Origin of the sequence: Pseudomonas sp. MIACH (assembly GCF_001269925.1) — a bacterium.
GTDB lineage: Bacteria > Pseudomonadota > Gammaproteobacteria > Pseudomonadales > Pseudomonadaceae > Aquipseudomonas.
The window spans coordinates 1-115,343 of record NZ_LHVO01000058.1; the positions used below are offsets into that span (position 1 = coordinate 1).

At 61.6% G+C, this 115,343-nt stretch carries 95 protein-coding genes and 4 tRNA genes (1 of these 99 running past the window's edge); 45 read left to right on the top strand and 54 right to left on the bottom strand.

Annotation, left to right across the window (positions count from 1 at the left end; translation table 11 throughout):
• Positions 1 to 202: 202 nt before the first annotated feature.
• The 7 genes from AD670_RS24385 to AD670_RS24415 all read right to left on the bottom strand — a co-directional run bounded on the left by AD670_RS24385 (position 203) and on the right by AD670_RS24415 (position 11,181).
• A complete protein-coding gene (locus AD670_RS24385) occupies positions 203 to 1,732 on the bottom strand; it encodes a DHA2 family efflux MFS transporter permease subunit (protein ID WP_053138343.1) in 1,530 nt (509 codons plus the stop codon).
• Positions 1,732 to 2,931: an efflux RND transporter periplasmic adaptor subunit gene (locus AD670_RS24390; protein WP_053138346.1), complete on the bottom strand. Its 1,200-nt coding sequence runs from the start codon at positions 2,929 to 2,931 to the stop codon at positions 1,732 to 1,734. The genes AD670_RS24385 and AD670_RS24390 overlap by 1 nt, the downstream gene beginning before the upstream one ends.
• Before the next feature lie 15 nt (positions 2,932 to 2,946).
• Positions 2,947 to 4,398: an efflux transporter outer membrane subunit gene (locus tag AD670_RS24395; protein WP_053138349.1), complete on the bottom strand. Its 1,452-nt coding sequence runs from the start codon at positions 4,396 to 4,398 to the stop codon at positions 2,947 to 2,949.
• Positions 4,395 to 4,868 carry a MarR family winged helix-turn-helix transcriptional regulator gene (locus AD670_RS24400; protein WP_053138352.1) on the bottom strand — a complete coding sequence of 158 codons (474 nt, stop codon included), beginning with the start codon at positions 4,866 to 4,868 and terminating at the stop codon, positions 4,395 to 4,397. The genes AD670_RS24395 and AD670_RS24400 overlap by 4 nt, the downstream gene beginning before the upstream one ends.
• Before the next feature lie 205 nt (positions 4,869 to 5,073).
• Positions 5,074 to 8,745, bottom strand: coding sequence for a translocation/assembly module TamB domain-containing protein (locus tag AD670_RS24405; RefSeq protein WP_082341039.1), 3,672 nt, complete (start codon positions 8,743 to 8,745; stop codon positions 5,074 to 5,076).
• Positions 8,745 to 10,472: an autotransporter assembly complex family protein gene (locus AD670_RS24410; protein ID WP_053138358.1), complete on the bottom strand. Its 1,728-nt coding sequence runs from the start codon at positions 10,470 to 10,472 to the stop codon at positions 8,745 to 8,747. Before AD670_RS24410 ends, AD670_RS24405 begins: the two co-directional genes overlap by 1 nt.
• A 64-nt stretch (positions 10,473 to 10,536) precedes the next feature.
• Positions 10,537 to 11,181 carry an N-acetyltransferase gene (locus AD670_RS24415; RefSeq protein WP_053138360.1) on the bottom strand — a complete coding sequence of 215 codons (645 nt, stop codon included), beginning with the start codon at positions 11,179 to 11,181 and terminating at the stop codon, positions 10,537 to 10,539.
• 168 nt (positions 11,182 to 11,349) lie between these two features.
• Between AD670_RS24415 and xthA the strand changes: the two genes are divergently transcribed.
• Both xthA and AD670_RS24425 read left to right on the top strand, forming a co-directional pair.
• The gene (gene xthA / locus AD670_RS24420) at positions 11,350 to 12,162 is read left to right on the top strand and encodes an exodeoxyribonuclease III (protein WP_053138363.1); all 813 of its coding nucleotides are present in this window, start codon (positions 11,350 to 11,352) and stop codon (positions 12,160 to 12,162) included.
• Positions 12,163 to 12,350: 188 nt separating this feature from the next.
• Positions 12,351 to 13,685: a substrate-binding domain-containing protein gene (locus AD670_RS24425; RefSeq protein ID WP_053138366.1), complete on the top strand. Its 1,335-nt coding sequence runs from the start codon at positions 12,351 to 12,353 to the stop codon at positions 13,683 to 13,685.
• Positions 13,686 to 13,754: 69 nt separating this feature from the next.
• Here AD670_RS24425 and AD670_RS24430 read toward each other — a convergent pair whose 3' ends face one another.
• The gene (locus AD670_RS24430; RefSeq protein ID WP_053138369.1) at positions 13,755 to 14,984 is read right to left on the bottom strand and encodes an acyl-CoA dehydrogenase; all 1,230 of its coding nucleotides are present in this window, start codon (positions 14,982 to 14,984) and stop codon (positions 13,755 to 13,757) included.
• A 166-nt stretch (positions 14,985 to 15,150) separates the two neighbouring features.
• On the opposite strand from AD670_RS24430, the gene AD670_RS24435 reads away from it, so the two are divergent.
• The 3 genes from AD670_RS24435 (at position 15,151) to AD670_RS24445 (ending at position 17,510) form a co-directional block, all read left to right on the top strand.
• Positions 15,151 to 16,086, top strand: a complete 936-nt coding sequence (locus AD670_RS24435; RefSeq protein WP_053138373.1) for a LysR family transcriptional regulator — start codon at positions 15,151 to 15,153, stop codon at positions 16,084 to 16,086.
• A 115-nt stretch (positions 16,087 to 16,201) separates the two neighbouring features.
• The gene (locus AD670_RS24440; protein ID WP_053138375.1) at positions 16,202 to 16,594 is read left to right on the top strand and encodes a MerR family DNA-binding transcriptional regulator; all 393 of its coding nucleotides are present in this window, start codon (positions 16,202 to 16,204) and stop codon (positions 16,592 to 16,594) included.
• A gap of 16 nt (positions 16,595 to 16,610) precedes the next feature.
• Positions 16,611 to 17,510: a hydroxymethylglutaryl-CoA lyase gene (locus AD670_RS24445; protein ID WP_053138858.1), complete on the top strand. Its 900-nt coding sequence runs from the start codon at positions 16,611 to 16,613 to the stop codon at positions 17,508 to 17,510.
• 549 nt (positions 17,511 to 18,059) lie between these two features.
• Here the strand turns inward: AD670_RS24445 and AD670_RS24450 are convergent.
• Positions 18,060 to 23,231 (bottom strand): NEL-type E3 ubiquitin ligase domain-containing protein, encoded by a 5,172-nt coding sequence (locus AD670_RS24450; RefSeq protein WP_053138378.1) that lies wholly within the window; start codon positions 23,229 to 23,231, stop codon positions 18,060 to 18,062.
• A gap of 81 nt (positions 23,232 to 23,312) precedes the next feature.
• Positions 23,313 to 24,947: an AMP-binding protein gene (locus AD670_RS24455; protein WP_053138381.1), complete on the bottom strand. Its 1,635-nt coding sequence runs from the start codon at positions 24,945 to 24,947 to the stop codon at positions 23,313 to 23,315.
• Positions 24,948 to 25,097: 150 nt separating this feature from the next.
• Here AD670_RS24455 and AD670_RS24460 point away from each other — a divergent pair, with 150 nt between their 5' ends.
• Genes AD670_RS24460 through AD670_RS24475 form a run of 4 tightly spaced genes read left to right on the top strand, consistent with a single transcriptional unit; the run spans position 25,098 to position 30,624 of the window.
• Positions 25,098 to 26,261 carry an isovaleryl-CoA dehydrogenase gene (locus AD670_RS24460; RefSeq protein WP_053138383.1) on the top strand — a complete coding sequence of 388 codons (1,164 nt, stop codon included), beginning with the start codon at positions 25,098 to 25,100 and terminating at the stop codon, positions 26,259 to 26,261.
• 11 nt (positions 26,262 to 26,272) lie between these two features.
• Positions 26,273 to 27,880: a carboxyl transferase domain-containing protein gene (locus AD670_RS24465; RefSeq protein WP_053138385.1), complete on the top strand. Its 1,608-nt coding sequence runs from the start codon at positions 26,273 to 26,275 to the stop codon at positions 27,878 to 27,880.
• Positions 27,881 to 27,895: 15 nt separating this feature from the next.
• The gene (locus tag AD670_RS24470; protein WP_053138387.1) at positions 27,896 to 28,702 is read left to right on the top strand and encodes a gamma-carboxygeranoyl-CoA hydratase; all 807 of its coding nucleotides are present in this window, start codon (positions 27,896 to 27,898) and stop codon (positions 28,700 to 28,702) included.
• Complete coding sequence (locus AD670_RS24475) at positions 28,699 to 30,624, top strand: acetyl/propionyl/methylcrotonyl-CoA carboxylase subunit alpha (protein WP_053138389.1); 1,926 nt, start codon at positions 28,699 to 28,701, stop codon at positions 30,622 to 30,624. Before AD670_RS24470 ends, AD670_RS24475 begins: the two co-directional genes overlap by 4 nt.
• Here the strand turns inward: AD670_RS24475 and AD670_RS24480 are convergent.
• Complete coding sequence (locus AD670_RS24480) at positions 30,621 to 31,256, bottom strand: LexA family transcriptional regulator (RefSeq protein WP_053138391.1); 636 nt, start codon at positions 31,254 to 31,256, stop codon at positions 30,621 to 30,623. The two genes, AD670_RS24475 and AD670_RS24480, sit on opposite strands and share 4 nt — an antisense overlap.
• 131 nt (positions 31,257 to 31,387) lie before the next feature.
• Between AD670_RS24480 and AD670_RS24485 the strand changes: the two genes are divergently transcribed.
• Both AD670_RS24485 and AD670_RS24490 read left to right on the top strand, forming a co-directional pair.
• Entirely contained in the window at positions 31,388 to 31,738 is a 351-nt protein-coding gene (locus AD670_RS24485) for a DUF6124 family protein (protein WP_053138393.1), read from the top strand.
• A gap of 465 nt (positions 31,739 to 32,203) precedes the next feature.
• Complete coding sequence (locus AD670_RS24490; RefSeq protein WP_053138395.1) at positions 32,204 to 33,355, top strand: M14-type cytosolic carboxypeptidase; 1,152 nt, start codon at positions 32,204 to 32,206, stop codon at positions 33,353 to 33,355.
• An 18-nt stretch (positions 33,356 to 33,373) separates the two neighbouring features.
• Here AD670_RS24490 and AD670_RS24495 read toward each other — a convergent pair whose 3' ends face one another.
• Positions 33,374 to 33,913 carry a cytochrome b gene (locus AD670_RS24495; protein WP_053138397.1) on the bottom strand — a complete coding sequence of 180 codons (540 nt, stop codon included), beginning with the start codon at positions 33,911 to 33,913 and terminating at the stop codon, positions 33,374 to 33,376.
• Positions 33,910 to 34,992: a catalase family peroxidase gene (locus AD670_RS24500; protein WP_053138400.1), complete on the bottom strand. Its 1,083-nt coding sequence runs from the start codon at positions 34,990 to 34,992 to the stop codon at positions 33,910 to 33,912. Before AD670_RS24500 ends, AD670_RS24495 begins: the two co-directional genes overlap by 4 nt.
• Positions 34,993 to 35,161: 169 nt before the next feature.
• Here AD670_RS24500 and AD670_RS24505 point away from each other — a divergent pair, with 169 nt between their 5' ends.
• Entirely contained in the window at positions 35,162 to 35,668 is a 507-nt protein-coding gene (locus tag AD670_RS24505) for an RNA polymerase sigma factor (RefSeq protein ID WP_053138861.1), read from the top strand.
• Positions 35,665 to 36,399 carry an anti-sigma factor gene (locus AD670_RS24510; RefSeq protein WP_053138402.1) on the top strand — a complete coding sequence of 245 codons (735 nt, stop codon included), beginning with the start codon at positions 35,665 to 35,667 and terminating at the stop codon, positions 36,397 to 36,399. Before AD670_RS24505 ends, AD670_RS24510 begins: the two co-directional genes overlap by 4 nt.
• On the opposite strand, the gene AD670_RS24515 is transcribed toward AD670_RS24510, so the two are convergent.
• The 7 genes from AD670_RS24515 to AD670_RS24545 form a co-directional block, all read right to left on the bottom strand.
• A complete protein-coding gene (locus AD670_RS24515; RefSeq protein WP_172681523.1) occupies positions 36,396 to 37,367 on the bottom strand; it encodes a spore coat U domain-containing protein in 972 nt (323 codons plus the stop codon). The genes AD670_RS24510 and AD670_RS24515 overlap by 4 nt on opposite strands.
• Complete coding sequence (locus AD670_RS24520; protein ID WP_053138405.1) at positions 37,364 to 39,709, bottom strand: fimbria/pilus outer membrane usher protein; 2,346 nt, start codon at positions 39,707 to 39,709, stop codon at positions 37,364 to 37,366. The genes AD670_RS24515 and AD670_RS24520 overlap by 4 nt, the downstream gene beginning before the upstream one ends.
• 71 nt (positions 39,710 to 39,780) lie before the next feature.
• A complete protein-coding gene (locus AD670_RS24525) occupies positions 39,781 to 40,569 on the bottom strand; it encodes a molecular chaperone (RefSeq protein WP_053138408.1) in 789 nt (262 codons plus the stop codon).
• A 26-nt stretch (positions 40,570 to 40,595) separates the two neighbouring features.
• A complete protein-coding gene (locus tag AD670_RS24530; protein ID WP_053138409.1) occupies positions 40,596 to 41,087 on the bottom strand; it encodes a spore coat U domain-containing protein in 492 nt (163 codons plus the stop codon).
• The gene (locus tag AD670_RS24535; protein WP_053138414.1) at positions 41,087 to 41,629 is read right to left on the bottom strand and encodes a spore coat protein U domain-containing protein; all 543 of its coding nucleotides are present in this window, start codon (positions 41,627 to 41,629) and stop codon (positions 41,087 to 41,089) included. Before AD670_RS24535 ends, AD670_RS24530 begins: the two co-directional genes overlap by 1 nt.
• A gap of 18 nt (positions 41,630 to 41,647) precedes the next feature.
• Complete coding sequence (locus AD670_RS24540) at positions 41,648 to 42,190, bottom strand: spore coat protein U domain-containing protein (RefSeq protein WP_053138417.1); 543 nt, start codon at positions 42,188 to 42,190, stop codon at positions 41,648 to 41,650.
• Entirely contained in the window at positions 42,184 to 42,675 is a 492-nt protein-coding gene (locus AD670_RS24545; RefSeq protein ID WP_172681525.1) for a spore coat U domain-containing protein, read from the bottom strand. Before AD670_RS24545 ends, AD670_RS24540 begins: the two co-directional genes overlap by 7 nt.
• A 221-nt stretch (positions 42,676 to 42,896) precedes the next feature.
• On the opposite strand from AD670_RS24545, the gene zapE reads away from it, so the two are divergent.
• The gene (zapE, locus tag AD670_RS24550; RefSeq protein WP_053138422.1) at positions 42,897 to 43,991 is read left to right on the top strand and encodes a cell division protein ZapE; all 1,095 of its coding nucleotides are present in this window, start codon (positions 42,897 to 42,899) and stop codon (positions 43,989 to 43,991) included.
• A 40-nt stretch (positions 43,992 to 44,031) separates the two neighbouring features.
• Positions 44,032 to 45,336, top strand: a complete 1,305-nt coding sequence (locus AD670_RS24555; protein ID WP_053138868.1) for a protein kinase — start codon at positions 44,032 to 44,034, stop codon at positions 45,334 to 45,336.
• A 227-nt stretch (positions 45,337 to 45,563) separates the two neighbouring features.
• Here AD670_RS24555 and AD670_RS24560 read toward each other — a convergent pair whose 3' ends face one another.
• Complete coding sequence (locus tag AD670_RS24560; RefSeq protein ID WP_032889871.1) at positions 45,564 to 46,271, bottom strand: YebC/PmpR family DNA-binding transcriptional regulator; 708 nt, start codon at positions 46,269 to 46,271, stop codon at positions 45,564 to 45,566.
• A 108-nt stretch (positions 46,272 to 46,379) separates the two neighbouring features.
• Entirely contained in the window at positions 46,380 to 47,705 is a 1,326-nt protein-coding gene (locus tag AD670_RS24565) for an MFS transporter (protein WP_053138425.1), read from the bottom strand.
• Positions 47,706 to 47,963: 258 nt separating this feature from the next.
• Here AD670_RS24565 and AD670_RS24570 point away from each other — a divergent pair, with 258 nt between their 5' ends.
• Positions 47,964 to 48,860 (top strand): LysR substrate-binding domain-containing protein, encoded by an 897-nt coding sequence (locus tag AD670_RS24570; protein WP_053138428.1) that lies wholly within the window; start codon positions 47,964 to 47,966, stop codon positions 48,858 to 48,860.
• Here AD670_RS24570 and AD670_RS24575 read toward each other — a convergent pair.
• On the bottom strand, positions 48,830 to 49,690 hold the full coding sequence (locus AD670_RS24575) for a LysR substrate-binding domain-containing protein (protein ID WP_053138431.1): 861 nt from the start codon (positions 49,688 to 49,690) through the stop codon (positions 48,830 to 48,832). The genes AD670_RS24570 and AD670_RS24575 overlap by 31 nt on opposite strands.
• A gap of 112 nt (positions 49,691 to 49,802) precedes the next feature.
• Here AD670_RS24575 and AD670_RS24580 point away from each other — a divergent pair, with 112 nt between their 5' ends.
• The 3 genes from AD670_RS24580 (at position 49,803) to AD670_RS24590 (ending at position 52,438) form a co-directional block, all read left to right on the top strand.
• Positions 49,803 to 50,912: a 2-aminoethylphosphonate--pyruvate transaminase gene (locus tag AD670_RS24580; RefSeq protein ID WP_053138434.1), complete on the top strand. Its 1,110-nt coding sequence runs from the start codon at positions 49,803 to 49,805 to the stop codon at positions 50,910 to 50,912.
• Positions 50,913 to 50,939: 27 nt separating this feature from the next.
• The gene (gene phnX, locus AD670_RS24585; RefSeq protein WP_053138437.1) at positions 50,940 to 51,767 is read left to right on the top strand and encodes a phosphonoacetaldehyde hydrolase; all 828 of its coding nucleotides are present in this window, start codon (positions 50,940 to 50,942) and stop codon (positions 51,765 to 51,767) included.
• 113 nt (positions 51,768 to 51,880) lie between these two features.
• Positions 51,881 to 52,438: a cytochrome b gene (locus AD670_RS24590; RefSeq protein ID WP_053138440.1), complete on the top strand. Its 558-nt coding sequence runs from the start codon at positions 51,881 to 51,883 to the stop codon at positions 52,436 to 52,438.
• Here the strand turns inward: AD670_RS24590 and AD670_RS24595 are convergent.
• Together AD670_RS24595 and AD670_RS24600 are read right to left on the bottom strand one after the other, a co-directional pair.
• Positions 52,428 to 53,318: a 1-aminocyclopropane-1-carboxylate deaminase/D-cysteine desulfhydrase gene (locus AD670_RS24595; RefSeq protein ID WP_053138442.1), complete on the bottom strand. Its 891-nt coding sequence runs from the start codon at positions 53,316 to 53,318 to the stop codon at positions 52,428 to 52,430. The genes AD670_RS24590 and AD670_RS24595 overlap by 11 nt on opposite strands.
• A gap of 57 nt (positions 53,319 to 53,375) precedes the next feature.
• Complete coding sequence (locus AD670_RS24600; protein ID WP_053138445.1) at positions 53,376 to 55,415, bottom strand: NADPH-dependent 2,4-dienoyl-CoA reductase; 2,040 nt, start codon at positions 55,413 to 55,415, stop codon at positions 53,376 to 53,378.
• 211 nt (positions 55,416 to 55,626) lie between these two features.
• Between AD670_RS24600 and AD670_RS24605 the strand changes: the two genes are divergently transcribed.
• A complete protein-coding gene (locus AD670_RS24605; RefSeq protein WP_053138448.1) occupies positions 55,627 to 56,757 on the top strand; it encodes a carbon-nitrogen hydrolase family protein in 1,131 nt (376 codons plus the stop codon).
• A 4-nt stretch (positions 56,758 to 56,761) separates the two neighbouring features.
• Entirely contained in the window at positions 56,762 to 57,796 is a 1,035-nt protein-coding gene (locus tag AD670_RS24610; protein ID WP_053138451.1) for an AraC family transcriptional regulator, read from the top strand.
• An 8-nt stretch (positions 57,797 to 57,804) separates the two neighbouring features.
• Here the strand turns inward: AD670_RS24610 and AD670_RS31540 are convergent, their stop codons facing one another.
• Both AD670_RS31540 and AD670_RS24615 read right to left on the bottom strand, forming a co-directional pair.
• Positions 57,805 to 58,062 carry a hypothetical protein gene (locus AD670_RS31540; protein WP_156338302.1) on the bottom strand — a complete coding sequence of 86 codons (258 nt, stop codon included), beginning with the start codon at positions 58,060 to 58,062 and terminating at the stop codon, positions 57,805 to 57,807.
• Positions 58,063 to 58,088: 26 nt separating this feature from the next.
• Entirely contained in the window at positions 58,089 to 58,565 is a 477-nt protein-coding gene (locus AD670_RS24615) for a MarR family winged helix-turn-helix transcriptional regulator (RefSeq protein WP_053138454.1), read from the bottom strand.
• A 145-nt stretch (positions 58,566 to 58,710) separates the two neighbouring features.
• Here AD670_RS24615 and aceE point away from each other — a divergent pair, with 145 nt between their 5' ends.
• Positions 58,711 to 61,371 (top strand): pyruvate dehydrogenase (acetyl-transferring), homodimeric type, encoded by a 2,661-nt coding sequence (aceE, locus tag AD670_RS24620; protein ID WP_053138456.1) that lies wholly within the window; start codon positions 58,711 to 58,713, stop codon positions 61,369 to 61,371.
• A 1-nt stretch (position 61,372) separates the two neighbouring features.
• Here aceE and AD670_RS24625 read toward each other — a convergent pair whose 3' ends face one another.
• Complete coding sequence (locus tag AD670_RS24625; RefSeq protein WP_053138459.1) at positions 61,373 to 62,155, bottom strand: DUF2242 domain-containing protein; 783 nt, start codon at positions 62,153 to 62,155, stop codon at positions 61,373 to 61,375.
• Between the two features lie 89 nt (positions 62,156 to 62,244).
• Positions 62,245 to 63,141, bottom strand: a complete 897-nt coding sequence (locus tag AD670_RS24630) for a LysR family transcriptional regulator (protein ID WP_053138461.1) — start codon at positions 63,139 to 63,141, stop codon at positions 62,245 to 62,247.
• A gap of 119 nt (positions 63,142 to 63,260) precedes the next feature.
• Between AD670_RS24630 and AD670_RS24635 the strand changes: the two genes are divergently transcribed.
• Positions 63,261 to 64,466, top strand: a complete 1,206-nt coding sequence (locus AD670_RS24635; protein ID WP_053138463.1) for an MFS transporter — start codon at positions 63,261 to 63,263, stop codon at positions 64,464 to 64,466.
• Here the strand turns inward: AD670_RS24635 and AD670_RS24640 are convergent.
• The 11 genes from AD670_RS24640 to AD670_RS24690 form a co-directional block, all read right to left on the bottom strand.
• Positions 64,413 to 64,937 carry a GNAT family N-acetyltransferase gene (locus AD670_RS24640; protein WP_156338304.1) on the bottom strand — a complete coding sequence of 175 codons (525 nt, stop codon included), beginning with the start codon at positions 64,935 to 64,937 and terminating at the stop codon, positions 64,413 to 64,415. The genes AD670_RS24635 and AD670_RS24640 overlap by 54 nt on opposite strands.
• A 99-nt stretch (positions 64,938 to 65,036) precedes the next feature.
• Positions 65,037 to 66,911 carry a SurA N-terminal domain-containing protein gene (locus tag AD670_RS24645; protein ID WP_053138467.1) on the bottom strand — a complete coding sequence of 625 codons (1,875 nt, stop codon included), beginning with the start codon at positions 66,909 to 66,911 and terminating at the stop codon, positions 65,037 to 65,039.
• A 231-nt stretch (positions 66,912 to 67,142) separates the two neighbouring features.
• Positions 67,143 to 67,415, bottom strand: a complete 273-nt coding sequence (locus tag AD670_RS24650; protein ID WP_003174819.1) for an HU family DNA-binding protein — start codon at positions 67,413 to 67,415, stop codon at positions 67,143 to 67,145.
• 149 nt (positions 67,416 to 67,564) lie between these two features.
• A complete protein-coding gene (lon, locus tag AD670_RS24655) occupies positions 67,565 to 69,961 on the bottom strand; it encodes an endopeptidase La (protein WP_053138469.1) in 2,397 nt (798 codons plus the stop codon).
• Positions 69,962 to 70,122: 161 nt separating this feature from the next.
• Positions 70,123 to 71,406, bottom strand: coding sequence for an ATP-dependent Clp protease ATP-binding subunit ClpX (clpX, locus tag AD670_RS24660; protein WP_003238279.1), 1,284 nt, complete (start codon positions 71,404 to 71,406; stop codon positions 70,123 to 70,125).
• Between the two features lie 112 nt (positions 71,407 to 71,518).
• Entirely contained in the window at positions 71,519 to 72,154 is a 636-nt protein-coding gene (clpP, locus tag AD670_RS24665; RefSeq protein WP_003174822.1) for an ATP-dependent Clp endopeptidase proteolytic subunit ClpP, read from the bottom strand.
• A 91-nt stretch (positions 72,155 to 72,245) separates the two neighbouring features.
• Positions 72,246 to 73,556, bottom strand: coding sequence for a trigger factor (tig, locus tag AD670_RS24670; RefSeq protein ID WP_053138471.1), 1,311 nt, complete (start codon positions 73,554 to 73,556; stop codon positions 72,246 to 72,248).
• A gap of 398 nt (positions 73,557 to 73,954) precedes the next feature.
• Positions 73,955 to 74,030 (bottom strand) — tRNA-His (locus AD670_RS24675).
• 76 nt (positions 74,031 to 74,106) lie between these two features.
• Positions 74,107 to 74,191, bottom strand: a tRNA-Leu gene (locus tag AD670_RS24680).
• 57 nt (positions 74,192 to 74,248) lie between these two features.
• Positions 74,249 to 74,324 (bottom strand) — tRNA-His (locus AD670_RS24685).
• A 32-nt stretch (positions 74,325 to 74,356) separates the two neighbouring features.
• Positions 74,357 to 74,433, bottom strand: a tRNA-Arg gene (locus AD670_RS24690).
• 275 nt (positions 74,434 to 74,708) lie between these two features.
• Between AD670_RS24690 and folD the strand changes: the two genes are divergently transcribed.
• Positions 74,709 to 75,563, top strand: coding sequence for a bifunctional methylenetetrahydrofolate dehydrogenase/methenyltetrahydrofolate cyclohydrolase FolD (folD, locus tag AD670_RS24695; protein ID WP_053138473.1), 855 nt, complete (start codon positions 74,709 to 74,711; stop codon positions 75,561 to 75,563).
• A gap of 207 nt (positions 75,564 to 75,770) precedes the next feature.
• Positions 75,771 to 76,694, top strand: a complete 924-nt coding sequence (gene pbpG, locus AD670_RS24700) for a D-alanyl-D-alanine endopeptidase (RefSeq protein ID WP_053138476.1) — start codon at positions 75,771 to 75,773, stop codon at positions 76,692 to 76,694.
• Between the two features lie 48 nt (positions 76,695 to 76,742).
• Here pbpG and AD670_RS24705 read toward each other — a convergent pair whose 3' ends face one another.
• A complete protein-coding gene (locus AD670_RS24705) occupies positions 76,743 to 77,405 on the bottom strand; it encodes a C39 family peptidase (RefSeq protein ID WP_053138479.1) in 663 nt (220 codons plus the stop codon).
• A gap of 211 nt (positions 77,406 to 77,616) precedes the next feature.
• Here AD670_RS24705 and AD670_RS31735 point away from each other — a divergent pair, with 211 nt between their 5' ends.
• Positions 77,617 to 77,778 carry a hypothetical protein gene (locus tag AD670_RS31735; protein ID WP_172681524.1) on the top strand — a complete coding sequence of 54 codons (162 nt, stop codon included), beginning with the start codon at positions 77,617 to 77,619 and terminating at the stop codon, positions 77,776 to 77,778.
• Here AD670_RS31735 and AD670_RS24710 read toward each other — a convergent pair.
• The gene (locus AD670_RS24710; protein WP_053138482.1) at positions 77,775 to 78,185 is read right to left on the bottom strand and encodes a hypothetical protein; all 411 of its coding nucleotides are present in this window, start codon (positions 78,183 to 78,185) and stop codon (positions 77,775 to 77,777) included. The two genes, AD670_RS31735 and AD670_RS24710, sit on opposite strands and share 4 nt — an antisense overlap.
• A gap of 204 nt (positions 78,186 to 78,389) precedes the next feature.
• Here AD670_RS24710 and AD670_RS24715 point away from each other — a divergent pair, with 204 nt between their 5' ends.
• From AD670_RS24715 to AD670_RS24730, 4 genes are all read left to right on the top strand, one after another.
• Complete coding sequence (locus AD670_RS24715) at positions 78,390 to 81,611, top strand: efflux RND transporter permease subunit (RefSeq protein ID WP_053138484.1); 3,222 nt, start codon at positions 78,390 to 78,392, stop codon at positions 81,609 to 81,611.
• On the top strand, positions 81,601 to 82,770 hold the full coding sequence (locus AD670_RS24720) for an efflux RND transporter periplasmic adaptor subunit (RefSeq protein WP_053138486.1): 1,170 nt from the start codon (positions 81,601 to 81,603) through the stop codon (positions 82,768 to 82,770). Before AD670_RS24715 ends, AD670_RS24720 begins: the two co-directional genes overlap by 11 nt.
• Positions 82,754 to 84,172 (top strand): efflux transporter outer membrane subunit, encoded by a 1,419-nt coding sequence (locus AD670_RS24725; protein ID WP_053138488.1) that lies wholly within the window; start codon positions 82,754 to 82,756, stop codon positions 84,170 to 84,172. Before AD670_RS24720 ends, AD670_RS24725 begins: the two co-directional genes overlap by 17 nt.
• A 281-nt stretch (positions 84,173 to 84,453) precedes the next feature.
• Positions 84,454 to 84,912 carry a transposase gene (locus AD670_RS24730; RefSeq protein WP_053138490.1) on the top strand — a complete coding sequence of 153 codons (459 nt, stop codon included), beginning with the start codon at positions 84,454 to 84,456 and terminating at the stop codon, positions 84,910 to 84,912.
• A 122-nt stretch (positions 84,913 to 85,034) separates the two neighbouring features.
• Here AD670_RS24730 and AD670_RS24735 read toward each other — a convergent pair whose 3' ends face one another.
• Positions 85,035 to 86,318 carry a Zn-dependent hydrolase gene (locus AD670_RS24735; protein ID WP_053138493.1) on the bottom strand — a complete coding sequence of 428 codons (1,284 nt, stop codon included), beginning with the start codon at positions 86,316 to 86,318 and terminating at the stop codon, positions 85,035 to 85,037.
• A gap of 25 nt (positions 86,319 to 86,343) precedes the next feature.
• Positions 86,344 to 87,825 carry an NCS1 family nucleobase:cation symporter-1 gene (locus AD670_RS24740; protein WP_053138496.1) on the bottom strand — a complete coding sequence of 494 codons (1,482 nt, stop codon included), beginning with the start codon at positions 87,823 to 87,825 and terminating at the stop codon, positions 86,344 to 86,346.
• Positions 87,826 to 88,416: 591 nt separating this feature from the next.
• Here AD670_RS24740 and hydA point away from each other — a divergent pair.
• The 3 genes from hydA (at position 88,417) to preA (ending at position 92,560) form a co-directional block, all read left to right on the top strand.
• Positions 88,417 to 89,856, top strand: coding sequence for a dihydropyrimidinase (gene hydA, locus AD670_RS24745; protein WP_053138499.1), 1,440 nt, complete (start codon positions 88,417 to 88,419; stop codon positions 89,854 to 89,856).
• Positions 89,857 to 89,918: 62 nt separating this feature from the next.
• Positions 89,919 to 91,286, top strand: coding sequence for an NAD(P)-dependent oxidoreductase (locus tag AD670_RS24750; RefSeq protein ID WP_053138502.1), 1,368 nt, complete (start codon positions 89,919 to 89,921; stop codon positions 91,284 to 91,286).
• Positions 91,286 to 92,560, top strand: coding sequence for an NAD-dependent dihydropyrimidine dehydrogenase subunit PreA (gene preA / locus AD670_RS24755; RefSeq protein WP_053138505.1), 1,275 nt, complete (start codon positions 91,286 to 91,288; stop codon positions 92,558 to 92,560). The genes AD670_RS24750 and preA overlap by 1 nt, the downstream gene beginning before the upstream one ends.
• Positions 92,561 to 92,620: 60 nt before the next feature.
• Here the strand turns inward: preA and AD670_RS24760 are convergent, their stop codons facing one another.
• A complete protein-coding gene (locus tag AD670_RS24760) occupies positions 92,621 to 93,241 on the bottom strand; it encodes a TetR/AcrR family transcriptional regulator (RefSeq protein ID WP_027606227.1) in 621 nt (206 codons plus the stop codon).
• A 115-nt stretch (positions 93,242 to 93,356) separates the two neighbouring features.
• On the opposite strand from AD670_RS24760, the gene copC reads away from it, so the two are divergent.
• The 9 genes from copC to AD670_RS24805 all read left to right on the top strand — a co-directional run bounded on the left by copC (position 93,357) and on the right by AD670_RS24805 (position 101,674).
• Positions 93,357 to 93,722: a copper homeostasis periplasmic binding protein CopC gene (gene copC / locus AD670_RS24765; RefSeq protein ID WP_053138508.1), complete on the top strand. Its 366-nt coding sequence runs from the start codon at positions 93,357 to 93,359 to the stop codon at positions 93,720 to 93,722.
• A 3-nt stretch (positions 93,723 to 93,725) separates the two neighbouring features.
• Positions 93,726 to 94,583, top strand: a complete 858-nt coding sequence (gene copD / locus AD670_RS24770) for a copper homeostasis membrane protein CopD (RefSeq protein ID WP_053138511.1) — start codon at positions 93,726 to 93,728, stop codon at positions 94,581 to 94,583.
• A 132-nt stretch (positions 94,584 to 94,715) separates the two neighbouring features.
• A complete protein-coding gene (locus AD670_RS24775; protein WP_053138513.1) occupies positions 94,716 to 95,978 on the top strand; it encodes an OprD family porin in 1,263 nt (420 codons plus the stop codon).
• A gap of 222 nt (positions 95,979 to 96,200) precedes the next feature.
• Positions 96,201 to 97,019 carry an NAD(P)-dependent oxidoreductase gene (locus tag AD670_RS24780; protein WP_053138515.1) on the top strand — a complete coding sequence of 273 codons (819 nt, stop codon included), beginning with the start codon at positions 96,201 to 96,203 and terminating at the stop codon, positions 97,017 to 97,019.
• 30 nt (positions 97,020 to 97,049) lie between these two features.
• Positions 97,050 to 97,925 carry an SMP-30/gluconolactonase/LRE family protein gene (locus AD670_RS24785; protein WP_053138518.1) on the top strand — a complete coding sequence of 292 codons (876 nt, stop codon included), beginning with the start codon at positions 97,050 to 97,052 and terminating at the stop codon, positions 97,923 to 97,925.
• Between the two features lie 51 nt (positions 97,926 to 97,976).
• Positions 97,977 to 98,939, top strand: a complete 963-nt coding sequence (locus AD670_RS24790) for a TRAP transporter substrate-binding protein (protein WP_053138521.1) — start codon at positions 97,977 to 97,979, stop codon at positions 98,937 to 98,939.
• A gap of 65 nt (positions 98,940 to 99,004) precedes the next feature.
• A complete protein-coding gene (locus AD670_RS24795; RefSeq protein ID WP_053138524.1) occupies positions 99,005 to 99,532 on the top strand; it encodes a TRAP transporter small permease in 528 nt (175 codons plus the stop codon).
• 1 nt (position 99,533) lies between these two features.
• Positions 99,534 to 100,814, top strand: coding sequence for a TRAP transporter large permease (locus tag AD670_RS24800; RefSeq protein ID WP_053138526.1), 1,281 nt, complete (start codon positions 99,534 to 99,536; stop codon positions 100,812 to 100,814).
• Complete coding sequence (locus AD670_RS24805; protein ID WP_371263196.1) at positions 100,814 to 101,674, top strand: aldose 1-epimerase; 861 nt, start codon at positions 100,814 to 100,816, stop codon at positions 101,672 to 101,674. Before AD670_RS24800 ends, AD670_RS24805 begins: the two co-directional genes overlap by 1 nt.
• A gap of 111 nt (positions 101,675 to 101,785) precedes the next feature.
• On the opposite strand, the gene AD670_RS24810 is transcribed toward AD670_RS24805, so the two are convergent.
• From AD670_RS24810 to AD670_RS24820, 3 genes are all read right to left on the bottom strand, one after another.
• Positions 101,786 to 102,931, bottom strand: a complete 1,146-nt coding sequence (locus AD670_RS24810) for an HlyD family secretion protein (RefSeq protein WP_053138529.1) — start codon at positions 102,929 to 102,931, stop codon at positions 101,786 to 101,788.
• Entirely contained in the window at positions 102,928 to 104,571 is a 1,644-nt protein-coding gene (locus AD670_RS24815) for an MFS transporter (RefSeq protein WP_053138532.1), read from the bottom strand. The genes AD670_RS24810 and AD670_RS24815 overlap by 4 nt, the downstream gene beginning before the upstream one ends.
• A 116-nt stretch (positions 104,572 to 104,687) precedes the next feature.
• Positions 104,688 to 105,275 (bottom strand): TetR/AcrR family transcriptional regulator, encoded by a 588-nt coding sequence (locus tag AD670_RS24820; RefSeq protein ID WP_053138535.1) that lies wholly within the window; start codon positions 105,273 to 105,275, stop codon positions 104,688 to 104,690.
• 177 nt (positions 105,276 to 105,452) lie between these two features.
• Between AD670_RS24820 and AD670_RS24825 the strand changes: the two genes are divergently transcribed.
• The 3 genes from AD670_RS24825 to AD670_RS24835 are packed head-to-tail and all read left to right on the top strand — an operon-like array spanning position 105,453 to position 108,115.
• Positions 105,453 to 106,241: an SDR family oxidoreductase gene (locus AD670_RS24825; RefSeq protein ID WP_053138538.1), complete on the top strand. Its 789-nt coding sequence runs from the start codon at positions 105,453 to 105,455 to the stop codon at positions 106,239 to 106,241.
• 28 nt (positions 106,242 to 106,269) lie between these two features.
• Positions 106,270 to 107,268 carry an NADP-dependent oxidoreductase gene (locus tag AD670_RS24830; protein WP_053138543.1) on the top strand — a complete coding sequence of 333 codons (999 nt, stop codon included), beginning with the start codon at positions 106,270 to 106,272 and terminating at the stop codon, positions 107,266 to 107,268.
• Between the two features lie 34 nt (positions 107,269 to 107,302).
• Entirely contained in the window at positions 107,303 to 108,115 is an 813-nt protein-coding gene (locus AD670_RS24835) for an oxidoreductase (RefSeq protein ID WP_053138546.1), read from the top strand.
• Positions 108,116 to 108,235: 120 nt separating this feature from the next.
• On the opposite strand, the gene AD670_RS24840 is transcribed toward AD670_RS24835, so the two are convergent.
• The 6 genes from AD670_RS24840 to AD670_RS24860 form a co-directional block, all read right to left on the bottom strand.
• The gene (locus AD670_RS24840; RefSeq protein ID WP_027606213.1) at positions 108,236 to 109,714 is read right to left on the bottom strand and encodes a DASS family sodium-coupled anion symporter; all 1,479 of its coding nucleotides are present in this window, start codon (positions 109,712 to 109,714) and stop codon (positions 108,236 to 108,238) included.
• Positions 109,715 to 109,793: 79 nt separating this feature from the next.
• Positions 109,794 to 111,164, bottom strand: a complete 1,371-nt coding sequence (locus tag AD670_RS24845) for a hybrid sensor histidine kinase/response regulator (RefSeq protein ID WP_053138551.1) — start codon at positions 111,162 to 111,164, stop codon at positions 109,794 to 109,796.
• The gene (gene ercA / locus AD670_RS24850; RefSeq protein ID WP_053138554.1) at positions 111,148 to 112,311 is read right to left on the bottom strand and encodes an alcohol dehydrogenase-like regulatory protein ErcA; all 1,164 of its coding nucleotides are present in this window, start codon (positions 112,309 to 112,311) and stop codon (positions 111,148 to 111,150) included. The genes AD670_RS24845 and ercA overlap by 17 nt, the downstream gene beginning before the upstream one ends.
• Positions 112,312 to 112,438: 127 nt before the next feature.
• Complete coding sequence (pqqA, locus tag AD670_RS31200) at positions 112,439 to 112,510, bottom strand: pyrroloquinoline quinone precursor peptide PqqA (RefSeq protein ID WP_010209364.1); 72 nt, start codon at positions 112,508 to 112,510, stop codon at positions 112,439 to 112,441.
• A 239-nt stretch (positions 112,511 to 112,749) separates the two neighbouring features.
• Complete coding sequence (locus AD670_RS24855; protein ID WP_053138557.1) at positions 112,750 to 114,270, bottom strand: aldehyde dehydrogenase family protein; 1,521 nt, start codon at positions 114,268 to 114,270, stop codon at positions 112,750 to 112,752.
• Between the two features lie 121 nt (positions 114,271 to 114,391).
• Positions 114,392 to 115,343: the 3' portion of a PQQ-dependent methanol/ethanol family dehydrogenase gene (locus tag AD670_RS24860; RefSeq protein WP_053138560.1), read on the bottom strand. 824 nt of this gene lie beyond the right edge of the window; 952 of the gene's 1,776 nt are visible here — the last part of the coding sequence; its start codon lies beyond the right edge, outside the window; its stop codon occupies positions 114,392 to 114,394.

A 115,343-nucleotide genomic window follows, 5' to 3' on the forward strand; every position in this document is an offset into this window, starting at 1 on the left:
CCCCGCGTTGGGCTGCGCAGCAGCCCCAATAAGAGCACTGCAGTGTGCCAGACAGCTCCGGGGCTATGTTTTGGGGCTGCTTCGCAGCCCAACGCGGGGCAAGCCCGCTCGCCACAGGTGACGGGTTGCCCGTTCTGTCCCTTAACTAACTGGCATTAGGGCTTGCCCCTCCCACACTTGATTGCATTTCAGTCTTTGCCAATCAGTGCCCCGAAGCAGCCGGCCCCGCTTTTGCGGTAAACGGCGGCTTCGCCAGCCACACCAGCAACATCAACCCCATGAACATCCACCCCAGCAACGTGAAGTAATCCACGGTGGACATCATGTATGCCTGGCTGGTGAGGATCTGGTCCAGTTGCGCATAGGCCTTGTGCCCTGCCCCACCGAGCGCCTGCAGCGCGTCGCGGGTGGCCGAGTCATAGGCGGTCATGTTCTCGCTCATGTACGCATGGTGCTGGTCCGCACGGCGAATCCAGATCCAGGTGGTCAGCGAGGCCGCAAAGCTGCCGCCCAGGGTCCGCAGAAAGGTCGCAAGACCGGCACCGTCGGCAATCTGGTGCGGTGGCAGGTCGGACATCAGGATGCTCAAGGTCGGCATGAAGAACAGCGCCACGCCAATCCCCATGAACAACTGCACCAAGGCGATGTGGGTGAAGTCCACCTCATTGGTGAAGCCCGCACGCATAAAGCAGCTCAAGCCAATCGCCAGGAACGCCAGGCCCGCCAGCAGGCGCAGGTCGAACTTGTGCGCGTACTTGCCCACAAACGGTGACATCAGCACCGGCAGGATGCCGATCGGCGCCACTGCCAGGCCGGCCCAGGTGGCGGTATAGCCCATCTGGGTTTGCAACCATTGCGGCAGGATCAGGTTGATGCCGAAGAAGCCCGCGTACCCCAGGATCAACACAATCGTGCCGATGCGAAAGTTGCGGTAGGCAAACAACCGCAGGTTAACCACCGGATGTTTGTCGGTCATTTCCCAGATGATGAACACCGCCAGGGCAATCACCGAAATCGCCGCGCCCACAATGATGAAGTTGGATTCGAACCAGTCCAGGTCGTTGCCCTTGTCGAGGATGATCTGCAGGGCACCGACACCGACGATCAGGCTCAACAGCCCGACGTAATCCATCGGTTGGTAGCTGGTTTCCACCGGGCGTTTCTTGAGCTGCGAACGCACCACCATCACCGCAAAGATGCCGATGGGGACGTTGATAAAGAAGATCCACGGCCAGCTATAACTGTCCGTGATCCAGCCGCCGAGGATCGGCCCGGCAATCGGCGCCACCACCGTGACCATCGCCAATAACGCCAGGGCCATGCCGCGCCTCGCCGGCGGGTAAACCGCGATCAGCAGGGTCTGGGTCATCGGGTATAGCGGCCCGGCCACCAGGCCTTGCAGCACCCGAAAGCCAATCAGTTCGGGCATCGAAGTGGAAATACCGCAAAGAAACGAAGCCAGCACAAACAGAATGGTGGCCCACAAAAACAGCTTCACTTCGCCAAAACGCCGGCTCAACCAACCGGTCAGCGGCAAGGCGATGGCGTTGCTCACCGCAAACGAGGTGATCACCCAGGTACCCTGCTCCGAACTCACGCCGAGGTTGCCGGAAATGGTCGGCAACGCCACGTTGGCAATGGTGGTGTCGAGCACCTGCATAAAGGTCGCCAGCGACAGGCCAATAGTGGCCATCAACAGGCTGGGCGGCGTGAAGGAGGCGTTATTGCTCATCAGCGTTGCACAGCCTTGGGCGCGGCGATGCTGTTGTCATGGATCAACTGGGTGATCATGGCGTCAGCCTCGGCCAATTGGCGGTCATACACATTGGTGGTGAACGAAGCCTTCTGCGGCGCCTGTTGCGCCAGCACCGGGCCGCTCTGGTCATGCAGGTCAACATTGACGACGGTGCTCAAACCGACCCGCAGCGGGTGCTTGGCCAGCTCTTCGGCATTGATGTGGATGCGTACCGGCACCCGTTGCACGATCTTGATCCAGTTACCGGTGGCGTTCTGCGCCGGCAGCAGGGCAAACGCACTGCCGGTACCGGCGCCGAGGCTATCCACGGTGCCGCTGTACTTCACATCGCTGCCATAGATGTCCGACTCGATGTCCACCGGCTGGCCAATGCGCATGTCGCGCAGCTGGGTTTCCTTGAAGTTGGCGTCGATCCACAGCTGGTTCAGCGGAATCACCGCCATCAGCGCAGTACCCGGCTGTACACGCTGGCCCAGTTGCACGGTGCGCTTGGCCACGTAGCCGGTGACCGGTGCGATCAAGGTGCTGCGGGCGTTGGTCAGGTAGGCCTGGCGCAGTTGCGCGGCGGCAGCCTGCACGTCCGGGTGGGACGAGATCACGGTGTCATCCACCAGCGCGTTGCTGGTCTTGAGTTGTTGCTCAAGGTTGGTCAGGGCGTTCTTGGCGGCGGTCAGGCTGTCACGGGCGTGGGACAGTTCTTCCTGGGAAATCGCGCCGCCCTGGGCCAGGGTCTTACGGCGGTTGAAGTTGTCCTGGGCGGTTTGCACATCGGCTTTCTGTGCGTTGACCTGGGCTTTCATGCCATCGACATTGCTGTACAAGCCCCGCACCTGGCGCACGGTGCGGGCCAGGTTGGCCTGGGCACTTTGCAGGCCGACGGCGGCGTCGTTGGGGTCGAAGTTGATCAGCACCTGGCCTTCGTGGACCAGGTCGCCATCGTCGGCGCCGATGCTGACCACGGTGCCGGTGACCAGCGGGGTGATTTCCACCACGTTGCCATTCACGTAGGCGTCGTCGGTGCTCTCGTTGAAGCGCCCGTAGAATTCGTGCCAGGCCCATACGCCCACGACGCAGAGGATAACGATCAGTGCCAGGCCAATCAGCATGACTTTGCGTTTGCGTGGGTTGTTGTCTTTGGGTTGTTCTGTAGCGTTGGTGTTTTCGGCAGTGGCCATGACAAATACCTCAAATTATTCCGTGCGAGTGGCTGGGGTGGTCGATGCCACGTTGTCGGCGTTGTATCCGCCACCCAGGGCCTGCATCAATTGAATCGACAGATCGATCTGCGCGGCATTCAGGCTTGCCAGCTGGCGCTGGGCCTGCAGCAATTGCTGCTCGATGCTGAGCACATCCAGGTAGTTACCGATCCCTGAGCTGTAGCGCTGCATGCCGGTGTCGTAAGACTGCTGGGCAATGTCCGCAGCATGTTGCTGGGCCTGGATCTGCCGACCGGTTTCGCGCAGTTGCGAAAGGGTGTTGCCGATATCGCCCAAGGCTTGCACCAGGGTTTTGTTGTACTGGGCCACGGCCAGGTCGTAGTCGGCATCGCGAGCATCAAGGTCGGCGCGCAGGCGGCCGCCATCGAAGATCGGCAGCGAGATCGTCGGCGCAATATTGAAGAAGCGGCTGGCCGAGCCGAACATCGCATCCCCCAGCAACGACTCGGCCCCGGCGCTCGCGCTGAGGTTGAGGTTGGGGTAGAAGCGCGTCTTGCTGGCGGCAATGTCCTGACTGGCGGCCTCGACTCTCCAACGCGCGGCGATCAGGTCCGGGCGGCGGCCCAGCAATTCGGCGGGCAACACCGACGGCACGGCGACAGCGGCGGGCTTCAACACATTCGGGCGGGCCAGTTCGCTGCCACGGTCCGGACCTTTGCCGAGCAATACGGCAAGGGCGATCTTGGCGCTCTGCAATTGTTTTTCGGCATCGATCAATTGCGACTGGGAGCTGGCTTCCAGGCTTTCGGTTTGCTGGTACTGGTAATGGCTGTCGATGCCCGAGTCGAGGCGGCGCTTGCTCAGGTCGAGCATTTGCCGAGTGCGCTTGAGGTCATCGGTGGCCAGGTCACGCACGATATGCGCCTGGCCCAGGTCGCTGTAAGCCTTGGCCACATTGGCAGCGAGGGTCAGGCGCGCGGCCTTTTGGTCGACTTCGGCGGCGCGGGCCTGGCCCAGCGCGGCTTCCCAGGCGGCGCGCTGGCCACCCCAGAGGTCGAAGTTGTAATTGAAGCTGGCGCCGATATTGCGCACGGTCGAATAGGCATCGCCCTCGCCGCGCGGGTCCTGGTCCTTGGCCAGGCGTGAACGGCTCACGCCGGCACTGGCATCCAGGGTCGGCATGCGCGCGGCATTCGCGGCATACGCGGCAGCTTCGGCCTGATGGGCGCGGGCACTGGCGACTTGCATGTCGGGACTGTTTTGCAGGGCTTCCTGGATCAGGCCGTCGAGCTGCGGGTCGCCGAGGCTTTTCCACCAGTCGGCGCTGGGCCAGGCGGCACTCGACAGGGTCACCCCGCTCAGGGATTTACCGGTTTGCAGGGTGTTGGCGTCGAGGCGCTTGCCTTGGGTGTCGAGGCCGCTGAAATTGGCGCAACCGGCCATGCTCATGGCCACGAGCACCAGGCAAAGGGCACGTGTGTTCATTCTTTACCTACCCGCTGCAGGGTGATGGGATCACCGGCAGCTATGAGAATTTTCTTGAGGATCCGTTCCAGGGTTTCCAGCTCGCCAGCCTCAAGTACGCCCGCCAGCTGGTTCAACGCCTGGGCGCCTATGTGCGGCAGCATGTCTGCCAGGCGCTGGCCGTCGGCGGTCAGGACCAGTTGCACCTGGCGGCGATCCTGCTCGGAGCGTTTACGGCCCAGCAGGCCTTTCTGCTCCAGCCGGTCGAGCATGCGGGTCATCGAACCGCTGTCCAGGGACAGGTTGCGGCACAGCTCCGCCGGGGTGTCGACGCCGAACTGGGCCATGATGATCAACACCTTGAACTGCGCGGCAGTGATGCCGTGGGGTTCCATGTGGGTGTCGATGATGCGGTCCTTAAGGAGCGCCGCGCGGCCCAGCAACAGGCCGAGGTGGCAGTTGTGGAAGTTTTCGGGGGTGAAGTGAGACATCGGAAGTCACCTTATTACTGCCTAGGCAGTGAATGTATGACGAGATGTTACTGCCTAGGCAGCGAAAGTCAAATGGAATAATTAGCTTGCTTGCTAATGTGGGAGGGGGCTTGCCCCCGATAGCGTTGGGTCAGTCACTGATGTGTTGACTGAACGACTGCTATCGGGGGCAAGCCCCCTCCCACATTTTGTACTGCGAAAGGATCTAGAAATCGCGTTTGTAGAAGATGTCGAGGGAGCTGGCCACGCCACTCGCCACTTCCAGGTAGACCTTCTTGCTCAGCAGGTAGCGCAAGGCGATGGTGCTGGCCGGTTCGAACACGCCTACCCCGTAACGCAGGCTGAGTTTCTCGGTGATCTTGCCGCTGGCCACCACCGCCGTGTTGTTGCCGCTGCCCTGGGTGTCGAGGTCGAAGTCGCGGATACCCAGCTTGTTGGCCAGATCCGACGTCACCCCGGCGCTGCCCATCAGGCCCAGGCCGAGGGCCGCCTGGGCGAGCATGTTGTTGTCTTCGCCGGTGGTGCTCAGTGGGCGCCCCAGTACCAGGTAGGACAGCGCCTGCTCCTGGCTCATGGCCGGTTCCGAGAAGATCTGCGTGGTGGGCTGCTCGGCGCTGCCGCTGAGGCGGATGCCGGCGACGACGTTATCGGTCTTGCGGATCGCTTCAATATCCAGGTAGGGCTGATCGAGCGGCCCGGCGAACAGCAGGCGTGCGCGGCGCACATCGAGCCGCTGGCCGTAGGCACGGTAGCGGCCGTCGTTGAGCCACAGTTCGCCACGGGTATCCAGGTTGTCGCCGATGTGCACATGGCCCTGCACCTTGGCGGTCAGGCCGAACCCCGAGAAGTTGAGCTGGTCTTCACCCACCGCCACGTCGATATCCATGGCCATGGCCATCGGCGGCTTGCCCTCTTCGGTCTGGCTGCCAACGATCACTGTGTCATCCGAGACCTTGACGGTGGAGGGCGGCAGTTCCCGCACAGTGATATCACCACGCGGGATGCGCACCTTGCCGGCAATCGCCAGTTTGTCGTGCTTCAGGCTGATTTTCAGGTCGGGGGCCACTTCGAGCACCGCGTAGGGCTCCACCGTGACCGGCAACTGCGAACCTTGCAGGTTGAGGTCCACCACCAGGGCCTGACCCCAATCGATCTGGCCCTTGAGGCTGCCCTGCCCGGCCTTGCCACTGCGCCATGCGCCATTGAGCTGCACGCTCTCACCGGCAATCAACGCCTGCACGTTCAGGCCTTCAAGGCTGATGGGCAGTTCCGGCCCGGAGACTTCGCCGCCCACCAGGTTCACGTTGCCGTTGACCTGCGGCGCCAGCAGGCCACCGGAGATGCGGCCACTGCCGTTGAGCTTGCCGTTGAGTTTCTCCACCATCGGCACAAATGGCCGCGCCACTGCGAGATCAAGGCCGGTGAGGCTGAAATTGCCGCTGATCGGCTTGTTTTTTGGCAGCGGGTTGATCTGCGCCTGCACCAGCAACTCGCCGAGCTTGCCGCCACGGAAGTTCAGCTGGGTATCGATACGCTTGGGGTTGAGGGTGGTTTCCAACTTCAGGGTGTCGTAGGGAAAGTCCAGCCACTGGTCCTTGTCCTTGACGCGCAAGGTGCCGCCGCTGGCATCCACCGCGACCACGCCTTTGGGGCCGCTGTCGGGCAAGTCCAGTTGTATGTCGGCGTTGAGCTTGCCCTGCCAGGCGAAGTCCTTGGGCAAAAACGCCGCGAGGCTGTCGATGGGGAATTGCTTGAGGTGGTAGCGCAATTTCGGTTCGGGCATCAGACGCTGGTCTTCACCGCACAGGCTGGCAGCGCCGGAGACCCAGCAGTGGGCCGCAAAGGTCAGCTTGCCGTCGGCCATGCGCTCGATTTTTGCCGGCGCTTGCAGCTTCCAGTCCTGGCCTCCGGCCTGCACATCACCACTGGCCAGGCGCCCGCGCCAGTTGCCTTTGTCGAGGTTGCCGTCCAAGGCCAGGGCCAGTTTGACCAAGGGGCCGGCCAGGTCGAGTTGGACCTTCTGGTTCCTGATGTCGCCCTGGGCGCTGGCGGTGAGCGTGCCGACCTGGGTGTCGCCGCTTTGAATGCCGCTGCCCTTGAGGTCGATTTTCGCGCGCTGGGCACTGTCCAGGGTCGCGTCCAGGCTAAGGCTTTGCAGGCGATTATCGGCAAACGCCAGTTGCTGGCCCTTGAGGTCGAGTTTGCCTTGGGGCGCCTTGAGGCTGCCGGCCACGTCGAGCCGACCATTCACCTGACCACGCAACTGCGGCCACAGCTGAGCCAGGCGTGCCAGCTTGATATCGATCTGCCCGGCCAGGCGTTGCTGCAGACTGCCGCTGCCGTTGATGCGGTTATCACCCAGGCGGATATCCAGGTTGGCCAGGGTCCATTGCTCGCCCGCGCCTTCGGCCTTGGCCGCCAGCACCGCAGTTTGCCCACGCAGGCGGCCCTTGAGGTCGAGGTCGGCGTTGAGTTTGAGCTGTTCGTTTTTGAACTCACCTTGGCTGCGCAAGGGGCCGGCCAGCGTGCCCGGCAACTCCGCCACCCAGTACGCCGGGTTCAGCGCCGACAGGTCCAACGCGGTATCCCAGGCAATGCCATCGGCGAACTTCAGGTTCAGATGGCCTTCGGCCTTGCCTTGGCCTGCGGTGAGTTTCAGTTCCGGCAGGAAGACTTGCGTAAGGTCGCCACTGAACGGCGTGACCACATTGAATTTGCCGGCCGGGCCGTCGAGGTCGGCCTTGAGGTTGCCGAGGTAGTTGCCGTCTTTGTAGGAGACTTCACCGTTGAAGGTGCGCAACACCACCTGTGGCTCGTCGATCACCGGATAGAGGCGATGCCAGGGGAAGTCCAGCCAGTCGATCTTGGCCTCGGCGCTGAAGCCTTGTTGCCAGTCCAACTGGGCCGTAAGTTTGAGGCTTTGGTTGGCATCGCCATGCAGATCGAGGTTGTCGATCTGCGCACCCTTGGCGTCGACTTTGCCTTTGAGCAACAACGCCACAGGGCTTTTTTGCGCAGGGAGTACGGCTTTGCCCGACAGCAGGTAACCGCTGCTGAGGTCACCCTTGGCCAGTAGCACCAATTCATTGAGTTGCAGCGTGTCCGGCAAGTCGGCGTCGGGTTTGAAGGCGTCGGACGTCACCAGCACCTGTGCGGGCAGGTTTTGCGCCAGTGGCTGCAACTCGGCAAGCAGTTTCCCAGGCAGGTAACCGTTGCTTTCACCATTGAGCGTGAGGGTCTTGAGCAAGTCGCCCTCGACCTTGAGCGCCACCGTCCACGGCGCGCCGCCCGGCGCGTAAGGCAGGCTCAGGTTACCGCTGGCGGTCAGCGGCCAGTCGCCGCTGGGTTGCAACAGGCCGTTCAGGTCCAGCACCAGGCCGTCCCGTTGCAGGTGCACCGCGTCAATCTGCAGGCCGGCGGCGGTCCAGTGCGCGGCCAGTTGCAGGCCCTTGAGTTGTTCGCTGCCGTTAAACAGCAGGCTGCCGACACGAACGTCGCCCAACTGAATGGAAACGGGCAACTTCAGATCCGGCAGCTGAATCGGCCCCTCGCTCTCTTCAGTGCTTGGCGCAAAGTCCAGGCTGACTTGCTCCACGTCCAAGCGATTGATGCACAGGGTCATGCGCAGCAGGCACGCCGGTGACCAGTCAAACGTCGGCGCATTGAGTTCGACGCGACTGCCGTCTTGCGCCCACAGCAGATGATCGGCGCTCCACTGGCCGCCCAAGCGGCCGTGGAAATTCTCCACGCTCAACCCCGGTACACGCTCCACGGCCCAGCGACTGCCCGCTTGGGTACCGAGTACTGCCCACAGTGCCAGTAACAACACGACGAGGACGGCCACCAGAGCCACCCCCGCTATTTTCAAACCACGCATCACAGCTCAGGCCCCATGGAAAAGTGCAATCGAACGCCGCCCGGGTCTTCCAGGGCATGGGCCAGGTCCAGGCGGATCGGCCCGACCGGCGAGACCCAGCGAATGCCGACGCCGACGCCGGTCTTCAGGCTGGGCAAGTCCAGGGTGTTGAAGGAGTTGCCCTGGTCGATAAAGGTTGCGACCCGCCATTTTTCGGCGATGGAATATTGATACTCGGCGCTCAGGGCCACCATATAGCGGCCACCGACACGGTCACCCCGGTCGTTCTCCGGCGACAGCGTCTGGTACTCGTAACCGCGCACGCTCTGGTCGCCACCGGCGAAGAAGCGCAGTGAGGGTGGCACCGACCTGTAGCCGTTGGTGGCACTGCCGCCGACCTGCGCCCGCGCCAGGAAGCGGTGGTTGTCCCACAGGGTGGTCAGGCCTTTGACCATGGCCGTGCCGTAAAGCAGGTTGGTGTCGGAGCCCAACCCTTCCTTGGCGACCTTGCTGTCGAATTGCAGGCGGTAGCCGTTGTGGGGGTCGATGCGGTTATCGCTGCGCAGGTAGGAATAACTGATCCCCGGCATCACCAGGTTACTGAGGCCCGAGTCATTGCCCAGACGATATTCTTCGCGCTGGTATTTGAGCGAGATCACCCGTGTCCAACCGCTGGGCAACTTGCTGTGCCACTCGGGGCCTAAGGTGAGCAATTTACTCAAGGTGTCGGTGTTGGCGATTTCTTCATTCTGGTAGCCGCCGGCGAAGCGGAATTTATCGGTGAGCGGCGGGTCCAGCGGAATGTCGTACCACAGGCCGACGTTCTGCCGTGGCGCCGACAGCTCCGCTTCCCAGCCGTAGCTGTGGCCCTGGGGGTTGACCCAGTGGCGGGTCCAGTTGGCCTTGCCGCGCGGGCCGACGTCGGTGGAGAAACCCAGGCCCAGGCCCATGGTGCGGGGCTTGCGGGTCTCCAGGTTGACGGCCACCGGAATCACATCATTGGCCGATGCGGCTGGGGCGGCGTCCACGCGCACGCCCTCGAAAAACCCGCTGGCCTGCAGGTTCTGGTTGAGTTCGGCGATCAGTTCGGAATCGTAGGGGGCTCCGCTTTTAAACGGCACCATGCGTTGCAGCAGTTCGTCGTCAAACGGCGTATCGCCGGCAAAGCTGACCTTGCCCAAGGTGTAGCGCGGGCCGCTGTCATAGATGAGTTCGATATCGGCGACGCCGGCCTGCGGGTCTACCGAGAGTTTCTGGCGGGTGAAGCGCCCGCTGAAAAAGCCGTAGCGCGAGGACTGGTTCTGGATAAGACGCTTGGCGTCTTCGTAATGGCCGTGGTTGAGCACGGCACCGGATTTGAGGTCGTCGCTGGCGGGCACGCGAAAGGCCTTGAGGTCCGCGGCAGGGCCGTCGACCCGAATGGTCACGTTGCGCAAATGCACCGGTTCGCCGGGGTCGATGGTGAGGATCAGCCTCGGGTTCTTGCCGCCCTTCACATCGCTTTCGATCCGGGGCTGATAGAAACCTAGCGCCTGGGCGGCTTTGCGCGCCTGCTCTTCGGCACCACGGCTGAACCGCAGCAAGGCCTCTTCATCACGATCGCCAACCCCGCCGATATAGCCTTCGATGTTGGCTTTCAACGCGTCGTTTGAAGGCTTGATCCGCACGTCCAATTCGCTTTGCGCAAATGCGCCGCAGCTTGTGAACAGCAGAACCAAGCCGCTGGTAAATCTTCCTGGAAACTTCATAGGCGCGGATGCTACACGAGCTGGGGAGAAACTTAGAACTCAGACGATTCTGAAAAATTCTGCGCTAAGCCGTTGCAGCATGTAACACCTGCGGATTGGGGTGGAAAAAAACGTGCTCCAGAATAGGTCCTACGGCCACTTCGCCGATTTCCTCGTAACCCTGGCGCTTATAGAACTCCAGATAGCGCGAATTCCCCGTGTCCAACACCACACCGGACGAGTGCGGGTCTTCCGCGCACCAGTTGTGCACCGCTTCCAGCAGCTGTTCACCGTAGTGTTTGCCCTGGAATTGCGGGTGAATGCCCATCAGCGGCAGCACATGCACCGACTCGTTGGGCAAGCACGCCATCACCGCATAGTGGTAGTCCAGGTAGCGCCGGGTACCGCGCACGCCGGTGCTCAGCCACATGCGCAATTGCCAGGCCCAGCTTTCGGTAATCCCCAGGCGCCGCTGCGGGGGCGCGATCAGCGCGATGCCGATCAGGCGGTCGTTGACGAACAGGCCAATCGCCGGAAGCTTCTGGAAGAAATGCTGCTTGACCAGTTCACGCACGGTGGCGCGTACCCGCTGTTCATAGCCGGCGCGTTCTGCTTCAAAGATGTAGGCAAACGTCGGCTCATGCCGATAGGCCTGGTACAGCAGGGAGCGGGCTTCGCGGGAATAGCCGCTGTTGAGCAGGCGAACTTCGCCAATGGCAGTGTCAGTCATACAGTCAATCTCCCTGGGCGCCACTCAATAGATGGCGTTCTTATGGGTACGAACCTACGCAGCACCAGTCGTTCCCAGACATTAGCAGTGCATCTGTCCTACCGCCACGCTGGCCCCCGTCCGACTTGTCCGCTAGCATCGCCCTTTTGCCAGACTGGACCGCCGACCATGAAAATCGTCTCCTTCAATATCAACGGGCTGCGCGCCCGCCCTCATCAGCTGGCGGCACTGATTGAAAAACACCAACCCGACGTGATCGGCCTGCAGGAAACCAAGGTCCACGACGACCAGTTCCCCCTGGCCGAAGTGCAGGCACTGGGCTATCACGTGTACTACCACGGGCAAAAAGGCCACTACGGCGTGGCACTGCTCTCGCGCAAAGAAGCGTTGAGCGTGCACAAGGGCTTTGCCAGTGATGAAGAAGACGCCCAGCGCCGCTTTATCTGGGGCACCTTCGCCGATGAAAACGGCCAGCCGATCACCATCATGAACGGCTATTTCCCACAAGGTGAAAGCCGCGACCACCCGACCAAGTTCCCGGCCAAGCAGCGCTTCTACGCAGATTTGCAGCACCTGCTGGAAAGCCAGTTCAGCAACGACCAGGCCCTGGTGGTGATGGGCGACGTAAATATTTCCCCGGAAGACTGCGACATCGGCATCGGTGCCGACAACGCCAAGCGCTGGCTGAAAACCGGCAAGTGCAGCTTCCTGCCTGAAGAGCGCGAGTGGATGGCGCGCCTGAAGAACTGGGGCCTGGTGGACAGCTTCCGCCACCTGAACCCCGAGGTGGCCGACCGTTTCAGCTGGTTCGACTACCGCAGCCGCGGGTTCGAGGATGAGCCCAAGCGTGGACTGCGCATTGACGTGATCATGGCCTCCAATGGCTTGTTGGCGCGGGTCAAGGATGCCGGCGTGGATTACGACCTGCGGGGTTTGGAGAAACCGTCGGACCATGCGCCGATCTGGCTGGAATTGAGCTGATCCCCTTGACTGTGTACTCGGGCCAAATGTGGGAGGGGGCTTGCCCCCGATCGCGGTGTATCAGTAACAGATAAGCTGACTGTCACACCGCCCCTCACACAGTTTTGATCATTTGAGTAACCGTCACATTATTGAAATCCAACTGACTTAATCTCGCGGCACTCCCTTTGGCTTGAGAAGGTGCCGGCATGATGCTGCGCGTGCTGTTCCTGTTGTGTAGCGCGTTTTCCCTCTCCGTCGTGGCTGCCCCCCTACCCGTTCCCGATCAAGGCCCGGCTTTGCGCATCCAGGGTTCCAATACCATTGGCGCGGCGTTGGGGCCGGCGTTGGTCAAGGGGTTGATGGAGCACCAAGGCCTGCAGGCGGTGCACGTTGAACCGACCGAGGGCGCCAATGAACAGCGCGTGGTCGGCAAGACGCGCCAGGGCAAGACGGTGACCGTCGAGGTGGCGGCCCATGGTTCCAGCACCGGATTTGCCGCGCTGAAAAAAGCCAGTGCCGACCTGGCTGCGTCTTCCCGTCCGATCAAGGACAGCGAACTGGTGGACCTCGAACCCCTGGGCGATTTTAAAAGCCCCGAGGCCGAACAGGTGATCGCCATCGACGGCCTGGCCATTATCCTCAACCCGCACAACCCACTGAATACGTTGAACACCGAGCAGCTGGCGCAGATCTTCAACGGCGAGGTCGACACCTGGGAAGCGCTGGGCGGTATCGGCGGTGCCATTCATTTGTACGCGCGGGATGACCAATCCGGCACCTATGACACCTTCAAGGAACTGGTGCTGCGCCTGCGCGGCAAGCCCCTGGCCGCGTCCGCCAAGCGTTTCGAGTCCAGCGAAGCGTTGTCCGATGCGGTGAGCCAGGATCCCCAGGGCATCGGCTTTATCGGCTTGCCTTACGTGCGCCAGGCCAAGGCGGTGGCGATTGTCGATGGCGACTCGCAACCGATGCTGCCATTGAACAGCCTGATTGCCACCGAGGATTACCCGCTGTCACGCCGGCTGTTCTTCTACCTGCCGCCGTCCTCCAGCAACCCGTGGGCCAAGGCGCTGGTGGACTTTGCCCAGAGCAGCAAAGGCCAGGCGATTGTGGCGGCCAATGGGTTTATTGCGCAGCAGGTGCAGGCGATCGCGGTGGAGCCACGCTCGTCAATGCCCGAGGACTATCAAGCCATCGCCCGTGACGCCCAGCGTTTAACCGTGAACTTTCGTTTCGAAGAAGGCAGCGCCAGCCTCGACAACAAGGCGCGCCAGGACTTGCAGCGGGTGGTGGCGTATCTGAACGGCCACGCCAAGCTGGATAAGCAGGTAACGCTGGTGGGCTTTGGTGATGCCAAGAATGACCCGCAACGCGCTGCGCTGCTGTCGAAGCTGCGGGCGATGGCGGTACGCCGGGAGTTGGTGAAGAGCGGCGTGGTGCTGCGCGATATTCGCGGCTTCGGCGCACAGATGCCGGTGGCGGCGAATACGGCGGATGAAGGGCGGATCAAGAATCGGCGGGTGGAGGTGTGGGTGTACTGAGGGCTGCTGGATCTTCAGTGCCTGATCCGGCCTCATCGGGGGCAAGCCCCCGATGCAGGCGACGCGGTGTTACTGCCCGCTGCGCATCATCTCTTTAGGCACATACTTGCCGATCTCGAACTTGCCGATGGCCGCGCGGTGCACTTCGTCCGGGCCGTCGGCCAGGCGCAGGGTGCGTTGCATGGCGTACATGTAGGCCAGCGGGAAGTCGTTGGAGACGCCGGCGCCGCCGTGGATCTGGATCGCACGGTCGATGACCTTCAACGCCACGTTCGGCGCCACCACCTTGATCTGGGCGATTTCACTTTTCGCCACTTTATTGCCCACGGTGTCCATCATGTACGCCGCCTTCAACGTCAGCAGGCGCGCCATGTCGATTTCCATCCGTGAGTCGGCGATCTTGTCGATGTTGCCGCCCAGGCGCGCCAGGGGTTTGCCGAACGCGGTACGGCTGACCGAGCGTTTGCACATCAACTCCAGTGCGCGCTCAGCCATACCGATGGAGCGCATGCAGTGGTGGATACGGCCAGGGCCAAGGCGGCCTTGGGCAATCTCGAAGCCTCGGCCCTCACCCAGCAGTACGTTTTCATACGGCACACGCACATTGTCGAACAGCACTTCGGCGTGGCCGTGGGGTGCATCGTCGTAGCCGAACACCGGCAGCGGGCGTACGATTTTTACCCCGGGGGCATCCACCGGCACCAGGATCATCGAGTGCTGTTGGTGGCGCGGTGCATCCGGGTTGCTCAGGCCCATAAAGATCAGGATCTTGCAGCGCGGGTCGCAGGCGCCGGAGGTCCACCACTTCTTGCCGTTGATCACCCACTCGTCGCCCTGACGCTCGGCGCGGGCAGCCATGTTGGTGGCGTCCGAGGAGGCCACGTCCGGTTCGGTCATGGCGAAGGCCGAACGGATCTCACCGCGCAGCAGCGGCTCGAGCCAGCGTTGTTTCTGCTCTTCGTTGGCGTAGCGCACCAGCACTTCCATGTTGCCGGTGTCAGGGGCGGAGCAGTTGAACGGCTCCGGGCCCAGCAGCGAGCGGCCCATGATCTCGGCCAGGGGTGCGTATTCAAGGTTGGTCAGGCCGGCGCCCAGTTCGGATTCGGGCAGGAACAGGTTCCACAGGCCTTCGGCTTTCGCCTTGGCTTTCAGCTCTTCCATGATGGCGGTGGGCTGCCAGCGGTCGCCTTCGCTGACCTGACGTTCGAACACCGGCTCGGCCGGGTAGACGTATGCGTCCATAAACGCAGTGACACGTTCACGCAGTTCCTGAACCTTGGGCGAATAGGCGAAATCCATGAGCAGCTCCCTTCTTTGAGAGGTTGTTTAGGTCATGCAATCGATGCTAGAACAGCGTTGATAATTTACCTAGCCTATTCTCGGCGTGTATTAACATTCATCACCGATATATGATCGACGTATGAGCACGTAACAAATCGCCACCTAATAATAAGAGCGCAACCCAATGAATCTGAGCAAGGTCGACCTCAACCTCTTTATCGTCTTCGACGCGATCTACACCGAAGCCAACCTGACCCGCGCCGGGCAGATTGTCGGCATCACCCAGCCGGCGGTGTCCAACGCCCTGGCGCGTCTTCGGGAAACCTTCAACGACCCGCTGTTCGTGCGCACCGCCCAGGGCATGGTGCCCACGCCGATGGCGCAGAACATCATCGGCCCGGTGCGCAATGCGCTGTCGTTGCTGCGGGTGTCGGTGCAGGAAAGCCGCATCTTCAACCCGCAGCAGGCGGCCAAGACCTACCGCATCAGCATGACCGACCTCACCGAGGCGGTGATTCTGCCGCTGCTGTTCCAACGCCTGCGCCGCCTGGCACCCACCGTGGTGATCGAGAGTTTCCTCTCCAAACGTCGCGAGACCACCAAGGAACTGGCGGCCGGGCGCCTGGATTTTGCCGTGGATGCGCCGCTCAACACTGACCCGCAGGTACGCCATGTGAAGCTGATGGAAGATCGCTATGTGTGTGCCATGCGCAAGGGCCATCCCATGGCGGGCAAGGATAAATTCAGCCTGGATGACTACCTGTCGCTGACCCATATCCATATTTCCAGCCGCCGCAACGGCCTGGGCCACGTCGACCTGGCCCTGGGCAAGATGGGCATCCAGCGCAAGATCGCGCTGCGCTCCCAGCACTACCTGATGGCCTCGCAGGTGTTGCAGCAGACCGATATGGTCATGACCGTGCCCGAACGCTTCGCCCGCCGTCATGAACTGCATTGGTTCAACCTGCCGGTCAATGACGTGCCACCGGTGGAAACCCACCTGTACTGGCACGAGAGCACCGACCAGGACCCGGCCAACCGCTGGATGCGCGAGCAGATGATCGAGTTGTGCCAGCAAGTCACCGCCCACGAAAAGAAACTGGATCAGCAACAGGCCTGAGGTTGAAGAACGCCCCCTGTGGGAGGAGGCGTGCCCGCGATGGGCTGCGCAGCGGCCCTTGACGTTCACGTCAACCTGCCTTTAGCTTAGCGCCAAGACTTTCTCGAGCGCCCCCATGAGCACGACCTACAGTATCTCCGACCTCGCCCGCGAGCTCGACATCACCACCCGGGCCATTCGCTTCTATGAAGAACAAGGCCTGCTGGCCCCGGAACGCCGGGGCCAGGAGCGCATTTACTCGGCGCGGGACAAAGTCAGCCTCAAGCTGATCCTGCGCGGTAAGCGCATCGGCTTTTCCCTGGCCGAGTGCCGCGAGCTGATCGAACTCTACGACCCCACCAGCGGCAATCACATCCAACTCAACAGCATGCTGGCCAAGATCGCCGAGCGCCGTGAGCAGTTGGAGCAGCAACTGCTGGATATCGAACAAATGAAGCTGGAGCTGGACACTGCTGAAGAGCGTTGCACCCAAGCCCTGGCCCACACCATGAGCCAGGTTGGCCATTGATCAGAAGGTAGCTGCCATGTCCCTCCCCTCCCATGTGCGCTTGGTGGAAGTCGGCCCGCGCGACGGTTTGCAGAACGAAGCCCAGCCCATCAGCGTGGCTGACAAGGTCCAACTGGTGGATGCCCTCAGCGCGGCGGGCCTGAGCTATATCGAAGTCGGCAGTTTTGTCTCGCCCAAGTGGGTGCCGCAAATGGCCGGTTCTGCAGAAGTGTTCGCGCAGATCCAGCGCAAGCCCGGCGTGACCTATGGTGCGCTGGCGCCAAACCTGCGCGGTTTTGAGGACGCGCTGGCGGCGGGCGTGAAGGAAGTGGCGGTGTTCGCCGCGGCGTCCGAGGCGTTTTCCCAGCGCAATATCAATTGTTCCATCAGCGAAAGCCTGGAGCGCTTTGCGCCGATCATGGCCGCAGCCAGGCAGCATGGCATCAGCGTGCGCGGCTATGTGTCGTGTGTGTTGGGCTGCCCTTACGAAGGTGAGGTTGCGCCTGAACAAGTGGCAGCGGTTGCGCGGGAGTTGTATGCCATGGGCTGCTACGAAGTGTCCCTGGGCGACACCATCGGCACCGGCTCGGCGGGTACCACGCGACGCCTGTTCGATGTGGTCGGTGCGCAGGTGCCACGGGACAAACTGGCGGGCCACTTCCATGACACCTATGGCCAGGCCATCGCCAATATCTACGCCAGCCTGTTGGAGGGCATCAGCGTATTCGACAGCTCTATCGCGGGCCTCGGCGGCTGCCCCTATGCCAAGGGCGCCAGCGGTAACGTCGCCACCGAAGATGTGCTGTACCTGCTCAATGGCCTCGGGATCGACACCGGTATCGACCTGGACGCGTTGATTCGCGCGGGCCTGCAAATCAGTAACGTCCTGGGTCGACCCACCGGTTCACGCGTGGCGAAGGTGCGTAACAGCGTTTGAGTAGCGTGGCCGTGACAATGTGTTACCGCACGGCTACACATCGAGTAACACGGGAACATATTTTGTCGTATTTGCCGTAGGCGACATCCCACAAAAAATTTAACCTATTGATTTTAAACGACTTTATAAAGTTGGCACGGCTTCTGCTATCTCTATGGCATAACAAGAATAAAAAGCGCCAAACCTAATAAAAATAAGACGAAACGACTCTGACATAACAAAAACAACACGGCAGAGACGCAGCTAACAGATTTTTTTGGAGAAGATGTGCTTCGCAGGGTCCGGCATGCCGAAACCCGCAACCGGTAAGAGAAAAATAAAACTACCTCAGGTAGCTACCCACTGGTTGGATCGATAACGAAGAAGCAGATCAGCGCTCAAAAAAATACGTTTGCTCTTGACCCCGGATGGGGGTCGCCAAAAACAGCGGTAAAGGGTAACGGTTGCCAAAAACAACAATAGACCGCCCCTCAATAATAAAAAAAGAGCACGCAACGACAAATTAAAGGGGACCTCCGGGTCCCCTTTGTGCTGTCTGCACCTTGGTATTTAAAGCGGTGTTCCTTGGGTGGCGGCGAAGTTGTTGAGCACCCTGCGGGTCAAAATTCGCAGTGATCGTTGTTCCAGCGCCTGCCGCGCCACTCCCAACTGCTTGAGTTCGCTCTCAAAAAACGCACTCTGCATCGCGCCGTTCACGAGTATTTCATCCCGGCGCCTGCCCAAGAGGCCCGCCAGCCGGTCAGTCACCTGGTCATGCATCGCCTGCCACTGGTCTTTTGTGGCCTGGTCTGCGGCGCCAACCTGCTCGCCTTGCAGATCCGAAAGCTCAAACAACGCGGTGCTTTTCTCGTCGATCAGATCAAGCTCCGGTGCCATCAATGCCTTGAGTTCCTCGGGGTATCGACTGCGAAGATGTGTTTCCCAGAACAGGCGCCCGGTCAAAAAAGTCTCTTCGGCAGCGGTATTGCGCTCGTCCCTCAGCACCTGCGCATAGGCTTCGTCGATCGCGGGCTGACTCACATTGGCCTGCTGGGGAAACAGCATCTCGCGGGACTTGACCGGCAACTCAAGCCGGTCTGCAAGCCGGGTACGGTATGCCAGGATGACTTCGACCTGTTCAGTAAACCCGGGCCCCCTGGCCTGGACATCCCGCTGAGCAATGGCGTCCACCAGGGTTAAACGAAACAGCTTCCTGCCCGTGGCGATCAGCGAGCCTTCAACGTGCTCCGTTCCCGCCATTTCCAGTGCCCAGGCCCCCATCAGCTCGCTTTCAAGGTTCATGAATTCGACCGAACTGCCGTCGCCACAGGTGACTCGATCATCGGCGGTGGTAAACAGCGCTTCGCGAATAGCCTGGCTTTCACTCGCGGCCTCAAGCATGTCCCACACTCGCTGCGTCAGTGCCGGGCGGGTCACTGCACTGGCGTACTCGGCACTGCGGGTGGTATCGGCCAATACGGTAAAAAAAGCCGCCGACCCAGGAATGCTCCGCAGTTCGTCCCAGATCCCACCACGCCGTGCCAGCTCTGCGGCCGATGGCTCGCCCAGCCAGAGATCACGCGCCTCATCCACGGTGACGTGCTCGCCCCATTGCATCAAGGGCTCGCCCATTTGAAGGCGCGCAAGGGTGGCCGCCGACAAGGGATTTTCGTGCACGTTGATGCGCTCCCGGTGCTGATAAGCGTATTCAGGCAACGTGGTGATCTGGTTTGCATGCAGGTCGATACGGGCGAGAGCAGGCAAACGTTCGACGCCGACGGGAAATAGGGTGGTGCCGGTGTTCGGCAGATACAACTGGTTCAACTCGCGTAAGCGGCTTACATCGGCCGACCATCCCAAACGTCGATTGTGTCCCAGATTCAAAATCTTCAACTGCTGCATGCTCTCCAGGCGCGTTCGGCTCTGCTCGGTCAGTTGGATGTCATTGCTCTTCAAGTTGAGTTTGGTCAGCCCTGCCCCGCCGTTTCGAAGCGCCGGCAGTTGGGTGAAATTGTTTTCGCTCAGGTTCAACCAGCGCAGGCCGCCAAATGCCTGCAGAAAAGGCAAAGAACGGTCGGAAAGCCCCATTCGACGTAACCTCAGATGGCCCACATGATCCATATTGGCGGTAATCGCAGGCAGCTCACCGACCGCTTCTTCGGATAGATCCAGCACATGGCCGATGGGTGCGCCATCCCCCGCGAATGCCTGTGCGCCACCTCGCTGCCAGACTTCTTTGATCGTCGCAGACACTCTGCGCCTGGCACTCGCATAGCCCGATTCCTCCTCCTGCCAGTTCACCAGCGCTTTATTCAGATCGAGAAACTCCGTTTCCAGGTGCGCCAGCCTCGCCAATAGCACAGCATCCGCCGCACCTTGAAGCCCTAGCAGGGTCTCGACTTCAGCCAGGGACTTCGAGGGGTAAAGCACCATCGCTTTCATGGTGCAAACAAACGGACGCTGTGCCGCGCCCCCCACCGGACTCAGCGGATAACCGATGCGTCCATCCGCCAGGCGCATCGGGGATTTGAAACCGGGCCTGATCGGTTGCAGGCCCAGCGCACGCCGGCTTGCCTGCTCACCCAGCGGCAAGTGCGCCAGTTGCGCTTTCAAGGCCTGGGTGGACGATTGCAGCGCTGGCCAACGGGTGAACCGGCCGCCGCTGGCAAGCCACAGCGCGCTGAAAAAGGCGTCCTTGTCATAGCGCCAATAGAGTCTTTGTTGCGGCACGCTGTATAACATCCACTCCTTCATGTCGCTGCGGATCAGACGAAGCTGCCTGGGGGCGGTCGTATCGCCGACCCGGTCCAGCACAGCCCCCTCATACGTATCGGCGCGCAGCTCAATACACACCCCATCCAGCTTCCCCGGAATGGCGGCCAGCTTGTGCAGCGCCAGGTGTACGCCGTCCATTGTCAGCTGGTTGTCGAACAGCAGATCGGCATGCGCCCGCATGACACGCGCCTTTTGCGCGTAACGGCGTGCCTCTTCGGCCAGCCGCAACGGCAAGCGTGATGTGGGTTCAATGCGACGTGCCAACTCTTCGGGCCTGGCGTGGGCGACTATTTCTTCGGCGGCCAATTTAGGCAGGCTGGGAAAGCTGCGCTGAAGCCACTGGACGTGGACATCACTGGAGATATCACCGGCCGACATTTCCAGATTGAACAGCTCATTCCGGGTGTTTTTAGCCGCTGTCAGCAATCGATCCCGGTACCTTGCGGCCCTGGCTGCCGGTGTACGCTGCGCGCACATCAGTTGCGCCATACGTTCCTCGGCGAATGTCGGTTTACCGTCAACCGAACGCTCACCGGGCGTAATGATGCCCAGCATCACCTGTTCCGCGTGTATCTCGTGCTCGACCTCCTCTTCATCCAGCAACTGGCGTATTTCACCTTCAGTCAGTTGATTAAGCATGGCGGGGAGCAGGACCCCACTGCCGAGCTGTTCAGGCTGCAACTTGACCACTTCACGTGGGCTTCTGACTTTGCCTGAAAGCCACGTCAGATTGCCCTCGGAATCAAAGGCTATCAGCACCCGCGATTTAGGCCACATACCATTGTCGATCAACAACTTGACTTGCATGAACCAGTTGACGCGACTGAACACGTTGGGGTCGGGGCTGCTCAGCCGATCGATAAAAGCCTGATGCTTGGCGTCGCACTCAAATCGCCGGAGCATGTCTCTGAAGAGTGGCGGCGGCGCCCGATGCTCGATAAACACCTGACGCAACTCGTCATCCGACACTCCGCTGAATAGCCTCGCCTGCTCAAGCTGGCTATCGCTCAGGTGATCGACCGTATGGCCAATGCGCCGGAGCAAGGTCTTGCGGTCCCACGTCAGGGGTTGTTCGAACTCATGGACCCAGGCGCCCATGCCGTTATGGTGAATGCGTGGCGCATAACGTGAATCGCCGTCGGGGTGTTGGAGCCTGGATTCACCCTCGGCGCCGGTGACGACCTTGTAGTGACCACCGTCAGTTGCCGGCAGATAGAGGCTTCCCTCATGGGCATACAGCCCCTGCGCGTTCGGCCGCAGCCCTTCGGGCAACGCGATCCGGTGCAGGTATTGGCCCGGATTGACACTGTGCAAACGCGTGCGCCCACCGAACTCCACGTGCACCAGGCGCTTGATAAATGCCGTGTCTTTGGCTGCCATCAGCACTTTGGGCACCGCCAGCCCCGCCAGATCCAGACCCACCGCCGAAAAGTGCGCCCAGGCCGTGCGAGTGTCGCCTTCGGACCACGCTTCAATGCCTTCGCCTATCTCATAGACCATCTGCGCGGCCGCAACGACCAGCATGGCCTCCCCCAGGAAGGGCACCACGAAAGAAGCCAGATTGAGAATATCCAGTGCCGTGCTGCCCCACGACCAGAGCCAGGCGTTATACGCCCGATCGGTCACCGATTGGGTGGAGGCCACGGCGGCACTGGCGTTGTTCATGATCAGCCGGATACGCTGCGTCGCGCAGTCCATCCAGACATCACGCCATGAGGCGCCATACGTCCCCTGGTCGGTGATGCGACTTTTATTGGCGGCGGAAAAATCTTCATCCACGGCATGCGCCGCGCCGGGGTCGAGCAAGGCCTTGAGCCGGGTAAAAAAACCGTCCTGATGGGCGAGCGGCACAAACTGGCTGAAGAATTTGCGGTATTCAGCCCGGCACAGACGTGTCGTCAAATGGTCGGTAAAAGCCGCTATGTGGTGATAGCTCTTGAGTGGATGAAGCGGATCGCCAGGGATATACACCATGCAGGGCAGCGGCAGGAGTTGGGCATTCCTTGTGTTTTCCCGCCACTCCACCGGACCGATGACCAGGATGTTCTCGATATAAAGATTGCACAGCCGCAACGGCGAAAACTTGACCGTCTTTTCTGACCATTTACCGGTGGACTGATTAAGCAGCAGGCTGCAGATCAACTGGTGTTGCGCAGGCTGGATATCGCCCTTCATCACCGCGATTTCTGCCGCCAGTTCCAATTGGTTTCGATGGCTGATGATCAGGCTGCTATATAACTTGCCCGCCGGCTGATTCTGGGTTGCCGGCGCACTATGGCGGTTGATGGCGGCTCGCAGGTATTCGTAGTAGGAACGCCCCAGATCCAAGTACCTGCACAGTTGGGCGAACGCGTGGGCCTTGATGTCGAGCTTGAGCGACTTGACATTGGCTGAGGTGTGCACCAGAGCGCTTGAATACCGGTGAAAATCGTACCCGGTGATCAAGTGACAGTCCGCGCACACCGGCTCATTCGCCTGGTCCGGAGCAAAGTTGTTCAGCGCCGCTTCCAACAGGCTGACACCTTTATAAGAATAAAACTGCGGGCCCAATTCGCTGACGCGTGTGGTCGAGACCTCAGTGAGCTGCGCGTCGCAGCTGGTTTGCTCCAGTTTGCGCGCATAGAACACCTTCCTGGGGTCCAGCCGCTTCCCGAACTTTTGTTCGATCGCGGCCACCAACAGCGGCTCGGCATACTCTGCCGGTGGCTTCAGCTCACCGAGCATCTGATCCAGTTGGTTCAACGACGCACGGCTGCGCTTGTGCACCTTGCCCAGGCGGTCCCTGTCAGCCTGCGGGGCCTTTTTGTACCAGTCGGGAATACGCAGGTCCAATGACGCCAGTTCAGTTTTGCGGCTGTCCTGCGCCTCGGTGTACCAGTCGGGAGTATTGTCCTTGATGACACTCAGGTGCGGACTTTGCAGGTCCGACACCCTGTCGGCGGGTGGGTCAGTGATGCTGTCTGTCATGCGTGTAGCCTTCGAGTGGCGAAATATTGCGCCACTCTAGGCAACACCCGCGCGCGGGACGCGGTAGGCATGCACCCCGCATCAGCGGCGGATGTTCAGCTCCTCGATGCTGATCTCACGCATGCGAAATTTCTGGATCTTGCCTGTCACCGTCATCGGAAATTCCTCCACGAACTTGAAGTACCGGGGCGTCTTGTAGTGTGCAATGCGGCCCTTGCACCAGGCCTGCAGTTCCAGTTCGCTGGCCACATGGCCGGGGTGGAACTTGATCCAGGCCACGATCTCCTCACCGTAGCGCTCATCCGGAATACCGATGACCTGCACATCGGCCACCGCCGGGTGGGTGAAGAAAAACTCTTCCACCTCGCGCGGGTAAACGTTCTCGCCACCGCGAATGATCATGTCCTTGTTGCGCCCGGCGATGCACACATAGCCGTGGGCATCCATAGTGGCCAGGTCGCCGGTGTGCATCCAGCCGGCGTCGTCGATAGCCTCGCGGGTGCCCTCGGGGTTGTTCCAGTAGCCGAGCATCACACTGTAGCCGCGAGTGCACAGTTCGCCGACCTGGCCACGGGGCAGCGTGTTACCGGCCTCATCGATGATCTTGCTTTCCAGTTGCGGCTGGGTGCGGCCGACGGTGGTCACGCGGCGTTCCAGGTCATCATCCGCGCCGGTCTGCAGGGACACGGGGCTGGTCTCGGTCATGCCGTAGGCAATCTGCACCTCGCCCATGTGCAATTCGCCGATGACCCGGCGCATCACCTCGATGGGGCACGTGGCGCCGGCCATGATGCCGGTGCGCAGGGTAGACAGCTCGAACTCGCCCCGGCGTGGGTGATCGAGCAGGGCGATAAACATGGTGGGCACGCCGTACAGGCCAGTGGCGCGCTCTTCGGCCACGGCGGTGAGGGTCAGCAGCGGGTCGAAGCCGTCATTCGGATAGATCATGGTGGTGCCGTGGGTGATGCAGCCCAGGTTGCCCATCACCATGCCGAAGCAGTGGTACAGCGGCACCGGGATCACCAGGCGGTCCTGCGCGGTCAGGCCCAGGCTTTCGCCAACCATGTAGCCGTTATTGAGGATGTTGTGGTGACTGAGGGTGGCCCCCTTGGGGAAGCCGGTGGTGCCGGAGGTGTACTGGATATTGACGGCTTGATCGAAGTGCAGGCTGGCCTGGCGGCTGTGCAGTTGCGCAGGCGGGATGTCTGCACCGAGGGCCGCCAGTTGCGACCAGGGCAGAAAACCCAGGGGCGGGCTGGGGTCGAGGCTGATCATGCCGCGCAGCTCAGGCTTCAATGCCTGCAACATCGCGTGGTAGTCGGAGGTCTTGAACGAACCGGCGCACACCAGCCACTCGCAGCCGGACTGCTTGAGCACGTAGTCCAGTTCACTGCTGCGGTATGCCGGGTTGATATTGACCAGGATCACGCCAATCTTGGCGCTGGCAATTTGGCTGATGCACCACTCGGCGCAATTGGGCGCCCAGATGCCCAGGCGATCGCCGGGTTGCATACCCAGGGCCATGAATGCGCGGGCGTGCAGGTCAACCGTCTCAGCCAGTTGCCGCCAGGTGTAGCGACGCTGCTGATGACGCACCACAAGGGCTTCGCCGTCAGGGTATTGCGCCACGGTGTGATCGAAGGCTTGGCCAATGGTCATGGCCAGCAAGCTCTTGTCCTGGGAGCCACGGCTGTAGCTCGGATGCGGTTGATCCATAACGACCCCTGTTGTCTTTTTTGTAGGTTGACGTAAACGTAAACTACGATTGACAGCACCGTAACGCAAGCTTACGTTAACGTAAAGGTGAGCGCCCTTCCCTGGCGCGCTATCCACACAACAACAAGCTCACATTGAAGGTGCCTGTCCATGAGTTACCCGTCCCTGAACTTCGCCCTCGGTGAAACCATCGACATGCTGCGCGACCAGGTGCAGTCCTTCGTGGCCAAGGAAATCGCGCCCCGTGCGGCACAGATCGATATCGACAACCTGTTCCCCGCCGACCTGTGGCGCAAGTTCGGGGACATGGGCCTGCTGGGCATCACCGTACCGGAGGAATACGGCGGCGCCGGCCTGGGATACCTGGCCCACGTGGTGAGCATGGAAGAAATCAGCCGTGGCTCGGCCTCGGTGGCGCTGTCCTACGGCGCCCACTCCAACCTGTGTGTGAACCAGATCAACCGCAACGGCAATCACGAGCAGAAGCTCAAATACCTGCCCAAACTGATCAGCGGCGAACACGTCGGCGCCCTGGCCATGAGCGAGCCGAACGCCGGTTCCGATGTGGTCTCGATGAAATTGCGCGCGGACAAACACGGCGATCACTACGTGCTTAACGGCAGCAAGACCTGGATCACCAACGGCCCCGACGCCAGCACCTATGTGATCTACGCCAAGACCGACCTGGAAAAGGGCCCCCACGGCATCACCGCGTTTATCGTCGAGCGCGACTGGAAAGGCTTCAGCCGCAGCAACAAGTTCGACAAGCTCGGCATGCGCGGCTCCAACACCTGCGAGCTGTTCTTCGATGACGTCGAAGTGCCGGAAGAAAACATCCTGGGCGTGCTCAACGGCGGCGTGAAAGTGCTGATGAGCGGCCTCGATTACGAGCGCGTGGTGCTGTCCGGCGGCCCCACGGGGATCATGCAGGCGTGCATGGACCTGATCGTGCCGTACATCCACGACCGTAAGCAGTTCGGCCAAAGCATCGGCGAATTCCAGCTGATCCAGGGCAAGGTCGCCGACATGTACACCCAACTCAACGCCAGCCGCGCCTACCTCTACGCGGTAGCCCAGGCCTGCGAGCGCGGCGAAACCACGCGCAAGGACGCGGCCGGGGTGATCCTCTACAGCGCCGAACGCGCCACGCAAATGGCCCTCGACGCGATCCAGATTCTCGGCGGCAATGGCTATATCAATGAGTTCCCCGCCGGACGCCTGCTGCGGGACGCCAAGCTGTATGAAATCGGCGCCGGTACCAGTGAGATTCGGCGGATGCTGATCGGTCGCGAACTCTTCAACGAAACCCGCTGAAGGAGCGCCCCATGGCCACCCTGCACACCCAGCTCAACCCACGTTCTGCGGAGTTCGCCAGCAACAGCGCGGCGATGCGCCAGCAGGTCGACGCCCTGCACACCCTGCTCGCCCATGTGCAGCAAGGCGGCGGCGCCAAGGCCCAGGAGCGCCACACCTCGCGCGGCAAACTGCTGCCACGCGAGCGTATCAATCGCCTGCTGGACCCGGGCTCGCCGTTTCTTGAACTCAGCCAACTGGCCGCCCATCAGGTGTACGGCGAAGACGTGCCGGCCGCCGGGGTGATTGCCGGGATTGGCCGCGTGGAAGGCGTCGAATGCATGATCGTCGCCAACGACGCCACGGTCAAAGGCGGCTCCTACTACCCGCTCACGGTAAAAAAACACCTGCGCGCCCAGACCATCGCCGAGCAGAACCGCCTGCCGTGCATCTACCTGGTGGACTCCGGCGGCGCCAACCTGCCGCGCCAGGATGAAGTGTTTCCCGACCGCGAACACTTCGGGCGGATCTTCTTCAACCAGGCCAACATGAGTGCCCAGGGCATCCCGCAGATCGCCGTGGTAATGGGCTCGTGCACCGCCGGTGGCGCCTACGTGCCGGCCATGGCCGATGAAGCGATCATGGTGCGCAACCAAGCGACGATCTTCCTGGCCGGCCCGCCGCTGGTAAAGGCGGCTACCGGTGAAGTGGTGAGCGCCGAAGACCTCGGCGGTGCCGATGTGCACTGCAAGATCTCCGGCGTGGCCGACCATTATGCCGACAGTGACGAACACGCCCTGGCCCTGGCCCGGCGCAGCGTGGCCAACCTCAATTGGCGCAAGCAGGGCCAATTGCTGCAACGCACGCCCGTGGCGCCGCTGTACAGCAGCGAAGAGCTCTACGGCGTGATCCCGGCCGATGCCAAGCAGCCGTTCGATGTGCGCGAAGTGATCGCACGGCTGGTGGATGGCTCGGTGTTCGATGAGTTCAAGGCGCTGTTCGGCACCACCCTGGTGTGCGGCTTCGCACATTTGCACGGTTACCCGATTGCGATTCTGGCGAACAACGGGATTCTGTTCGCCGAGGCCGCGCAGAAAGGCGCGCACTTTATCGAACTGGCCTGCCAACGCGGGATCCCCCTGCTGTTCCTGCAGAACATCACCGGGTTTATGGTCGGCCAGAAATACGAAGCCGGGGGCATTGCCAAGCACGGCGCCAAGCTGGTGACGGCGGTGGCGTGCGCCAAGGTGCCGAAATTCACGGTGATCATCGGCGGCAGCTTTGGCGCCGGCAACTACGGCATGTGTGGGCGCGCCTATGACCCGCGCTTTTTGTGGATGTGGCCCAACGCACGCATCGGCGTGATGGGTGCCGAACAGGCTGCAGGCGTGCTGGTGCAGGTCAAGCGTGAGCAGGCCGAACGTGCTGGCGTCGGGTTCAGCGCTGAAGAGGAAGCCGCGATCAAGCAGCCGATCCTCGACCAGTATGAAACCCAGGGTCACCCTTATTACTCCAGCGCACGTCTTTGGGACGACGGCGTCATCGACCCGTTGCAGACCCGCGACGTGCTGGCCCTGGCCTTGTCCGCCGCGCTGAATGCCCCCATCGAGCCGAGCCGCTTCGGCGTGTTCCGCATGTAAATGGAGCTGTCCCCCATGAGCGATTTCAACACCCTCGAACTGATCACCGACAGCCGTGGCTTTGCCACGCTGTGGCTCAGTCGTGAAGCCAAGAACAACGCGTTCAACGCCGAGATGATCCGCGAACTGATCATCGCCCTCGACCATGTGCAAGGTGATGCGTCCCTGCGTTTCCTGGTGCTTCGCGGGCGCGGCAAACACTTCAGCGCCGGTGCCGACCTGGCCTGGATGCAGCAGTCGGCCGAGCTGGATTACCACACCAACCTGGACGACGCCCGCGAACTGGCGGAGCTGATGTACAACCTGGCCAAGCTGAAAATCCCCACCCTCGCGGTGGTGCAAGGCGCGGCCTACGGTGGCGCGCTGGGCCTGATCAGTTGCTGCGACATGGCCATCGGCGCCGATGACGCGCAGTTCTGCCTGTCGGAAGTGCGCATTGGCCTGGCGCCAGCGGTGATCAGCCCGTTCGTGGTACAGGCCATCGGCGAACGTGCGGCGCGGCGCTATGCCCTGACCGCCGAGCGTTTTGGCGGCCAGCGTGCGCGGGATATCGGGCTGCTGGCGGAAAGTTACCCCGCCGTCGAGCTGGATACCCAAGTGGAACAGTGGATCACCAACCTGTTGCAAAACAGCCCGGCGGCGATGCGTGCCAGCAAGGACCTGCTGCGTGAAGTCGGCAACGGCGCCCTCACCCCGGCCCTGCGCCGCTATTGCGAGAATGCCATCGCACGGATTCGCGTCAGTGCCGAAGGCCAGGAAGGGTTAAGAGCCTTCCTGCAGAAGCGCTCGCCCGGGTGGCAGGCGCAGGAGCCACGCTCATGAGCACCTTGACCACCGTATTGGTGGCGAACCGGGGCGAGATTGCCTGCCGGGTGATGCGCACCGCCAAGGCCATGGGCCTGACCACCGTGGCCGTGCACAGTGCCATCGACCGCGATGCCCGGCACAGCCGCGAGGCGGATATTCGCGTTGATCTGGGCGGCAGCAAGGCCACTGAGAGCTACCTGCAAATCGACAAACTGATCGCCGCCGCCCAGGCCAGCGGTGCCCAGGCCATCCACCCAGGCTACGGCTTCCTGTCGGAAAACGCCGGGTTTGCCCGGGCGATCGAAGCGGCGGGCCTGATCTTTCTCGGCCCGCCCGCCTCGGCCATCGACGCCATGGGCAGCAAATCCGCCGCCAAGGCCCTGATGGAAACCGCCGGTGTGCCGCTGGTGCCGGGTTATCACGGCACCGACCAGGACCTGGACACCTTCCGCGATGCCTGCGAGCGCATCGGCTATCCGGTACTGCTCAAGGCCACGGCCGGTGGCGGCGGCAAGGGCATGAAGGTGGTGGAGGATGTCAGCCAACTTGCCGAAGCCCTGGCCTCGGCCCAGCGTGAGGCACTGTCGTCCTTCGGCAACGGGCAGATGCTGGTGGAGAAATACCTGCTCAAGCCACGCCACGTAGAGATCCAGGTGTTTGCCGATCAGCATGGGCATTGCCTGTACCTCAATGAGCGCGACTGCTCGATCCAGCGTCGGCACCAAAAGGTCGTCGAAGAGGCGCCGGCACCCGGGCTGAGTGTTGAACAGCGTAAGGCCATGGGCGAAGCCGCCGTGCGTGCGGCCCAGGCCATTGGCTATGTCGGCGCGGGCACGGTGGAGTTCTTGCTGGACGCACGCGGCGAGTTTTTCTTCATGGAGATGAACACGCGGCTGCAGGTGGAACACCCGGTCACCGAAGCGATTACCGGCCTCGACCTGGTGGCCTGGCAGATTCGCGTCGCCCAGGGCGAAGCGCTGCCGATCACCCAGGAGCAGGTGCCGCTGATCGGCCATGCGATTGAAGTGCGTTTGTACGCCGAAGACCCGACCAACGACTTCCTCCCCGCCACCGGACACCTGGCGCTGTACCGCGAATCCGCCCCCGGCCCGGGCCGCCGCGTAGACAGCGGTGTCGAGCAAGGAGACAGCGTGTCGCCGTTCTACGATCCGATGCTTGGCAAGTTGATTGCCTGGGGCGAAGACCGTGAACAGGCGCGCCTGCGGTTGCTGAGCATGCTCGATGAGTTTGCCGTGGGCGGGTTAAAGACCAACCTGGGGTTCCTGCGGCGCATCATCGGCCATCCTGCATTTGCAGCCGCTGAGCTGGATACCGGGTTTATTCCGCGCTATCAGGACGATCTGCTGCCAGTGCCCGGCGCGTTGAGCGATGACTTCTGGCAGGCCGCAGGTTCAGCCTTCATGCAGAGCTTGCCTGCGGCTGACGGGCCGTGGGCGGACACCCGTGGATTTCGTGCAGGACTGCCCGCCGAGGTCTCGCTGCACTTGAACTGCAATGGCCAGGACCGCTTGGTGACGCTGGCCGCAGACACCGCGATATTGCAGGGCGAACAGCTGTGGATCGAGCACCAAGGCGTACGTCGCTCCCATCTGGCAGTGTGCAACGAGCACACGGTTTTCCTGCGCTGGGACGGCGAAATGCAGGGCGTGAGCCTGTTCGATCCGATTGCGGCCGTCGAGGCCAACCAGTCTCACCAGGGCGGCCTTACGGCACCGATGAACGGCAGCATCGTACGGGTGCTGGTGGACGTCGGCCAAACGGTCGAAGCCGGCACGCAACTGGTGGTGCTCGAAGCGATGAAGATGGAGCACAGCATCCGCGCGCCCCAGGCCGGGGTAGTCAAGGCGCTGTTCTGCCAGGAAGGCGAAATGGTTGCCGAAGGTAGCGCGTTGGTGGAACTCGAAACGGCGGACTAGAACTTCGCCGTGGCCTGCACGACAACGCCGAGGATGCGGCAATCAGCGGTTAACAGCAGTTTCGGGTAGGTGGGGTTGAGCGGCACCAGGTAGAGCTGGCCGCTCTCTTCCATCAACTGGCGGAAGGTCGCCTGGGGGCTGTCGGCCCGCTGGGCTACTACCAGTTTGCCCGGTTCGGCAGCGATGGCCGGATCCACCAGGATCATCATCCCCGCGGCGATGCTCGGGCCGCTGAGCGCGGTCATGGCGTCACCTGTCACCGGCAGCCAGAAGGCGTCGCCCTGGGCGTGGTAATCCGTCAGTTCGAAGCGCGCGGTGCCATAGGATGGGCGCTCTTCGCGGATTTCGCAGAGGCCTTTCCACTCGCTGACCGGGTAGCGAAAATACGACGTGTACTGTCTTGCCGGGCCATCCGCCTCGGCGCCCTTCTCACGCAGCTCCTGCACCACTTCCAGGTCGCCCAGCCCCAGCTCTGCCAGCACCCGGTTCATATCCACCAGGCTCGGCACGCGACGCTTGTTGAGCCAATGGCCAATACCGCCCTGGGACATGCCCAAGCGTTCAGCCAACTCACCCTGGGTGACCTTGCGGTCTTTCATGTTGGCCTTCACCAACGCTATCCATTTATCCATGGGCGCTGACAATACGTCAGGCATTTTCCAGGGCAATAAACAGTTTGTAGTAATCCATAAAACGACATAAATACGATACGTACTATCATCGGGCATAAGGTTTTCGACACCCACCCAGAGTACCGCCCCTTATGACGACGAGCCCATATCCCCTGTCTGAAACACCCGAAAACGATGACGTTCAAGGCCTGCGCAGCAGCGGTGCTGCCCAGCGTGCCTTGGACTTTTACTTGAAAGAAAATATGTCAGCACCCGTCCAGGATGACAGCTTCTTCGCCATCAAGCCCGGCATCAGCCAGGAGGAGGCCCTGGTGCACGCCTCGGACCTGTTGCGCAGTGCCGCCGCCACAGCCTACGAATCAGCCAGCAGCCATCAGGGCAATCAGCGCGACCTGGCGTTTTCGGTGGTGTATTTGATTGATATGGCGAAGGCGATGGTGGAACGGTCGTTGCAGGCACCGGAGGTTCGAGCGAACGGATGACAAGCGCGAAAGAAAAATATTTCTATCCCACGGATAAAAACATTTGACTTGCAAATGATAATGATTATTATTGGGCTCAGCTGATCGCGAGATCAGTCGATAGACCAAGGGACCTTAGGTCGGACTCTTGGAATATCTCCTCATCAGGCTAATCACGGTTTTTGACCCGGCTCTTTGGCCGGGTCTTTTTTTTGCCAGTTTCCCTGGCATGGCTTCAGGCTAATGAAGACTGTGTGTTGCTTGATGGCGCGCATGGTAGCAAAAGACCATCGCCTAAAGAAAGCCAGTAGAGCGCTCTAGCGCACTTCTCTGCGAAATAGCGCTTGAGAATCAATCTCATAGATTCTAAGCTGCGGCGGCGTCATGGACGACGCCCCCCCTCCCCCGCAACAATTTTGCATCCAGGCTTTACCAGACTCCTGTGTAATATAGCCGCCACAACACTCATATTCAGGCAACCAGACTATGACCGTGGCCTTGACCTCCATCAAGATCAGTACCGACTTCGACAGTGGCAATATCCAAGTGCTCGACGCCAGCGATGCCTATCAGTTGTTGCTGGCCATCCAACCCGACACCCGCAGCCACCATTACCAATGGTTCCACTTCAAGGCCGAAGGCATGCACGTGGGCCACACCCACAACTTTCGCCTGAGCAACGCCGGTGGCTCTTCGTATAAGCACGCCTGGAGCGGGTACAACGCGGTCGCGTCCTATGATCACGTCAACTGGTTCCGAGTCCCGACGCGCTTCGATGGCGAGATCCTGCACATCAGCCTCGAAACCAGCGAGAAACACGCTTGGATAGCCTACTTCGAACCCTACAGCCGCGAACGCCATGACTGGCTGATCGAGCAGGCGCTGAAGTACGCCAGCACCAAACTGCTGGCCACGGGTAAAAGTGTCGAAGGCCGCGATATCCAACTGCTGCGACGTGGCAAAGGCGGCGAAGGCCGGCGCAAGGTCTGGATCATCGCCCAGCAGCACCCCGGCGAGCATATGGCCGAATGGTTTATGGAGGGCATCATCGAGCGTCTGCAACAGGATGGCGATGCCGAGATGAAACAACTGCTGGCGGTTGCCGACCTGTACCTGGTGCCGAACATGAACCCCGACGGCGCCTTCCACGGTCACCTGCGCACCAACGCCATGGGCCAGGACCTCAATCGCGCCTGGCAAAGCGCCAGCCTGGAGATCAGCCCGGAAGTGCTGTTCGTGCAACAGCAAATGGAACAATACGGTGTCGACCTGTTCCTCGATATCCACGGCGACGAAGAAATCCCCTACGTGTTCACCGCCGCGTGCGAGGGCAACCCCGGCTACACCCCGCGTATTGAAGCGCTGGAAAAACGCTTCCGCAGCCATTTGAGCGCGCTGACCCGTGACTTCCAAACCACCCACGGCTACACCCGTGACTTGCCGGGTGAAGCCAACATGACCCTGGCCTGCAATGCCGTCGGGGAAAAATACGACTGCCTGTCCCTGACGCTCGAAATGCCGTTCAAGGACAACGACGACGCCCCCAACCCGAAAACCGGTTGGTCAGGCGAACGTTCCAAACAACTGGCCAAGGACGTCTTGAGCACCGTCGCCGATATCGTTACGGTCCTGCGCTGACGTCCTCACGCCCCGGCATCAGTCCTTGGTGCCGGTCATGCTCTGCAACACGCCGTCGCGCCGAATCAACCCATGGAACAGCGCCGCCGCCAGGTGCAACAGCACCGTCAGGAACAGCAGGTAGGCCAGATACCCATGGGCCTTGCGCAACAGCGCAAACAACGGTGCATCCGCCGCCACCAGCGCCGGCAACTGCACCGAACTGCTGAGCATTACCGGGTCGCCCGCCGCCGAGATCATTGCCCAGCCCAGCAACGGTAACACCAGCATCAACCCATACAAGACCAGATGGGACGCCTTGGCCGCCAGCACTTGCCACAATGGCAAGTCAGCCGGCAACGGCGGCTGGCGGGTGGAAAAGCGCACCGCCAGGCGCACGATCACCAGCACCAGGATCGCGATCCCCAGCGGCTTGTGCAGGTGGATCAACCATTCATGGCGCTCCGACACCGATGCCGCCAGGCCTGCGCCGATAAACAACATGGCGATGACCATCAGCGCCATCAACCAATGCAGCAGGCGCGCCAGGGGCGCGAAAAACCGGGGTTGGGCATTCATGGCTTCGACTCCGCTGGGGCTGTGTGCAAGGGACTGACTTCACCGGCACGGCGCAGGTACGAACTGGCATAGGCCGCCGAACGTGCCGCCAGCAAGGGGTCATTGGAGGCTTCGATGCCACTGGGCAAAATCAACGGATCGAAATTGATGTCGCGACAATCACCGTCGGCCTGGGGCTGGCTGCTTTGCAGCACCAGCGTGCCGGCGTTCAACACCTTGTGCTCACCGGTCCAGGGTTTGCTCGCGTCCTCCAACGGGTCGCCGGGGTTGGCCAGGGTCATGTTCAACTGCCAACGCAAAGGCCCGGAAGCCAGGCGTTGCACCAGGTCTTTCTCAAGAAAATCGCCCCCGGCCGGTGCGGTCTCCCCCGCTGCATCCTGACTCTGGGGCACTACGCCCCAGCGCACGGCCTGGCTCTTGCCATCGGCACTCACCAAGTAAAACGCGTTGATACCGTTATAGGTTTCGGTCGCGTAACTGGCCGATGGCTTGGCGGTCTTGACCCACGCCAGGAATGGCGCCGCCTCAGGGTGAGCAGCAAAAAACGCCGGCATATTCGCCGGGTTCGGCTTGCCGGTAGCCGGGTCCGGCGCACCGGCCTTGAGCATCTGGTAGAACGCCTCGGGCGTGCCCACCGGGAACACCGGCATGCTGTTCATACCGGTGCGCCACTGCTGGCCGTTGGCCTGGCTGAACTGCACGGCAAAGCTGCGGATCGGCACACTGCTGTCCGGCGCATAGGGGTTACCGCTGGGCAAGGCGAACCGGCCGATCAACGGGGTCCTGGCTTCGCTGAACAGCTGGGCGCTGGAGTAGACACGGGCCTCGGGGCTGCTTTCGAAGTAACCGGCCACGCACACGCCCTTGGCATGGTTACGCCGGAATCCAGGGTGTACGCCGTTGTTGGTTTCCAAGGCATTGACCAGGGTCTTCGGACGCAACCGCTGTGGGTCGAGGGTGCCGTTGACGTAGGCAAACGCCCCGGCAATAACCGCAACCACGGCACCAATCCCCGCCAATCGCGCGATCAGGCTCGCGGTGCTTAACGGGGGACGTGGCGGTGATGAGTGATCTACCATGAACAGACTCCAGGGCCGAAAGGCCTTAGGGGATAAACATAAGGTCGGAGCATTAAGACGAACGCCGACCTGCTCTATTCCCGAGCCCTGGATTTATTTTCCAGGGCCTGGAATAACCGCCAACGCCGGACGTCTCTCTAGTCCCAGCGTAGTGACTCATCCGATGCCCATGCATGAACTCGACGAACCGTTACGTGAACTCATCCCCAGGCTGCGGCGTTTCGCTGTGTCCCTGACGCGTAACTCCAGCAGTGCCGATGACCTGGTGCAGGCGACCCTGGAACGGGCGATCACCCGCTGGGCCGACAAACGCATCGAAGGCGATCTGCGCGCGTGGCTGTTCTCGATCCTCTACCGGCAGTTCCTCGATGCCCACCGCCGCAGCCGGCGCTACGCACGCCTGCTGGAGTTTTTCAGCGGCCGCGACGATGCACAGCCGTCGGTGGAGCGCACCGTGATCGCCCAGGCGACCCTGCAAGCCTTCGATCAACTCAATACCGAACAACGCGCCCTGCTGTTGTGGGTGTCGGTGGAAGGCTTGAGCTACAAGGAAGTTGCCGAAATACTCGACGTGCCGATCGGCACGGTGATGTCGCGCCTGTCCCGTGCGCGCCAAGCGTTGCGTCAACTCAGTGATGGCGACATTGCCAGCCCTTCCCTGCGGATACTCAAATGATCAGCCTGCCTCCCAGCGAACGCGATTTGCATGCCTACGTCGATCACCAACTCCTGGACAGTGATCGCCGTGTGCTCGAAACCTATCTGGCCGCCCACCCCGAAGTTGCGGCCCAGATCCAGGCCTGGCAACAGGATGCGCAATTGCTGCGCGCCGCATTGAGCGGCGCCCTGCAACAGCCGCCCAACCCGGCGCTGGACCCGGCGCTGATTCGCCAGCGCCTCAAGCAGCAATCGCGGCGCCACTTTGCCAGCGCCGCTGTGCTGCTGATTGCCGTCAGCCTCGGCGGCCTCGGCGGCTGGCATGCCCGTGAAGCCACACAGTCCGCCCTGTTACCGATGGCCGATGCGATGCAAGCGTTCCGCCTGTTTGCCCAGGAGGGCATCATGCCCGCCGACTACAAGGGTCAGGACAGCGGCACCATGCAGGCGTGGCTCGACCGTTACTTCAATCAAGCCCATCGCCTGCCGGACTTGAGCCAAGCGGGCTTCACACCCGTCAGCGGGCGACTGCTCACCACCGAGCAAGGCGCCGCCGCGATGGTGCTCTACCAGGACGCGCAAGGTCGGCGCATCAGCTTCTATATCCGCCCACCTGGCCCGAACAACGGTTTCCTGCCGCGTGGCGAGCGCACGGCGGATGGGCTGCAAGCGCAATACTGGTCCGGCGACGGCTACAACTATGCGGTGGTCAGCCCCACCGATCAGGCGCCGCCTCTGCAGCCGTTCTAGAACCCCACGTCCAGCACCACATTATCGATATAGGTGCCGGCGGGTGGCGTGGCCTGATCGGTGTAGACCTTGGCGTTGTAATTGAACACCTGGCTGCCGATACCCAGCCCGTTGCCAGGGTTCACCTCGGCCGTGGAACTGGCCCGGCGCGCCGCACCGACGCTGCCCCAGCGTGTGGTACCGGCGCTTTTGAAAATGTCGTAGGCCAAGTAGTTACCGCCCGAGACCATGCGCCGCCGCCCGCCCACACTGAGCGGATTCTGGCCATCGCTCAGGCCCACGGTGTAGGCACTGCCCTTGGTGCAGGCGATATTGATAGTTTGCCCGGTCACGGCGGTAAAGCCGCTGATCACCGGGGCGCTGCCAAAGCTGATATTGGGGGCGGTGATCTGGCAGTCGTTGGTCACGGTCATGCTGACCGTCAGGGACGCCGTGCCACTGCCGGTGTCGCGTCCCAGGCAGATGCCACCAATGCCGATCCCCGAGCAATAGTTCCAGTTCCAGGCGACGTTCAACGTCTCGGTATACAGCCCCGCCGCCACATTGCTGCCGGTGATACTGCTCATATACAGCGGCAAGGTTTTCGCCCCTGGGCCAGCAATCAGCCCCAGCACTTGGGCAATTCCCCCGGCGCCGCCAAAATCGAATTGCGTCCCTCGGGTTATCGGATAACTGCTGCTGTTGTTGCCGTAGAGGGTGTAGCCGATGACATCCCCCGTAGGCCCGACCATGCCGCTCTGTGTCGAGGTGATCGTGGCGTAAAAATGATCCGTCGACGCCAATAGCGAAATCAGCGCCGAGGTGCAGCTCAACCCGGCATTGAGCGTGGAACTGGTTTGCGCAGCCGTACGCACCGTCATCGAACTGATCGAGCCGAAACTGGCCGGGGCGGTCGTGACCACCGAGCACGCCGCCATGGCCTGGCCCGACAACAGCAGTCCAGGCAGCAGCCAGCCCTTGCCCCTCATTGGCACACCAACGGCCCAATCAACGGCACGCCCTGTTGCTGCTCGTCGATATCGAATGTCGCCTGGCAGGTACGCCCTTGCCCCAGCGTTACCTGCAAAGTGTTATGGGCCGACAGGTTCTCCAGGTACACCAAGCCATCCCAGCCCACCACCGCCTGCTGGCCGCTTTGCTCATGCGCCACCAGGCTGCCCAGTGGCAGTTCCTGGTGCTGGCTGTCGACCAGCGTGACACTTGCCGCCAGTACCCGGCGCAGCGGGAACTCCAACAGATAGCCCGCACCACGACGCACCGATACCCGTTGTTCGACATTGGGACTCTGCACATTGAGCGGCAGGTTCAGCGGATCGATCTCATACTTGCCGCGGTAGTACGCACTGCTCCATGGCACCAGCAAATGACCGTTGCGATCGGTCTCGCCTACCAACTGGTTTTCGTAGCGCACCGGAATCCCGGCAAAACCCTGGGTGCTGACCACCACGAAGGCATCGTTGATGCGGTTGGCGGCAAAGGTGTCACCGCCCATCCACACCACAGACCCACTGGCATCCGCCCAGCGCGTCTCGGCGTCGCGGCTGCCGTACACACCGGCCTGCAACTGCACCGACTGCAGGCGCCAGGTCAGGTCAGCCTGCCGATAGGTGGGCGCATCACCTTGGGCATACCCCAGGTTGTAGCCGAACCCACCCTGGCTGGGCACTGCGCTGCTGTAGTTGAGCCGCTGGCGACTGGCGCCGTCCTTGCCACGCTCGGTGCTCAGCGCCAGGCTGCCGTTGAGGTCGAACGGAATCACCAGCTGTGCCTGCATGGCCCAATTGCGGTCACCGATCTCGCGGTTGGCCGACAGGTAGAAGCTGGTGTTGCGCCACAGCGGCTTGCTCCAACTCAGGTTGAGCAGCCGCGTACGCGAGTCATCCGCAGCCTGCACGTCGAAATAGCCCAGGCCCAGGCTGCCGAAACGTTCCAGGTTGAGGCTCAGGGTTACCTGTTCGCTGCGCTTGCTGAGGCTGGCGTAGGGCGTGTCGACCAGGGTCAGGTCGGCGTAGTGTTCGCGCCGTTCGACGCGCTGGTAGGACAGGCTGTAGCGCGTGCTGTTGTACTGATAGCCGAGGCTCAGTTGCTGGCCACCGCGACCTTCGAACTGGCTCTGGCTGACGGCGGTGTTAAGCACGCCGAAATTGCCCAGGCGCAGGTTGCCGCCCAGGCCGCCGAGGGTCAGGCTGCTGGCGGCTTCGGCGTGGCTCTCCAGGGTCAGGTTATCGGAATAGCCATAACGCAACGTGGCGCTCGTCACCCCTGGCCCGTAGGCGAAATCCCGCAAGGTGTAGTCGCGGCGCAACGTCCCGGCCGCCAGCGAGAAATCCGTCAGGCCTTTTTGCAGCAACGTGCTGGTGACGTAGAACGGCACCGTGGTCGATACCTGGCGGCCCAGCGCATCGGTGGTGACCACCACCGCTTCGCCGGCGCCGTTGATAAACGGGATATTGGTCAGGGTGTAGGGCCCCGGTTGCAGCAGCGCGCTTTCGGACTTGTAGCCGTTGATAAACAAATCCACCGACGACGGCACCGCCGCCTCGCCGGCAAATTGCGGCAAGGGGTAAGTCACCAGGTCCGGACGCACCGCAAAATCCCGCGACAGCTGCACCCCGCCCAGGCGCACCGAACTGCTCCAGGGCAACGCGCTACTGATCACGTCGCCGGCCTCATAGGTCAGCAGCCGCTCATCATCAGAGAAACGCCAGGTGGTGTCGTAGCGCCGATAGCCGTGGTTGGACGTGCTGTCGCTGATACCGCCGGCCAGGGTCTGGCGGTATTGGCCGGTGTTGGACAAGGTGCCCCAATTGTCGAACAGCCGCACTTCGTTCCATGCGGCGAGGTAGCTGCCGCCTTCGTCGGTGTCGTTGAAGTACAGGTCATAGTTGAGCAAGGCGCCGAAGCTGCTCATCGCCTGGGTGCGCGGATAGGTGCTGCGGTTGCCGATGAACTGTGCCTGCAACCATGACGGCGGCACGTCGATCAGCAGGCGCTGGCCATGGCTGTCGTAGTCACTGTGCAGGCCGGGCACCTGGTCCAGGGCCACGCTGCCATTGAGTTCACCGGGCAGCTTCATGCCCACGTCCTGCAGCGCGCTCGCCGCCACATACAACTGCCCGGCGCGCTGATCGACCGCAATGACGCGGCCGGTGTCCATCTGGTTGACCACCAGCTCCAGAAACAGCTGTGCATCGGCGACAGCCTCCATACTGCTCGGCGGCGGGGGCAGGTCGCCAGCCACCGCTGCGCCCCACAACCCGCTTACCGCCATCGACAGCCATATACAACGAGCCTGACCACGACTCACCATGGCGTTGTGTCCTTCAATGGACATCTCCATCCGCTTAAAACCCGGAGCTTCCCCGCCCCGCTACACCGCCCTCAACGCTTCGGCGCCAGGCTCTCCAACTGCGACGCACCGTTGATGCGTACTTGCAACGGCTGATCGGCGGACACGGCATTCGGTACCGGCCAGCGCATGGTCGCGCCGGGCAGCACGTAACCCAGCAAGCCTTCCACCAGCGGCCGGGTCTGCCCGCCCTGCTTGAACGACGCATCCGTCAGCCGTGCATGCACCGCGCCCTGGTTACGTACCTCGATGTAATTGCGCCCGGCCACCGTGACCTTGTGCCAACTCAGGTCCGGCTTCCCCGCCCCCGCCGGGTCGCGCTCACGCGTGGCGTCTTGCTTGCTCCACAGTCCCGCGCCGTAGGCGAACAACGGCACCGAATAACGCATCTGGAAGCGAATCGCGGCGGCGGTGTTTTTGCCTTCCGGCGGCGTGGGCACCTGCAACGGCGAGGGGATTTCATCGATGATGATGCGATAGGCCAACTCCCGACCCGGCGGCACCTCACGTGTGCGGGTCAGGCGTACCAATTGCTTTTGCCCCGGTTCGATCCTGGCCACCGGCGGGCTGCCGATCACATCGCGCTGGTTCTGGTACTGCTCGTCGAAGCCACTCTGGCTCCAGGCAAATACGCGAATCTGCAGGCTCGCGGTTTCCGTACCGCGATTCTCCAGCCACAGCGCACTGGCCTGTTGATCGGCCTCCAGCACCGGGTCGATGGGCCAGATCAGCACAGAGCTGGCGGCCTGTGCGAACCCCGTCGCGCACAAGGCCCCCAAGGTGATACCCGCGGCCCACAACCGCCGGGAAGGTGAACGCATAAAACCACTCCTTATACCGGTAAGCCCTACCACGTCAGCTGCACTTGCAGCGTGTCGCTGTACGTCCCCCCAGGCTGATTGCCCGGTAAAACCACCCGCCCGTAGATCGGCAGGCTGATGTTGTTGGCATCGCTGTACGTCACGCTGACGCTCTGGCTGACCCCCAGGCTCTGACTGAACGCCGCATCCCGGAACAGTTGGTAAGCCACCCGCGCACTGCCGCTGTTGAGCTGCAAGTTGCGCCCGCTGCTGTTATGCAGGCCGCCATCGACGCTCATGCTCAACGCCACGCCCGGCGTGCACTGCAAAGTCACCCCAGCGGTCAGTGCGGCAGTCACCGTGCTGGTGGCCAAGGCCGAATAACTGCCGAAAGCCAGCGCGCCATAATTGGCACCTGCCCCCACGACAAGGCAGCCGGGCGTGACGGTCGCGCTCACCTGGAAGCTCTGGCTGGTCACCGCCGACAACGGCAGCGGCACCGCCAGCCCACACGCCAACAACGCTCCAAGCCAGCGCATCAGAACGTCAGTTCAACCGCCACCGTGTCGGAATAGGTGCCTGCCGGCAGCCCCGCCTTGCCCACCGCGCGACCATAGAGGTTCACGGTTTGCGCCACGCCGGTGCTGGTGGCGAGGGTGATCACGCCGTCAATCGCCAGCAGCGCAGAGTGCCCGCTGTCGGTGTAGAAGTCGTAAGGCACGAAGTTGCCCGCGCCGTCCGCCAACGCCCGAGTGCCGCCCGGTGAGGCGCCATCATGGGCACCGGCACGCACCTTCACGGCTGGCGTGGTGCCGCTGGAACACAGGATCGAGAGCGCGCCGCCGGTGCCGGTACCGCCCAGCAGTTGGGCGTCGGCGTTGGTAAACAGGCTGTTGGTGGTACCGAAGTTCAGGCTACCGAAGTTGAGGCCGGTGGCCGCGCCGGAGCCGTTGACCTGGCAACTGGCGATCAATGTCAGGCTGGAGGTGATCTGACCGGTCACCGTGGTGGCTGCCATCGCGCCGCTGGCCATGGCCAGACCCAGTGCGCCTACGCCGATTCGAGATACAAGTGCATGCATGATCGTCATCCTTTTGATTTACCAATCCAGTGTCACCGTCAAAGTGTCGGTATAGGTTCCTGCCGGGAGGGCCGTGGTATTAGCCACCACGGCGCCCCACACCGGGATGGTCATTTGCGTGCCGTTGGTGGCTACAAAACTGCGTTGCTGGCCGATGCGGTAGGGCACACGCCCGAGCGGGTCGGCCATCAAGTGGTAGGCAATGGTCTGGCGGCCGTTGCTCAGGCGCCGGGTGGTGCCGACGGCATTGGTGCCACCGTCGATGGTCACGGTAAAACTGGCGACTGTCGGGTTGCATGAGACCGTCAACGGCGCGTTATCGCCAGCCGAGAGCCCCGCCCCCAAGGGGTTGCTCCAGGTCGGGCCCTGACTGCCGAAATCCAGCATCGCCGTGCCACCCGTCGGGCTGACCGGCGCCGTGTCGGTGCCTTTGCTCACCTCGCAACTGGCGGTGATCACCATGCGCGCCTGGATGAAGCCGCTGGCCACCGCCGCGCGGGCGTCTTCGGCCAGCAACAGCAGGCCGCCCATGGCCACCAGGGTCCAGCCGCGACTTACCATGTGACGGTGACCTTGAGCAGGTCGGTGTAACGGCCCACGGCGGGGATGTCCTTGAGCGGTTCAATACGGCCATACAGCGGCAGGTCGACGGAGCCGGAGTCCGGTACACGGCCACTGAGCGGCACATTGACCGGCAGGGGGATGCGACGCGCGGCGTCAGCGTAGATACGATAGGCGATGGGTTTGCTGGCGGGAACGCCCGTGCTCAGGTAACGCACTTCGCCCGTACCGCCGTTCAATCCGCCATCCACGCGCATTTGGTACGGGGTGTCAGGGTTACATTCCAGGCGCGGCTGGCGCTGGCTGATCAGTGCGGCACTCAAGGGCCCGGCCGGGTCATCCAGGCGCGGCCCGCTGCCAAAATCCAGTAGGCCCAGTTGCTCGATGCCAGCGCTGCGGGTGGTGCCCACCAGTTGGCAGCCGCGCTGCACGTCGATACGCACCACCACTTGCAATTGCGCAGCGTAAACCGTGCTGCAGAGCATCGCGCCCATCACTGTCAATACTGCTCGTCCCTTCACAGCCCCAAATCCTTGTACAGGGGTGACTTCTGCGTAGAGGTTAGACACTCAGGAAAAATCTGCCAGTCAGGACAGGATTTCGCCACCTATGCTGTTTTGCGATAGCCGGCGGCGCCCTTCTCTATTGGTCAAATCGCCACGAGGGCCCTAAAGTGAGCGACCACCGCACTACAGAGTGACTTGCATTGGCCGTGCTTGCCCTTATCCGTCGTTTGCTCGGTAAAAAAACCGACACCCACGACGATGCACCTATCCAGACGTTCTTTCAGAACAAAGCCCTGCAGCAGGGCTATACCCTCAGTGCTGGCCAAGCCCAGGCCATCGCTGCGATGGCGCGCCAGACCGGGCACCTGCTCGCCGGCCAGCCCACCCGCAGCCTGTACCTGCACGGCCCGGTGGGACGCGGCAAAAGCTGGCTGCTGGATGGCTTCTTCCAGGCGTTACCCATCGCCGAGAAGCAGCGCGTGCATTTCCATGGGTTTTTCGCCCAACTGCACCGCGGTATGTTCACCCACCAGGCGGCGCACGACGCCCTCGCCTTGACCCTGGATGAGCTGCTCGATGGCTGCCGCGTGCTGTGTTTCGACGAGTTCCACGTGCACGACATCGGCGATGCCATGCTCATTACCCGGCTGTTCAAGGCCCTGTTCCAGCGCGGCGTGTGGGTGCTGGTCACCTCCAACTACGCGCCCGAAGGGCTGTTGCCCAACCCGCTGTACCATCAGCGTTTCAAGCCGGTGATCGACTTGATCGCCGCGCGCATGGACGTAGTGGAAGTCAGTTCGCCCCAGGACTTTCGTAGCCTGCCCCAGGCCCATGCCGTGCAGCGCTTTACCACCGGCAGGTATGTGTGGCCCGGCACGCCGGCCCAGCGCATGGCGCTCGGCGCGCCTGTCAGCGGTGGCGCCGCGCAGACGCTGACGGTGGGCAACCGCACACTGATCTGCCGCCAGCATCACGCCCGCACCATCGTATTCACCTTCAACGACCTGTGCGAACAGCTGACAGCAGTGATGGACTACCTGCTGCTGTGCGAGGCGTTCGATCAGTGGATCATCGACGGCCTGCCCCACCTGGCAGAGTGTCCAATCGCCGTGCAGCAGCGCTTTATCAACCTGGTGGACGTGCTCTACGACAAGGACAAGCACCTGATCCTGATCGGCGAACATCCCCTGGCCCAGGCGATGAGCGGCGAGGCCATCGACCTGGCCCGTACCGCCAGCCGCCTGAGCCAATTGCAGCAGGTCAACCCGCAACCGCTGACCGAACCGGTATCATGAGCGCCATTTACGCCCTCCTTGCCGAGTGACCGCGCCGTTCATGAATACCCTCGCCCAACTCAAGGCCGACCACTTGGCCGGCATTACGCGCCTGGACCTGTCCTGCGGGCTCACCGAATTCCCTGAGGAAATCTTCGGGCTGGCCGACTCCCTGGAAATCCTCAACCTCAGCGGCAATGCCCTGAGTCGACTGCCCGACGACCTGCACCGCCTGCCACACCTGCGCGTGCTGTTCTGCTCGGACAACGCCTTTACCGAACTGCCGGAATGCCTGGGCCAGTGCGCCAAACTGAGCATGATCGGCTTCAAGGCCAACCAGATCAGCCACGTGCCCGCGGCCGCGCTGCCACCGTTGCTGCGCTGGCTGATCCTCACCGACAACCGCATCAGCCAGTTACCCAGCGAGTTGGGCGAGCGACCGCTGCTGCAGAAGCTGATGCTCGCCGGGAACCATCTGACACAGTTGCCGGAGAGCCTGGCCAACTGCAGCAACCTGGAGCTGATCCGCATCGCCTCCAACCGCCTCACGCGCCTGCCCGAGTGGCTGCTGACACTGCCGAGCCTGACCTGGCTGGCCTATGCGGGCAACCCGGTGGAGATGGCTGTAGAGGTGGCGACGGACGACGCGACACCGGCCATTGCCTGGACGGAACTGGAGCTGGCCGACGTGCTCGGCGAAGGCGCCTCGGGGGTGATTCGCAAGGCCCTGTGGACCCCCACGGCCAAGCCCGTCGCCGTCAAGTTGTATAAGGGCACGATCACCAGCGACGGCTCGCCGCTGCACGAAATGCAGGCCTGCATCGCCGCCGGTTTGCACCCTAACCTGATCAAGGTGCAAGGCCGCGTGGTGGGTGCCCCTGAGGATCAGGCCGCATTGGTCATGGACCTGATCGACCCGAGCTACCGCAACCTCGCCGCCCTGCCGAGCCTGGCCTCCTGCACCCGCGACGTCTACGACCCCACCACCCGCTTCAGCGTCGACGTAGCCTTGCGCATGGCACGGGGCATCGCCTCCGTGGCCGCGCATTTGCACCGGCACGGCATCACCCATGGCGACCTGTATGGTCACAATATCCTGTGGAATGAAGCGGGAGATTGTTTGCTCGGCGACTTCGGCGCGGCGTCGTTCCATGCCCTGGCGGACACCCTGGAAACGCGAGCATTGCAACGCATTGAAGTGCGCGCGTTCGGGGTGTTGCTGGGGGAATTGCTGGAGCGGGTTGAGGCGGGTTTGATTGACGAAGCGCTGTTGGATTTGCAGAAAAGCTGTTGCCAGCCCGACGTGTTGGCACGGCCGAGCTTCGAAGACATCAACGCCTTGCTGCAATCCATCCAACACCACTAAGCAACTGTGGAAGAGGGCTTGCCCTAATGCCATTCAGTTAAGCGTACATCGCCTCCTGTAGGAGCGAGCTTGCTCGCGAAAAACGTCAACGATAACGCGTGCTTCCTGAATGAACGCGGCGCCTATGAGTTTTTCGCGAGCAAGCTCGCTCCTACAAAAAGCCTTAACTGACTGGCATTAAGGCTTGCCCCCTCCCACATTTTGAATGCGTTACTTCAGCGGATAAATCAGCCCGCCAGGCCGACGAACATATCCTGCACGTCGTCGTGGTTGTCCAGGCCTTCGAGGAAGGCTTCGACTTCAGCCATCTGCTCATCGGTCAGGCCGCTTACCGGGTTTTTCGAGATGTAGCCCAGCTTGGCCGACAGCACGGTGAAACCCTGTTCCGGCAGGGCTTTTTGCACGGCGTCCAGGTCAGTGGTTTCGGTGATGAACAGGGTGGCGCCCTCTTCTTCGCCGTCTTCAAAGTCCTGTGCACCGGCTTCAATCGCGGCCATCTCCGGATCAGCGTCCGGGGTGTCCGGCGAGGCTTCGATCAGGCCGACATGGTTGAAGTCCCAGGCCACGGAGCCGGAAGCACCCAACTGACCCTTGCGGAACGCCACGCGGATTTCCGCCACGGTGCGGTTGATGTTGTCGGTCACGCACTCGACGATCAACGGCACCTGGTGCGGGGCGAACCCTTCGTAGGTCACGCGGTGGTATTGCACGGTTTCACCGAGCAGACCGGCGCCCTTCTTGATCGCGCGTTCCAGGGTTTCCTTGGGCATCGAAGCCTTTTTGGCCTGTTCCACGACCAGACGCAGGTGGGCGTTGGTCGCGGTGTCGGCACCGTTGCGGGCGGCGATGGTGATTTCTTTCACCAGCTTGCCGAAGATCTTGCCCTTGGCATTGGATGCCGCTTCTTTATGTTTGACTTTCCACTGTGCGCCCATGACTCACTCTCTTCTATACATCGCGCCGAAACGTCTACTGGCCGGCGCTTTGGGGGCAGAGTTTATAGGGCAAAAACGCTCTGATCCACCAAAAACCGGCCATACCCCTCAGGTTCGCAAGGGTTTGATCGCAGCACCGCGCTCCGGCACGAAATCCCCGACCTGCGCCAGCACGGCCGGCCTGGCGTTCCAGTAGGGCAGCAGCACCAGCGAGGAAAACAGCGCGGCGCCAGCAAACACGACAAACACCGTCACCGTATCGAAGTAACCCGGCAGCAACCCGCCGAGGATCGCCCCTACCGAACCGCAACCGTTCACAAAACCTGCGGCCGTGGCGCCGGCCTTGGCGGTGCCGAAGTCGATGGCAGCGGTGCTGCTGATCATCGAGTCCGGCCCATAGAGGGTCAGGCCCATCACAAACAGCAAGGCCATCACCAGCAGCACGCTGCCGGTGTGCAGCGCGCCCATGAACAGCGCCAGGGCCACGGTCAGGGCCAGCAGGCTGAGCACACAGGCCGGCATGCGTCGGGCGCCGAAGAGTTTGTCGGACGCCAGCCCGATCAGCACTGGCCCCAGCAAACCGGCCAGTTCGAACGCCGTCGGCACAATGGCCGCGCCGACCTTACCGACCGAGGGCATTTGCTCATACACGATCACCGGTCCCCACAACAGGATCGCGTAGCGCGCCGGTTTCAGCAGGAAGTACGCCAGCCCCAGGGTCAAGACGGTGCGGTTACGCAAGATCGCCCGCAGCGGTTCCAGCACGCTGATGCGCTTCTCGGCGGCGGCCTCCTCGGCGCTCAACAGCGGCTCCGGCTCCACGGCCGGCAAGCCCACGTCCTGCGGCGTGTTGCGCTGGAAGATGAAGAACAGCACGGCCACGAACGCCACCACCGCCGCACTGGAGATAAACGCCGCATGCCAACTGCCGATCAGGGTGTACGCCCACCACCCGGCAAAGGGCGACGCCACCAGGCCACCGAAGGCATAGCACGAACTCCATAACCCCAACACCCGCCCGCGCTGCTGCGCCGGGAAAAAACTGCCGAGGTTCTTGCACAACCCCGACCAGCCGGTGGACTGCGCCAAGCCCTGGATCAACATGCAGCTGATAAAGATCGGCAAGGTGGCGAACGTGCCCATCACCAGCGCCGCTGCGGCAGAAATCAGTAACCCGCCGAGCACCACGACACGCGGCCCGAAGCGGTCAGCCAGCATGCCCCAGGTGAACTGCCCGACAGCATAGGCCGCCAGGTAAATGCCATCCAGGTTGGCCATCATCATTTTGTCGAGGGGGAAACTCGGGTCGTCGACGATCCCCAGCTTGGCCACGGAAAACGCTTTGCGAGTGAAATAAAACGCGGCGTACGCCAGCCAGGTGATGGCGAAAATCTGCACGCGCCAACGCTTGATGCTACCCATAGGGATATTCATGGTGGTTCTGACCTCAGGTGAGTGTGCCGGCAGAATCGAGAAGCAAATGCCTGTTGTTTTTATGGTTAAGCACTGCAATGCCGAGCCCTGGAAAGCGCGACATTGGTCAGATGAGTCCGGTGTCCCAGAGCCCATGACCACCGTAGGTTGTAGGACTCAACCTACGGCGGTTGAGGCGTATCAAAGCAATGGCTGACTAATAGGTAAAATCGATTTATCGTATTTCAAATATAAGCTCAGCTTGTAAGAGGATTCGCGATGTCGGTGTCCCACGCCCAACTCAAAGCCTTTCATGCCGTGGCCGTCCACGGCAGTTTTACCCAGGCCGCCGAACGGTTGTTTCTGACGCAACCGGCGATTTCCGACCAGGTGCGCAAACTCGAGGAGCGCTTCGGCGTGCTGTTGTTTCATCGCAACAAGCGCTCGGTGCGCCTGACCGACCTGGGCGAACGCCTGCTGAGCATCACCCAGCGCCTGTTTGTGATCGAGGCCGAAGCCGAGGAACTGTTGCAGGACTCCCGCGCGCTGCTCACCGGCACCCTCACCCTCGCCGTGGATGCCCCCGTGCATGTGCTGCCGCAGATCGCGCGGTTTTGCCAGCTGTACCCTGGGATCAGCGTGAAGATCGAAACCGGCAACACCGACGAATCGCTGTTTCGCCTGTACAACTACCAGGCCGACCTGGCCTTGCTGGGGCGCGATGTCGACGATGAACGCCTGCTGTCACTGCCGCTCCCGGACGACCAGTTGCTTGCCTTTGTCGCGCGCAACCATCCGTGGGCCGGGCGCGAGTCCATCTGCCTGGCTGACCTGGACGACACCCCGCTGGTATTGCGCGAAATCGGCTCGGTCACCCGCCAGACCCTGGAACAGGAAATGAGCCAGGCCGGCTTGCGCATTCGCCCGGCGATCCAGGTGGAAGGCCGTGAGGCCGCGCGTGAAGCGGTGGTGGTGGGCATCGGCGTGGGCGTGGTCTCGGCGGCGGAGTTCGGCGCCGATTCACGGGTGTGCGCCATGCCGATCCGCGATTGCAGCCAGCGCATGAAAGAAACCCTGGTATGCCTCAAGGAACAGAGTTCGCGCCGGGTGGTGGCGACGTTCCTGGAGATCGTGCGCGACAGCCTTCAGCCAGGCGCCAACTCGAAGAACGCCTGAATCAGGCGCAACGAGCGACGCCGCTCCATGCAACCGAGCGTATGCCGGTTGACCAGCCCATCGCCCTGGATCGCCACGGCCTGCACGCGCGGGTCAGGGCTGACTTCCATGGACGAGACCACGCCCACCCCCAGCTCAGCGGCGACGGCTTCGGTCACCGCCTCGCGGCTGTCCAGTTCCAACAGCACCTTGGGCTGCACATTCGCCGCCACACAGGCGTCATCGAAGGTGCGCCGGGTGATGGAACTGGGCTCGCGCAGCACCATGATCACGTCGTTGAGTTGCTCAAGGCGAATACCCTCGGGTTGCTGTGCCCATGGATGACTGGCCGGCACCAGTGCGCAAATCCGCGACTCGTTCAACGGTTGCAGGTGCAGGCCATTGCGCGGCTCCACTTCGGTGAGCACCGCCACATCCGCATGCTCGGACAACAGCGCGGCGAGGGTTTCCTGGGCATTGCCCAGGCGCAGGTTGACGGTAATCCCGGGGTAGCGCGCGCGCAGGCAGGCAATCATCGGCATCACCAGGTGCGGGCCGTCCGCCGCGACTTCCAGGCGCCCGGTCAGCAGTTGGCGGTTGGCCTCCAGCATCGTCTGGGCTTCGTCCACCAGGCCAAAGATCGCTCGTGTGATCGCCGCCAGCCGCGCGCCCTCTTCGGTCAACTCCACCCGTCGGGCGGTGCGGCGCAGCAATGGGATCTGGTAGTGCTCCTCCAAGGCCTTGATATGCCCGGTCACCGCCGGTTGGCTGATGAACAGCCGCGCGGCAGCACGGGTAAAGCTGCCCTCGCGGGCCACGGCATCGAATGCGCGCAGTTGGAACAGGTTCATGGTTATCGGCCTCACTGATAGCTCGCATAACAACAAACAATTTGATTGATGACAAGCCAAACTGCAATTTAGGCGCCGTAGCTTCAACCCCGATGCCTTGCGAGGACTTGAAATGACCACTGCCGCGCCGATCCTGCTGACCCCTGGCCCCCTGACCACATCCAACCGCACCCGTCAGGCGATGATGGTGGACTGGGGTTCATGGGATGACCGTTTCAACCAACTCACCGCCAGCGTCTGCGAGCAATTGCTGGCGATCCTCCACGGCGAAGGCAGCCACCATTGCGTGCCGTTGCAAGGCAGCGGCACCTTTGCGGTCGAAGCCGCCATAGGCACCCTGGTCCCGCGTGACGGCAAGGTACTGGTGCTGATCAACGGCGCCTACGGCAAGCGCCTGGCCAAGATCTGCGAAGTGCTCGGCCGTGATTTCAGCACCTTTGAAACCGCCGAGGACGAGCCCACCACCGCCGCCGACGTGGACCGCCTGCTGGCGGCAGACAGCGCCATCACCCACGTTGCGTTGATCCACTGCGAAACCAGCACCGGCATCCTCAACCCGCTGCCGCAGATCGCCCAGGTCGTGAAAAACCATGGCAAGCGCCTGATCATCGACGCCATGAGCTCCTTCGGCGCGCTGCCGATCGATGCCCGCGAGGTGCCGTTCGACGCACTGATCGCCGCCTCGGGCAAGTGCCTGGAAGGCGTGCCGGGCATGGGCTTCGTCTTTGCCGACAAACAGGCGCTGGCCGCCGCCCAGGGCAACTGCCACTCCCTGGCGATGGACCTGTTCGACCAGCACAGCTACATGCTCAAGACCGGCCAATGGCGCTTTACCCCGCCGACCCATGTGGTCGCCGCCCTGCACGAAGCACTGCTGCAATACCAGGAAGAAGGCGGCCTGCCCGCGCGCCACCGACGCTATGCCGACAACTGCCAGGCCTTGCTCGACGGCATGGCCGCACTGGGCCTGCGCAGCTTCCTGCCGGCGGCGATCCAGGCACCGATCATCGTGACCTTTCATGCCCCGACAGACCCACGCTACCAGTTCAAGGATTTCTACGAACGGGTCAAGGCCAAGGGTTTCATTCTGTACCCCGGCAAGTTGACCCAGGTGGAGACGTTCCGCGTGGGCTGTATCGGCCATGTCGACGCGGCCGGCATGCGCGCTGCGGTCAAAGCGATCGCCGAGGTGCTGGAAGAAATGGAAGTGTTGGACATCTGATTGCCCCTTACCCACAGGATCTGAACCATGAACTATCAAAACCCCAACACCCTCCAGGCCGTTATCCTCGACTGGGCCGGCACCGTTGTCGACTTCGGCTCCTTCGCCCCCACGCAGATTTTTGTCGAGGCCTTCGCCGAGTTCGACGTGCAGGTTTCCATCGAAGAAGCCCGTGGCCCGATGGGCATGGGCAAGTGGGACCATATCCGCACCCTGTGCGACCAGCCGCAAGTCGCCGAGCGCTACCGCCAGGCGTTCGGCCGCACGCCCACCGATGACGACGTGACGGCGATCTACCAGCGCTTCATGCCGTTGCAGATCGAGAAGATCGCCGAACACTCTGCGCTGATCCCCGGCGCCCTCGACACCATCGCCCGGTTGCGCGTGCAAGGCATCAAGATCGGCTCTTGCTCCGGCTACCCGAAGCAAGTGATGGACAAGGTCGTCGCACTGGCCACCACCAACGGCTACGTCGCCGACCACGTGGTCGCCACCGACGAAGTGCCCAACGGCCGCCCATGGCCGGCCCAGGCACTCGCCAACGTGATCGCGCTGGGTATTGACGATGTGGCGGCGTGCGTCAAGGTTGACGACACTGTACCGGGCATCCTCGAAGGCCGTCGCGCCGGGATGTGGACCGTGGCGCTGACCTGCTCCGGCAACGCACTGGGCCTGACCTACGCGCAGTTCCGCGCCCTGGACAGCGCCACGTTGGCCAGCGAGCGCACGCGTATCGAAGCGATGTTCGAAGGCTCGCGCCCCCACTACCTGATCGACACCATTACCGACCTGCCGGCCGTCATCACCGACATCAACCAGCGCCTTGCACGCGGTGAAATGCCGCAAAGCTACTGACAGAGGTCAAAACAACGGCATCGCGCCGGGCAAACCGCACAAAACAGGCTTACAGTAAAAGGACTTCGTCGCCAAAGAACGAAGGTTTGCCCTGATGAGTGAGGAACCCAGCGATGCCGTGGAAAAATTCCGATACGCGCTACAGCACCATGTCGATTGCGCTGCACTGGTTGATGGTGGTGCTACTGGCGGTGGTCTACGCCTGCATTGAGTTACGCGGACAGTTTCCCAAAGGCAGCGGTGCACGGACGTTGATCGTCGAGATGCATTTTATGTTCGGCCTCACCGTGTTTGTGCTGGTGTGGCTTCGCCTGTTCGCGCGCAGCCTGGGGGTTGCGCCGAAGATCGTCCCCGCCCCGCCGCAATGGCAAAGCCTGCTCGCCACGCTGATGCACTTCGCGCTGTACGCCTTGATGATCGGCATGCCGATTGCGGGGTGGCTGATCGTCAGTGCCGAGGGGCATTCGGTGATGTTTTACGGGATCGAGTTGCCGCCGCTGATCGCTGAAAACAAGGCGCTGGCCAAAGAGATTGAAGGCTGGCATGTGTGGTTCGGCAAGGTCGGTTACTGGCTGATCGGGCTGCATGCGTTGGCGGGGATCTTTCATCATTATGTGATGCGTGATAACACGGCGCTGCGGATGATGCCGGGTAAGCGCGCTAGGCTGTAAACCCTCGGCGGCCCTGCAAGCCACCGGTATGCACGAAGATCAGGCGAGTGCCGGGTGCGAAACGCCCGGCCTCGATCTGCTGCTTCAACGCCAGCAACGCCTTGCCGGTATAGAGCGGCTCCAGCGGTACACCGCAGGCCTGTTCAGTGCTCTCGATAAATTCAAGCAACAGCGGATCAACCTTCCCAAAGCCACCTCGACTGGCGTCCAGCAATTCATAACCACCCTGCACCAGGGCACTCACGTTCTGCGCCACACCATGATCATCCGGTACCGCCATTGCGCCATACACCGGATGCGCGCCCGCCTCCGCCAGCGCCAACCCCGCCAACGTCGTACCGGTGCCTGCCGCCAACCACCATGCGTCGTAATCGGCCCAGCCCACGGTGCTCAATTGCCGGCGTGCCTGCTCGACCAAGACCCCGCAACCCAATGCCCCGGCCATCCCGCCGCCGCCTTCGGGCACAGGGTAAAGATCGGGATATTGCGCGCGCCACGGCAACCAGAAATCCTCCGCGTGGCGCGCGCGGTAGCCGGCATAGCCCAGCCAATGCAACTGCATGCCAAAGGCTTTCAGATCGAGGACTGTGGGGGTGTCTTGAGGGTGACCACGCAACAGGCCGACGGTGGGAAAACCAAAGCGCTTGCCCGCCGCTGCCAGCGCGTGCAGATGGTTGGAGTAAGCACCGCCGAGGCTGACGATGCCGCTGGCACCGGCCTGCTGCGCCTGGGCCAGGTGTTGGGTGAGCTTGAACCACTTATTGCCGCTGATCAGTGGGTCGATACGGTCCAGGCGCAGCACGGCCAGCTCGACGCCGTTCAGCCACTCCAGCGCTAACGGTTCAAGCGGTGCATGGGGAAGCCAATCGAAAGGACCCATCGGGCGGCATCTGCATCGAAAAAGGGGCGGTAGTCTAACACCGCCCCTTGCGTCGTCTTACAGCTCGGCGGCGAGGCGTGAGCCTTGGTTGATCGCGCGCTTGGCGTCCAGCTCGGCCGCCACATCGGCGCCGCCGATCAGGTGCACATTCTGCCCCGCCGCGACCAAGCCATCGTGCAATTCGCGCAGGGGGTCTTGCCCGGCGCAGATGACGATATTGTCCACGGCCAGCAGCTGCGGCTCGCCCTCGGCGCCGATGCGGATATGCAGGCCGTCATCGTCGATCTTCAGGTACTCGACGCTGTTAAGCATCTGCACGCGCTTGTTCTTCAAGCCGGTACGGTGGATCCAGCCGGTGGTCTTGCCCAGGCCGTCGCCGACCTTGGAGGTCTTGCGTTGCAGCAGGAACACCTCACGCGCCGGTGCATGGGGTTGCGGCTTGATCCCGGCCACACCGCCACGGGCTTGCAACTGGGTATCGATGCCCCATTCCTTCCAGAACGCTTCGCGGTCGAGGCTGGTGGACACGCCTTCGTGCACAAGGAATTCCGAGACGTCAAAACCAATGCCGCCGGCGCCGATCACCGCCACACGCTTGCCGACCGGCTTGCGCTCGAGGATCACGTCCAGGTAGCTCAGCACCTTGGCATTTTCAACCCCCGGAATCGCCGGCGTACGCGGCGCAATGCCGGTGGCCAGGATGATCTCGTCGTAACCGCCCGCCACCAGTTGTGCGGTGTCGACACGGGTGTTGAGGCACAGTTCGACGTGGGTGGTCTGCAACTTGCGATTGAAGTAGCGCAGGGTCTCGAAAAACTCTTCCTTGCCCGGTACGCGCTTGGCGATATTGAACTGGCCGCCGATCTCACTGGCCGAATCGAACAAGGTCACCTGGTGACCACGCTCAGCCGCTACGGTGGCAGCCGCCAGGCCGGCGGGACCGGCGCCGACCACGGCGATTTTCTTGACCTGCTTGACCGGCAAATAGTTGAGTTCGGTTTCATAGCAGGCCCGAGGGTTAACCAGGCAGGTGGTCAACTTGCCGCCAAAGGTGTGGTCCAGGCAGGCCTGGTTGCAGCCGATGCAGGTGTTGATTTCATCGGCGCGGCCGGCGGCGGCCTTGTTGACGAACTCTGGGTCGGCGAGGAACGGCCGCGCCATCGAGACCATGTCGGCATCGCCTTCGGCGAGGATCTGCTCGGCGATTTCCGGTGTGTTGATGCGGTTGGTGGTGATCAGCGGGATCTGCACCGCGCCGCGCAACTTGGCAGTGACTTTGCTGAACGCGCCACGCGGTACTTTGGTGGCGATGGTCGGGATACGCGCTTCGTGCCAACCAATCCCGGTGTTGATAAGGGTCGCGCCAGCCTGCTCGATGGCCTTGGCCAGTTGCACGATTTCTTCCCAGACGCTGCCGCCTTCCACCAGGTCGAGCATCGACAGGCGGAAGATAATGATGAAGTTCGGGCCCACCGCTTCACGCACGCGGCGCACGATCTCCACCGCCAGACGCATGCGGTTTTCGTAGCTGCCGCCCCAACGGTCGGTGCGGTGGTTGGTGTGGGCGGCGAGGAACTGGTTAATGAAGTAGCCTTCGGACCCCATGATTTCCACGCCGTCGTACTCGGCGACCTGGGCCAGCAGCGAACAGGTGACGAAATCCTGGATCTGCTTCTCGATGCCTTCCTCGTCCAGCTCCTTGGGCTTGAACGGGTTGATCGGCGCCTGGATCGCACTCGGCGCGACCTGTTTGGGGCTGTAGGCATAACGGCCGGCGTGGAGGATCTGCATGCAGATCTTGCCGCCCGCCTCATGCACGGCCTGCGTGACGATCTTGTGCTTCTGCGCTTCTTCTTCGGTGGTGAGCTTGGCCGCGCCGGAGTACACCCCGCCTTCATCATTCGGGCCAATGCCGCCGGTGACCATCAGCCCGACGCCACCACGGGCGCGCTCGGCAAAGTAGGCCGCCATGCGCTCGAAACCACCGGGTTTTTCTTCCAGGCCAGTGTGCATCGACCCCATCAGGGTACGGTTGCGCAGGGTGGTAAAACCCAGGTCCAACGGGGCCAGCAGGTGCGGGTAGGCAGCAGCGGTCATGGTACAGCTCCACAACGGATCATCACGGGACGTGGGGGGCTCGAATGGCACCCCATCGGTTTATGTCCCACAGACTAAGAGCCGGTGGACAACGGCTCAATGACTGAAACTGACAAGTTATTGATCCAAATGCACAGCGCCCCTTGGCAAGCCGCTGCATGGGCCCTACCCTAGTCGCGAACCCTGCACCCGGTCTGTTGTCTGTTGCCCCATGCGTAAACTTCTAGCTTTTACCGTCTCCATGGCCCTGGTTGCCGCCGTCGCCGCGTATCTGGTCTGGACCCAGGAGCGCCCCGTGGCGCATTACCTGTCGGACCTGCGCATCACCCTGGCCGTGAATGAAGGCCTGCCCGCCGATCGCGGTAACCTGCTGGGCATTCAGCCGGAGCTGTTTCCGGCCGATTACCAGAGCCTGGAACGCCTGCACCTGAAGCTCGCGGCTTACCTGCAAAAGGCCCGGGACCAGGGGTTGATCAACGAAAAAACCATCGTGGTGCTGCCCGAACATATCGGCACCTGGCTCATGTTGACCGGCGAAAAAAATGAGGTGTACCAGGCGCTGCACGTGAAGGATGCGATGAACTGGCTATCGGTCAGCAACCCGCTGCTCTTTGCCCGCGCCTGGATCAGTGCCACCGGCGAAAATCGCACCGATGACGCCTATCTGCGGATGAAAGCCAAGGGCATGGCGCGGGACTATCAGGTGCTGTTCGGCGGCCTGGCCAAGGAGTTTGGCGTCACGCTGGTGGCCGGCTCCATCGCCTTGCCTAACCCGAGTGTCAGCCAGGGACAACTGCTGGTCGGCTCGGGGGCGTTGTACAACGCCAGCGTGGTGTTTAATGCTGACGGCTTGCCCATCGGCGATCCCCAGCGCCAGCTCTATCCGATCTACGACGAGCGCGGCTTTATCGAGCCCGGCGATGAAAACGTCGTCAGTGTGGTCGATACACCGGCCGGCCGCCTGGGCGTCTTGGTGGGCAGTGACAGCTGGTACCCGGACAACTACCGCAAGCTCAACGAGCAAGGGGCGCAGTTAATCGCGGTACCGGCGTTTGTGCTCGGCCGCGATACCTGGGACCGGCCATGGCGCGGTTTCAAAAGTGTCTCCACGCCACAGGAAATCAGCCTCAAGCCCGAGGAGCTCAGCGAGGGCGAAGCGTGGCGCCGCCTGACCTTGATCAGCCAAGCGCCGATCAGCCAGGCCAGCGCCGGCATGAGCGTATTCCTGCGCGGGCAGTTCTGGGACCTGGGCACCGCCGGGCATAGTTTTCTCAGCAGCAACGGGCAGATCAACGCCGACGGCGACGCCCGTGGCGCGCGTCTGCTGAATATCTGGCTGTAACCCCGTGAAGCCGGTGCGCCTGGGGGATCTGTCGGTGGGCTTCGTGCACACCCTGGCCGACGCGATCCACAGCCACGGCCTCGACCCGCAACCGCTGCTGCTGCAATACGGCCTTGACCCGGCGCGCCTCGCGGAAGCCGGCGCACGCTTGTCGATTCCACGCTATATGCGCCTGGGCCATGCTGCCATCCAGTTGACCGGCGACTGCGCCCTGGGCCTGCGCATGGGCCAGTGCAGCCGCCTGAGCCAGGCGGGATTGGCCGGGGTCACTGCCGCCCAGGCGCCCAACGTGCGCGAAGCGGCTCGCACGCTGACCCGCTTCGAAGCGCTATACGGCTCCAACTATCGCGGGCAATCGAGTTTTCACGAAGACGCCGAAGGCGCCTGGCTGCGGTTCTATTCCATCAGCCCGTACAACGCCTATAACCGTTTTGTGGTGGACTCGATCATCGCCGGCTGGCTGCAGCAACTGTCGAGCCTGGCCCAGCAAACGGTGCAGGCGCAGCGGATTGAAATCGAGTTTGAAGCGCCGGACTACAGCGAACGGTACGCGGTGCTGGGCGATGGTCCGATCCAGTTCGGCGCCGAGGCCAATCAAGTGCGCCTGAGCCAATCCACCCTGGCCCTGCGCAATCCGCAGCATTGCCCGAGCACCTGGCAGCTGTTGCTGCAATTGTGTGAAAGGGAATTGGAGCAGTTGACCCGTACCCGCAGCCTGCGCGAGCGGATTACCCGGTTGCTCGGGCCGATGCTCAATGGCGGCCGGGAACCCGACCTGGAAGAAGTGGCGGCACGCTTGAAGCTGCCGACCTGGACACTGCGCCGCAAACTGGCCGAAGAAGGCACACAGTTTCGCGCGATTCTCAACGATACCCGCCGCGACCTGGCCATGACCTACATTCGCGATACGGAACTGGCATTCGGCGAAATCGCCTACTTGCTCGGTTTTGCCTCGGCCCAAGCGTTTCAACGGGCGTTCAGGCGATGGAACAACCAGACCCCAGGGGAATTTCGCCGCAGTCAGCGGCATTCCGCCTGAAGTCGGTCTTACAGCTCGGTGGCATCATCGGCCGGATCCAGGGGATCCAGTTCAAAGGCCTGGTACTCCAGCAGTTCTTCCTGATATTCGTCCATGGTGGGCTCCTTGTTTTGAATTAAAAGCGGCTGCAGATAAATGACCTGCACAGCCAGCCTAAAGTGCCGTGATGACGAAAAAATGTCGACGTCATGACGTTCCTGCACTCCAAGATTAAACGTAGCAGCGTTATGCGGATTTAGCACCGGGGTTTTGAGGCGCGATTGCAATCAGGCATGCACTGAAATGCAATGCATCAAGTTTCAGACTTGCGTCGGCCACGGGTTTGAACACCTACCTCCACCGCCATCCCGGCGGTACGCTCCAACGCCTCGGCAAACGCCCGGCGCTGCTCCGGTTCGATCTGCGACAGGAACAACTCGTCCACCGTACTTTCGTAGATCTTCCACATTTTTTTACGCAACGCCCGGCCGGCATCGGTGATCGACGCAAATGCGGCGCGGCCATCGCCGTCGGAGCGTGAACGCACCACCAGGCCGTCCTTTTCCAGGCGGTCGACCAGACGCGTGAGGTTATAGCGCTCAATGGCCAGCACATCGGCCAATTCGTGCATGCGGCGCGTGCCTTCGGGGCCGCTTTCCAGGCCCCACAGTGCGTCGTACCAGGCGTAAGGCGGCAAGTCGGCGGCCGCCAGGCGGCGCTCGATTTCACGGATGACCGTCCTGTGGGCCCTGACAAAACGGAACCATACATCGGGCTCTTTCGACGACATGCAACACCATCCGGTGGATTTCAAGAAGGTTGCAATAGTAGCTCATCCCGCGCTAGATTCGGCCATGTAGTTGCAATTGCAACAACTTTGGCGACGTTCCCACAAGGAGCCCGCCACTTGAAATCCGCCGACCCTGGAGCCTCACATGACCCCGAATAACGCAGTCAGACGCGACGCCGATCCACAGGAAACCCGCGAGTGGCTGGAGTCCATCGAATCGGTGCTGTCCACCGAAGGCCGCTCGCGCGCCCACTACCTGATCGATCAGTTGCTGGATTTTGACGTGGCGCGGCATGGCGACTTCTACGGGCGGGTGACCACGCCTTACGTCAACACCATCCCGGTGGATCGCCAGTTACCCTACCCCGGCAACCTGGCCATCGAACGCCGCACCAATGCGTTTATCCGCTGGAACGCCATGGCCATGGTCTTGCGTGCAGGCAAGCACTCAGGCGTGGGTGGGCATATCGCCACTTATGCGTCAGCCGCTGTACTGTACGACGTAGGTTTCGACCACTTCTTCCGTGGCCGCACCGACAACTTCGACGGCGACCTGGTGTACATCCAGGGCCACTCCTCGCCAGGCATCTACGGCCGTGCCTACCTCGAAGGCCGCATCAGCGAAGCACAACTGGATAACTTCCGCCGCGAAGTCGGTGGTGAAGGCATTTCGTCGTACCCCCACCCACGGCTGATGCCGGACTTCTGGCAATTCCCCACCGTGTCCATGGGACTCGGGCCGATCACGGCGGCCTATCAGGCGCGCTTTATGCGCTACCTGGAGTTTCGTGACCTCAAGCAACACCAGGGCCGCAAGGTCTGGGCATTCCTGGGTGATGGCGAAATGGACCAGCCGGAATCCCTGGCCGCCATTTCCCTGGCCGGGCGCGAGAAACTCGACAACCTGATCTTCGTGGTCAACTGCAACCTGCAACGCCTGGACGGCCCGGTACGCGGCAACGCCAAGGTGATCCAGGAATTCGAAAGCCTGTACCGTGCCGCCGGCTGGAATGTGATCAAAGTGATCTGGGGCGGTGGCTGGGATGCACTGCTGGAAAAAGACACAAGCGGCCTGCTGCGCCAACGCATGATGGAATGCGTGGACGGTGACTATCAGAACTACAAATCCCAGAACGGCGCCTACGTGCGCGAACACTTCTTCGGCAAATACCCGGAGTTGCTGGCACTGGTTGCGGACCTGTCCGACGACGACATATGGAAACTCTCCCGAGGCGGCCATGACCCGGACAAGGTCTACAACGCCTATGCCGCCGCCGTGCGTCACAGCGGCCAACCGACGGTGATCCTGGCAAAAACCGTCAAGGGCTTTGGCATGGGCGAAGCCGGCGAAGGCCAGAACATCAACCACCAATTGAAGAAGATGGGCGCCGACGCCGTCAAAGCCTTCCGCGATCGCTTCGGCCTGGAAGTACCCGATGAGCAACTCGCTGAAATTCCGTACCTCAAGCCCACAGCCGATAGCGAAGAAGCCCGTTACTTCGCCGCACGTCGCCAGGCCCTGGGCGGCTATGTGCCCGCGCGCCACACGGCGGTCGAATCGCTGCAGATCCCCGAACTGAGCGCCTTCGCCACTCAGCTCAAGGACACTGGCGAGCGCGCGATCTCAACCACCATGGCCTTCGTGCGCATCCTTGGCACCCTGCTGAAAGACCCACACCTGGGCAAACTGATCGTGCCCATCGTGCCGGACGAATCACGCACCTTCGGCATGGAAAGCCTGTTCCGTCAGATCGGCATCCACTCCGCCGTCGGCCAGCTCTACACCCCACAGGACTCCGGGCAACTGAGCTATTACAAGGAGAGCAAAGACGGACAGATCATGCAGGAAGGCTTGAATGAATCCGGCGCCATTTCCTCGTGGATCGCAGCAAGTACGTCCTACAGCAACCACGGCCTGATGACCGTGCCGTTCTATATCTTCTATTCGATGTTCGGCTTCCAGCGCGTCGGCGACCTGGCCTGGGCCGCAGGCGATGCACGAGCACGCGGCTTCCTGCTCGGCGCCACCGCCGGGCGCACCACGCTGATGGGCGAAGGCTTGCAGCACGACGATGGTCATAGCCATATCCTCTCGTCGGTGATTCCGTGCTGCATCTCCTATGACCCGACCTTTGCCTACGAACTCGCGGTGATTATCCGCGAGGGCATGCGGCGCATGTATGTCGAGCAAGAGGACATTTACTACTACATCACCCTGCTCAACGAAAACTACCCGCACCCGGCCATGCCCGAAGGCGTGGAAGACGGCATTCTCAAGGGTATGTACCGGCTCAGCGCCAACCCTCAGGCACAAGTGCAATTGATGGGCAGTGGTTCGATCCTGCGAGAAGTGATCGCCGCCGCTGAACTGCTGGCCACCGACTTCGGCGTGCACAGCAACGTGTGGAGCGTGACCAGCCTCACCGAGTTGCGCCGTGACGGGCATGCGGCCGAACGCTGGAACCTGCTGCACCCGGAAAGCGAGCCTCGCGTGAGTTATGTAGAGCAATGCCTGGCCGGGCAAACCGGGCCAGTGGTGGTGGCGACGGACTACGTGAAACTGTTCGCCGATCAGATTCGTCCGTTTGTGCCAGGCCGACGCTTTATCGCACTGGGCACGGATGGCTTCGGGCAATCAGACACCCGGGAAGCCTTGCGTGCGTTCTTTGAGGTGGATCGCCACTTCATCGCCCTGGCTGCCCTGAAGGCGCTGGCGGATGACGGCGCGATCGGTCGCGACAAGGTCAGTGAAGCGATCAAACGCTACGGGATCAACGTCGACAAGGTCGACCCCGTAGCCGTTTGATTTACTGCGCAGGCGTCGGCAGGGGCGGAATCGCTTCTGTCGGCGGCGGCAGGTCCGGCGTGGTCGCAGCAGGTGCGGGTTCGGCCTGCGGTGCAATCGGTGCGGCTTCAGGCGCAGGCACAACCGGCTCCGAGGCCGCTGGCGCGGCAGGCTCTTCCTTCGGCGCCTCGACCTTCTCGACAGCCGGTGCGGCCTTCGGCTCCGGTACACCGAGGTCGGCCTTTGGCTGCTCGGGGATATGCTCAGCCTTCTTCACTTCCTGGGGCAGGAACACATCCACCAACGCAAAGTAACGGTCATAGAACTTCGGCGCGGACACTGTCTCACTGGCCACCTTCACCATCGAGTCATCGGTGGAACCGATCGGCATCGACACCGACCCCAGCACGCCCACACCCAGGCTCGCGGAGTTATTGACCTTCTTCAGTGCATAACGATCCTGCAGGGCGTTGGCAAACATCGTCGAGTGGTTTTTGCCCTTGCCATCATCGGCACACACCACGTTGAAGCTGATCTGCAGGTGAGTTTCGCCGGTCTGCTGGAAGCTCTTGTTACCCACGACCAGTTTCGGATCGCTGCTGGTGATGATGTAGCCCTGGCTCAGCAAGGCACGTCGCGCGGCTTCGCACGCTGCCGTATCACTGACCGGATAATCCCGGGAAAACGTACCGGAGTCGTCGAAGTTCTCATGTTCATAAATAGCGGTCTTGGGTGACGAGCAGCCCGCGGCGCCCGCCAGCACCAGCGCCAGCCCGAGGCTACGCAAGTGGAATGATGTCGACATTGAAAATCCTGAGGAAAACGGTCCGGGCGGTATTGTGCAACAGAACGAGGCCTTGGCGCGCGCATTCCTGTCGGTAAAACGTCACAGGGTTACCCACCGGGGGCTGCAGGAAAAAGCCCGGCGCACATATGCTCGATAAACACGCGCAGCTTGGTCGAGGTATGGCGACCGGGCCACAACATCCAGAAACTGCCCCGGTGTTCCAGGTAATCATCCAGCACCCGTTGCAAGCGCCCCTCGCCCACGGCCTGCTTGACCATGTAGTCCGGCAGGCAGGCAATGCCCAATCCTTCGAGCACCACATGGTTGAGGGACTCGATGGTGGTGCTGACCAACGGCGTGCGCAACAGCGGTTCGGCTGCGCCTGGGGCAAGACGCAACGGCCAGGGCTCGAGCTTGCCCGTGGCGCAGAACTTGTGGCGCAGGCAGGCGTGGCCATTCAGGTCCTGCGGTTGCTGCGGGGTGCCGTGCTGGGCGAAGTAGCCCGGCGTGGCGACGAGTACCAACTGGTAGTGGCCCAAGTGGCGCGCCATCAACCGCGAATCCTCTGGCTTGCCGGTGCGAATCACCGCATCGAAACCTTCCTCTATCACGTCCACCATGCGGTCGGAGAAATCCACATCCAACTCGATATCCGGATAGGCGCGCATAAAGTCACTGAGTACCGGCATCAACAAGCCCCGCACCTGCGGCACACTGATGCGCAGCTTGCCCCGTGGCGCTGCACCGGCGTCCGTCAGCTCCTGCTCGGCCGCTTCCACCTCAGCGAGAATCCGCCGCGACCGCTCAAGGAACAGCGAGCCTTCACTGGTCAAGGTGATACTGCGCGTGCTGCGGTGAAACAGCCGCACGCCCAGGCGCTCTTCCATCCGCGCAATGCTTTTGCCCACGGCCGACGACGACACCCCCAGCACACGGCCGGCGGCGGTGAAGCTGAGCGTCTGCGCCACCTGCACGAATACCGAAAGGCTGCCCAAGCTGTCCATGATCCCGCCTTTAGCGATTGCGGACTCTGGCGTCCGATAAGTTCGGAACCTTAGCCTGTTTTTCCGTCAACCACAGCCCCCTACTCTGCCTGCTTGCCCTTTTACCTGGATAAAACGTCATGAGCAGCAGCCCTTCACTCGCCGCATCAGCCCAGGGGGATTCATTACCGCTGGGCGGACTACTGGCCCTGGCCAGCGCCGGCTTTATCACCATCCTCACCGAAGCCATGCCCGCCGGACTTCTGCCGCAGATGGGCGAAGGCCTGGACGTGTCGCCCGCCTTGGTCGGCCAATTGGTCACCCTCTATGCCCTTGGCTCTCTGCTGGCCGCCATCCCGCTGACGCTGCTGACCCGCGGCTGGCGCAGGCGACCGTTGCTGCTGCTGGCCATTGGCGGCTTTGCCTTGGTCAATAGCGTGACGGCTCTGTCCAGCCACTACGGGCTGACCCTGGTGGCACGCTTTTTTGCCGGGGTCTTCGCGGGCCTGCTCTGGGCGTTGCTGGCGGGTTATGCGAGCCGAATGGTGGCGCCACACCTGCAAGGTCGCGCCATTGCCGTGGCGATGCTGGGTGCACCGCTGGCGCTGTCACTGGGTGTGCCTGCGGGCACCTTCCTCGGCACCGCCGTTGGCTGGCGCCTGAGTTTTGCAATCATGACCGGGCTGACCTTGGTGTTACTGGCCTGGGCGCGTTGGCAACTGCCGGATTTTGCCGGCGAACGGGCGGATAAACGCTTGGGGCTGCGCCAGGTGCTGAACCTGCGGGGCATTCGTCCGGTGCTATGGGTGACGTTTACCTACGTGCTGGCCCACAACATTCTGTACACCTACATCGCCCCGTTGCTGGTGCCCGCCGGGATCGATGCGGATGTTGACCGAGTGCTGCTGGTGTTTGGCCTTTCGGCGGTACTGAGCATCTGGCTGGCAGGTGTGTTGATTGACCGGTGGCTGCGTGCCTTGCTGCTGATCAGCTGTGCGCTGTTTGGCTTAATCGCCCTGGGGTTGGCGTTCTGGATCAATGTGCCGGCAGTCATCTATACCGCCGTGGCGTTATGGGGACTGGCGTTCGGCGGCCTGCCGGCACTGCTGCAAACCGCACTGGCCCAATCGGCGGGCGAGTCGGCGGATGCCGCACAATCCATGCTGGTGACCGTGTGGAACCTGGGGATAGCCGGTGGCGGACTGGCGGGTGGCGTGTTGCTTCAGGGCTGGGGCGTCGCGGGCTTTCCATGGGCCGTTATGCTGCTGATGCTATTGGCGTGGGCCGGAGCATCACAGACGGCGCCCCAACAGCTGGCCCGGCCACCCCGCCAAGTCGAACGTTGAAATGCGCTCGTAGCCACAGGACTCATAAAAACGCACCAGATCCCCGGTCCCGCCGCCGTAGCAGTCCACACGCAAGCGTGTCACTCCTGCTGCGCGGGCCTGGTCATCGGCGAAGGCCATCATGCGCCGCCCAAGGCCGCGAACACTCGGGTCACGCGCGGCAATCAACAGGCGCACATACACCTCGGGCTCAGTCGCCGACGGTACATAAGGCATGGGATCGCCCAACACCAGCGCTCCGCTGAGGTGCCCTCCGGGGCCCTCGACCACCCAGGCCCCGGGCAACGCGCAGGCTTCAGCCACTTGCGCGACCCGCCGGGGCGAAGCCGACCAGGGCTCGGTGCCCCACTGATGGGTATTGCCCATGCCAACGAACCAGGCGATCACCTCGTCGAACACCTGCAGCACGGCAGGAACATCCGCCACACTGGCGCGGCGGATCAGCAAGCCATCCATTCCTTGAATCAACACGCTTGAAACTCCTGGGTCGACGGTAACGAGCACCCAGTCTAGCGCACATAAAAAAGCCCCCGGTCTTTTCAGGCCGGGGGCTTCTTATTCAAACCGATATCAGAACTTCTTGATATCAGCCTTGGTTTCCAGCTGCTTGCGGTAAGCCGCGAAGTCCTGCTGGCCAACACGGGAAGCGAGGAAGCGGCGGTATTGCGCCTTTTCTTCGTCCGTTGGGGCAGCCGCTTCGTTGACGCCGTTCAAGCGCACGATCACCAGGCTGCCATCAGCCAGGGTCACGGTGGTGAACGTCGGCTTGTCCTTGGCCGCAGGCTTAGGCATGCGGAACAGGGCTTGCAGCACGGCAGGGTCAATCGTTTCCTGGCTACGGGTAGCCGCTTCTGTGACTTTCCAGGCCTGGCCGTCGACCGGCTGGTTCAGCGGGGTCTTACCGTCACGCAGGCTGGCGATCAACTCGTCAGCGTGAGTCTTGGCAGCCGCGCTGGCGCGCTCCTTGGCCATCTGAGTGCGAATCGCCGCAGCAACGCTTTCCAGCGGCAGTTGCGCAGGTTTGCGGTGCTCTTTGGCACGCAGCACGATGATGGTTTCCGGGTCCAGCTCGATGGCGGTGCTGTTGGCACCCTCATCCAACACTTCCGGGCTGAACGCTGCGGTAACTACGGCACGGTTGGCCGCAACACCCTCACCACCTTCACGGCCGAACGGCGCGGAGGTGTGCACGGTCAGCTTCAGGTCGGATGCTGGTTGGGCCAGGTCAGAGGCTTCGAATGCCGCATCTTCCAATTGCTTGGTCGCTTCGACAAAACGCTGCTCAACCTGTTGGGTCTTGAGCTCGCGGGTCAGCTTGTCTTTCAGGCTGGCAAACGTCGGCACTTGCGGTGCTTCAACGCCCAACAGCTTGATCAAGTGCCAACCGAAGGTGCTGCGCACTGGCGCCGAAACCTGGTCTTTGTTCAGCGCGTACAAGGCTGCTTCGAAGTCCGGGTCGTAGACGCCTGGGCCGGCAAAGCCGAGGTCGCCACCGTTGTTGGCCGAACCTGGATCCTGGGAGAACTCCTTGGCCAGGGCATCGAACTTCTCACCCTTGGCCAGGCGTGCCTGGATTTCTTCGATCTTGGCCTTGGCTTGCGCCTCGGTGACCTTGTCGTTGACTTCAATCAGGATGTGCGCCGCACGACGCTGTTCAGCGAGGTTGGCGGTTTCTTTCTGATAAGCAGCCTGCAGCTCATCGTCCTTGACGCTGACCTGGTCGAAGAAGGACGACTTCTTCAGTTCAAGGTAGTCGATGACCACTTGGTCCGGGGTCATGAACTCTTTGGCGTGCTGGTCATAGTAAGCCTTGACCTCGTCGTCGGTGAGTTTCACCGCCGCTGGGTTGGCCTTGATATTGACGGTGGCAAAATCGCGGGTCTGTTTTTCCAGACGGGCGAATGCCAGCACTTCGGCGTCGGTCACGAAGCCGCTGCCGGCAATACCTGCGCGTACCTGGCCGATCAGCATTTCCTGGGTCAGCATCTGACGGAACTGCAGACGGCTGTAGCCCAGTTGGCGGATCACCTGATCAAAACGTTCGGCATTGAACTTGCCGTCCACCTGGAATTCCGGCGTTTGCAGGATCACCTGGTCCAGCGCAGCTTCAGAGAAGCCAAACTTGGAATCGGCGGCGCCTTGCAGCAGCAGTTTGCGATCGATCAGACCCTTGAGGGCCGCTTCGCGCAGCAGTTTTTCGTCCAGCAGTGAAGCATCGAAATCCTTGCCCAGCTGTTGCATCAGCTGGCGACGTTGCATGTCGACGGCCTGGCTCAGTTCGGTTTGGGTGATCTCTTCACCGTTGACCTTGGCCACGTCCTGCTTGGTGTTGGTCGAAGCCTGGAAAATGGCCTCGATACCGGTGAACGCCATCAATGCGACGATGATCCCGATAATGGTCTTGGCAATCCAGCCTTGTGAATTGTCCCTGATATTTTGCAGCATGCGTCCCCCAGAAACGGTTGAACTTCAAAAATTGGCAACCGTGGAGCGTGGGTAGAGTCCGGATAGAAGAAAGGCGCATCCGAGGATGCGCCTTCTCGTAACTGGCGGAGCGGACGGGGGGTTGAACTTGAACCCCCGGCTTGGCGACCCGATGGATACTGGGGTCAGCTGTCGCTCCGCTGCCAGGCCAGACCTGCGTCTGACCCGGGTCGGTAAAGGCTCGATCGAAGCTTAGTTAACCGCTTCTTTCAGGGCTTTACCGGCTTTGAAACCTGGTTTCTTGGCAGCAGCGATTTGCAGTGCTTTGCCAGTCTGTGGGTTGCGGCCAGTGCGAGCTGGGCGGTCAGTCACAGAGAAAGTACCGAAGCCTACCAGTACCACGGAGTCGCCGGCCTTCAGAGCGCCAGTGACGGATTCGATTACTGCATCCAGCGCACGGCCAGCAGCAGCTTTCGGGATATCAGCGGATGCAGCGATAGCATCAATCAGTTCCGACTTGTTCACTCTAAGTCCCCTTATATATCTATTGAGTATGATTCTAAGTTTTTTGGTAAACAGCAAAAACCAGTGCTGAATGGCCTACAGACACTTAAGAGCCGCTTTATAACAAGGGCTCTAAAAAGCTGTCAAGGAAGCACCCAGGCTTATTCACATTAATGCGTGCTAATTCTTTCCTTGGAATCAGACTCCCGTTTTTCATCCTTTGCAACTATCTCCGGAGCCACATCCGGCAAGGGCTCCGGCGCGTATTGCAGCGCAATTTGCAGGACCTCGTCAATCCATTTAACCGGTTTAATCTGGAGATCCTGCTTGATATTGTCAGGAATTTCCTTCAAGTCGCGAACATTCTCTTCAGGAATGATCACGGTCTTGATTCCACCCCGGTGCGCCGCCAGCAATTTCTCCTTCAGGCCACCGATGGCCAATACCTGACCACGCAGGGTGATTTCCCCGGTCATGGCCACGTCGGCGCGCACCGGAATGCCGGTCAACGCCGATACCAGGGCCGTGCACATGCCTACGCCAGCGCTAGGGCCGTCTTTAGGAGTGGCCCCTTCCGGCATGTGGATGTGAGTGTCGTGCTTCTCGTGGAAGTCCAGGGGGATCCCCAGGCTCCGCGCGCGGCTGCGCACCACGGTCTGCGCGGCGGTAATGGATTCGACCATCACGTCCCCGAGGGAGCCGGTCTTGATCAACTGGCCTTTGCCGGGGATCACCGCAGCTTCGATGGTCAGCAATTCACCGCCCACCTGGGTCCACGCCAGGCCAGTCACCTGCCCTACTTGATCCTGCTGCTCAGCCAGGCCGTAACGGAATTTACGCACGCCCAGGAAGTGCTCAAGAGCGTCGGCAGTGACCTTCACCGAGAAGCGTTTTTCCAGTGCGTGCTCCTTGACCGCCTTGCGGCAAATCTTCGCGATCTGGCGCTCAAGGCCCCGTACACCGGCCTCCCGCGTGTAGTAACGCACGATGTCGCGGATCGACTCGACGTCGAATTCGATCTCGCCCTTCTTCAGGCCGTTGGCCGAAATCTGCTTGGGCGCGAGGTATTTGACGGCGATATTGATCTTCTCGTCTTCGGTGTAACCCGGCAGACGAATCACCTCCATCCGGTCCAGCAATGCTGGCGGAATGTTCATGGAGTTGGAGGTGCACAGGAACATTACGTCGGACAGGTCGTAGTCGACCTCCAGGTAATGGTCGTTGAAGTTGTGGTTCTGCTCAGGGTCGAGCACTTCCAGCAAGGCCGATGCCGGATCGCCACGCATGTCGCTGCCCATTTTGTCGATTTCATCGAGCAGGAACAGCGGGTTGCGCACACCCACTTTTGTCATTTTTTGAATCAATCTTCCTGGCATCGAACCGATGTAAGTCCGGCGATGACCACGAATTTCCGCTTCATCGCGCACACCACCGAGGGCCATACGCACGAATTTACGGTTAGTGGCATTGGCGATGGACTCGGCCAGGGAGGTTTTACCCACGCCAGGCGGGCCAACCAGGCACAACACGGGGCCACGAATCTTCTTCACGCGCTTTTGTACGGCGAGGTATTCGAGGATGCGTTCTTTGACTTCTTCGAGACCGTAGTGGTCCGCGTCGAGGATATCTTCGGCACGAGCCAGATCCAGGCGCACCTTGGTCTGGGCCTTCCACGGCACCTGCACCAGCCAGTCGATGTACGAGCGCACCACGGTGGCCTCGGCGGACATCGGCGACATCTGCTTGAGCTTGTTCAACTCGGCGGTGGCTTTGGTCAGGGCGTCTTTCGGCAGGCCGGCAGCATCGATGCGCTTTTTCAGCTCTTCGATTTCGTTGTGGCCTTCCTCGCTGTCGCCGAGCTCCTTCTGAATGGCCTTCATCTGCTCATTCAGGTAGTACTCGCGCTGGCTGCGCTCCATTTGTTTTTTGACACGACCACGGATGCGCTTCTCGACCTGGAGCAGATCGATTTCGGCATCCAGCAATGCCAGCACGTGTTCGACACGGGCCGAGAGGTCGATGATTTCAAGGATGTCTTGCTTCTGCTCGATCTTCAGCGCCATGTGCGCGGCCATGGTGTCGACCAGGCGGCTTGGCTCATCGATGCTATTGAGGGAAGACAGGACTTCAGCCGGGACTTTCTTGCCCAACTGCACATACTGCTCAAACTGCGAGAGCAGGCTGCGTACAAATACTTCGGACTCGCGCTCAGGCGCCTCGACTTCGTCGATCAGCACCACTTCAGCGCGCAGGTGGCCATCCACCTCCATGAAACGCTCGACTGCACCGCGCTGCTCGCCTTCCACCAGCACCTTGACGGTGCCGTCAGGCAGTTTGAGCAGTTGCAGGACAGTGGCAATGGTGCCGACGCGATACAGGGCATCTTCGCCTGGATCATCATCAGCAGGATTTCTCTGGGCCAACAGCAAGATCTGCTTGTCGCCCGTCATCGCGGCCTCAAGGGCTTCGATAGACTTCTCGCGCCCCACGAACAGCGGGATAACCATGTGCGGATAGACGACGACATCACGCAACGGCAGGAGAGGCAATTCGATGGTTGTCTTCATGATTTCGCCTCTATGACAGTTGAAAAATAAACTTGAAACCAAGATGGGGGCTACGTGTAAAAAAAACAAGCTCAATGCTGGCAGTTACACGCAGTAAAAATCCTTATGAAAAACAAAGGGGCCCCTAGAGGCCCCTTGTTTGTACCGAAACTGCGAAACGCTTACGCGTCAGGCGCAGCCTTGGCAGTCGGCTCACTGTTTTCATAGATATACAGTGGCTTGGACTTGCCTTCTATAACGCTTTCGTCGATCACCACTTTACTCACCTCGGACTGCGAGGGGATCTCGTACATGGTGTCGAGCAATACGCCTTCGAGGATAGACCGCAGACCACGTGCACCGGTCTTGCGCTCCAATGCCCGCTTGGCTACCGACTTGAGTGCGTCAGTACGGAACTCAAGGTCCACACCTTCCATCTCGAACAGCTTGGCATATTGCTTGGTCAGGGCGTTTTTCGGTTCGGTGAGGATCTGAATCAGAGCCGCCTCATCCAACTCGTCCAACGTGGCCAGGACCGGCAGACGGCCAACGAATTCCGGGATCAGACCGAACTTGACCAGATCGTCAGGCTCGACTTCACGCAGGGACTCGCCCACCTTCTTGCCTTCTTCCTTGCTGCGAACTTCTGCACTGAAACCGATGCCGCCACGGGTAGACCGTTGCTGAATAACCTTCTCCAGGCCGGAGAACGCACCGCCACAGATAAACAGGATGTTGCGCGTATCAACCTGAAGGAATTCCTGCTGCGGGTGCTTGCGGCCGCCTTGTGGCGGTACGGAAGCTACCGTGCCTTCGATCAGTTTCAACAGTGCCTGCTGCACGCCCTCACCCGAAACGTCCCGGGTGATCGACGGGTTGTCGGACTTGCGCGAGATCTTGTCGATTTCGTCGATGTAGACAATACCCATCTGGGCTTTCTCTACGTCGTAGTCGCACTTTTGCAGCAGTTTCTGAATGATGTTCTCGACATCCTCACCCACGTAACCGGCCTCAGTGAGGGTGGTGGCGTCGGCGATGGTGAACGGAACGTTCAGCAGGCGAGCGAGGGTTTCTGCAAGCAGGGTTTTACCCGAGCCTGTAGGACCGATCAGCAAGATGTTGCTCTTGCCGAGTTCGACTTCGTCGCCTTTCTTGTCACGCTGGTTCAGACGCTTGTAGTGGTTGTACACCGCTACGGCCAGAACCTTCTTTGCACGCTCTTGACCAATCACATACTGATCAAGGATGCCGCTGATTTCTTTAGGCGAAGGCAATTTATGCGCGCTGCTTTCGGCCTGGGCTTCCTGCACCTCCTCACGGATGATGTCATTGCACAGGTCGACGCACTCGTCGCAGATAAAGACCGAGGGGCCGGCAATCAATTTGCGCACTTCATGCTGGCTTTTGCCACAGAAGGAGCAATAGAGCAGCTTGCCGTTGTCCTCGCCGTTGCGGGTGTCAGTCATTCGTTCGATCCAAATCCGATAGGCTTGCAACACAAGATGAAGGCTTATGCGGGCTTTTTCAAGCCCGCCGATGATCGGAAAACCCGACCAGCCCTATTTTGAGCGGCTTATATTAAGCGGGGCGCTTTTCGATCACTGCGTCGATCAACCCGTATTCACGTGCGGCTTCGGCGCTCATGAAGTTGTCGCGGTTGGTGTCGCGCTCGATTTCTTCCAGGGTGTGCCCGCTGTGCTTGGCCATCAGCGTGTTGAGACGTTCGCGGATGAAGAGGATTTCCTTGGCGTGGATTTCGATGTCCGACGCCTGGCCCTGGAAACCGCCCAGTGGCTGGTGAATCATCACGCGCGAGTTCGGCAGGCAGTAACGCTTGCCCTCGGCACCTGCGGTCAGCAGGAACGCGCCCATGCTGCAGGCCTGGCCAATGCAGGTAGTCGATACGTTCGGCTTGATGAACTGCATGGTGTCGTAGATCGACATGCCCGCTGTCACCGAACCGCCCGGCGAGTTGATGTAGAGATGGATGTCCTTGTCCGGGTTTTCCGCTTCAAGGAACAGCAGTTGCGCACAGATCAGGTTGGCCATGTAGTCCTCTACCGGGCCCACCAGAAAGATCACTCGCTCCTTGAGCAGGCGCGAGTAGATGTCGTAGGCGCGTTCGCCACGAGCGGACTGCTCGACAACCATCGGGACCAAGCCGCCTGCGGCCTGGATATCAGAGTTCTGCTGAATATAGGAATTACGGAACATGCTCTGCAGTTACTCCCAAATAGTCATGTCTTGAAAACGCATAAGCCAGCGCGAGGCTGGCTTATGGTTGTATTTCCAACGAGTTGGACAATCAGTCGGCTTGTGCTGCTTCCGCCGGTTTGACTGCTTCTTCGTAAGAGACCGCTTTATCGGTCACCTTAGCCTTCTGCAGAACAGTATCCACAACTTGTTCTTCCAGCACAACCGAACGTACTTCGTTCAGTTGCTGGTCGTTCTTGTAGTACCAAGCCACAACCTGCTCAGGCTCCTGGTAGGCCGAAGCCATTTCCTGGATCATTTCGCGAACGCGGTCTTCGTCAGGCTTGAGGTCGAACTGCTTGACCACTTCAGCCACGACCAGGCCCAGTACCACACGACGCTTGGCTTGCTCTTCGAACAGCTCGGCCGGCAGTTGGTCTGGCTTGATGTTGCCGCCGAACTGCTGAACAGCTTGTACGCGCAGGCGATCCACTTCGTTGGACAGCAGGGCCTTAGGCACTTCGATCGGGTTGGCAGCCAGCAGACCGTCCATGACTTGGTTCTTGACCTTGGATTTGATGGCCTGGCGCAGCTCGCGCTCCATGTTCTTGCGAACTTCGGTGCGGAAGCCTTCGATACCGGTTTCCTTGATACCGAACTGATTGAAGAACTCTTCGTTCAGCTCTGGCAGCTTAGGCTCGGAAACGCTGTTGACCGTCACGGTGAACTCGGCGGCTTTGCCAGCCAGGTCCAGGTTCTGGTAGTCAGCAGGGAAAGTCAGGTTCAGAACGCGCTCTTCACCGGCCTTGGCGCCGACCAGACCGTCTTCGAAACCAGGGATCATGCGGTTGGAACCCAGCACCAGCTGAGTACCCTTGGCGGAGCCGCCAGCGAACGCTTCGCCGTCAACCTTGCCCACGAAATCGATGTTCAGCTGATCTTCGTTCTGGGCGGCACGGTCGGCCACTTCGAAACGAGTGTTCTGCTTGCGCAGGATTTCCAGCATGTTGTCCAGGTCCGAATCAGCCACTTCGGCGCTCAGGCGCTCGATAGCGATACCGTCGAAACCGGCCACTTCGAACTCAGGGAACACTTCGAATACGGCAACGTACTCCAGGTCCTTGCCTGCTTCCAGGGACTTAGGTTCGATCGAAGGCGAACCAGCCGGGTTCAGCTTTTGCTCAACCACTGCTTCATAGAAGGAAGCCTGGATCACGTCACCGACGGCTTCATTGCGCGCATCAGCACCAAAACGGCGCTTGATTTCGCTCATTGGCACTTTGCCTGGACGGAAACCAGCGATCTTGGCCTTTTGGGCAGTCTGCTGCAGACGCTTGTTGACCGCAGTCTCGATGCGCTCAGCCGGCACGGTGATGCTCATGCGGCGCTCGAGAGCAGTAGTATTTTCAACAGAAACTTGCATGGATATTCCTCGTTGCACAGACGTTAGCCGGCCATTTCCGACCCCAATCAAGGGCATGCATTCTAGTGGGTCAAACTCAAGAAGTCACCCTACTGGAAATACGCCCGTAAACAGCCGGCAATTTATCGGTACGAAGGCACTGTCGCGCCCCGCCCCGGTGACAAATAAAGCCAATCACGCCAGGGCTCTGCGCCGCCCCTTCTATATATAGAAGGGGTCGTCACCCATCTCCCTGACGCCCACCCCGCAGTGAGGGCAGATAGACAACGCAGCATCATCGAGACACATAAATACGATGAAATGCACCGCCATCGCGACCCAGAACCTGCAGCCACGAAAATCCGAACCGCCAAAACCAAAAAAGGCGCCAGACTGTTAAATCTGGCGCCTTTCGAATATGGGGTGGACGAAGGGGATCGAACCCTCGACAACGGGAGTCACAATCCCGTGCTCTACCAACTGAGCTACGCCCACCATATTGCGTTAACAAAGAAACCAAACCACTTCTTTGTCGAGCCCTACCCTGCGTATAGACCGAGTAAAGCTTTATTGGTGCGGATGAAGAGACTCGAACTCTTACGCCTCGCGGCGCTGGAACCTAAATCCAGTGTGTCTACCAATTCCACCACATCCGCGCTTGAAGCTCTTAAAGCAAAGGCGCCAGACGATTAATCTGGCGCCTTTTCAAAATATGGGGTGGACGAAGGGGATCGAACCCTCGACAACGGGAGTCACAATCCCGTGCTCTACCAACTGAGCTACGCCCACCATATAGCGCTACTTGTGCCAAAGCTGCCTAATGGCGCACCCGGCAGGACTCGAACCTGCGACCATCCGCTTAGAAGGCGGATGCTCTATCCAGCTGAGCTACGGGCGCCTTATTAATCTGTACTCTTGGAGGATTACAAACTAAGTGCTTCCAGCCTTACAGAACAACGATTCTGCTCGACCTTCTTAACCAGTGCTAGGCTGTGCCCGACAAGTGCGACGAATAGTATAGAGGGCCTGGAAACCCGTCAAATCTTTTTTGAAAAAAATTCATTTTATTTAAGGGGTTAGGCCAATTTGCGGACCAAGCGCCTTTGCCCTCACGTCATGGCGTGCGAGAATGCGCGCACTTTTCCTCCCCCTCTCGATGGTTAATCACGCGTAATGACTGCACAACTTATCGACGGCAAATCAATCGCCGCCAGCCTGCGCCAGCAGATCGCCAAACGAGTCACCGAGCGCAGCCAACAAGGCTTGCGCACGCCTGGCCTCGCGGTGATCCTGGTCGGCAGCGATCCTGCCTCTCAGGTTTATGTCTCGCACAAGCGTAAAGACTGTGAAGAGGTCGGCTTTATTTCCAAGGCCTACGACCTGCCTGCCGACACCACCCAGCAGGCCCTGACCGACCTGATCGACAGCCTCAACGACGACCCGGCGATGGACGGCATCCTCCTTCAATTGCCATTGCCTGCGCACCTCGACGCATCCAAGTTGCTGGAACGCATCCGCCCAGACAAAGACGTCGACGGTTTCCATCCTTATAACGTCGGTCGCCTGGCCCAGCGTATCCCGCTGCTGCGCCCGTGCACGCCCAAAGGCATCATGACCCTGCTGGAAAGCACCGGTGTCGACCTGTACGGCCTCGACGCCGTTGTCGTCGGCGCGTCCAACATCGTGGGCCGCCCCATGGCCATGGAGCTGCTGCTGGCCGGTTGCACCGTCACCGTGACCCACCGCTTCACCAAGGACCTCGCCGGCCACGTTGGCCGTGCCGACCTGGTCGTTGTGGCCGCCGGCAAGCCGGGACTGGTCAAGGGCGAATGGATCAAGGAAGGCGCCATCGTCATCGACGTGGGCATCAACCGCCAGGAAGACGGCAAGCTGGTGGGTGACGTGGTGTACGAGACCGCCCTGCCCCGCGCTGGCTGGATCACCCCGGTGCCAGGCGGCGTTGGCCCGATGACCCGTGCCTGCCTGCTGGAAAATACCCTGTATGCAGCCGAAACCCTGCACGACTAATAACCAGCAGCACTGAAAAAGCCCTGCCTTATCGCAGGGCTTTTTATTGCCCGGAAGAAAACCTGTTTTTTCTTAGTTTTTAAGCACTTTCGTCTGGTTTTAGAAGAACATTCGACAGTCTCTCGTCCATACTCCTAAAATGTAACGCCATTTGTCACAAAACCCGTTTCCCAACGGTATTTCTTACTTTTTAGCGAGTTCATCCGCGTGAAAATTCGTCTCTCTATTGTCAGCCTATTTTTTGTTTTCACAGGCACCTTTGCGCACGCCGCCGAATCCACCCTGGCGCCGCGTGATCCGTCCAAACTGCAGATCGCTTCCGACAGCGCCATGCTGGTGGATCTGCAAACCAACAAGGTCATCTACGCCAGCAACCCCGACGTGGTGGTGCCTATCGCCTCGGTGAGCAAACTGATGACAGGCCTGATCGTGCTCGAAGCCAAGCAGAACATGGACGAGTACATCGACATCAACATCACCGACACACCGGAAATGAAAGGTGTGTTCTCGCGCGTGAAGATCGGCAGCCAGATGCCGCGCAAAGAGATGCTGCTGATCGCCCTGATGTCCTCGGAAAACCGCGCCGCCGCGAGCCTGGCGCACCACTATCCGGGCGGCTACGCGGCTTTTATTGCCGCGATGAACGCCAAGGCCAAGGCCCTGGGCATGACCAGCACCCATTATGTTGAGCCCACCGGCCTGTCGATCCACAACGTGTCCACCGCCCGTGACCTGAGCAAGCTGCTGGCCTACGCACACAAGTTTCCAATGCTGAGCCAGCTGAGCACCACCAAGGAAAAGACCGTAGCGTTCCGCAAGCCCAACTACACCCTGGGCTTCTCCAACACCGACCACCTGATCAACCGCGCCAACTGGGATATCAAGCTGACCAAGACCGGCTTTACCAACCAGGCTGGCCATTGCCTGGTACTGGTGACAAGCATGGGGAATCGCCCGGTGTCGCTGGTAATCCTGGATGCGTTCGGCAAATTCACGCACTTTGCCGATGCCAGCCGTATTCGTAGCTGGGTTGAAACCGGCAAGGGCGGCTCGGTGCCGGACGTTGCGCTGCGCTACAAGGCTGACAAGAACCTGAAGAACCGCGCGAACGCAGCCGAAGTCCGCCGCTAAAGAACACCGAAGACCCCATGTGGGAGGAGCAATCCCCCTCCCACATTTTTATCTGTGTTCCGCCAGCACTTTGAGTGCCTGCGCAGCCGCCTGCTCCTGCCCGGCCTGGGCCGTCGCATTCGCCGCATCCCGCCAACGCTGCGCATCCACATTGGCCGGCAACTGGCTCGGGCGCTGGGTGAGGATTGCCCAGTGCCCGGCGCTGTTCCACTTCGACTCAAAGTCGCTGAAGCTCATCAGCAGGCGTCGGTCCATGCCTGAGCGCAACAGCACCGTGCTTTTCTGCTGGTTGAAACCCACCACGACCACGTAGTGCGCGTCAGACAACAGGCCGCCGCCAATCCGTGCCATCACCGGGTAACCCGCCGCCACCTGCGCCAGAACCGCGGTCAGCTTGGCGTCCAGCGGGTACACCATCAGCCCGTACTCACGGGCCAGCACCTGCATGTTGCGCTCCAGGTCCGCTTCACCGCCCGGCAAATGCAACGGCTTATCCAACAGGCCCGGTGTCATGACAATGCCTTGTTGCGACAGCATGCTGGCTAACGCCGTAGGACCGCTCTGATAAGCCTCGCTGCGAAAGGTCGGCACACCATTGAGTTCGACACGTTCCGGCAGGCCCGGAAGTTTCGACGGATGCCCGGAACAGGCCGCGAGCCCTATGACACAGGCCAGCAACAAGGATGTTTTAACGTTCGACCGTAACCGCAATTTTTTACTCTCTTGATCAACTGCCGGTGAGGGCCCTGATCATAGGACGCTCTGCCACGCGGGTATAGCCCACAGGCTTAGTAAAGCGTCGTGGATAGAGCAAACGAGTTGGTCGAACACGACCATTGGTCAATAGCAGGCAACCACCGGGTAGCTAGACTGTCCATTGAGAAGACTGTGTGTGCCCCCTGCGGGGCGAAAGGAGGCCAAAATGAGCCTTGCAACAACGATTTTCCTGTTGATCTGCGGATGGCTGGCGGTAGCCAGCGCCATGTTGTGGGGGGTGTTGCGCATTACCCGCCGGCACCATCACCCCCACGTCAAACCTGCGGCGCCCGCCAAGCCCCATAGAGCGGCGGTGCACCACGCCTAGCCAGGCATGCAATTGAAATCCTGAGTTGCTGCGACTTCCTTACCGTGCCCATCCCTCAGGGATGCTCGCACGGTGGTGCCCAGGCTGGACTCCACCAGGGTGTAATGCTCACCCGCCTTGAAATGCTTGTACTCGACACGGCCCTGGCAGTCCTGCTGGTTGTCGTCGCCAGCCTCTTCCTCGAATAACGTCACATCCAGGCGATGATCTCCAGGCGCCACTTCAAAAAAGCGGCCGTCATCCACGCGCTTGCCATCCACGCGTTCGGCCATCAGGTCATTCGGTGCTTCCTCTTTCAAACCAATCCAGGCTTCGCTCGGATCAGCCTTGGGGATTGGGCCCGCACACGCCGACAACAACAAAACAGCGCCAAGGGCAGGGATCAACAACAGAGGTTTCAGTGACATGGCAGGGCTCCAAAGGGCATCAATAAAAAGTCGTATCCGATGGGTCACAAGCTTGGCGAGCCGCCCTTTGTAGAACAAATGAATACATATGAAACGATCTTCAGCCCTTACCTAAATGTTCCTTCACCTGGCTGAAAGGCCCGTGTTAGGTGGGTCGGGCAAGACTGCCGGGGTTTGCAATCCTGCTCCCTCGGAGGTTCACGCATGCTCGGGCTGGTAAAGACCGCACTGCAAAAGCCGTACACGTTTATCGTGTTGGCCATATTCATCTGCATTATCGGGCCGATGGCGGCCCTGCGAACCCCCACCGACGTGTTCCCCGACATCGGCATCCCGGTGGTCGCCGTGGTCTGGCAGTACAACGGCCTGTCGCCGGACGCCATGGCCGGTCGGGTGATCTACACCTACGAACGCTCCCTGAGTACCACCGTCAACGACATCGAACATATCGAATCGCAATCCCTGCCCGGCATGGGCATCGTGAAGATCTTCTTCCAGCCCGGCGTCGACATCCGCACTGCCAACGCCCAAGTGACCGCCGTGTCACAGACCGTGCTCAAGCAGATGCCACCGGGCATCACACCGCCGCTGATCCTCAACTACAGCGCCTCCACGGTGCCGATCCTGCAAATGGCGTTCTCCAGCCCGACGCTTTCGGAAGCCAGGATCCGCGACCTGGTGCAGAACAATATCCGCCTGCCCCTCAGCGCCCTGCCCGGCCTGGCCATGCCCACGCCAATGGGCGGCAAACAGCGCCAGATCACCCTCGATCTCGACCCCCAGGCGCTGGCTGCCAAGGGCTTGTCGGCCCAGGATGTGGGCAATGCCCTGGCGCTGCAGAACCAGATCATTCCGGTGGGCACCGCCAAACTCGGCCCCAACGAATACACGATCCTGCTCAACAACAGCCCCAAGGCCATCGATGAACTCAACGACCTGCCGATCAAGACCGTCGACGGCGCGCTGATCACCATCGGCCAGGTTGCCCATGTGCGCGACGGCTCGCCGCCGCAGACCAACATCGTGCGCGTCGACGGCCATCGCGCGGTGCTGATGCCGGCGTTGAAAAACGGCAGTATTTCCACCCTGTCGATCATCGACGGTATCCGCCAGATGCTGCCGCGCATCAACGAAACCCTGCCGCCGTCACTGAAAACCTCGTTGCTGGGCGACGCGTCGGTCTTCGTCAAGCAATCGGTGGGCAGCGTGGCCCAGGAAGGCATCATCGCCGCGCTGCTGACCAGCGCGATGATCCTGCTGTTCCTCGGCAGCTGGCGCTCCACGCTCATTATTGCGGCGTCGATTCCCCTGGCGGTGCTGTCGGCCATTGCGCTGCTGGCCGTCAGCGGGCAGACCCTCAACGTCATGACCCTCGGCGGGCTGGCGTTGGCGGTGGGGATCCTGGTGGACGACGCCACCGTGACCATCGAAAACATCAACTGGCACCTGGAGCAAGGCAAGGCGGTGAAGACCGCGATCCTCGACGGCGCCGCGCAAATTGTCGGCCCGGCGTTCGTCTCACTGCTGTGCATCTGCATCGTGTTCGTGCCGATGTTCCTGCTGCAAGGCATCGCCGGTTATCTGTTCCGGCCGATGGCGCTGGCGGTGATCTTTGCCATGGCCAGCTCGTTCATTCTCTCGCGCACCTTGGTGCCGACACTGGCGATGTTCCTGCTCAAGCCACATATGCCGGAGCCAGGTGCCGGACATCACCCTGAAGACGAATTCATCAACCACCATGAGGGTGAGCAGCACAAGAAACCGCGCAATGCCGCGCTGCAAGCCGTGCTGAATTTCCAGCAAGGTTTCGAGCGCCACTTCTCGAATATCCGCGACACCTACCATGGCTTGCTGACGTTGGCCCTGGGTCATCGCAAGCGCTTTATCGCGGGCTTTCTGGCCTGTGTGCTCGCCTCATTCCTGCTACTGCCCAGCCTTGGCCAGGACTTCTTCCCGGCCACGGATGCCGGTGCGCTGGCCCTGCACGTGCGCCTGCCGCTGGGCACGCGCATCGAAGAAAGCGCCGCCGCCTTCGACCGCATCGAAGCACGGATCCGTGAAGTGATCCCCGCCGAAGAACTGGACACCATCGTCGATAACATCGGCATCCCGCTCAGCGGCATCGACATGGCCTACAGCAGCAGCGGCACCATCGGCCCGCAGGATGGCGACATCCAGGTCAGCCTGAAAAAACACCACGCGCCCACCGCCAACTACGTGAAAAAACTGCGTGAAGCACTGCCGCAAAGTTTCCCCGGCAGCCACTTCGCGTTCCTGCCGGCGGACATCAGCAGCCAGATCCTCAACTTCGGCGCGCCGGCGCCGCTGGACGTAAAAATCTCCGGGCGCAGCGATGAAGAAAACCGCGCCTACGCCGTCGAGTTGGAACGTCGCCTGCAACACGTGCCCGGCATCGCCGACCTGCGCATCCAGCAGTCCACCGGCTACCCGTCGCTGCAGGTGAATGTCGACCGCATGCGCGCCAACGGCCTGGGCATTACCGAGCGGGACGTGACCAACAGCATGGTTGCCTCCCTCGCCGGCAGTTCGCAAACCGCGCCGACCTTCTGGCTCAACCCGGCCAACGGCGTGTCCTATTCCATCGTCGCCGCCACCCCGCAATACCGCCTCGACAGCCTGCCGTCACTGGAAGCCCTGCCGGTGACCGGCGCCGATGGCCAGTCACAGATCCTCGGCGGCGTGGCAACCATCTCCCGCGTGCAAAGCCCGGCGGTGGTGACCCACTACAACATCGAACCGACCCTGGACCTGTACGCCAACGTGCAAGGCCGCGACCTCGGCGGCGTGGCCCGCGACGTGCAAAAAGTGCTGGATGACACCGCGTCCCTGCGCCCCAAAGGCGCGGTGATCAGCCTGCATGGGCAAATCGATGCGCTGCATGAAGCCTTCAGCGGCCTGAGCCTCGGCCTGCTCGGCGCGGTGGTGCTGATCTACCTGCTGATCGTGGTCAACTTCCAGTCGTGGGCCGACCCGTTTGTGATCATTACGGCCTTGCCTGCGGCACTCGCAGGGATCGTGTGGATGCTGTTCCTCAGCGGCACCTCATTGTCGGTGCCGGCGCTCACCGGAGCCATCTTGTGCATGGGCGTCGCCACGGCCAACTCGATCCTGGTGGTGAGCTTCTGCCGTGAGCGCCTGGCCGAACATGGTGATGCGTTGAAGGCCGCCATGGAGGCCGGTTACACGCGCTTCCGCCCGGTGTGCATGACTGCCCTGGCGATGATCATCGGCATGTTGCCCCTGGCGATTTCCGAAGAGCAGAACGCCCCGCTCGGGCGCGCCGTTATCGGCGGCTTGATCTTCGCCACCCTCGCCACGTTGTTGTTTGTTCCCGTGGTCTTCAGCCTGGTCCACGGTCGTCACCCTACTCGCGTAGTTGCAGGAGAAACCCCACATGTCGTCTGATCACAAACCCTCGCGCAAGCGTCTGATGCTCATGGGTGTCGGCGGCCTGACCCTGGCCGCCCTGTTGGTCGCCAACGGCTTGCATGCCCGCACGCTGCACGAACAATCGGTCACCGCCTGGACCGAGACCGCCGCCATCCCGCAAGTGATGGTGTTCCAGCCCAAGCAGAATGTGGCCGGCGACACCTTGCGCCTGCCGGCGCACCTGGAAGCCTGGAGCAAGGCTCCGATCCACGCCCGCGTCAGCGGCTATTTGAAGGACTGGAAAGTCGACATCGGCAGCCAGGTCAAGGCCGGGCAAGTCCTCGCCGAAATCGACAGCCCCGACCTCGACCAGCAACTGGCACAAACCCGTGCACGCCTGGTGCAGGAACAGGCCAATGCACGCTTGGCCGAAACCACCGCCACGCGCTGGCAAAACCTGTTGGCCAGCCATTCGGTCTCGCGCCAGGAGGCCGATGAAAAAACCTCCAACGCCGCTGCCGCAAAGGCCAACGCCGAGGCCGCCGCTGCCGACTATGCACGACTGTCCGCCCTGGAAAGCTACAAGACGCTGCGCGCACCGTTCGCCGGCACCATCACCGCGCGCAACACCGATATCGGCCAATTGATCAAGGCCGACACCGACAGCGATCCGGAACTGTTCAACATCGCCGACACCCACCAATTGCGCCTCTATGTGCCGGTGCCGCAGAACTACGCGGCGGTCATCCATCCCGGCCTTGAAGCCGAGCTGACCGTGCCCGAGCATCCCGGCAAGCACTTCAAGGCGCGCCTGATCGGTGATTCCACCGCCATCGACCGCCGCTCCGGCACCCTGCTCGCCCAGTTCGTCGCCGACAACCCCAACGGCGAATTGCTGCCCGGTGATTATGCCGAGGCTACCCTGCCGATTCCGGCCGATACCCATGGCGTGAGCATCCCGGCCAGCGCGCTGATCTTCCGCGCCCAGGGCACCCAGGTGGCGGTGTTGGATGGGCAGAACCATGTGCACCTGCAAGCCATCCATATCGGCCTCGACCTGGGCGAACGCCTGGTGATCGACCAAGGTTTGAAGCCCGCCGACCGCATCGTCGACAACCCGCCCGATGCGTTGCGCGAAGGTGATCCCGTACAACTCGCCGATGCCTCCGGAGGTGCACATGCGCATAAGGCTTAAACCGCTCGCCGCGTTGATGCTGCTGACCTTACAAGGCTGCTCGATGGCCCCGACCTACAAGGTCCCGGCGATTGACCTGCCGGCCAACTACCGCGAACAGACCAGCGACGGCCCCTGGCACAGCGCGCAGCCGTCCGACCAACTGGCCCCCGAATGGTGGACGCTCTACAACGACACGCGCCTGAATGACCTGCAGCAGCAACTGCTCAAGGCCAACCCGGACTTGGCGGCGGCGCTGGCGCACTTCGATGCGTCCCAAGCCTATGCCAGTCAGCTACATGCCGGGCTGTTCCCGCAGATCACCGCCAGCGCACAACCGTTGCGCCAGCGCCAATCTGACTCGCGGCCGCTGCGGGGGAATACGCAACCGTCGGTGTACAACAGCAACACCGCCGGTTTTTCGTTGAGTTACGACCTGGACCTGTGGGGCAAAATTCGCAATCAGGTCGCGGCCGGTGACGCCCAGGCGCAAGCGTCCGGGGATGACCTGGCGGTAGCGCGCCTGAGTTTGCAGCGTCAGTTGGCGACCTTGTACGTGCAGCTCAATGGGCTGGATGCGCAGAGCCGGATTCTTACTGGCTCGCTGGAGGATTTCAGCCAGGCACTGCAACTGACCCGCAGTCGCTACGAGGGCCAGATAGCCTCGGAGCTGGACCTGACCCGTGCGCAAAATCAATTGGCGCAGGCCAAGGCGCAATTGGACGAGGTACGCGGCCAACGCAACCTCACCGAGCACGCCATCGGTGAATTGGTAGGTGTGGCAGCCAGCGACTTCACGCTGCCGCCCGGCCAGCAACTGATCGCCCTGCCGGGAATTCCGTCGCAATTGCCAAGCCACCTGCTGCAACGTCGCCCGGATATTGCGGCGGCAGAGCGCAGGGTGTTTGCGGCCAACGCGAATATCGGCGTAGCCAAGGCGGCATGGTATCCGGACTTCAGCTTGACCGGGTTGATTGGCGGACAGACGCAGGGCGTTGGCAACCTGCTGTCGGCGGGTAATCGGTATTGGGCGCTGGGGCCGTTGGTGAATGTGCCGATCTTTGATGGCGGGCGCCTGAGCGCCAATGAACGCCAGGCCAAGGCCGAGTTTGAAGAAGCGTCCGCGCAGTACCGCAGCCGGGTGCTGAAGGCCGTGCGCGAGGTGGAAGATAACCTCGCGCAACTGCGGGATTTGCAGCAGCAAGCGCAGGATGAGCAAGCGGCGGCGGACGCGGCGCAACACACGCAATCGCTGGCGATGAACAGCTATCAAGCGGGTGCGGTGAGTTACCTGGATGTGGTGACAGCGCAGACGGCGGCGTTGCAAGCGCAGCGGACATTGCAGGCGGTGCAGACCCGGCAGTTGCAGGCCAGTGTAGGACTCATGACCGCACTCGGCGGCGGCTGGCAACCTGGCGCCTGACATCACCTCCAGGCACAGTTCAAGCTAAATCCAGGAGAGAGCTTGCCCCCGATAGCGGTGGAACAGCCAGTTTATCCGTAGCTGAGCCACCGCAATCGGGAGCAAGCCCCCTCCCACACTAGCCCCGCGTCAGACACACAATGTATGAACACCGCTGAGCCAATGTGGGAGGGGGCTTGCCCCCGATCGCGGCCGTCCAGACACATCCAGCCAAAAGCCCGCCCATCAACCTCTTGCTCTCCAATCTAGCCTCTCTAAGCACATCTAGAGAGGGCCAGGGAATGGCAGATTTACCCGCTTCACACCGCCTGCGCATCGGTCGATTCAGCGACCCCAACCGCATCTACCTCATCACCACCAACACCCACGAACGCATACCGATATTCGACAATTTCCAGCTCGCTCGCCTGGTGGTCTGGCAATTTCGGTTGGCCCAGTACCAAGGGCTGGCCAACTCGCTGGCGTGGGTCATCATGCCGGACCATTTCCATTGGCTGCTTGAACTGAAAAAAGGCTCGCTGGCGGACTTGATGTGCCAGGTGAAGTCAAAAAGCACCAGGACCGTCAATGCTGTGAGTGGCCGCAAGGGGCGGCTTTGGCAAGAAAGCTTTCATGACCGCGCACTGCGCAAGGAAGATGACTTGGTGAAAATGGCCCGGTATGTGGTGGCTAATCCATTGCGGGCGGGCTTGGTCGAGCGGATTGGCGACTACCCACTGTGGGATGCCATCTGGGTTTAACGTCAAACACAGTTCAAATGTGGGAGGGGGCTTGCTCCCGATTGCGGTAGGTCAGTCAGCTTATCTGTAACTGATACACCGCTATCGGGAGCAAGCCCCCTCCCACATTTTTTACCCGCATTTCAAGCCGCGAGTTTGCCGCTGGCGATGGCTGCCGATGCAGCCACCATGGCGCGCAGCAAGACCGCACACCCCGCCGCCAGATCATCCGGTGCGGCATTCTCGATCTCGTTATGGCTGATCCCCCCCTCACACGGCACAAAGATCATCCCCGCAGGCCCCAACTCGGCGACGAAAATCGCGTCGTGCCCTGCCCCACTGACGATGTCCATGTTCGACAAGCCCAGCCCATTTGCCGCATCTCGCACGGCGTCGACGCAGCCTTTGTCGAAGTACAGCGGCGGGAAGTCAGCCGTGGGCTCCATTTCAAAACTCAGCCCATGCTTGGCACAGGTCTCGTCGATTACCTTGCGCACCTCGGCAATCATCGAATCCAACCGCGCCGGTTCCAAGTGACGAAAGTCCAAGGTCATGCGCACTTCGCCAGGAATGACGTTGCGTGAACCGGGATACGCCTGCAGGCAACCGACGGTCCCGCAAGCGTGCGGCTGATGCCCCAGCGCCGCCGCATTGACCGCAGCCACCACCGCTGCCGCGCCGACCAGGGCGTCCTTGCGCAGGTGCATCGGCGTCGGCCCCGCATGCGCTTCAACGCCTCGTAGTTTCAGGTCGAACCACTTTTGCCCGAGGGCGCCGAGCACCACGCCGATGGTCTTCTTCTCGTCCTCCAGAATCGGCCCTTGTTCGATATGCGCTTCGAAATACGCACCGACCTTGTGCCCACTCTCAGGACGGGTTCCCGCGTAGCCAATCGCATTCAGCGCATCACCCACGCTGACGCCGTCCGCATCAACCTTGGCCAAGGTATCGGCCAGGGTAAATTTCTCGGCAAATACCCCCGAGCCCATCATGCACGGCGGGAAGCGCGAGCCTTCCTCGTTGGTCCACACCACCACTTCCAAGGGCGCCTCGGTTTCGATCTTGAGGTCATTGAGCGTACGCAGCACTTCCACCCCCGCCAGCACACCGAAGCAACCATCGAACTTGCCGCCCGTAGGCTGAGTGTCGATATGGCTGCCGGTCATCACCGGCGGCAGGTTGGGATTACGACCGGGACGGCGCGCGAAGATATTGCCGATGCCGTCGACGGTCACGGTGCAACCGGCGTCTTCGCACCACTGCACAAACAGGTCGCGGGCCTTGCGGTCGAGATCGGTGAGGGCCAGGCGGCACACGCCGCCCTTGGGAGTGGCACCGAGTTTGGCCAGGTCCATCAGCGACTGCCACAAGCGGTCGCGGTTGATGTGCTGGTGGGTCGATTGCAGAACGTCGAGGGCAGCGTTCATGGGGATCTCCTCAGGCTTGTATTTCTTATGAATTGACAACGACCGGGCTGGCTCCGCGCCTGGCATTCAGGCCGTAATACAACAACCCGCCCAAGGCGGAGCCGGTAAACCAGCCGTAGCTGTAGAACCAGCTGAACGCATCACTGCCCAACGACAGCAACGTCAACACCACCGGCACGCCAAAGGCGATAAAGCCGCTCCAGTTCCACGCCGGGTACACGTCATCGCGGTACAAACCGGCCAGGTCCAGTTGCTGTTTGCGGGTGATGAAGTAGTCCACCACCATGATCCCGGCGATCGGGCCCAGCAGGCTTGAGTAGCCCAGCAACCAGTTGGAATAGACCGTTTCCAGGCTCACATCCGAGACGATCAGCCCGAGTTTTTTCAGCAGCTCATGGCCCATCAACGCCAGCCCGACCAGGCCGGTGAGGATCACCGCCGTGGTGCGGTTGATCAGCTTGGGCGCGATGTTCTGGAAGTCATTGGTGGGCGAGACGATGTTCGCAGCGGTGTTGGTGGACAAGGTCGCGACGATGATCAGTGCCATGGCCACGGCCACCCACACTGGGCTCTGGATATGCCCGATCAGGGTCACGGGATCAGACACGCTGACGCCCACCAGTTTCACCGAGGCGGCGGTCATGATCACGCCGAGGGCGGCGAACAGGAACATGGTCAGTGGCAGGCCGAAAATCTGCCCGAGGATCTGGTCCTTCTGGCTTTTGGCGTAGCGGCTGAAGTCGGGAATATTCAGCGACAAGGTGGCCCAGAAGCCCACCATCGCAGTCAGGCCGGCCATGAAGTAACCGGTAAGGCTCGCGCCCTCGGGACGCTTGGGCGGGATCGCCATCAGTTCGCTGAGCGACACATTCGGCATCGCCCACACCAGCAGGCCAATGCCCACCGCCACCAGCAAAGGCGCCGACAGGGTTTCCAGGCGCTTGATCGACTCGGCGCCCCGCAGCACCACCCACAAATTCAGGCACCAGAAAATCATGAAGCCGATCACTTCACCGGTGCCGCCGAGGGACTTCCATCCCTCGAAAATCGAGCCCAGGAACAGGTGAATCGCCAGCCCGCCAAACATCGTCTGGATCCCGAACCAGCCGCACGCCACCAGCGCGCGGATCAAACACGGCACGTTGGAGCCGAGGATGCCGAAGGACGAACGCAGCAACACCGGAAACGGAATGCCGTACTTGGTGCCGGGGAAGGCGTTGAGGGTCAGCGGGATCAGCACCACGATATTGGCGAGCAAAATCGCCATCAGCGCCTCCCCCACCGACAACCCGAAATACGCGGTGAGCACACCGCCCAGGGTGTAGGTCGGCACGCAGATCGACATGCCGACCCACAGCGCGGTGATGTGCCACTTGTTCCAGGTGCGTTCGTGCACCTTGGTCGGTGCCATGTCGTGGTTGTAGCGAGGACTGTCGAGGACGTCGGGGCCGGCGTCGAGTTCGTACAGGCCGTTGCGCTCAATGACTTGCGATCTGTTCTGTTGCATGGCCGCTCCACGGTTTTTTCGAATTATTGTTGCTCACCCCGCGCTGAACGCTGGGTGGCCGGAGTACCTCGTAAACAACATGACATCACGGGTCCGGCCAGCCGCCACTGCACTCAATAACCGTGCCGACAACCACCCTTTAACCCGCACCGCTTATATAACTCGCTGATGTTAATCAGCTTTCCGATTGTGCCTGCGGTACTTGCCGCGCTACTCAGGCTAAATAACGCGCCAGTTATCCGAACCGTCAGGACTCAATCTGGTGCACCACAATTATTTTTATTTACCGACCCCGTCAAGAGGCATGTCTCAAGCGTCTGATTTGCAATAAGAAATGTTGCTCATATTAAGAACCTGTCAAGTGCGTCAAAATGGTGAGAGACCGCTACATTTTGGTGATTTTGTATCTTTATCCTTATAAATCAATAGATTAAATACGATATATGCTTATAAAAAATCTTCTTGCTCTATCGAAAAACTCGGGCTAGTTTCTATTCCTGTCACCGATGACAGGAATTAACCAAACATCGGCGCGTAGCCATACAACACTTAGAACTGGCACAAGCCGGTCAAGCCTGTGAGGAACTCGACATGTCGCTGTTGATCCGTGGCGCCACCGTTATTACCCATGATGAAAGTTACCGCGCCGATGTTTTATGCGCAGGCGGTCTGATTCGCGCCATTGGCACGGACTTGGATATTCCCGCCGGCACTGAACAACTCGACGGCAGCGGCCAATATTTGATGCCCGGCGGCATCGACCCCCATACCCATATGCAACTGCCCTTCATGGGCACGGTGGCCAGTGAAGATTTTTTCAGCGGCACGGCGGCGGGTTTGGCGGGAGGCACCACCTCGATCATCGACTTCGTGATTCCCAACCCGCAGCAATCGTTGATGGAAGCGTTCCATCAGTGGCGTGGCTGGGCGCAAAAGTCTGCGTCCGACTACGGCTTTCATGTGGCAATTACCTGGTGGAGCGAACAGGTGCGCGAGGAAATGGCCGAGCTGGTCAGCCATCACGGCATCAACAGCTTCAAGCATTTCATGGCCTACAAGAACGCAATCATGGCGGCCGACGACACCCTGGTGGCCAGCTTCGAACGCTGCCTGGAACTCGGCGCCGTGCCCACCGTGCATGCGGAAAACGGCGAGTTGGTGTACCACCTGCAACGCAAGCTGATGGCCCAGGGCATCACCGGGCCGGAAGCGCACCCGCTGTCGCGCCCGTCCCAGGTGGAAGGCGAAGCGGCCAGCCGCGCCATTCGTATCGCCGAGACCATCGGCACGCCGCTGTACCTGGTGCACGTGTCTACCAAGGAGGCGCTGGATGAAATCACCTACGCCCGGGGCAAGGGCCAGGCGGTCTACGGCGAAGTGCTCGCCGGCCACCTGTTGCTGGACGACAGCGTCTACCAGCACCCCGACTGGCAAACCGCCGCCGGCTATGTGATGAGCCCGCCGTTCCGCCCGCGCGGGCATCAGGAAGCGCTGTGGCATGGCCTGCAATCCGGCAACCTGCACACCACCGCCACCGACCACTGCTGCTTCTGCGCCGAGCAAAAAGCCGCCGGGCGTGACGACTTCAGCAAGATCCCCAACGGCACCGCCGGTATCGAAGACCGCATGGCGCTGCTGTGGCACGAAGGGGTCAACACCGGGCGCCTGTCGATGCAGGAGTTCGTCGCGCTGACCTCCACCAACACCGCGAAGATCTTCAATCTCTACCCGCGCAAAGGCGCGATCCGCGTGGGTGCGGATGCCGACCTGGTGCTGTGGGATCCCGAAGGCACGCGGACCATTTCCGCCAAGACCCACCATCAGAAGGTCGACTTCAACATCTTCGAAGGCAAGACCGTGCGCGGCGTGCCGAGCCACACCATCAGCCAGGGCAAGCTGGTCTGGGCCGATGGCGACCTGCGCGCCGAGCGCGGGGCCGGGCGCTATGTGGAACGGCCGGCGTATCCGTCGGTGTTTGAGCAGTTGAGCAAGCGGGCGGAGCATTCCAGGCCGGTTGCTGTGAAGCGCTGAGACCGCCAGGCAACAAAAATGCCCACTTAGAGGCAATCCAAAAAAACCGTGAGGCCAACACCGTGATCCAGACCCTGACCCACCTCCCCCATCCCCATGAAGACGGCGCCACCCTCGCCAGCCACTTCACCGACCTGGCGCCGCCCCTCAACGCCCGCCAGGCCCAACTGGAAGCCTCGCGCTGCCTGTATTGCTACGACGCCCCTTGCGTGAACGCATGCCCCAGCGAAATCGACATCCCGTCGTTCATCCGCAATATCCACACCGACAACGTCCAGGGCGCCGCGCAGAAAATCCTCTCGGCCAACATCCTCGGCGGCAGTTGCGCGCGAGTTTGCCCGACGGAGATCCTCTGCCAGCAAGCCTGCGTGCGTAACAACGCCGAAGAATGCGCGCCGGTGCTGATCGGCCTGTTGCAGCGCTATGCGGTAGACAACGCACACTTCAGCGAACACCCGTTCCAGCGTGCCGCTCCCACCGGCAAACGCATCGCCGTGGTCGGCGCAGGTCCCGCAGGGCTGGCCTGTGCCCATCGTGCCGCCCTGCACGGGCATGACGTGGTGATCTTCGAAGCGCGGGAAAAAGCCGGCGGCCTGAATGAATACGGAATCGCCAAGTACAAGCTGGTGGACGACTTCGCCCAGAAGGAACTGGACTTCCTCCTGCAGATCGGCGGCATCGAAATCCGCCACGGCCAACGCCTGGGCGACAACCTGACCTTGAGCGAACTGCACCAGCAATTCGACTCGGTATTCCTCGGCCTGGGCCTGGCTGCGAGCAAGCAACTCGGCTTACCCCATGAGGACGCACCCGGCCTGCTCGCCGCCACCGACTATATCCGTGAACTGCGCCAGGCCGATGACCTGACCCAACTGCCCCTGGCCGACCGCTGCATCGTGCTCGGCGCCGGCAATACCGCCATCGACATGGCCGTGCAAATGGCCCGGCTCGGAGCACGCGACGTAAATCTCGTCTACCGCCGTGGCCTGTCCGACATGGGCGCCACCCAGCATGAGCAGGACATCGCCAAGGCCAACCAGGTGCGCCTGCTGACTTGGGCCCAACCCGAAGAAGTCCTGCTCGACGACCAGGGTCACGTACGCGGCATGCGCTTCGCCCGTACCCGCCTGGAAAACGGCCGCCTGCACCCCACCGGTGAGACCTTCGAACTGGCCGCCGATGCCATCTTCAAGGCCATCGGCCAGGGCTTCGATCACGACGCCTTGCACGATCCCCTGGCGCAACAGCTGCACCGCGTCGGCGAGCGTATTTTCGTCGACGAACAGCTGCGCACCAGCATCCCTGGGGTCTATGCCGGCGGCGACTGCGTCAGCCTCGGCCAGGACCTCACCGTGCAGGCGGTGCAACACGGCAAGCTGGCCGCCGAAGCCATGCACGCCCAACTCATGCTGAATGTGGAGGCTGCGTAATGGCCGATCTCTCGATTGTGTTCGCCGGTATCAAGGCCCCCAACCCGTTCTGGCTGGCCTCCGCGCCGCCCACCGACAAAGCCTACAACGTGGTCCGTGCGTTTGAAGCGGGCTGGGGCGGCGTGGTGTGGAAGACCCTGGGTGAAGACCCGGCGGCGGTCAACGTGTCATCCCGGTACTCGGCGCACTACGGCGCCAACCGTGAAGTGCTGGGCATCAACAATATCGAGCTGATCACCGACCGTTCCCTGGAGATCAACCTGCGGGAAATCACCCAGGTGAAAAAGGATTGGCCCGACCGCGCGCTGATCGTGTCGCTGATGGTGCCCTGCGTTGAGGAATCCTGGAAAAACATCCTGCCCCTGGTGGAAGCCACCGGCTGCGACGGCATTGAGCTGAACTTCGGTTGCCCCCACGGCATGCCCGAACGCGGCATGGGCGCAGCGGTGGGCCAGGTGCCGGAGTACGTGGAACAGGTGACGCGCTGGTGCAAGACCTATTGCTCGCTGCCGGTGATCGTCAAGCTCACGCCGAATATCACCGACATCCGTGTGGCCGCGCGGGCAGCGTATCGCGGCGGTGCGGACGCGGTGTCGCTGATCAACACCATCAACTCCATCACCAGCGTGGACCTGGAACGCATGGTCGCCCTGCCGATGGTCGGCACCCAGAGCACCCACGGCGGCTACTGCGGCTCGGCGGTCAAGCCGATTGCCCTGAACATGGTCGCCGAAATCGCCCGCGACCCACAGACCCAGGGCCTGCCGATCTGCGGGATCGGCGGCATTGGCAACTGGCGCGACGCCGCGGAATTCGTCGCCCTCGGTTGCGGCGCAGTGCAGGTGTGCACGGCGGCGATGCTGCATGGTTTTCGCATCGTGGAAGAGATGAAGGATGGGCTGTCACGGTGGATGGACAGTCAGGGCTACCAGAGCTTGCAGGAATTTTCCGGGCGCGCGGTGGGCAACACCACGGACTGGAAGTATCTGGACATCAACTACCAGGTAATCGCCAAGATCGACCAAGAGGCGTGCATTGGCTGTGGGCGTTGCCATATTGCCTGTGAAGACACCTCGCACCAGGCCATCGCCAGCCTGAAACAGGCGGACGGCACGCATAAATACGAAGTGATCGATGATGAGTGCGTGGGCTGCAACCTGTGCCAGATCACCTGCCCGGTGGCGGATTGCATCGAGATGGTGCCCATCGACACGGGCAAGCCGTTTTTGAATTGGACGCAGGATCCGAGGAATCCTTACCGGGAGGCGGTGTAGGCCTTTAGGCCGCTATCGGGGGCTTGCCCCCGATAGCGGCCCTCAGCCCCACCACAACAATCAAGGCTCCAACCCAATCCCGCGCAAAATCACACTGGTCACCGTCTGGATCGCCTTCTCGAACTGCATATCCGACAACGGCTGGTGATCATTCAGAATCTTCACCTGGTGATCAAAGTCGGCATAGTGCTGGGTCGACGCCCAGATCATGTACAGCAGGCTCGACGGTTCCACCGGCAGGATGCGTTTGTCTTCCACCCACTGGCGAATTTTCGCTTCCTTCATCTTGGCCCAGTCGTACAGGCTCTCATCCAGGGCCTCACCCAGTGTCGGCGCGCCGTGGATGATCTCGTTGGCCCAGACCTTGGAACCATAGGGCCGCGTGCGCGAGCGTTGCATCTTGGCGCGGATGTAACTGCTGAGCACCACACGGGGGTCATCGAAGGTCTCGAAGCTGAGGGCGTCCTGCTTCCACACTTCCAGCAGGTCGAACAGCACCGCGCTGTACAGCTCGCTCTTGGTGGTGAAGTAGTAATGCAGGTTGGAGCGCGGCAGTTGCACTTCTTCGGCAATATCGGCCATGGCGGTGCTGCCGTAGCCCTTTTCAGCGAAGATTTTCTCCGCCGCCAGCAGGATTTTTTCGACGTTGACCCGGCGAATTCCGCTCTTGTGATTGCCCATAAGGGCTCCCTGACAAAGACATGACCCAAAGACTACCACCGCTCTAGATCGGGGCGACAGGCGCAGTCGAAACTTCGTACACTGCCCGCTCCTAACCATTGATGGGTATCGCACAATGTTGATCAAGAAAACCCTGACCACTGTCGCCCTGCTCGCCTCGCTGCTGGGTGCCTCCGCAGCATTTGCCCATGCTCATCTCAAAAGCGCCACGCCTGCGGCAGACAGCAGCGTCGCCGCGCCTGCCGATCTGCGCCTGACCTTCAGCGAAGGCGTCGAAGCCACCTTCACCAAGGTGTCCTTGAGCAAGGACGGCACCGAAATCGCCATCAAAGGCCTGGAAACCCCGGACGCCGACAAGAAAACCCTGGTGGTGACGCCAGCCGCGCCGCTCGCGGCCGGTAATTACAAAGTGGTGTGGAATGCGGTGTCGGTCGACACCCATAAAAGCAACGGCGAATACAGCTTCAAGGTCGGCCAATAACCCATGGCAACGCTGCTGGTGCTGTGCCGGTTCGTGCATTTCATCGTCGTGCTGTTGATGTTCGGGGCCTGGGTGTTCAGGCCCTGGCTTCTGGGCGCTGCACCGCAGCCCATGTTGGACCGGCAATTGTTGCGTATCACCCGTGGGCTGGCAGGGACGGCCCTCGCGTCGGGGGTGATCTGGTTGGGATTGATTACCGCCAGCATGGCCGGCTCATGGCCGGCAGCGCTGGAACTCTCGACCGTGCAACAGGTGCTGGGCAAGACCTTTTTTGGCCAAGTGTGGACCTGGCACCTGCTGCTCAACCTGTTGCTGGTGATCGTCCTGATCAAGCCCTGGCCCGCCTTGCGCCTGCCGTTGCTCGCGCTGTTGCTGGCAACCCTGGCGCCCGTTGGTCATGGTGCGATGCTCGATGGGCTCAGCGGACAACTGCTGATCCTCAATCAAGTGGTGCACCTGGCATGTGTCGGTGCATGGCTGGGTGGATTGTTGTTGCTGGTGTTGATCCTCAGGCAATCGCCGCGTCCGGCGTTGGAGCCGATCCTGCGGCGCTTCAGCGGTGTGGGCTATGGCCTTGTTGCCGGGCTGCTGGTCACGGGCTTGATCAACGTACGCGTGCTTACCGGCCAACTGTGGCCCACGCCGCTGTTCAGTGGGTTTGCGCTGATTCTGTTGATCAAGGTGATGCTGGTGCTGGGCATGTTGGCCTTGGCGCTGCTGAACCGATTACGCCTTGATCGCTGCGAACAGCGACCGGGCAGCTTGAAGGCCAGCGTAATGGTGGAGTGGCTGCTGGGTATTTGCGCAGTCGCCGCCGTGTCCCTGCTGGGCACCTTGCCACCGATGGTCCTGGCGGACTGAATGTGCCCGCCTTCACTTAGTCATCGTATAACTTATTGTTGACAAGCCACGAAAACCCCGCAAATATCCGCCCCAATGTTGTACGACGACGTATAACAAATAATAAAAACAACAAATGAAGGGAGCGTCACTGTGAGTCAATTCGCCCGTAATTCCTCGTCGTGTATCGGCCTTATCGGTCTCACCAGCCTGGCCCTCACCCTGCCCCTCGTCGCCCACGCCGAAGGTTTTGTCGACGACGCCAAGGCCACGCTCAACCTGCGCAACGCCTACTTCAACCGCAACTTCACCAACCCGAGCAACCCTCAGGGCAAGGCCGAAGAGTGGACGCAGAGTTTTATTCTCGACGCCAAGTCCGGCTTCACCCAGGGCACCGTGGGGTTCGGCATTGATGTGCTGGGGCTGTATTCACAGAAGCTCGATGGCGGCAAAGGCACCGGCGGTACTCAGTTGCTGCCGATCCACGATGACGGCCGCCCCGCTGACAATTTCGGACGCCTGGGCGTGGCGCTGAAAACCAGACTGTCGAAGACCGAATTGAAGGTCGGCGAATGGATGCCGGTGCTGCCGATCCTGCGCTCCGACGATGGCCGCTCGCTGCCCCAGACCTTTCGTGGCGGCCAGGTGACGTCCAACGAAATCGCCGGCCTGACCCTCTACGGCGGCCAGTTTCGCGGCAACAGCCCGCGCAACGACGCGAGCATGGAAGACATGTTCATGAACGGCAAAGCCGCGTTCACCTCTGACCGCTTCAACTTCGGCGGCGGCGAATACACCTTCAACGACAAGCGCACCCAGGTCGGCGTGTGGTACGCCGAGTTGACCGATATCTACCAGCAGCAGTACCTCAACCTGACCCACAGCCAGCCCGTGGGCGACTGGACCCTGGGCGCCAACCTGGGTTTCTTCAACGGCAAGGAAGACGGCAGCGCCCTGGCCGGCGACCTCGACAACAAAACCGTGTTCGCCCTGCTCTCGGCCAAATACGGCGGCAACACTTTCTACGTTGGCTTGCAGAAACTCACCGGCGACAGCGTGTGGATGCGCGTCAACGGCACCAGTGGCGGCACCCTGGCCAACGACAGCTACAACGCCAGCTACGACAACGCCAAGGAAAAATCCTGGCAGGTGCGGCATGACTTCAACTTCGTCGTACTCGGTGTGCCAGGGCTGACCATGATGAACCGCTATATCAGCGGCAGTAACGTGCACACCGGGGCGATCACCGATGGCAAGGAATGGGGGCGCGAATCGGAGTTGGCCTACACCGTGCAGAGCGGTGCGTTGAAGAACCTGAACGTTAAGTGGCGTAATTCCACCATGCGTCGGGATTTCAGCAACAACGAGTTCGACGAAAACCGGATCTTTATCAGCTATCCAATCTCCCTGCTGTAGAACCTAGTCTCCCAGCCCCAGAAAATCCCCTGTGGGAGGGGGCTTGCTCCCGATGGCGGTGGGTCAGTAACAGATGCATTCACTGGCACGCCCTCATCGAGGGCAAGCCCCCTCCCACAGTTTGAATCTCACTCGTCTGGAAGAACGTTGACAACCTGGGGAATCCCTAACAATACTTCGGCATAGTCATACGACAACCTACAACAAAAATTTGGAATCCCCATGACCACGACCACCCCCACTCCCTTCAACCGCCTGCTGCTCACCGGTGCCGCCGGCGGCCTCGGCAAAGTCCTGCGCGAACGCCTGCGTCCTTACGCCCAGGTACTGCGCCTGTCGGACATCGCCAGCATGGCCCCGCCGGTGGATGCCTCGGAAGAAGTCCAGCCCTGCGACCTCGCCGACAAACAAGCCGTGCACCACCTGGTGGAGGGCGTCGACGCTATCCTGCACTTCGGCGGTGTATCGGTGGAGCGTCCGTTTGAAGAAATCCTCGGCGCGAATATCAGCGGCACCTTCCATATCTACGAAGCCGCGCGCCGCCACGGGGTAAAGCGCGTGATCTTTGCCAGCTCCAACCATGTGATCGGTTTCTATAAGCAGACCGAAACCATCGACGCCCATTCCCCACGCCGCCCCGACAGTTACTACGGGCTGTCCAAGTCCTACGGCGAAGACATGGCGAGTTTCTACTTCGACCGCTACGGCATCGAGACCGTGAGCATCCGTATCGGCTCCTCGTTCCCGGAACCGCAGAACCGCCGGATGATGCACACCTGGCTGAGCTTCGACGACCTGACCCAACTGCTCGAACGCGCGCTGTATACGCCGAACGTCGGCCACACCGTGGTCTACGGCATGTCGGATAACCTCGACACCTGGTGGGACAACCGCTACGCCGCGCACCTGGGCTACGCCCCGAAAGACAGCTCCGAAGTCTTCCGCGCCCAGGTCGAAACCCAGCCACCCGTGGCCGCCGATGACCCCGCCAAGGTCTATCAGGGCGGTGCGTTCTGCGCTGCCGGGCCATTCGGTGACTGAGTTCACACCAACCCAAGGGAATGAGTTGCCATGACTGCTGAATTGATCGTCGACGCCCGCAATGCCGTGGGCGAATGCCCGGTATGGGTGCCCGAAGAAAACGCCCTGTACTGGGTGGACATCCCCAACGGCGGCCTGCAACGCTGGAGCGCCGCCACCGGCCACGTTGCCGCCTGGAAAGCCCCGCAGATGCTCGCCTGCATTGCCCGCACCACGGCGGGCAACTGGGTCGCCGGGATGGAAACTGGTTTCTTCCAACTCACGCCGCACAACGACGGCAGCCTCGATACCACGCCGTTGGCCAGCGTCGAGCACCCACGCCCGGACATGCGCCTGAACGACGGCCGCTGTGATCGCCAAGGGCGTTTCTGGGCCGGTAGCATGGTGCTGAACATGGGGGCGAATGCGGCCGAAGGCATCCTCTATCGCTATGCATCGGGTTCAGCGCCCCATGCCCAGCTCGACGGTTTTATCACCCTGAACGGCCTGGCCTTCAGCCCCGATGGCCGCACGATGTACGCCTCGGATTCGCACCCGCTGGTCCAGCAGATCTGGACCTTCGACTACGACATCGACACCGGCACGCCGTCCAATCGCCGCGTGTTCGTCGATATGCACCAGCACCTCGGCCGTCCCGATGGCGCCGCCGTAGACGCCGATGGCTGCTACTGGATCTGCGCCAACGACGCCGGCCTGATCCACCGCTTCACCCCCGAGGGGCGCCTGGACCGCTCCCTCACCGTACCGGTGAAAAAACCCACCATGTGCGCCTTCGGCGGCAGCCGCCTGGACACCCTGTTCGTCACCTCGATCCGTGACGACCAGAGTGAACAGTCAGTGTCCGGCGGCGTGTTCGCCCTCAACCCCGGCGTCCAAGGACTGCCTGAACCGACGTTCACCCTCTAGCTGCATCGCTGTGCCTTGAATACAACAATAACAACACAGGAGTGACCTCCCATGGACTTCAAACGCACCTTGCTCGCCGCCGCAGTCTTTACCCTCAGCAGCGCCGCCCACGCGCTGGAAATCAAATTTGCCGACATCCACCCCGCGGGCTACCCCACCGTTGTCGCCGAAGAAAACATGGGCAAGGCCCTGACCAAGGAAAGCAACGGCGAACTGACCTTCAAGTACTTCCCAGGCGGCGTGCTGGGCTCCGAGAAGGAAGTGGTCGAACAGGCCCAGGTCGGCGCCGTGCAGATGACGCGCGTCAGCCTCGGCATCGTCGGGCCGGTGGTGCCGGACGTGAACGTGTTCAACCTGCCGTTCGTGTTCCGCGACCAGGCGCATATGCGCAAGGTCATCGATGGCGAGATCGGCGATGAGATCCTCGCCAAGATCACCGACTCCGAGTTCGGCCTGGTGGCCCTGGCCTGGATGGACGGCGGCACGCGCAACCTCTACACCAAGAAGCCGGTGCGCAAGATCGAAGACCTCAAGGGCATGAAGATCCGTGTGCAAGGCAACCCGCTGTTCATCGATGCCTTCAACGCGATGGGCGCCAACGGCATTGCCATGGACACCGGCGAGATCTTCAGCGCCCTGCAGACCGGGGTGATCGACGGCGCGGAGAACAACCCGCCGACCCTGCTCGAACACAACCACTTCCAGAACGCCAAGTACTACACCCTCACCGAGCACCTGATCCTGCCTGAGCCCATCGTGATGTCGAAAATCACCTGGAACAAGCTCACCCCGGCGCAACAGGTCATGGTCAAAAACGCCGCCAAGGCCGCCCAGGCCGATGAGCGCGCGCTGTGGGATGCCAAGTCCGCCAGCAGTGAGGAAAAACTCAAAAAGGCCGGTGTCGAGTTCATCACCGTCGACAAAAAGCCCTTCTATGACGCCACCGCAGCGGTTCGCGCCAAGTACGGCGCGCCTTACGCCGACATCATCGCGCGCATCGACGCCGTTCAATAACTTCTCCAGCCTCTCGAAAAGGCCCGGCGCGGTCTGCACCGACGCGCCCGGTTACGGTGAACGCCATGAAGAATCTGCTGCTGCGCATCAACGACCGCATCTACATGACCTGCATCTGGGTCGCCGGCCTCTCGGTTCTCGGCGTCGCACTGATCATCCCCTGGGGCATCTTCGCCCGCTACGTCCTCGGCACCGGCTCCAGTTGGCCGGAACCCACCGCCATCCTGCTGATGCTGGTGTTCACCTTTATCGGCGCCGCCGCCAGCTACCGCGCCGGCGCGCATATGTCAGTGGCCATGATCACGGACCGCCTGCCGCCCGCCCAGCGCCGCATCGTCGGCATCTTTTCACAATTGCTCATGGCGACCATCTGCCTGTTCATGGCCATCTGGGGCACCAAGCTGTGCCTGTCGACCTGGAACCAGTTCATGAGCGCCATCCCGACCCTGCGCGTGGGCATCACCTATATGCCGATCCCGATCGGCGGCGTGCTGACCCTGGTGTTCGTGCTGGAGAAACTCCTGCTCGGTGACCAGAGCAACCGGCGCGTAGTGCGCTTCGACCTGGTGGAAGAAAGCGAAGGGGCTGCCTGATATGGACGCATTGATTCTGTTGGGCAGCTTTATCGCGTTGATCCTGATCGGCATGCCGGTGGCCCACGCGCTCGGGCTTGCCGCGTTGATTGGCGCGTGGTGGATCGACATCCCGTTCCAGGCCCTGATGATTCAGGTTGCAGGCGGGGTGAACAAGTTTTCGCTGATGGCGATTCCGTTCTTCGTGCTCGCGGGGGCGATCATGGCCGAGGGCGGCATGTCGCGCCGGCTGGTGGCGTTTGCCGGGGTGCTGGTGGGGTTTGTGCGCGGCGGCCTGTCCCTGGTGAACATCATGGCCTCGACGTTTTTCGGCGCCATCTCCGGCTCATCCGTAGCCGACACCGCCTCGGTGGGCTCGGTGCTGATCCCGGAAATGGAGCGGCGCGGGTATCCCCGGGAGTTCGCCACGGCGGTGACCATCAGCGGCTCGGTACAGGCGCTGCTGACCCCGCCCAGTCATAACTCGGTGCTCTACTCCCTGGCGGCCGGCGGCACCGTTTCAATCGCCTCGCTGTTCATGGCCGGCGTGGTGCCTGGGTTGTTGATGAGCGCGTGCCTGATGGTGCTGTGCCTGATCTTCGCGAAGAAACGCGACTACCCCAAGGGCGAAGTGATCCCGCTCAAGCAAGCGCTGAAAATCTGCGCCGACGCGCTGTGGGGCCTGATGGCCATGGTGATCATCCTCGGCGGCATCCTGTCGGGCATTTTCACTGCCACCGAGTCCGCCGCGATTGCCGTGCTGTGGGCGTTCTTCGTGACCATGTTCATCTACCGCGACTACAAATGGAGCGAGCTGCCCAAGCTGATGCACCGCACGGTGCGCACCATTTCCATCGTGATGATCCTGATCGCCTTCGCCGCCAGCTTCGGCTACATCATGACCCTGATGCAGATCCCGGCGAAGATCACCACCCTGTTCCTGACCCTGTCGGACAACCGCTACGTGATCCTGATGTGCATCAACGCCATGCTGCTGTTGCTCGGCACAGTGATGGACATGGCGCCGCTGATCCTGATCCTCACGCCGATCCTGCTGCCGGTAGTGCTCGGTATCGGCGTCGACCCGGTGCACTTTGGCATGATCATGCTGGTCAACCTCGGCATTGGCTTGATTACGCCGCCGGTGGGTGCGGTGCTGTTCGTGGGCGCGGCGGTGGGCAAGGTGAGTATCGAGAAGACCGTGAAGGCGCTGCTGCCGTTTTATGGCGTGCTGTTCCTGGTGCTGATGGCGGTGACGTACATTCCGGCGCTGTCGCTATGGCTGCCAAGCGTGGTGTTGTGATGATGATTGAACTTGAAGACAACCTGACCCACCTCACCCTGAACCCGGCCGTGGGCGGCAGCCTCGTCAACTGGACGGTGCGCGCTACCGGCCAGCCGCTGCTGCGCCATAACGACGAGCAGGCGGTCCATACTGGTTTGCCGGGCAAGCTGGGGTGCTATCCGTTGGTGCCCTGGTCCAACCGCATTGCCCACGGCGGTTTTGACAACCCCGACGGTTGGCTCGCACTCACGCCCAACAGCCTGACCGATCCGCTGCCGATCCATGGCTCGGCCTGGCAACAGGCGTGGCAGGTGGTCAGCCACACGGCGGATGAAGTGGTGCTGGAGGTGCTGTGTGACACGCCGTTTGCCTATCGCGCCGAGCAGCGGATTCGCTTGAGCGACGGGGTCTTGCGTATCGAGTTGCGGGTAACGCACCTGGCCGAAACAGCCGCATGGCATGGCGTGGGCTTGCATCCGTACTTTCCGCGCCGGCCGGGTACCCGGTTGCAGGCCAAGGCCGCACAGGTGTGGATGAGTGATGCGTCCAAGCTGCCGACCGGGTTGGCGCCGGTGCCGGGCGAGTGGGACTTCCAGGTATTGAATACCCTGCCCGAAGGCCTGGTGGACAACGGGTTTTGCCAGTGGGATGGACATTGTCGGATCGAACAGCCGGACCTGGGCTATGCGCTGGAATGCCAGGCCAGCGGGGCCGATTACTTCCTGCTGTACTGCCCACCGGGGCTGGGGTTCTTTTGCATCGAGCCGGTGAGTCATCCGGTGAATGCTCATCACCTGGCGGGACGGCCGGGCCTGAAACTGCTGGAACACAATCAGTCGGTCCAACTCAATTTCAACCTGAAATACACCCCCTTGTAGGAGCGAGCTTGCTCGCGAAAAACCTCAGGGCAACGCGGGGCAGCAGGCGCCCCGCGTTATCGTTGACGATCTTCGCGAGCAAGCTCGCGCCTACAGGGATCAGCGCCATGCTCACGGTGGAGAGTTTTTCAGCCGCCCAGCCGTGTCGATACTCACCACTACCGACAACCCCGGCCGCAACCGTTCACTCTCAGCCTGATCCGGGTCCACCGTAATCCTTACCGGCACGCGCTGGGCAATCTTCACAAAGTTGCCCGTCGCGTTGTCCGCCTGCAACAGGCTGAACTCTGAGCCCGTGGCCGGGGAAATATGCTGCACCGTGCCGTGAAACCTGCGGTGGTTCAGCGCATCCACGGTGAAGGTCACCGGCTGGCCGACCTGCACATTGTCCATCTGGGTTTCCTTCATGTTGGCGATCACCCACAGCTGCTTCGGCACCAGTGCCATCAACTGCGCGCCGGAGTTGACGTAGGCCCCCAGACGCACGCCAATCTGCCCCAGCTGCCCATCACGCGGCGCCGTAATGCGGGTGTTGGACAGGTCGATACGCGCCAACTCCACTGCCGCCTCGGCACTCGCGACCGCCGCTTCCAGGGAACCGCGATTGACGATCACCGTTTGCAAATCCTGCCGCGCAATTTCCAGGCTGGCCTGGGCCTGGGCCACCGCCGCGATGGTCTGCGCATTGGCGGCGCGGGTCACGTCCAGCTCGCGCTTGGACACCGAACCGTCGCTGATCAACTCTTCGTTGCGGCGCAGGTCGGCGGTGCTTTTGCGCGCCTGGGCCTGGCTGTCCACCAGTGCGGCCTGGCGCAGCTTGATCGTCGCTTCGGCACTGTTGCGTTGCTGCACCACATTGGCCAGCGAGGCCTTCTGCACCGCCAATTGCGCCAGCGCCTGGTCGAGGCGTTGCTTGTAGATGCGGTCATCCAGCCGCACCAGCAGGTCGCCGGCCTTGACGTACTGGAAATCCTGCACCGGCACCTCGAACACATAGCCGCTCAGCTGCGGCCCGATGATGGTCACCTGGCCACGCACCAAGGCGTTCTCGGTGGTTTCCACCGCGCTGCTGAACGGCGGCAATTGCCAGGCATACAGCACGATCAGCACCCCGACGATGGCAATCGCGGCAAAGCCCAGGGACGAGAGGATGCGCACGCGCAATGAGCGCGGCTCGGTGACCGTGGCGCCGGGCGGCGTGGTGCCTTCCGGGGTGGCGGCGATGGCGTTGGTGGTCGTGGTGGTCGGTTCGGTCATGAAGTAGCGCCGCTGGGTTGAACGGGAGTGGCTGCTTTAGTGGTGCTCATCAGCCACAGACTGCGGATAAAGATCCAGATCATGGTCAGGATCGCGACAATCGCGATCAGCATGAACACATCGTTGTAGGCCATGACATTCGCCTCACGGGTCGCCGCCGTGGCCAGGCTGCGGATGCCCATGAGGTTACGCAGTTCCGGGTCGGCGACGATACCGCCATAGGCCGACCCGCCGCTCTGTACCCGCGCGGCCACACGCGGGTCGAGCAGGGTCAGGTGCTCGACGATCATGCTGGAGTGATACTTCTCGCGCACGATCTGGAACGTACCGAGCAAGGCCGCGCCGATCAGGCCGCCGAGGTTCTGGCAAATCCCGAACATCACCGAAAAGCTCACCAGGTTACGGGGGTTGGCCAGCACGTTTTTGGTCCCCAGCACCATGGTCGGCCCCAGAAAGAACGTACCGCCGAAGCCTAGCAGGAACTGGCTGATGTACAGGTTCTGCGGGCGCGTGAGGTTGCTGGAGAAACTGTCCATCACCGAGCCGGTCGCCATCAGCGCCAGGGAAATCACCAGCGGCATCAGCAGGTGCGCCGGGTTGATCGTCAGCGCACTGACCACCAACCCGGCGATCGCACCCGCCAGCATCACCACGTACAGCGTGTGCATCTGCTGGTAGCTCATGTTCAACATCTGCATGAACCCGACAGCGCCGGTGGACTGCTCCGACAGCACCATGCGAATCAGGATCACCGCCAGCGCCAGGCGAATCATGGTGCCGCTGCCCAGCCAGCGCGTCATCAGCAGCGGGTTGGCGCGGTTATGCTCAATGGCCAGGCCGGCCATGATCAGCACCAGGGAACAGGCCGAGGCCACGCCGATCCACGGCGCTTCCAGCCACCAGTCGATACGCCCCAGGGACAGCACCGCGCACAGCAGGGCCACACCGCTGGCGAGGATGGCGAAGGTGAGGAAATCGAGTTTTTCAAAGGTCTTGAAGCGGTCGCCAGGGGGCAGCTTGAGCAGGAACACACAGCCCAGGCAGATCAGCGCCATGCCCAGTTCGAACAGGTACAAACCACGCCACTCGGCAATTTGCAGCAGGTCTTCGGAGAACAGTCGCGCCAGCGGCAAGGCCAACTGCGCCGTGCCCAACCCCAGCACCAGGGATTTCAACCGCCACTTCGCCGGGAACGCCTGGATCATGTAGTACAAGCCCAACGAACTGAGCGCCGCGCCGACCATGCCATGGGCCGCCCGTACGGCGATGGCCGAGTTGAGGTCGTTGACGAACAAGTGGCCGAAGGTCACCAGCGCATAGAGCACCAGGAACACCTCGGTAAACGCCCGCAGGCCGAATTGCTGGCGAAACTTCACCAGCAGCAGGTTCATGCACACGTTGGTCATCACATAGGCGGCGGGCAGCCAGGCCATTTCTGCGGTGGTCGCACCGAGGGCGCCTTGCAGGTATTGCAGGTTGGCGATCACCAGCGCGTTGCCCAGGCCACCGGTGATTGCCACCAGCACGCCCACCAGCGCATACAGCCAGCGCTTGTGGGTGGGGTGCCACGGCGTCGACGGCGAACCGGGCAGGCTCGGGCGCTCGTGGGGTTCCCAGGTGTGGGGGGTGTATTTATCCATTCGATGACCTAGATGACCCGACGGGTGACGTCGGTAAAACCATTACTCAGAGTAGTAAACCTGAGCGGGGTTCATCTTGCCATCCTGGGCGCATCGGTGAGCGCCCATCTTGCCCCTCATGCGCTGCTTTCTTTACTCGATGGCAGGGATGCCATTATCTCAGCGCGGCACGTTTCCAATATTTCATCCGCGAGGGGTGAGTCATCCGGACACGCCCGTGACAGCATGACCGCACCGATTGCATGGGCCAGCAGGTCGATCATCTTCGCGCGGGCCTCTTGCCTGGCGACATCCATTCCCGCCGTGTACTTGTCCTCAAGCGCCGCCAGCGTGTTTTCAACGCCACTGGCAAAGGTCGCCTTCAGATCATCTGACTGACGGGCGGCGTCACCACACAGGGCTGCCAGGGTGCACCCCTCTCCCCTGCCGTCTCTGTGATCCCTGGACACGTACAGGTTCACAAAACCCGGCACGTCGAGATCGCACGTACTCGACAGGGATTTTGCCAGGCTATTTTCGGCCGCTTCAGCCATCAAGTCGGCCTTGGAGCCGAAGTGCTTGTAGAAGCCTCCCTGGGTAAAACCGGCGGTAGCCATGAGCTCGGCCACACCCACACCGTCATAGCCACGCTCACGAAACAGCTCTGACGCCGTCTCCACAATATGAGCTCGATTGGCGAGTGATTGCGTCTTGGTGATCTTCATTTCGCGCCCCTGGGACCTCTGAACAATGGCCTGACTATACTCTGATGTCGGTCATAATCAAAACTGTTGACAGCTTTGATTATGACCGACATCATAAAACCACCAGCGCATGTCTCTGCGGCTGTGCGGCGCGGATCGCCGTCTCTGATCATCCTGAACCATCAAGAGCATCTACTTATGAGCACCCCAGAAACCGTACTGATTACCGGCGCCTCAACAGGCATCGGCGCGACCTACGCCGAGCGTTTTGCCCAACGTGGGCACAACCTGGTGCTGGTAGCCCGCGATAAAGGCCGGCTGGACGCACTGGCCTCCCGGCTGCGTGATAAACACGCGGTTTCCATTGATGTGATCCAAGCCGACCTGACTCACACCAGCGATCTGATCACCGTCGAAGCTCGCCTGCGTGATGACGCCAGTATCGGCATCCTTGTGAACAACGCGGGCGCCGCCCTCTCCGGCAACTTCATCGAGCAATCCATCGACAGCGTTACCAACCTGGTCGCGCTCAACACCACCGCCTTGGTGCGACTTGCCAGCGCCATCGCTCCACGCCTGGCACACGCCGGTAACGGCGCGATTATCAACATTGGCTCGGTGGTGGGGCTGGCACCGGAATTCGGCATGAGCGTCTACGGTGCGACCAAAGCGTTTGTGCTGTTTCTATCCCAAGGACTGAGCCTTGAGCTCTCACCCAAAGGCGTCTACGTGCAAGCTGTCCTGCCAGCCGCCACCCGCACGGAAATCTGGGATCGCGCAGGCATCGACATCAATACCCTGAGCGAAATCATGAGCGTGGACGAACTGGTCGATGCGGCGCTGGTCGGTTTTGATCGTCGCGAGCCGGTGACCATTCCGCCATTGCAGGACGCCGCGCGCTGGGATGCTCTGCAGGCCGCCCGCCAAGGTTTGCTCTCAGAGATTCGCCAATCGGTCGTCGCCGAGCGTTATCAAGCCCAGGCGTGATCGTCACGCGAACCATGAGAACTGAACGATGAAAGCCTTTTTGATCGACCGTTACGGCAAGAATCACGGACGTCTTGCCGAGGTACCAGACCCGGAACCGGGCATCAACGACGTCCTGGTCAAGGTGCACGCCAGCAGCGTCAACCTGCTGGATTCGAAGATCAGCAAAGGTGAATTCAAACTGATCCTGCCCTACACATTCCCGCTGATCATGGGTAACGACGTGGCTGGCGTCGTCGTTCGCGTGGGGTCAGGCGTGCGCACCTTCAAACCCGGTGATGAGGTCTATGCCCGCCCACCCCAGGCGCGCATCGGTGGCTTTGCCGAGCTGATCGCGATCGAGGAGAGTGCCGTCGCGCTGAAACCCAAAAACACCAGCATGGAACAAGCCGCTGCCCTGCCCCTGGTCGCACTGACGGCCTGGCAGGTGCTGGTTGAAACAGCCCGCGTGAAGAAGGGGCAAAAAGTCTTTATCCACGCTGGCTCCGGTGGCGTTGGCAGCATTGCCATCCAGCTTGCAAAACACCTGGGCGCTTTTGTTGCCACCACGACCAGCACCCATAACGTGGAGTGGGTCAAGGCGTTGGGAGCAGACGTCGTCATCGACTACACACAGCAAAACGTCGAAGACGTGTTGCGCGACTACGACGTCGTATTGAACAGCCTCGGCCCTGCCGAACTGGAAAAATCCCTGCGCATTCTCAAGCCGGGTGGGCAGCTCATCTCCATCTCAGGTCCACCCACCGCTGAGTTCGCACACGAGCAAAAGCTGTTCTGGGGACTCGGTTGGATCATGCGCCTGTTAAGCAGCGGCATACGCAGAAAAGCCCGCAAGCAGGGCATCGACTATGCATTTGTGTTCATGCGTGCGAGCGGTGCGCAATTGCAGAAAATCACTGAGCTTGTCGAGTCCGGCGCTATCACACCGGTGATCGACCGAACCTTCCCTTTCGAGGCAACGGCTGAGGCATTGAGCTACGTCGAGCGGGGCAGAGCCAAGGGAAAGGTGGTCATCAAGATCCTATGACCCAGCACGCACTCAACAACCGGCGGAACATCAAATGAAAACACCTTCCGAAAAAACCGCGATAGTCACCGGTGCCTCATCCGGTATTGGTCAAGCAACTGCTGAAGCATTGGCGCGTGCAGGGTATAGGGTATTTGGCACGAGTCGGAAGGCGGGGGCCAGCTCAACGCCGGTGTCCATGCTCACCTGCGACGTGACAGACGACGCCTCTGTCAGTGCGCTCGTCTCCACCGTGCTCGCACAGACCGGGCGGATCGATCTGCTGGTCAATAATGCCGGCATCGGCCTGCTGGGCGGCGCTGAAGAATTCTCGCTCCCACAGGTACAGGCACTGTTCGACGTCAATCTGTTCGGCGTCATCCGCATGACCAATGCGGTACTCCCGGCAATGCGAGAGCGTGGCCAGGGGCGCATCATCAATATCGGATCGATTCTAGGGGTAGTCCCCGCGCCCTACTCCGCTCATTATTCGGCGGTCAAGCACGCGCTGGAAGGCTATTCCGAATCCCTTGACCACGAGGTGCGTGCCTTCAATATTCGCGTCTCTGTCATCGAGCCCGCATTCGTGCGTACCGTCTTCGATCAAAACGGTATTGAGCCAGACTCGCCGCTGAAGACCTACGATCAACCCCGAGCCGGATTCAAGGCACTGCTGGCCGAGGTGGTGCCGAAAGCCGACCGACCAGACGTCGTCGCGACAGTCGTGGTCAAAGCCGCGACCGACATCCACCCTCAGCCTCGCTACACGGCTGGCAAGGCCGCACGACAAATCAGCCTGCTGCGCCGCTTCGCCCCTGCGGGGTTCTTCGACAAGGCCTTGCGTAAGCAATTTCGCCTGCCGGTTTGAATCACAAGAGGTGCAGACTTGTGGCGAGCGGGGTTCCAGTTTGCCGTGCGACAGCGCTAAGTCGGAGAGTCAGCGGCCTCCCACATTGGACCTCATGTGCATCCAGAAGCACATTCCAAATCAGATCCAGCCCAACCAACTCCAATAAGTCGCCGCAAACACCAACATCAACCCATACCCGATCAACGTCACCAAAATCCCCACCTTGGCAAACTGCCGCGCCGTAAACGTCCCGGTCCCCAAACACACCATGTTCTGCGGCGCATTGATCGGCAGGATAAACCCGTAGCTCATTACAAACCCCAGCAGCATGGTCATGCCCAACCGGTTGAACTCCCCGGGCAAGGTCTGCAACACCGCAATCAAGATCGGCAACAGCGCCGAGGTCAGCGCCGTGGCGCTGGCAAAGCCCAGGTGGATCACTATCAAAAACGCCCCCAGGATCGCAAACACCCCCAACGGCCCGACCTGATCCAGGCCGGTGTGCGCCACCACTTGGGAGCCCAGCCATTGCCCGGCCTGGGTAGTCAGCAGCGCGGTACCGAGGCTGATGCCCACGCCAAACACAATCACCGTGCCCCATGGAATGCGCGACTGCACATCCTTCCAGGTCATCACCCCAATGCCCGGCAGCAGCAGGAACACCAGCCCGGCGTAGGTGGTCGAGGTGGTGTCGAAAGGGTGCAGGCGCCCTTCCGTCGCCCATGCCAACAGCAACAACACCGACACCGTCAGCAAGCGTTTCTGCGGGCCGGTCATCGGGCCGATGTCCACCAGGGACTGGGCCACGGCCTCCTTGCCACCGGGGATGCTGTCGGTTTCCGGCGGCAGCAGCTTGATCACCAGGAACAGCAACACCGCCGACATGATCACCGCCCACGGCGCGCCAGCGATCAGCCAGTCGATCCACGACACGCGCTGACCGAGCATCTTGTCCATAAAGCCCACGGTCAGCAGGTTTTGCGCGGCGGCGGTCTGGATGCCGACGTTCCAGATGCTGGTGCCCTGGGCCACCACGATCATCAGGCCGGCGGCGATGTTGGAGCGCTTGTCCACGCCAAACGCGGCGACCACGCCCATCATGATCGGCACCACACAGGCGCTGCGCGCAGTGGCGCTGGGCACCACGAGGCTGAGCAGGATCGTCACCGCAATCGCCCCCAGCAGAATGCCGCGGGTGCTGGTGCCGACGCGGGTCAGAGTCACCAGGGCGATGCGCCGGTCCAGGCCGGTGTGGGTCATGGCCGCCGCAATGAACAACGCGCCCGCCACCAGCGCCAGTGCCGGGTTGGAAAAACCGGTGAGCGCCATGCTGATGGCCGGGCTGGAGCCGATCAGGTGCGTGGGGTCTTGCAGCGACGGCGCCGTGCCGAGCAAAAACGCCATGAGCGAGGTGATCATGATCGCGCTGGCCTCATAGGACACCGCCTCGGTGATCCACACCACCACGGCAAACGCGAGGATCGCCAGCATGCGCTGCCCGGCCACCGGCAGGTCGGCGGGCAGCGGCAACAGCAGCACCCCGACCATCACCAACACGCCGATCACCAGGCCCAGGGGCAACTTGAAGGATGCTGCGGTTGTTGCGGGGGCGTTCATGGCGGGCTCCGTCGGGCTCTGAATCAGGCCCACAGCATGGGGCAAAGCGCCGCAACGGGTGTTGACGGGTATCAAGTCCCTAGGTCAATAACTGACTCAATACCGCCCGCAACTTGCCGGGCTTGAGCGGTTTGTTCAGCAACGGCGCGTCCAGGCGGCGCAGCGCGCGGCGGCACTGGTCGGTGCGGTCGGCGGTGATGATCACGGCAGGGATGTTCTGCGCGAAATGCTCGCGCAGGTGCTTGACCACCGCGCAGCCCACCACGCCATGGTCGAGGTGGTAGTCGGCGAGGATCAACTCCGGCGCCCTGCCCTGCAACGCCAGCAACGCGCCGGCCTGGTCGGTGGCGGTGATCACCTCACAGCCCCACTGCGCCAGCAGCGCGCGCATGCTGTCGAGGATGCTCACCTCGTTGTCGATCACCAGCAAACGCCGCCCCGGCAGCGGGTTGCCCGTGGTCGGTAGCACCGGCAGTTGGCTGATCGCCAGGGGCATCTCTTCGCTGATGGGCACCTCGATACTGAACATCGAGCCACGCCCCGGCCACGACCGCACCGCCACCGGATAGCCGAGGATTTCGGCAATGCGCTCGACAATCGCCAGTCCCAACCCCACGCCTTTGCGGTCGGAGGCACGGCCGACGTCGAGCTGGTTGAACTCAAGGAAGATCGCCTCCAGCCGGTCGGCCGCGATGCCACGCCCGGTATCCCACACCTCCAGGCGCAGGCGATCGCCACGGCGGCGCGCGCCGAGCAGGATGCAGCCCTCGTCGGTGTAGCGGCAGGCATTGCTGAGAAAGTTGCGCAGAATCCGCGTCACCAGACGCAAGTCGGTGCGAATCGCATAATGGCCGGTACGCGCGCGCAGGTTCAGCCCGGCCGCCAGCGCCACCGACTGGAACTCCGAGACCAACGGCGCAAACAGCTCATCCAGGCGATACAACGCCACGTCCGGCTTGACCGCCGCCTGGTCGAGCCGCGAAATATCCAGCAGGTCGGTGAGCAAATCCTCGGCGCCTTCCAGGGCCTGGTGCGTACGCTCCACCAGCACCTGCTCAACGCTGGGCAAGTTGCGTTCACGCAGGGTCGAGATCAGCAACCGCGCCGCGTTAAGCGGTTGCAGCAGGTCATGGCTGGCGGCGGCGAGGTATTTGTCCTTGCTGCGGTTGGCAGCCTCGGCGGCGTCGCGCGCATCGCGCAGCTCCTGCTCGACCTGCTCACGCTGGGCGATCTGCTGTTGCAGGTTGTGGTTGGCTTCCAGCAGTTCATCGGTGCGCGCCGCCACCCGCTGTTCCAGCTCATCGTTGAGACGGATATAACGGTTGCGCTCGGCCTCCAGCTCATCAAGGCGCGCGGTGAGTTCCGGGTAGTGACTCTTGCGCGCCGAATGATTGCCCAGGCCCAACAGCCCGGCCAGGGCCTGTTGCTGGTCGTCAGAGCGCTTCGCCATACACCACCTCGACATCACGCTGGCTCGACTCGCGCGGGTTAGTGAGGATGCACGGGTCGTGCATCGCATGCTGGGACAGGAACGGAATATCCGCCACGCGCACCCCATGCAAGCCGAGGGTTTCGTGGAAGCCGATGGCGTGCTTCAGCGCAATCAGATGCTCCACCAGCCGCCCGCGAATCTGCCGATGGTTGAGCCCCCGGCAGTCAATGCCAAAGGTCTCGGCAATCACCTTGAAGCGCTCCGGCGCCGAGTTGTAGTTGAACGCCACCACGTGCTCCACCAACACTGCGTTGCACAAGCCATGGGGCAGGTCGAGAAACCCGCCGAGGCTGTGGGACATGGCATGCACCGCGCCGAGGATCGCATTGGAAAACGCCAGGCCGGCCTGCATGCTGCCGAGCATGATCTTCTCGCGCAGGGCAATGTCACCGGGGTTGGCGATCATCTGCACCAGGTTACCGTTGATCAGGCGCATGGCTTCCAGCGCATGGGGGTCGGTCAGCGGGCCGTGGCCGGTGGACACGAACGCCTCAATGGCATGCACCAGCGCATCGATGCCGGTACAGGCGGACAGGAACGGGTCCATGCTCGCCGTGGTTTCCGGGTCGATCAGCGACACATCCGGCACCACCGCCTTGCTGACGATGGAGAACTTCATGCGTTCCTGCTGGTTGGAAATGATCACGAACTGCGAGACATCCGCCGACGTGCCGGCGGTGGTGGGGATCAGGATCAACGGCGGGCTCGGCACACGGATGGTGTCCACGCCCTCGAACTCAAGAATGCTGCGCCCATGGGCGACCACAATGCCGATGGCCTTGCCGCAGTCCATGGGGCTGCCGCCGCCGATGGCCACGATCACATCGCAATGGTTTTCCCGATACACCTCGGCACCGAGCATCACTTCCTCGACACGCGGATTAGGCGACACGGCGCTGTACAGGCAATAGTCGATGCCGATGGCCTGCAGGCTGGCTTCCACATCCGCGACCCAACCGGCGGCGATCACCCCGGGGTCGCTGACCACCAGCACCTTGCGCGCACCAAAGGTCTTGGCGTAGTTACCGACGTTGTGCCGGCAGCCGGCACCGAAGATGATTTCAGGCGAGACGAATTTACGCAGGAGGCTCAGATTGGGGCTCATTGGAAAGCCTGTTGTTATTATTTTTGGGAGATGCGCTTCACACTAACCCATTCGGGAGCGAATGCAATCAGACCAAAGGGTCATTCCCAATACGGCACCGGCCAGCGCGAGGCTGGCCGGAGATGGATCAGCGGCTGGCGAAGTACATGGTCACTTCGAAGCCGATACGCAGGTCGGTGAAGGCGGGTTTGGTCCACATGGGGAGAGTCCTCTTGTTGTGCCGGAAGATTCCGGTAAGGGCATTAATGCATGGGGGGATGGGGGTGCGAATGCTACTTTCGAACGAAGCGGCGCCTGCATTGGTAGCGGGTGTACGCCGATCAAAATGTGGGAGGGGGCTTGCTCCCGATGGCGGTGGGTCAGTTAACATTTATGCCACTGACATACCGCTATCGGGAGCAAGCCCCCTCCCACACTTGATCGCATTTCAAGTTGGAATCAGAAGAAACCCAGTGGATTGATGTCGTAGCTCACCAACAGGTTCTTGGTCTGCTGGTAGTGATCGAGCATCATCTTGTGGTTCTCACGCCCCACGCCCGACTTCTTGTAGCCGCCAAACGCCGCATGCGCCGGGTACAGGTGATAACAGTTGGTCCACACGCGGCCGGCCTTGATCGCCCGGCCCATGCGGTAGGCGCGGTTGATGTCGCGGGTCCACAGCCCGGCGCCGAGGCCGAATTCGCTGTCGTTGGCAATCGCCAGGGCTTCGGCTTCGTCCTTGAAGGTGGTGATACCCACCACCGGGCCGAAGATTTCTTCCTGGAACACACGCATCTTGTTGTGGCCCTTGAGCAGGGTCGGCTGGATGTAGTAACCGCTGGACAGGTCGCCCTCCAGGCGCTCGGCCGCGCCGCCGGTGAGCAGCTCGGCGCCCTCTTCCTGGGCGATCTTGAGGTAGGACAGAATCTTGTCGTATTGCTGTTCGGACGCCTGGGCGCCGACCATGGTCTCGGTGTCCAGCGGGTTGCCGCGCTTGATCTTGACGATCTTCTTCATCACCACTTTCATGAAGTCGTCGTAGATCGACTCCTGCACCAGCGCCCGCGACGGGCAGGTGCACACTTCGCCCTGGTTGAAGAACGCCAGCACCAGGCCTTCGGCGGCTTTTTCGATGAACTGCGGCTCAGCCTGCATGATGTCTTCGAAGAAGATGTTCGGCGACTTGCCGCCCAGTTCCACGGTGGAGGGAATGAGGTTCTCGGCGGCCGCATGCATGATGTGCGCACCGATTGGGGTCGAGCCGGTAAAGGCAATCTTGGCGATGCGCTTGCTGGTGGCCAGCGCCTCCCCGGCTTCGCGGCCAAAGCCCTGGACGATATTCAGCACGCCCGGTGGCAGCAGGTCATTGATCAACTCGGCAAACACCATGATCGACAGCGGCGTCTGCTCGGCCGGCTTGAGCACGATGCAGTTACCGGCGGCCAGGGCCGGGGCGAGTTTCCAGGCGGCCATCAGCAGCGGGAAGTTCCACGGAATGATCTGCCCGACCACGCCCAATGGCTCATGGAAGTGATAGGCCGCGGTGTGTTCGTTGATCTCGGCGGCGCCGCCTTCCTGGGCGCGAATGCAGCCGGCGAAGTAGCGGAAGTGGTCAGCGGCCAGGGGCACGTCGGCGTTGAGGGTTTCGCGCACGGCCTTGCCGTTGTCCCAGCTTTCGGTCACGGCCAGCACGTCGAGGTGCTGTTCGATGCGGTCGGCGATTTTCAGCAGCACCAGCGAGCGATCCTGGGGCGAGGTCTTGCCCCAGGCGTCGGCGGCAGCATGGGCAGCGTCGAGGGCCTTGTCGATATCGGCGGCGTTGGAGCGCGGGAATTCGGCGATCACTTCACCGGTCACCGGCGAGGTGTTGGTGAAGTACTCACCGCTGAGCGGCGCGACGAACTCGCCGCCGATGTAATTGCCGTAGCGCTGCTTGAAGCTGACGATGGCGCCAGGGGTGCCAGGTTGTGCGTAGATCATGTTAAAGCCTCTGTCTGGGTCCGGGCCTGTCGGTCAACAGGCGATGACCCGATAGTAAAGAGCCCCCGTTGCCGGGCGAATGCGCCGTTGGCAGGGGGGCGCTTGTCATTTGGTCGTAGATTCAGTGCTTGGCGACCAGCTCTTTGGGCAGCTTGAAGGTCCAGAGCATGCCGCCCTGGTTGAAGTCCTTGATGCGCTTGGCCACTTCACCGCCCCACAACGGCACGGCGCCGCCCCAGCCGGAGAGCACCGAGACGTACTGTTCGCCGTCCATTTCCCAGGTCACAGGCGAGCCGAGCACGCCGGAGCCGGTCTGGAACTCCCAGACCTTCTCGCCAGTCTTGGCGTTAAATGCTTGCAGGAAGCCTTCCGGCGTGCCGGTGAACACCAGGTTGCCCTTGGTGGTCAGCACCCCGCCCCACAGCGGCGCGAAGTTCTTGTGGCGCCAGACTTCCTTGCCGGTCTTCGGGTCGATGGCGCGCAGCACGCCGATGTAGTCTTCGTTCAGCGGCTTGATGGTGAAGCCGGCGCCAAGGAACGCTGCGCCCTTCTTGTAGGCGATGCCTTCGTTCCAGATGTCCATGCCCCACTCGTTGGACGGCACATAGAACAGCCCGGTGTCGCGGTTGTAGGCCATCGGCATCCAGTTCTTCGCACCGAGGAACGCCGGCGCGACAAACACCGAGGTGCCCTTGGTTTCGCTGCCCGGCGCACCTGGGCGGCTGGCTTCGTTGTAGATCGGCCGACCGTCCTTATCCAGGCCGGTGGCCCAGGTGATCTTGTCGACAAACGGGAAGCCACGGATGAACTTGCCGTTGGTGCGGTCGAGCACGTAGAAGAAGCCGTTGCGGTCGGCGGTGGCCGCCGCTTTGATTTCCTTGCCGCCTTCGGTGTAGTTGAAGGAGATCAGTTCGTTGACGCCGTCATAGTCCCAGCCGTCGTGGGGCGTGCTCTGGAAGTGCCACTTGATGGTGCCGTCGTCCGGGTTGAGCGCCAGGCGCGAGGACGAGTAGAGGTTGTCGCCGGGGCGCAGGTGCGAGTTCCACGGCGCCGGGTTGCCGGTGCCGAACAGC

Excerpts from the sequence above, each read along its gene's own strand:
- AD670_RS24385 (WP_053138343.1), bottom strand. The coding sequence starts at position 1,732 with ATGAGCAATAACGCCTCCTTCACGCCGCCCAGCCTGTTGATGGCCACT.
- AD670_RS24600 (WP_053138445.1), bottom strand. The coding sequence starts at position 55,415 with ATGACCGCTGCTGCCTACCCGCACCTGCTGGCCCCGTTGGACCTGGGT.
- clpX (WP_003238279.1), bottom strand. The coding sequence starts at position 71,406 with ATGACTGACACCCGCAACGGCGAGGACAACGGCAAGCTGCTCTATTGC.
- AD670_RS24795 (WP_053138524.1), top strand. The coding sequence starts at position 99,005 with ATGAAGAATCTGCTGCTGCGCATCAACGACCGCATCTACATGACCTGC.
- AD670_RS24815 (WP_053138532.1), bottom strand. The coding sequence starts at position 104,571 with ATGGATAAATACACCCCCCACACCTGGGAACCCCACGAGCGCCCGAGC.
- AD670_RS24540 (WP_053138417.1), bottom strand. The coding sequence starts at position 42,190 with ATGGTAAGTCGCGGCTGGACCCTGGTGGCCATGGGCGGCCTGCTGTTG.
- AD670_RS24495 (WP_053138397.1), bottom strand. The coding sequence starts at position 33,913 with ATGAATGCCCAACCCCGGTTTTTCGCGCCCCTGGCGCGCCTGCTGCAT.
- AD670_RS24590 (WP_053138440.1), top strand. The coding sequence starts at position 51,881 with ATGCCGTGGAAAAATTCCGATACGCGCTACAGCACCATGTCGATTGCG.
- AD670_RS24400 (WP_053138352.1), bottom strand. The coding sequence starts at position 4,868 with ATGTCTCACTTCACCCCCGAAAACTTCCACAACTGCCACCTCGGCCTG.
- clpP (WP_003174822.1), bottom strand. The coding sequence starts at position 72,154 with ATGTTCCGTAATTCCTATATTCAGCAGAACTCTGATATCCAGGCCGCA.
- AD670_RS24415 (WP_053138360.1), bottom strand. The coding sequence starts at position 11,181 with ATGACTGACACTGCCATTGGCGAAGTTCGCCTGCTCAACAGCGGCTAT.
- AD670_RS24635 (WP_053138463.1), top strand. The coding sequence starts at position 63,261 with ATGAGCAGCAGCCCTTCACTCGCCGCATCAGCCCAGGGGGATTCATTA.
- AD670_RS24555 (WP_053138868.1), top strand. The coding sequence starts at position 44,032 with ATGAATACCCTCGCCCAACTCAAGGCCGACCACTTGGCCGGCATTACG.
- copD (WP_053138511.1), top strand. The coding sequence starts at position 93,726 with ATGGCAACGCTGCTGGTGCTGTGCCGGTTCGTGCATTTCATCGTCGTG.
- AD670_RS24720 (WP_053138486.1), top strand. The coding sequence starts at position 81,601 with ATGTCGTCTGATCACAAACCCTCGCGCAAGCGTCTGATGCTCATGGGT.
- AD670_RS24820 (WP_053138535.1), bottom strand. The coding sequence starts at position 105,275 with ATGAAGATCACCAAGACGCAATCACTCGCCAATCGAGCTCATATTGTG.
- AD670_RS24785 (WP_053138518.1), top strand. The coding sequence starts at position 97,050 with ATGACTGCTGAATTGATCGTCGACGCCCGCAATGCCGTGGGCGAATGC.
- AD670_RS24405 (WP_082341039.1), bottom strand. The coding sequence starts at position 8,745 with ATGCGTGGTTTGAAAATAGCGGGGGTGGCTCTGGTGGCCGTCCTCGTC.
- hydA (WP_053138499.1), top strand. The coding sequence starts at position 88,417 with ATGTCGCTGTTGATCCGTGGCGCCACCGTTATTACCCATGATGAAAGT.
- ercA (WP_053138554.1), bottom strand. The coding sequence starts at position 112,311 with ATGAGCCCCAATCTGAGCCTCCTGCGTAAATTCGTCTCGCCTGAAATC.
- AD670_RS24725 (WP_053138488.1), top strand. The coding sequence starts at position 82,754 with ATGCGCATAAGGCTTAAACCGCTCGCCGCGTTGATGCTGCTGACCTTA.
- AD670_RS24500 (WP_053138400.1), bottom strand. The coding sequence starts at position 34,992 with ATGGTAGATCACTCATCACCGCCACGTCCCCCGTTAAGCACCGCGAGC.
- AD670_RS24835 (WP_053138546.1), top strand. The coding sequence starts at position 107,303 with ATGAAAACACCTTCCGAAAAAACCGCGATAGTCACCGGTGCCTCATCC.
- AD670_RS24595 (WP_053138442.1), bottom strand. The coding sequence starts at position 53,318 with ATGGGTCCTTTCGATTGGCTTCCCCATGCACCGCTTGAACCGTTAGCG.
- AD670_RS24830 (WP_053138543.1), top strand. The coding sequence starts at position 106,270 with ATGAAAGCCTTTTTGATCGACCGTTACGGCAAGAATCACGGACGTCTT.
- AD670_RS24465 (WP_053138385.1), top strand. The coding sequence starts at position 26,273 with ATGGCCACCCTGCACACCCAGCTCAACCCACGTTCTGCGGAGTTCGCC.
- AD670_RS24630 (WP_053138461.1), bottom strand. The coding sequence starts at position 63,141 with ATGGACAGCTTGGGCAGCCTTTCGGTATTCGTGCAGGTGGCGCAGACG.
- AD670_RS24440 (WP_053138375.1), top strand. The coding sequence starts at position 16,202 with ATGAGCACGACCTACAGTATCTCCGACCTCGCCCGCGAGCTCGACATC.
- AD670_RS24780 (WP_053138515.1), top strand. The coding sequence starts at position 96,201 with ATGACCACGACCACCCCCACTCCCTTCAACCGCCTGCTGCTCACCGGT.
- AD670_RS24410 (WP_053138358.1), bottom strand. The coding sequence starts at position 10,472 with ATGAAGTTTCCAGGAAGATTTACCAGCGGCTTGGTTCTGCTGTTCACA.
- AD670_RS24485 (WP_053138393.1), top strand. The coding sequence starts at position 31,388 with ATGACGACGAGCCCATATCCCCTGTCTGAAACACCCGAAAACGATGAC.
- AD670_RS24570 (WP_053138428.1), top strand. The coding sequence starts at position 47,964 with ATGTCGGTGTCCCACGCCCAACTCAAAGCCTTTCATGCCGTGGCCGTC.
- AD670_RS24525 (WP_053138408.1), bottom strand. The coding sequence starts at position 40,569 with ATGCGTTCACCTTCCCGGCGGTTGTGGGCCGCGGGTATCACCTTGGGG.
- AD670_RS24445 (WP_053138858.1), top strand. The coding sequence starts at position 16,611 with ATGTCCCTCCCCTCCCATGTGCGCTTGGTGGAAGTCGGCCCGCGCGAC.
- lon (WP_053138469.1), bottom strand. The coding sequence starts at position 69,961 with ATGAAGACAACCATCGAATTGCCTCTCCTGCCGTTGCGTGATGTCGTC.
- AD670_RS24710 (WP_053138482.1), bottom strand. The coding sequence starts at position 78,185 with ATGTCACTGAAACCTCTGTTGTTGATCCCTGCCCTTGGCGCTGTTTTG.
- AD670_RS24735 (WP_053138493.1), bottom strand. The coding sequence starts at position 86,318 with ATGAACGCTGCCCTCGACGTTCTGCAATCGACCCACCAGCACATCAAC.
- AD670_RS24740 (WP_053138496.1), bottom strand. The coding sequence starts at position 87,825 with ATGCAACAGAACAGATCGCAAGTCATTGAGCGCAACGGCCTGTACGAA.
- xthA (WP_053138363.1), top strand. The coding sequence starts at position 11,350 with ATGAAAATCGTCTCCTTCAATATCAACGGGCTGCGCGCCCGCCCTCAT.
- AD670_RS24580 (WP_053138434.1), top strand. The coding sequence starts at position 49,803 with ATGACCACTGCCGCGCCGATCCTGCTGACCCCTGGCCCCCTGACCACA.
- AD670_RS24395 (WP_053138349.1), bottom strand. The coding sequence starts at position 4,398 with ATGAACACACGTGCCCTTTGCCTGGTGCTCGTGGCCATGAGCATGGCC.
- AD670_RS24790 (WP_053138521.1), top strand. The coding sequence starts at position 97,977 with ATGGACTTCAAACGCACCTTGCTCGCCGCCGCAGTCTTTACCCTCAGC.
- AD670_RS24575 (WP_053138431.1), bottom strand. The coding sequence starts at position 49,690 with ATGAACCTGTTCCAACTGCGCGCATTCGATGCCGTGGCCCGCGAGGGC.
- AD670_RS24490 (WP_053138395.1), top strand. The coding sequence starts at position 32,204 with ATGACCGTGGCCTTGACCTCCATCAAGATCAGTACCGACTTCGACAGT.
- AD670_RS24480 (WP_053138391.1), bottom strand. The coding sequence starts at position 31,256 with ATGGATAAATGGATAGCGTTGGTGAAGGCCAACATGAAAGACCGCAAG.
- copC (WP_053138508.1), top strand. The coding sequence starts at position 93,357 with ATGTTGATCAAGAAAACCCTGACCACTGTCGCCCTGCTCGCCTCGCTG.
- AD670_RS24845 (WP_053138551.1), bottom strand. The coding sequence starts at position 111,164 with ATGGCGAAGCGCTCTGACGACCAGCAACAGGCCCTGGCCGGGCTGTTG.
- AD670_RS24530 (WP_053138409.1), bottom strand. The coding sequence starts at position 41,087 with ATGCGCTGGCTTGGAGCGTTGTTGGCGTGTGGGCTGGCGGTGCCGCTG.
- tig (WP_053138471.1), bottom strand. The coding sequence starts at position 73,556 with ATGCAAGTTTCTGTTGAAAATACTACTGCTCTCGAGCGCCGCATGAGC.
- folD (WP_053138473.1), top strand. The coding sequence starts at position 74,709 with ATGACTGCACAACTTATCGACGGCAAATCAATCGCCGCCAGCCTGCGC.
- AD670_RS24475 (WP_053138389.1), top strand. The coding sequence starts at position 28,699 with ATGAGCACCTTGACCACCGTATTGGTGGCGAACCGGGGCGAGATTGCC.
- preA (WP_053138505.1), top strand. The coding sequence starts at position 91,286 with ATGGCCGATCTCTCGATTGTGTTCGCCGGTATCAAGGCCCCCAACCCG.
- AD670_RS24560 (WP_032889871.1), bottom strand. The coding sequence starts at position 46,271 with ATGGGCGCACAGTGGAAAGTCAAACATAAAGAAGCGGCATCCAATGCC.
- AD670_RS24615 (WP_053138454.1), bottom strand. The coding sequence starts at position 58,565 with ATGTCGTCGAAAGAGCCCGATGTATGGTTCCGTTTTGTCAGGGCCCAC.
- AD670_RS24810 (WP_053138529.1), bottom strand. The coding sequence starts at position 102,931 with ATGACCGAACCGACCACCACGACCACCAACGCCATCGCCGCCACCCCG.
- AD670_RS24425 (WP_053138366.1), top strand. The coding sequence starts at position 12,351 with ATGATGCTGCGCGTGCTGTTCCTGTTGTGTAGCGCGTTTTCCCTCTCC.
- aceE (WP_053138456.1), top strand. The coding sequence starts at position 58,711 with ATGACCCCGAATAACGCAGTCAGACGCGACGCCGATCCACAGGAAACC.
- AD670_RS24510 (WP_053138402.1), top strand. The coding sequence starts at position 35,665 with ATGATCAGCCTGCCTCCCAGCGAACGCGATTTGCATGCCTACGTCGAT.
- AD670_RS24565 (WP_053138425.1), bottom strand. The coding sequence starts at position 47,705 with ATGAATATCCCTATGGGTAGCATCAAGCGTTGGCGCGTGCAGATTTTC.
- AD670_RS24760 (WP_027606227.1), bottom strand. The coding sequence starts at position 93,241 with ATGGGCAATCACAAGAGCGGAATTCGCCGGGTCAACGTCGAAAAAATC.
- AD670_RS24520 (WP_053138405.1), bottom strand. The coding sequence starts at position 39,709 with ATGGTGAGTCGTGGTCAGGCTCGTTGTATATGGCTGTCGATGGCGGTA.
- AD670_RS24605 (WP_053138448.1), top strand. The coding sequence starts at position 55,627 with ATGCGTAAACTTCTAGCTTTTACCGTCTCCATGGCCCTGGTTGCCGCC.
- AD670_RS24825 (WP_053138538.1), top strand. The coding sequence starts at position 105,453 with ATGAGCACCCCAGAAACCGTACTGATTACCGGCGCCTCAACAGGCATC.
- AD670_RS24450 (WP_053138378.1), bottom strand. The coding sequence starts at position 23,231 with ATGACAGACAGCATCACTGACCCACCCGCCGACAGGGTGTCGGACCTG.
- phnX (WP_053138437.1), top strand. The coding sequence starts at position 50,940 with ATGAACTATCAAAACCCCAACACCCTCCAGGCCGTTATCCTCGACTGG.
- AD670_RS24730 (WP_053138490.1), top strand. The coding sequence starts at position 84,454 with ATGGCAGATTTACCCGCTTCACACCGCCTGCGCATCGGTCGATTCAGC.
- AD670_RS24545 (WP_172681525.1), bottom strand. The coding sequence starts at position 42,675 with ATGCTCTGCAGCACGGTTTACGCTGCGCAATTGCAAGTGGTGGTGCGT.
- AD670_RS24455 (WP_053138381.1), bottom strand. The coding sequence starts at position 24,947 with ATGGATCAACCGCATCCGAGCTACAGCCGTGGCTCCCAGGACAAGAGC.
- AD670_RS24470 (WP_053138387.1), top strand. The coding sequence starts at position 27,896 with ATGAGCGATTTCAACACCCTCGAACTGATCACCGACAGCCGTGGCTTT.
- AD670_RS24435 (WP_053138373.1), top strand. The coding sequence starts at position 15,151 with ATGAATCTGAGCAAGGTCGACCTCAACCTCTTTATCGTCTTCGACGCG.
- AD670_RS24840 (WP_027606213.1), bottom strand. The coding sequence starts at position 109,714 with ATGAACGCCCCCGCAACAACCGCAGCATCCTTCAAGTTGCCCCTGGGC.
- AD670_RS24515 (WP_172681523.1), bottom strand. The coding sequence starts at position 37,367 with ATGAGGGGCAAGGGCTGGCTGCTGCCTGGACTGCTGTTGTCGGGCCAG.
- AD670_RS24460 (WP_053138383.1), top strand. The coding sequence starts at position 25,098 with ATGAGTTACCCGTCCCTGAACTTCGCCCTCGGTGAAACCATCGACATG.
- AD670_RS24390 (WP_053138346.1), bottom strand. The coding sequence starts at position 2,931 with ATGGCCACTGCCGAAAACACCAACGCTACAGAACAACCCAAAGACAAC.
- AD670_RS24505 (WP_053138861.1), top strand. The coding sequence starts at position 35,162 with ATGCATGAACTCGACGAACCGTTACGTGAACTCATCCCCAGGCTGCGG.
- AD670_RS24625 (WP_053138459.1), bottom strand. The coding sequence starts at position 62,155 with ATGTCGACATCATTCCACTTGCGTAGCCTCGGGCTGGCGCTGGTGCTG.
- AD670_RS24645 (WP_053138467.1), bottom strand. The coding sequence starts at position 66,911 with ATGCTGCAAAATATCAGGGACAATTCACAAGGCTGGATTGCCAAGACC.
- AD670_RS24535 (WP_053138414.1), bottom strand. The coding sequence starts at position 41,629 with ATGCATGCACTTGTATCTCGAATCGGCGTAGGCGCACTGGGTCTGGCC.
- AD670_RS24805 (WP_371263196.1), top strand. The coding sequence starts at position 100,814 with ATGATGATTGAACTTGAAGACAACCTGACCCACCTCACCCTGAACCCG.
- AD670_RS24855 (WP_053138557.1), bottom strand. The coding sequence starts at position 114,270 with ATGATCTACGCACAACCTGGCACCCCTGGCGCCATCGTCAGCTTCAAG.
- AD670_RS31735 (WP_172681524.1), top strand. The coding sequence starts at position 77,617 with ATGAGCCTTGCAACAACGATTTTCCTGTTGATCTGCGGATGGCTGGCG.
- AD670_RS24715 (WP_053138484.1), top strand. The coding sequence starts at position 78,390 with ATGCTCGGGCTGGTAAAGACCGCACTGCAAAAGCCGTACACGTTTATC.
- AD670_RS24430 (WP_053138369.1), bottom strand. The coding sequence starts at position 14,984 with ATGGATTTCGCCTATTCGCCCAAGGTTCAGGAACTGCGTGAACGTGTC.
- AD670_RS24800 (WP_053138526.1), top strand. The coding sequence starts at position 99,534 with ATGGACGCATTGATTCTGTTGGGCAGCTTTATCGCGTTGATCCTGATC.